The sequence below is a fragment of the Pseudomonas sp. SMN11 genome (assembly GCF_052041945.1).
Lineage (GTDB): Bacteria > Pseudomonadota > Gammaproteobacteria > Pseudomonadales > Pseudomonadaceae > Aquipseudomonas.
In genome coordinates this window covers 1-113484 of record NZ_JBKGGW010000010.1, presented here as the reverse complement: position 1 = coordinate 113484, position 113484 = coordinate 1, and the positions used below count along the sequence as shown (strand labels likewise).

The window sequence follows — 113484 nt, the reverse complement described above, 5'->3', positions numbered from 1 at the left end:
CAAAGGCCTGACCAAGCAGTTCAAGGGCCAGACTGTGCTCAACGGTATCGACCTGACCGTGCAACCCGGTGAAGTGGTGGCCATCATCGGCCCCAGCGGCTCGGGCAAGACCACCTTCCTGCGCTGCCTCAACCTGCTGGAAACCCCGGATGCCGGGCAGATCCAGATCGGTGACATCAGCATTGATGCCAACCGCCCGCTCGGCGGCCAGCAAAGTGCGATCCGCCGCCTGCGCCAGCAGGCTGGCTTCGTGTTCCAGAACTTCAACCTTTTCCCCCACCGCACCGCGCTGGAAAACGTCATCGAAGGCCCGGTGATCGTCAAGAAAACGCCTCGCGAACAGGCCATCGACCTGGGCCGACGGCTGCTGGCCAAGGTCGGCCTTGCGGGCAAGGAAGACGCCTACCCGCGGCGCCTTTCCGGCGGCCAGCAGCAGCGCGTGGCGATTGCCCGTGCGCTGGCCATGGAACCTGAAGTGATCCTGTTCGACGAACCCACCTCGGCCCTCGACCCGGAGCTAGTCGGCGAGGTGTTGGCGACCATCCGCGGCCTGGCCGAGGAGAAACGCACCATGATCATTGTTACCCACGAGATGAGTTTTGCCCGGGACGTGGCCAACCGGGTGATCTTCTTCGACAAGGGTGTGATCGTGGAACAGGGCGAGGCCAAGGCGCTGTTTGCCAATCCGAAGGAAGAGCGTACCCGCCAGTTCCTGCGCAAGTTCCTCGGTACCGCCGCCTCCGAGTAAATCCTCTGTGGCCTCATCGCAGATAAATCCGCTCCTACACGCTGCCCTGTAGGAGCGGATTTATCCGCGATGCCGTCGGCACGGCCACTGAAAGTCCTCTCTTCTATGTATATTCCAAAGAGTTAGTTCATAAACGCTTAATAAGCCTTTATGGTATATAAACCGGACCACCGGACCAGCAAATGTCTGTCGCCATCAGCTGAAGCGACGCATCCACTTTGTGAGGTTCGGTTCTGATGACCACCCAGCCAAATACCCCATTCCACAGCGACCTCGACAGCTCACCCCTGCTGCTGCCGGCCAAGGTCCTGCGCAACGACGCCGAAGCCCTGCAAGCTGCCCGCGAACTGGCCGAGAGCGCCCGTGAGCAGGCCGCCCGCCGTGACCAGCAACGCAAGCTGCCCTGGGCAGAAATCGAACAGTTCACCCGCAGCGGCCTGGGCAGCATCAGCGTACCCAAGGCCCATGGCGGCCCGGACGTCTCGTTTGAAACCGTCGCCGAGGTGTTCCGCCTGATCAGCGCCGCCGACCCGGCCCTGGGGCAGATCCCGCAGAACCAGTTCGGCATGCTGCAATTGCTGCGCCTGGCCGCTACCGAGGCCCAGCAGGCGCTGATCTTCCGCAGCGTGCTGGACGGCTGGCGCATCGGCAATGCCGGCCCCGAGCGCGGCACCAAGGACACCCTGACGCTCAAGACCAGGATCACCCGCAGCGGGGACGGCTATCGCATCAGCGGCGAGAAGTTCTATTCCACCGGCGCGTTGTTCGCCCACTGGGTGGCGGTCAAGGCGCTGGACGACGAAGGCCGCCAGCGCCTGGCCTTCGTCCGCCGCGGCAGCCCGGGGCTGCGCATCGTCGACGACTGGTCCGGCTTCGGCCAGCGCACCACTGCCAGTGGTACCGTGCTGCTCGACCAGGTACCGGTCGATGCAGAACTGGTCATCGACAACTGGCGCCAGTGCGATCTCCCCAATATCCAGGGCGCGGCCTCGCAGCTGGTTCAGGCGGCCATCGATGCCGGCATCGCCGAGGCCGCCCTCGACGACGCCATCACCTTCGTCCGCGAAAAATCCCGGCCATGGATCGAGGCCCAGGTCGAGCGCGCCAGCGATGACCCATACGTGATTGCCGACATCGGCCGCCTGAAGCTTGAGCTGCATGCCGCCGAGGCGCTGCTGCGCAAGGCCGCGCGCGTGCTCGACGAGGTCAATGCCGGGCCGATCGATGCCGCCGCCGCAGCGCGGGCGTCGATTGCCGTGGCCGAGGCCAAGGTGCTGACCACCGAGATCTCGCTGCAGGCCAGCGAGAAGCTGTTCGAGCTGGCGGGTAGCCGCGCCAGCCTGGCTGAGTTCAACCTCGACCGGCACTGGCGCAATGCCCGGGTGCACACCCTGCACGACCCGGTGCGCTGGAAGTACCACGCGATAGGCGCCTATCACCTCAACGGCACCCTGCCCGCCCGGCATTCCTGGATCTGACTTGAAGGCCTTGGGGCTGCTTTGCAGCCCTTTCGCGACACAAGGCCGCTCCTACAGGCGATCGCAGTTCCTTGTGGGAGCGGCCTTGTGTCGCGAAAGGGCCGCACAGCGGCCCCAATGGCCCCGGAGAACATCATGACAACATCCGTTATCACCAGCGACAGCCAAGCCCTGGCTACCGCCGAACATATCGCCCAGCAACTCAAACGCGACAGCGCCCTGCGCGACCGCGAACGCCGCCTGCCCCACGCCGAACTGCAGCTGTTCAGCCGCTCCGGCCTGTGGGCCATCAGCGTCCCCAAAACCTTCGGCGGCGCGGGCGTGTCCAACGTCACCCTGGCCCAGGTCATCGCTTGCATCGCCCAGGCTGACGCCTCCCTTGGCCAGATTCCGCAAAACCATTTCTACGCCCTCGAAGTACTGCGGGTAAACGGCAACCCCGAGCAGCAGCGGCGCCTCTACGCCGAAGTACTGGCCGGCCGCCGTTTCGGTAACGCCCTGGCCGAACTGGGCACGAAAACTGCCCACGACCGCACCACCCGCCTGACCCGCGACGGCGCCGGCTACCGCATCAACGGCCGCAAGTTCTATGCCACTGGCGCGCTGTACGCCCAGTGTATCCCGACCTCGGTGATCGACGACCAAGGCCGCCAACAGTTGGCCTTCGTCCCCGCCGACAGCCAGGGCCTGCAAGTGATCGACGACTGGAGCGGTTTTGGCCAGCGCACCACCGGCAGCGGCTCGGTCACCTTCGACAACGTCTGGGTCGATGCCGACGACCTGGTGCCGTTCCAGAGTGCCTTCGAACGCCCGACGCCGGTTGGCCCTCTGGCACAGATTCTCCACGCGGCCATCGACACCGGTATCGCCCGCGCCGCCCTGGACGATGCCCTGAACTTCGTGCGCACACGCAGCCGGCCATGGGTCGACTCCGGCCTGGACAAAGCCAGCGACGACCCGCTGACCCTGAAAAGCTTCGGCCAGCTGGTGAGCCGCCTGCATGCCGCTGAAGCGTTGCTTGAACGCGCCGGCGAGTTCCTTGACCGCGCCCAGGCCGACAGCAATGCCGACACCATTGCCGCTGCCTCCATCGCCGTTGCGGAAGCACGGGCCATCAGCACGGACGTCTCCCTCGCCGCCGGCACCACGCTGTTCGAGCTGGCCGGCAGCCAGGCCACCCTGGCCGAGCACAACCTCGACCGCCACTGGCGCAACGCCCGCGTGCACACCCTGCACGACCCGGTGCGCTGGAAGTACCACGCCATCGGCAACTACTACCTGAACAACGAAAACCCACCGCGTCGGGGGACCATCTGATGGCCAAGCAGATCCTGCTCAATGCCTTCAACATGAACTGCATCGGGCACATCAACCATGGCCTGTGGACCCACCCACGGGACACCTCGACCCAGTACAAGAGCCTGGAATACTGGACCGACCTGGCGCGCCTGCTGGAGCGGGGACTGTTCGACGGGCTGTTCATCGCCGACATCGTCGGCACCTACGACATCTACGGCAATTCCTTGGATGTGACCCTGAAAGAGTCGATCCAGCTGCCGGTCAACGACCCGCTGCTGCTGGTCTCGGCCATGGCCGCCGTTACCCGCCACCTGGGTTTCGGCCTCACCGCCAACCTCACCTACGAAGCGCCCTACCTGTTTGCCCGGCGCCTCTCCACCCTCGACCACCTGAGCAACGGCCGGGTCGGCTGGAACATCGTCACCGGTTACCTCGACAGCGCTGCCCGCGCCATGGGCCTGGAGCAACAGCCCGAGCACGACCGCCGCTACGACCAGGCCGACGAATACCTGCAGGTGCTCTACAAGCTGCTGGAGGGCAGCTGGGCCGATGACGCTGTGGTCAACGACCGCCAACGCCGGGTGTACGCCGAGCCAGGCAAGGTGCGCAAGATCCGCCACCAGGGCGAGTTCTACAAGGTCGAGGGCTACCACCTGTGCGAACCCTCGCCACAGCGCACGCCGGTACTGTTCCAGGCAGGCAGCTCGCCGCGCGGCCTGGCCTTCGCCGGCAACCATGCCGAGTGCGTGTTCATCAGTGGCCAGGACAAGGCCGCCACCCGCGCCCAGGTCGACAAGGTCCGCGCGGCTGCCCGGGCCGCCGGCCGCGATCCGCAGGCGGTGAAGGTGTTCATGGGTATCACCGTGATCGTCGCCCCCACCGGGCAGCAGGCCCAGGCCAAGCATGCCGAGTACCTGCAGCATGCCAGCGCGGAAGCCGGCGTGGCGCACTTCGCCGCCTCTACCGGCATCGACTTCGCCGCCTATGGGCTGGACGAGCCGATCGGCGCCAGCAAGGGCAACGCTATCCAGTCGGCCACCCGCCAGCTGCAGGAGAACGCCTGGACCCGCCGCCGCCTGCTGGAGCAGCACGCCCTTGGTGGGCGCTATGTAACCTTGGTCGGCGCGCCCGATCAGGTAGCTGAACAGCTGATCGCCTGGATCGACGAAACCGGCCTGGACGGCTTCAACCTGACCCGCACCGTCACCCCGGAAAGCTATGAGGACTTCATCGAGCTTGTGATCCCGCAACTGCAGCAACGTGGCCGCTACAAGACTGCCTACGCCGACGGCACCCTGCGCGAGAAGCTGTTTGCCAGCGACCACCCGCACCTGCCTGCCGACCACCCAGGTTCTACCTACCGCAACACCCCAACCCCTGCCCCGACTGGAGCCCTGCACCATGCTTGAGAAACTGTTCCGGCCCGTCGCGGCCATCGCCATCACCCTCGGCCTGTCCACCAGCGCCTCCGCTGCCGAACCGCTGAAGATCGGCACCACTGCGGCCTTCGCCATCCCCATGGAGGCGGCGGTGGAAGAAGCCCACAAGCAGGGCCTGGAGGTGAAGCTGATCGAGTTCAGCGACTGGATCGCGCCGAATGTCAGCCTCAACAGCGGCGACATCGACGTGAACTACTTCCAGCACATTCCCTTCCTGGAGAACGCCAAGGCTGCGGCCGGTTTCAACCTGGTGCCCTACGCCCCGGGCATCATCAACAACGTCGGCCTGTACTCGAAAAAGTACAAAAGCTTCGCCGACCTGCCCAAAGGCGCCAGCGTGGCCATCGCCAACGACCCGATCAACAGCGGCCGCGGCCTGCAGTTGCTGGCCAAGGCTGGCTTGATCACCCTCAAGCCGGGGGTAGGCTACAAGGCCACCGAAGACGATATCGTCGCCAACCCGAAGCAGCTGAAGATCCTTCAGGTCGAAGCCGTGCAACTGGTGCGTGCCTACGATGACGCCGACCTGGTCCAGGGCTACCCGGCCTACATCCGCCTGGCCAACAGCTTCGATGCCACTTCGGCATTGCTGTTCGATGGCCTGGAAAACAAGGAGTACGTGATCCAGTTCGTCATCCGCCCGCAGAGCAAGGACGACCCGCGCCTGGCCAGGTTCGTCGACATCTACCAGCACTCGCCTGCCGTGCGTTCGGCCTTGAACAAGGCCCATGGCAGCCTGTACCAGGCCGGTTGGGAGGGCTGACATGAGCCAGGCCAGCGCGCTCCGGGCGCCCACTGCACAACCATCTCCGACTACGGCCAGGGAGCAGGCCCTGCGCCCGGAGGTCAACGAAGCCCACGTGCGCTTCATCGGCCTCGGCAAGACTTACCCTGGCCAGCAGCAACCCGCGCTGCACGGCATCGACCTGAATATCCGCCGTGGCGAGATCTTCGGCATCATCGGCCGCAGTGGTGCGGGCAAGTCGTCGCTGCTGCGCACCATCAACCGCCTCGAGCAGCCGAGCCAGGGCCGTGTACTGATCGACCAGGTGGATATCGCCCCCTTTGACGAGGATCGCCTGGTAGCTCTGCGCCGACGCATCGGCATGATCTTCCAGCACTTCAACCTGATGTCGGCCAAGACCGTGTGGCAGAACGTCGAGCTGCCGCTGAAGGTGGCCGGGGTGGCCAAGGCCGAGCGCCAGCGCAAGGTCCGCGAGCTGCTGGAGCTGGTGGGTTTGCAGGAGAAACATCACGTCTATCCGGCGCAGCTGTCCGGCGGGCAGAAGCAGCGGGTCGGCATCGCCCGGGCGCTGGTGCATGACCCGGAAATCCTGCTGTGCGACGAAGCCACCTCGGCGCTGGACCCCGAGACCACCGCGTCGATCCTCGAGCTGCTGCGAGACATCAACCAGCGCCTGGGGCTGACCGTGGTGCTGATCACCCACGAGATGGCAGTGATCCGCGACATCTGTCACCGCGTTGTGGTGCTGGAGCGTGGCGCGATCGTCGAGCAGGGCGAGGTCTGGCGCGTGTTCGGCAACCCACGCCATGAGGTTACCCGCACCCTGCTGGCACCTTTGCAGACCAAGCTGCCCGCGGCTTTGCAGGCAAACCTGCGCGCCAGGCCGGTGGGCCGTGACAGCGCATTGGTGCTCAAACTCACCCTGCTCGGCGAGCCAGCGCTGTCCGACCTGTTTGCCGAACTGGGCGGGCGCGTGCGGCTGCTGCAGGGTGGCGTGGAGACCATCGGCGAACATGCCCTCGGGCAGTTGATCCTGTCGATTCAGGGCTCGTCCCATGACACGCATCAATTGCTCGAACGCGCCCGCCGCTGGGCCGAAGACGTCGAGGTACTGGGCCATGTGGTTTGATCGCTTGCTCGAAGGCCTGCTCGACACCTTGCTGATGGTGGGGGTGTCCTCCCTGGTCGCGCTGCTGGTAGGCGTGCCGATGGCGGTACTGCTGGTCACCAGCGACAAGGGTGGCATCTTCGAGGCACCGTTGCTGAACCGGGTGCTGGGCGCCTTCGTCAACCTGTTCCGCTCGATCCCGTTCCTGATCCTGATGGTCGCGCTGATCCCCTTCACCCGGCTGGTGGTGGGCACCACCTACGGTGTGTGGGCCGCCGTAGTGCCACTGACCATCGCCGCGACGCCGTTCTTCGCACGGATTGCCGAGGTGAGCCTGCGCGAGGTCGACCATGGCCTGGTGGAGGCGGCGCAGGCCATGGGCTGCCGACGTTGGCACATCGTCTGGCATGTGCTCTTGCCAGAAGCACTGCCGGGGATCGTAGGCGGGTTCACCATTACCCTGGTGACGCTGATCAACTCGTCAGCCATGGCCGGGGCGATTGGTGCGGGTGGGCTGGGGGATATTGCCTATCGGTATGGCTATCAGCGCTTCGACAGCCAGATCATGTTGACCGTGATTGCCATGCTGGTGGCCTTGGTGGCGTTGATCCAGCTGGGTGGGGACCGGTTGGCGAAAGGCTTGAACAAGCGTTGAAGGCCTGGGGCCGCTTTGCGGCCCTTTCGCGACACAAGGCCGCTCCTACAGACGACCGCGATCCCTGTAGGAGCGGCCTTGTGTCGCGAAAGGGCTGCAAAGCAGCCCCGGCAATTTCAGCCCCAATGCAGGTCTGCAGCCGGCACCGGCCGCCCGAACCAGTACCCCTGCCCCAGCTGGCACTGCTGCTCCAGCAGGAACCGCGCCTGCTCCGCCTGTTCGATCCCCTCGGCATGCACCTGCATGCCCATGCTCCGTGCCAGCGCGACAATTACCCGTACGATGGCGATGTCATCGTCATCTTGCGGCAAGCCGGCCACGAAGCCTTGGTCGATCTTCAGTTTCTGCACCGGCAAGCGCTTGAGCCGAAGCAACGACGAGTACCCCGTGCCGAAATCATCGATGGCCAGGTTCAGCCCCAGTTCGCGCAAGCGGTGCAGCTGCTCCAGCGCCACCTCCGGGTCTTCCATGACCGCACTCTCGGTCACTTCCAGCTCCAGGAGCGTCGGGTCCAACCCTGTCTGATGCAGCACGTCGGCCACCTGCCGGTACAACTCGCGCTGGCCGAACAAGCGACTGGAAATATTCACGGCAACGAACGCCAGCATGCGCCCCTCCTCCCGCCACTTGACCATCTGCCGGCAGGCTTCACGCAACACCCAGGCATCGATCTCGGCAATCAGACCGGTGCGCTCGGCGATGGGGATGAAGTCGCCCGGCGGCACCAAGCCTCGCTGCGGGTGCTGCCAGCGGACCAATGCCTCTACCCCGACCATTTTCGCCGTGGCCAGGTCATGCACCGGCTGGAAGAACGCCCGCAGCTCATCCTGGGCCAGCGCCCGGCGCAGCTCGCCCGCGGTTTCCACCCGGTGCTGGGCGTGGGCGGTCAGCTCCTCAGTGTACAGCGCATAGCAGGCACGGCCATTGCCCTTGGCCTTGAACAGCGCCGAGTCAGCATTGCGCAAGAGTTGCTCGGCGCTCAGGGCGTCATTGGGGAACAGGCTGATACCCACGCTGGCACTGATGAACAGCCGGTGGCCATCGAACTCGAAGGGCTCACGCATGCGCTCGATGATGCCCTGCGCCAGCTTGCCGGCCTGGCCAACCTGCTGGCAGTTCTCGGCCAGCACACCAAACTCGTCCCCGCCCAGGCGTGCCAGGGTCACGTTGCTGCCCACGGTTGCCCGCAAGCGTTCGCCAACCAGCTTGAGCAACTGGTCGCCGATGGTATGGCCAAGGCCGTCGTTGATGCTCTGAAAATGATCCAGATCGAGCAACAGCAAGGCGCAGCCGCGCTTGTTGGCCTGTGCCGACGCCAGCGCCTGCTCAGCACGATCGTTGAACAGCAGGCGGTTGGGCAAGCCGGTCAGCGGGTCATGGTGCGCCAGGTAGGCAAGTTCCTGCTCGGAGTGCTTGATCGCACTGATGTCACTGAACACCGCCACGTAATGGCTCAATTCGCCGCTGTCGTCGTAGATAGCGCAGATCGTCTGCCATTGTGGGTAGATTTCACCGCTTTTACGGCGGTTCCAGATCTCGCCGCTCCATTCACCCTTTTCGGCCAGGGCCGCAAAGATCTGCTGGTAGAACGGCGCACCGTGGCGGCCCGACTTGAACTTGCTGGGGCGATGGCCCAGCACCTCATCCTGCTGGTAGCCGGTGATGCGCATGAATGCGCGATTGACATGCACGATCAGGCCTTGGCGGTCTGTGACCAACACCCCTTCCAGGGTGCTGTCGAACACCGCCGCAGCCATGCGCAGGCGCTCGCGGTCCTCGCTGCGCAGGCGCGCGCCGATACCGATGAAGTTGAGCAGGCGGGCACGGGACACGAAGATCAGCAAGGCGCTGACCAGTACCCACACCACCACGTTGATCTGCCGGCCCACGGTCAGTGCCAGGGGGTCGTCAGACATACTGTGCAGGACCACCTCGGCCAGCACCAGCCAGAGGAACGAGAGCACCACATACAGCGCGGCCATGCGCAAGGCGTCGCGAACGGAAACAGACATGTCGGGGGGGAAAGCCCATGAAAAAGGATGGGGCATTATAAAGGCTGAAACATGCCGTGACTTCCTATCTGAAAGGGTGACTGGTTTTATTTCCCCGCCAAGGGATAATCACCCCTTTCCCCTGCATTCCCGAGGGCTTCTACACCTATGTGGTACAACGGTCTGCTCGACTTGTCGGCCTGGCAACTGGTTGGCGTCACCCTGCTGATGACCCACGTGACCATCGTCAGCGTCACCATCTACCTGCATCGCTACTCCGCCCATCGCGCCCTGGAGCTCAATGGCGCGCTCAAGCACTTCTTCCGTTTCTGGCTGTGGCTGACCACGGCACAGAACACCCGCGAATGGACGGCCGTGCACCGCAAGCACCACGCCAAGTGCGAAACTCCGGACGACCCGCACAGCCCGGTGTACAAGGGCCTGGGTACGGTGCTGCGCAAAGGCGCCGAGCTCTACCGCGAAGAGGCGCGCAACCCCGAAACCCTGCGCATCTACGGCAAGAACTGCCCGGAAGACTGGATCGAGCGCAACCTCTACTCACGCTACAAGCTCGGCGGCATCGTGCTGATGGCAGTCATCGACCTGCTGCTGTTCGGCACCATTGGCATCACCATCTGGGCGGTGCAGATGATGTGGATTCCGTTCTGGGCCGCCGGCGTGGTCAACGGCCTGGGCCATGCGGTCGGCTACCGCAATTTCGAATGCCGCGACGCTGCCACCAACCTGGTGCCGTGGGGTATCGTCATCGGTGGTGAAGAGCTGCACAACAACCACCACACCTACCCCAATTCGGCCAAGCTGTCGGTCAAGCGCTGGGAGTTCGACATGGGCTGGGCGTGGATCCGCCTGTTATGCCTCCTGCGCCTGGCCAAGGTGCAGCGTGTGGCGCCCATCGCCCACCGCGTCGAGGGCAAGGCCAGCCTGGACATGGACACTGCCATGGCCATCCTCAACAACCGTTTCCAGATCATGGCCCAGTACCGCAAGCTGGTGATCGGCCCGCTGGTCAAGCAGGAACTGGCCAAGGTCGATGAGTCGGTACGCCACCGCTTCCGCCGTGCCAAGCGCCTGCTGTCGCGTGAAACCAGCCTGCTGGAAGAGCGCCACCACGTACGCATAGAGAGCCTGCTTGCCCAAAGCCAGGCACTGAAGACCATCTACGAGAAGCGCCTGGCCCTGCAACAGATCTGGGTTCGCACCAGCGCCAACGGCCACGATATGCTGGCCGCCATGAAGGACTGGGTACACGAGGCCGAGGCCAGCGGCATCCATGCCCTACGCGACTTCGCAGCACAGCTGAAAACCTACTCCCTGCGCCCCACCGCCTGATAGCCGCTGATCGGCACGCCCTGCAGCGGGGCGTGCCTGCTGGAACTTCCCCCCTGAAAATCCACTCAAACCCGTCACATCGCCCGCGTGGCGGGCCGGTTTGTGGCCGCGCGCCTCATCAATGAGAACTGCTCCGTGCTCATGGCCAAGAACCTTCCTCCACCATTGTCAGGTACACCGCCACCCGAAGCTGCGCAAACCTTGCTGGCCCTGCTCCACGCCCAGGGCGAAGTCGCCCGCCTGAGTGAACGCGAACAGCTCTACAGCTCGTTGCTCGACAGCGTCAACGCCGTGCTCTGGGCCTTCGACTGGGAAACCCGCCAGGTGCTCTACGTCAGCCCCGCCTACGAACGCATCTTCGGTCGCCCGGCCAGCCTGGTGATGGCCGACTACAACGAATGGCGCGACAGCATCTACCCCGACGACCTCGAATTCGCCGAACGCAGCCTGGCCCAGGTGCTGCTCAAGGGCGCAGTGGAAGACCGCGAATACCGCATCCTCAACGCCAGCGGCCAGGTGCGTTGGCTCAGCGACAAGTGTTACATCAACCAGCAGAATGACGGCGACCGGGTAATCATCGTCGGCATCGCCGAAGACATCACCGAAAAGAAGCAGCTCGAGGGTGAGCTGCAGCGCCTGGCCACCACCGACGTACTGACCCAGAGCAGCAACCGCCGGCACTTCTTCGAGTGCGCCCAGCAGGCCTTCGACAGCGCCCGTGAAGACGGCACGCCATTGGCCTTCCTGCTGCTGGACATCGACGACTTCAAGCGCATCAACGACAGCTACGGGCACCAGGAAGGCGACCAGGTGCTGCAGCGCATCGCCGACAGCGGCAAGGCCGTGCTACGCCGTGGCGACTTGTTCGGGCGAATCGGCGGGGAGGAATTCGCGGCGGTATTTCCGGGCTGCAACGCGCAGGTGGCCGAGCAGATTGCCGATCGGTTGCAGCGGGAGATTCAGCGGCTGGGCTTCAGCCACGGCGATGAGGCGTACAGCGTTACGGTGAGCCAGGGGCTGACCGGGCTGACGGATGAGGACGAGTCGCTGGACAGCTTGTTCGCACGTGCCGATGCGGCGATGTACCGGGCCAAGCGGCAGGGCAAGAACCAGATAGTCCGAGGCTGACTGGGGCCGCTCCGCGCCCCTTTCGCGACACAAGGCCGCTCCTACAGAAGATCACGCAGTCCTGTAGGAGCGGCCTTGTGTCGCGAAAGGGCCGCAAAGCGGCCCCAGGATCTCAAGTCGATGCAGGCTCTTCGGAAGCTGGCGGTGTCTCCTGTTCCTTGGCCTCTGGATTATCCACCTTGCGCAACCGGCTCAGCTCCGGCAGCCCAACTTTCAGCAAGCGCGCAGTCTTGTTGTTGGCGATCTTCTCCAGCCCCTGATCCGCCGGCAGGCGCGCCAGCTGCCCGGCCAGGTTCAATGCCAGGATCTCCCGCGAATACACCCCGCCCCCCAGCTGGTAGATCGCCGCAATAAGCTCGCGCAGGCTCAGCGGCAAACGCCAACGGGTACGCAACGCCGAGCCGAACGCTGCGCCAAATTCATTGAGCGACAGCTGCACTCGGTCCTCGTCCAGCTCGCCACCGGCCAGACGCCACTCCTGCAGGCAGCGCAGCACCGCCAGGTCGCCCAGGCAATGCAACAAGCCGGCGCAATAGCAGCGCTCCTGATCCAGTTCGAGCATGCGTGCCAGCGTGCGGGCGTATTCAGCCGTGTGCAGCGAAAGATTCCAGTAGCGCGTGGCATGTTGCGTCAGCAGCGGGTCGCTCAGCCGTGCACTGCGCTTGAGGGTGAGGCCGAGAATCAGGTTCATGCTCTGGGTGCTGCCGAGCTTGTTCAGCGCCTGCATCAGCGTTTGCACAGGTGCGTCACGGTGCAGGCTGGCACTGTTGGCAGCGGCGATGAGCACTGCCGTGATCTGTGGATCCTCGCGCACTTCCTCTTCAAGCACCTTGAGGTTCAGGCCCTGCGGGTTGAGTGCGCGCTTGATCGCCACCTGCACATCGGCGAACAGCGGCCCACCGTCGGCGGTTGCGCGGCGTTGCTCGAGGTAGGCCGGCAGGTTGGCGCCAGGCTGCAACGGCGGCACCGGGCAGGCGATCTGCTCGCCCACGGCCAGCAGCAGTTCTTCCAGGCTCTTGCGCAGCTTGTCCAGGTTCAGCGGTTTGCTCAGGTAAGCGGTAGGGTGCAGCGGCAGTGCTTCGCGCACGCTGGCGCTATCGCTGCGGTCGCTCATGAGAATGAACGGCAGCCCCGGGCCTTTGGCGCGCACCTTGCGCAGCAGGTCGAGGCCATCGAGCCCCGCCAGTTCACGGGCAGCGATGATCAGGTCAGGTTTGCTGGCCAGCGCCGTGAGCGCCTGCGAGCCATCGGCGCAGACTTGCAAGCGGGCGTCGCAACGCACGCTGAGCAGCATTTCGCTCAGCATTTCGCGTACCCAAGGATCGCCTTCGGCGATCAATACGCAAGGTGGGGTGGGGTCTGCAGCACTCATGGCCAACTCCTGGTTATCCCTGACACACAGTCCTTCGCAGCTTCCAAGGCGAATCCTTTCACCACCATAGCTTCACCCGGCTTTTCTGGGCACAAAAAAAACCCGCCTAGGCGGGTTTTTTTATGAAGCGCGTCACATCAGGCGAGTTCAGCGAAGCACTCTTCGATGATGGCCAGGCCTTTGTCCAGCAGCGCGTCTTCGGCGGTCAGCGGAACCAGGATACGCAGGACGTTGCCGTAGGTGCCGCAAGACAGCAGGATCAGACCCTTGTCGCGTGCCTTGGCCACAACCTGGGCAACGGCAGCAGCGTTCGGGGTGTGGGTACCTTTTTCGAAGACTTCCACAGCGATCATCGAGCCCAGACCACGGACGTCGCCGATGATCGGGTGCTTTTCCTGGATCTTGCGCAGGCCAGTGGTCAGGTGCTCACCAACAGCCTTGCTGCGGTCCAGCAGCTTCTCTTCCTCGAACACCTGGATAACGGCCAGGGCCGCGGCACAGGCGATCGGCGAACCGGCGTAGGTGCCGCCCAGGCCGCCTGGAGCGATAGCGTCCATGATCTCGGCCTTGCCGCACACACCGGCCAGCGGGAAGCCGCCAGCGATGGACTTGGCGAAGGTGGTCAGGTCAGGCGCAACGCCCATCTGCTCCATGGCGAAGAAGGTGCCGGTACGGCCAGCGCCGGTCTGCACTTCGTCGGCGATCAGCAGGATGCCGTGCTTGTCGCACAGCTCGCGCAGGCGCTTCATCAGCTCTTTCGGCGCTGGCAGGAAGCCGCCTTCGCCTTGTACTGGCTCGAGGATGATTGCAGCGATGTCGCGTGGCTCGGCGTCGTTCTTGAAGATGCGCTCGACCGAAGCGATGGCGTCGTCAACGCTGACACCGTGCAGTTCGCTCGGGAACAGGGCGCGGAAGATGCCGCCTGGCATCAGGCCCATGCCAGCGGAGTACGGCACGACCTTGCCGGTCAGGCCCAAGGTCATCATGGTACGGCCGTGGTAACCGCCGGTGAAGGCGATCACGCCAGCGCGGCCAGTGGCGGCACGGGCGATCTTGACGGCGTTTTCAACGGCTTCGGAGCCGGTGGAAACCAGCAGGGTCTTCTTGTCGAAGTCACCTGGGACCAGCTTGTTGATCTTTTCGCACAGCTCGACATAAGGCTCATAGGCCAGCACCTGGAAGCAGGTGTGGCTGACCTTGGTCAGCTGCTCTTGCACGGCTGCAACCACTTTCGGGTGCAGGTGGCCGGTGTTCAGTACTGCGATGCCGCCGGCGAAGTCGATCAGTTCGCGGCCTTCAACGTCGATCACGGTCGAGTTCTTCGCGGATTCGACGAAGATCGGGTGGATCTGGCCAACGCCACGTGGGACGGCAGCTACACGACGTTGCATCAAGGATTCATTGGTCTTGCTCATAATGCCCTCATTTGCGCCGATCAGCGGCGCTTTTATTCGGGGGTGGCTGGGTGTGCTCGCGAACAGTATTCGTTGATCGACTGCCGTAAACGCCCTGGCCACCAGGTACTGCGATGTCAAAAAGGCCAGCGAGACGTCGCTCTCGCGCCCCGCTGGCAGAGGTAAAACCTTTTACCCGGCGATCAGACGCTGATGCACAGGTATTTGATTTCGAGGTAGTCCTCGATACCGTATTTGGAACCTTCGCGGCCCAGGCCCGAAGCCTTGATGCCACCGAATGGCGCGACTTCGTTGGAGATCAGGCCGGTGTTGATACCCACCATGCCGTATTCCAGGGCCTCGGCGACACGGAACACACGGCTCATGTCACGAGCGTAGAAGTACGAGGCCAGGCCGAACTCGGTGTCGTTGGACATGGCGATGACTTCGGCTTCGTCTTTGAAGCGGAAAAGCGGCGCCAGTGGGCCGAAGGTCTCTTCCTTAGCGACGGCAGCGGTTTTCGGCACGTCGACCAGGATGGTCGGCTCGAAGAAGTTGCCTTCGATCAGCTTGCCACCGGACAGCACCTTGGCGCCTTTGCCGACGGCGTCTTCGATGTGTTCCTGGACCTTGGCGACAGCCTTGCCGTCGATCAGCGGGCCAGTGGTGGTGCCTTCTTCCAGGCCGTTACCGATCTTCAGCTTGGCGACAGCAGCGGCCAGCTTCTGGGCGAACGCGTCGTAGACGCCGTCCTGCACGTAGATACGGTTGGCGCAGACGCATGTCTGGCCGTTGTTGCGGTACTTGGAGATGATCGCGCCCTCGACTGCCTTGTCCAGGTCGGCGTCGTCGAACACGATGAACGGAGCGTTGCCGCCCAGCTCCAGGGAAACCTTCTTGATGTCCTTGGCGCATTCTTGCATCAGCTGGCGACCGATTTCGGTCGAGCCGGTGAAGGACAGCTTGCGTACCAGGGAGTTGCCGGTCAGCTCGCCGCCGACTTCGCCAGCGCTACCGGTAACGACGCTCAGCACGCCAGCCGGGATGCCGGCACGGTTGGCCAGCTCGACCAGGGCCAGGGCGGAGTACGGGGTCTGCGACGCAGGCTTGAGCACCATGGTGCAGCCAGCGGCCAGGGCCGGGCCGGCTTTACGGGTGATCATGGCGGCCGGGAAGTTCCACGGGGTGATGGCCGCGGTAACGCCGATCGGCTGCTTGATGACGATCAGGCGCTTGTCTGGCTGGTGGCCCGGGATGGTGTCGCCGTAGACGCGCTTGGCTTCTTCGGCGAACCACTCGATGAACGAGGCGGCGTAGGCGATTTCGCCCTTGGCTTCGGCCAGCGGCTTGCCTTGTTCGGTGGTCATCAGGCGAGCCAGGTCGTCCTGGTTCTCGATCATCAGTTCGAACCAGCGACGCAGCTTGGCCGAACGCTCCTTGGCGGTCAGTGCACGCCAGGCCGGCAGGGCCTTGTCGGCGGCTTCGATGGCGCGGCGGGTTTCCGCAGTGCCCATCTTCGGCACGGTACCGATGACTTCACCAGTGGCCGGGTTGGTCACTTTGATGGTCTGGCCGCTGTCCGCATCCAGCCACTCACCGTTGATGAAGGCTTGCTGGCGGAACAACTGAGCGTCTTTGAGCTGCATGTCGGCTTCCCGAATTGTTGATTGTTTGAAAAGCGCCCAAGGCAGGGCATCGAGCGTTTGAAATCTCAAACGAATGCTAAGCGGCTGCTGGGGTGTTGGACAATAGCCTGTTCGAAAAAAAGAACGAATGGTTGAACAGCCCGGCGGAAATTTCACAATTTTGTGCTGTGCCCGCGAAAGGGCCAGTACAGGTTAGACGAACGAGCTGAAGGAAATGTGATGGGAGGACCGGCGGCCCTCCCGGAGGGAATGAATCAGAACGCCTTGGCCAGGTCGATCACCAGGGCGCGGTAGCCAACGGAACCCGGCTGGCGGCTGTGTACCTTGAGTTCCACCAGTACTTCCTGGGTCCCTCGACGTACCTCATTAAGCACCGTGGTGGTCAGCTTCGCGGGTGTGAGGAAGTTGACCGAAGCCGAATAGATGAACTGGGTATCGGTCTCTGGCCGGTAGGCCACTACCGAGGTCACCGGGCTGTACCATTCGTCGCCACGCGCCTTGCCGTACTCCCACACCTGTTCGACCGTGCCGTTGGTTTCGTCGATCTTGTACTCCACCGCCCGGCTGTAGTTGCCACTGAGCCTTGTCGGTGCAAAGTCGCGCCCCCAGCCGTTATCGAACACGGTCAGTGTGCCTTTGCCGGTCAGCCAGGCGGTGTGCTGGGTCCAGGACCAGTCAAAGCCTTCGCTTGCGACCGGTGTCAGCACCTTTTCGCGCAGGTGCTGGGGCCAGCCTTGCGGTGAAGCGAGAATCCACTTCACCTGCTTGTCACGGCCGATCTTCGCCACACCCTGATGACGAGCTGAAACGATAATGCTGTCGTCATCGGCGTCGTAGTCAATGGCATTGACGTGTGCCCAGTTGCGCCCGGTGCCCACGCCCGGGGTATCACCGAACGGCAAGTCGCCTTCTGCCAGTTCGTTGGCTAGCCGATCATCCTGCTTCTGTACACCTGCAGGCAGTTGAATCGCCGCCTTGCCCAGGGTTTCCAGCAAGTCGCCACGATAGGGATCGAGAATCTGGTTCAGGTCCCAGAAGTCCAGCACATCCCCTGCCTCGCTGACCTCGATGATGTGGTCACGGATCGAGCGCACCCGCTTGCCATCCGGGCGACGATAATCGCTGGTGCCGACGCGCAGCAGGTAGGTGCCATTGACGGTTTCGCGGATCTCGTGGGAGAAGTCGGCGAACTTGTCCGGCAAATTGCGCTGCCAGATGCGCCGGCCGAGCAGGTCGAACTTGGAGTAGGTCTGGCCCTGCCCCCAGATCAGCTTGCCGTCGCGGGTCTGCTGGAAGCCCATGGTCCCGCCCAGGCCGTCGCGGCGGTTGGAATCGTGGATCTGCTCGATGTCCAGATACCAACGCACGTCGCCGTTGCTGTCAGCGATCCAGTTGTTGCCGACCTGGTCCCACTCGGCGGCACCGCCCAGGCCGTTCCACTTGAAGGCACGGCCACCGGGGATGTCACCTTGCAGGTGGTTGAACAGGTACAGGCGCTGCTCGAAACCTGGCGCCACCTTGACCGGCTCCACTTCCGGCAGCGCGGCGGTCTGTTTCGCCACCACCGGCAGGCGCACGGCCGGCCCGTAGATCTGGTACTGCTCGCGGATGCGCTCGCCGTCGAGCTTGTAGGTCACTTCCACTTGGTTGACGTGATCCGGGTACAGGCCGAATACAGGGATGCCGCCATAGGTCCACAGCGAGCGATCCGACACCTCATAGGCGATGTCGACACCGCGTTCGCCGCGGCCGCGCACCCGCACATGGGCGGCGCTCAGGCTACGCCCACCGTCGCGGATGATCGCGGTCAGCGGCGCCAGGCGGTAGGGGTTGACCACCACGTCGCCGAGCAGCGCGTCGCCGCGCTCGGGCACCTTGGCAGTGAGGCAGGCGCCTTCGGGCAGTACTGGGCTTTCAGTCTTGGCATTCATGGCAAAGCTCCTTTTTACTCAGAAGTCGTAACGGGCAGTGGCGCCGAAGGTGCGCGGAGTACCGAGCACGCCGGCATAACCACCGTTGGCGGAGTTCCACAGGCTGGTGAAATAGGTCTTGTCGCCGGCGTTCTTCACCCACAGCGACAGGTCGACCACGCCGTCGCCCTGGTCCAGGCGCACACCGGCGGAGAGGTTGACAAGCGCATAGCTGGGGATCTGGCCGAAGTCGGAATCGTCGATGGTGCCCACCGCCCGCGAGCGGAACGCGTAGCTGGCGGTGACGTAGGGCTCGACATACTGGCTGGCCTGCCACTTGTATTCGCCGTTGAGGTTGGCGATGTACTTGGAGGCGCCGACCACCTGGTGGCCAGACAGGTCGCAGGTGGCCGTGGCATTGGCCAGGCTCACCTCTGGCGGGCACGGGGCGTCGTCGTACTTCAGGTAGCGGACGTCGTTCCACGAGCCGTTGAAGTTCACCATCAGGCCTTTGACCGGCAGTGCCGTGGCTTCGAATTCCAGGCCGCGCGAGCGTACGCTGCCGGCGTTGGCCAGGTACTGCACGCGGTTGATCTGGTCGTAGACGTTGGCCTGGTAGCCATGCACCTCGGTCCAGAACAGGTTGGTGTTGAGTTGCAGGCGGTTGTCGAACAGCGTGCTCTTGAGGCCCAACTCGGCGTTGTTGGCCCGCTCGGTGCCGACCAGCAGCGAGTCGGTGCCCAGGCGTGGCGCGGCGCCGACGGTGAGGTTCACGCCACCAGACTTCTCGCCGTGGGTCAGGGTCGCGTAACCCAGCAATTGCTCGTTGAAGCGGTAACTCAAACCGAGCAGGCCGGAGGGGCTGAAGCTGTACTGGTTGAGGTCACCCGAGTCGTATGCCCCCACCCTGCCCTGGCGTGCAGCAGCGGCAGCACCGGTCACGGCAGCACCGCCGGTTGGCGCATCGCGGGTCACCCAGGCGCTTTTTTCCTCGTAGGTACCGCGGATGCCGGCGGTGAAGTCCAGGCGATCGGTGACGTGCCAGGTGCCTTGGGCGAACAGCGCGTAGCTGTCGGTATCGATATGGCCGTTGCCGATGGTGTTGACGTTGTTCAGAGCGCCAGCCGGCGTCAGGTTCCAGATATCGGCCTGCGGCCCGTAATAAGTGAAGGACTTGTTGTCCAGGTCCTGCTTGAAGTAATACGCGCCAAGCACATAGTCGAAGAGGCCACCGGTAGGTGAAGCCAGGCGGATTTCCTGCGAATACTGCTTGTCGCGTACCGATACCCCGGCGCTGTAGAACACCGGCACATCGAGGCCGTCGTCATTGCGCGGGGTGAAGTCCCACCAGCGGTAGGCGCTGATCGAGGTCAGGGTGAAGTCGTTGGGCAGGGTCCAGTTGGCCTCGACCGAGGTACCACCCTGGAACACCGTCACCTGTTGGTCGGCGTCGAAGTTGACCTTGCGGTCCTTGCCCGACACCAGCGTCGCGCCGGCCTGGGCCGCCAGGCTTTCGTAGCGGTTGACGCCATTGATGGTCGGCCCGGTGCTGTACAGGCTGAGGATGCCGTTGTTGGAGTCTTCTTCGTTGTACTCGCCGATCCAGCGCAGGTTGAAGGTTTCGCTCGGTTGAAACAACAACTGGGTACGAAAGCCCTGGCGCTTGCCACCATTGAGCTCGTCGCCGTTGTAGATGTTCTTCACATAGCCGCCGTCTTCGGTGTGATAGGCGCTGATGCGCCCGGCCAGCGTCTCGGTGATCGGCCCCGAGTAGCTGCCCTGAGTCTGCAGGTAGCCGTCCTCGCCAATCGATTGCTGGATGCTGCCTTCCGGGTGAAAGGTCGGTTTGCGCGTGGTGATGTTCAGCACCCCCGCCGTGGTGTTCTTGCCGAACAGCGTGCCCTGCGGGCCGCGCAGCACTTCCAGCTGCTCGACATCGAGCAGGTCGAACACCGCCATGCCCGGGCGGCCGAGGTAGACGTTGTCCAGGTAGATACCGACGCTGCCCTCCAGGCCATCGCTGGCCGGGTTGTTGCCCAGGCCACGAATCGAGATGCTCGACTGCCGCGCATGCACATAGGCGACGTTGGTGCTGGGCACCAGCTGTTGCAGATCCTGCACACGATAGATGCGCTGGGTCTCCAGGGTTTCGCTGCTGAGCACGCTGATGGGCGTGGGCACGCTCTGCGCGGTTTCTTCGCGGCGACGGGCATTGACCGTGACGGTGCCAAGCTTGGCTTCCTGTTCCACAGCCGGGGGAACGCTGGCGGGCTCTTCGGCGAAGCTGCCGTTGGATGCCGCCAGCAACACGCCGGCGGCCAAGGGTTGCAAGGTGAAACGCGACGCGCGCGCAGGCCAACGGGAAAGTCCGGACATGCAAATGCTCCTTGAGGCATGGGCCCTGGGCGAGCATTTCCGTTGGCGGAACCGAATCGCGGTCAGTTGGGCTTATATTCTTTTAAGAGATATAAATATTTGTAATTCATATTTTGTGGAATAAGTAAGTCCCTTTATAAGGGGACTCGCCCTTGTCAGCAATTGCATTTGACCGAAGGTTTTAATGTAGAAAATGCATATCGATCTGCGTCAGCTGCGCCACTACATTGCCCTTGTCGAGCACCGCAGTTTTGTCGCCGCAGCTGCGGCGGTAAACCTGTCGCAATCGGCCTTCAGCCGCAGCATCCAGACTCTGGAGCACAACATCGGCTGCCGCCTGGTCGACCGTGCCAGCAAGGAGCTTTCACCCACCCGCCAGGGCCTGCTGGTGCTGGAGCACTCACGCCGCCTGGTGCATGGCGCGCATAACCTGGTCAACGAGATCCACCAGTTCAATGGCGCCACTACTGGCGTGGTGCGCTTCGGCTCCGGCCCGGCACCTGCAGGCGGCCTGGTGCCAAGGGCGGTGGCGCGCTTCGTGGCCGAATACCCGGCGGCGCGCACCTGCTTCCAGGTGGATAACTGGCAGGTGCTGAACCGCAAGCTGATCGCCGAAGAGATCGAGTTCTTCGTGGCCGACACACGCCAGTTCGAGTCCGACCCGGATTACCGCGTGCACAAGCTGGCACCGCAGCGCTGGCATTTCTGCTGCCGGGCCGGGCACCCGCTGACCGAGCAGGCCGAGGTACGCGCACGGGACGTGTTCGACTACCCGCTGGCAACCACTTTCCGCCCACCGAACATCCGCAAGATCCTCAGTGACCTCAGCGGCCGCCAGGACTTTCTGCCGACAGTGGAGTGCGAGCATGGGTATGCGCTGCTGAATGTGGTGATGCATTCAGACACCATTGGCATCGCCTGCAATGCCAACTTGCGGCCTTACCAGATGGAGCGGGGACTGGTGGCGCTGAAACTGGTGGACCTGGCAGCGGAGCAGGAAGAAGCGTTCTATACCCGCTATGGGGTGGTGAGCCGGGTGGGGTATGGCTTGTCGCCGTTGGCGCAGGGGTTGGTCAGGCAGTTGATTGCCTGTGATACCGAGGTGTAGCTGGCGGGCGCTTCGCCCCCGTTTCGCTACACAAGGCCGCTCCTACAGGAGATCGCGCCCCCCTGTAGGAGCGGCCTCGTGTCGCGAAAGGCCGCAATGCGGCCCCGGCGATATCAGCCTTTACGCGTGATCCGGCTCAACTGCCCATCAACCCCCACCGGCACCTCTCCCGCCAAGGTAACCCGCCGCACCACCCGCGGCTGGGTGCCGTAATCATCCACCGCATAATGCTGCGTGGCGCGGTTATCCCAGATCGCCACATCCCCCGCCTCCCAGCGCCAGCGCACGGTGTTCTCCAGCCGCGTCACATGCCCCTGCAGCACCGCGAACAGGTGCTGCGAGTCGGCCAGCGAATAGCCTTTGATGCGCTTCACGAAGTGCCCCAGCTGCAACAGCCGTTCACCACTGATCGGGTGCACCCGAACCACCGGATGCTCGGTCTCGTAGACGGTCGAGGTGAACACCTTGCGATAACGCTCAAGCTTGGCCGGGTCGACATCGGGCTTGATGCTCGCATAGTCATATTCATTGCTGTGCACCGCCCACAGCTTGTCGGCCAGCTCGCGCAACGGCTCAGGCAGCTCCTGATAAGCCGCCGCGGTGTTGGCCCAGACAGTGTCGCCGCCGGAAGCCGGTGCCACCACGCTGCGCAGGATCGAAGCCTTGGGGTAGGCATCGACGAAGGTCACGTCGGTGTGCCAGGAGTTGGCCCGCTGGCCATCCGCACCGTCCAGTTGCAGCAGATAACTGGTGCCGTCCACCACCGGCACGGTGGGGTGCGCGACCGGCTCGCCGAGCAGCTTGGCGAAGCCTTCCTGGCTAAGGTCGTCCAGGTGGGTCTGGCCACGGAAGAAAATCACCTTGTGCTTCACCAGGGCTGCCTGGAGGGCGTCGACGGTGGCGGCATCGAGGTCGGCGGACAGCTTCAACCCACGGATTTCGGCGCCAATGCGGCCGGCAACCGGGTGGATGTCGAGTTCGAGGGCGTGTGGCGCGGAGGCCAGTGCGGCATTGCTCATGGTCGTGGTCCTTGCGGTCATGGTCGGGTTTGGGTTCAGCGGGCGGCCTGCACGGCCTGTTGGTGTTGCAGTGCGGCATCGAGGAAGCGTGGTTCGATCCACTCGGAAACCTGGAAACCACGGCGGATCAGGCGCTCGCGGGCGGCCAGGTCGACGCCCTGCTGCAGCTGGGCAACGAAATCGGCGTCCAGCCGTGGGTCGAAGTAATGGGCAAGGTCTTCCTTGGCCAGGTCATCGCTGAGGATGCTGCGTGGCCAGTTGGCGTTGCTCGCAACCAGGTCGACATAGGCCTCACGGTTATGCTCATCGCGCAGCCAACTGGCGGCCTGCTCCTGGGCATTGACCAGGCGCTCCACCAGCTCGGGGTATTTGCGGATGAAGTCGCCGGTGCCGAGCAAAACCGCCTGGGTGCTGCCGGCGCCGGCCAGGTCGCGGGAATTTACAGGCAGCTCGACCAGCCCGCGTTCACGCAGCGACAGCAGGCTGGAGAGGCCCCAGGTGGCGTCGATCTGCTTGGCGGCCAACGCGGCGTTGGCGGCGTTGAAGTCGAGGTTGATCACTTTCAGGTCACGCTCGGACAGCCCCTGGCTGGCCAGGGCACTGGCGAACGACAGCTGGTTGGCGGTGCCGCGGAACACTGCCACGCGCTTGCCCTTGAGGTCGTGCAGGGTCTTGATGCCGGAGCCCGGCACCACCCCGAGGTAGCTCTTCACCCCACGCACCCCTGCCGTCAGCACGCGGGTGTCGAGGCCATTGGCCTTGCCGACGATCGCCGCCAGGTCGCCCAGGTAGGCGAAGTCGGCCTGGCCATTGGCCAAGGCTTCGTTGACCACAGGACCTGCGCCCTTGAAGAAATGCCAGTCGATGCGGATGCCGTCTTTGGCGAATTCCTTCTCCAGCAGTTGCTGGTCACGCAGTACATCGACCACGCCGCCAGCACTGTGCTTGCTGCCGGCGCTCAGGTCGGGCACGGCGATGCGGATGCTTTCCGGCTTGGCCGGCTCGGCCGCATGGGCGCTCACGGTAAAGGCCAAACCGAGGGCGGTGATCAGGTGGCGCAGAGGGGTTTTCATGGCAAGGCTCCTTGGCAGGCTGCCACCGGCGATGGCCGGCGCTTTGTCCAGAAGCTAGGCAGGTCTGGTTAGAACCTACAAAGATCAAAACTTCATTTTTTAGTAACTGGAAGACATAAACGAAGACTGATGCGGGGCGCGGGGCGGCTTGCGGGAAACGCATTGAAAATATGAGGAAAACGCAATGGCGAGAGGGTTCCGCATGCATGGACAACATGCTCTTATCTCTTGAAAGTCACTTATGTGAATTTTTAATTCCATTAGTGAATAACATTGGAACGCTTCGAGAGATTGCCGATGAATGGAGTTCTGAGCAGAGGGCGGGGTTGGCTTCGGGGGCCGCTGCGCGACTCAATCGCGACGCAAGGCCGCCCCCACAGAGGCCGCGTCTTGCCATGGCTAGTGCCAGTGTTGATTGCACTGTTGTGGGTCGTGGCGAGCCGGCAGCACTGGATGAGCGAGCAGATCCTCCCGGCACCCTCGGTGGTGTGGCAAAGCGCGCTGGAGTTTGGCTCCGGGGAGCTTTGGGGGCACTTGTGGATAAGTCTGCAGCGGCTGTTCTGGGGGCTGCTGGCGGGCGTTGGCAGTGGCTTGCTGCTGGGCACCTGGCTGGGCACCTCACGGCATGCGCAGACCTTGGTGCTGCCGACCTTCGTGGCCCTGGCGCAGATCCCCACCCTGGCCTGGATTCCGCTGTTCATGCTGTTCTTCGGTATCGGCGAACTGCTCAAGCTGGTGGTGCTGGTGAAGGCCGTGATGGTGCCGGTCACCTTGCACACCCTGGTCGGCGTGCGCGATGCCCAGCCCAAGCTGCGCGAAGCCGCCGCCGCGCTGCGCCTGCCGCGCCATCTGGTGTTGCGGCGCCTGCTGCTGCCAGCTGCCCTGCCCGCCTTCCTCACCGGGGTGCGCCTGGCCTTGGCGACAGGCTGGACCTCGTTGCTCGCCGTTGAGTTGCTGGCCTCCAGCGAAGGCATTGGTTACCTGATGGTCTGGGGCAGGCAGCTGTTCATGCTCGACCTGGTGCTGTTGTGCATCCTGGTGATTGGCCTGGTCGGCGCACTGCTGGAACGTGGCTTCTCGACCCTGGAAAAACGCCTGCTGTACTGGCCGCAACCGGCCACCGGCGAACAACAGCGCGGGCCTGTGCCACGGGGCTGGAAAAGCCTGCTGCTACCGGCAGCGCTGCTTGCGCTGTGGCGGGCGAGCAACAGCTTCGGCTGGATCGACCCGAACATCCTCACTTCCCCGCTGGAGGTGTTGCGCACCCTGTTCAGTGGCCTGGCCGATGGCTCGCTGCCAGACGCCATGCTGCTGAGCCTGAAGCGTACCTTGACCGGCCTGCTTCTGGGCGGCGGCGCCGGCTTGCTGAGCGGGCTGCTACTGGGGCTGTCGCATAACGCCGAACGCCTTTTCGGGCCAAGCCTTTCGGCCCTGCGGCAAGTGGCGCTGTTTGCCTGGGTACCCTTGCTCACGGCCTGGTTCGGCCTCGGCGAAGGGGCCAAGAACGTGTTCGTCGGCCTGGCGGCGTTCTTTCCGCTGCTGATCGCCACTCAACGCGGCATCGCCAGCCTCTCACCGCAGCTTGGCGAAGCGGCGCGCACACTGCGCCTGAACCTGTGGCAACGCCTGCGTCTACTGGTGCTGCCCGGCGCCGCACCGGCGATATTCGCCGGCCTGCGCCTGTCATTGATCTACGCCTGGCTTGGCACCATCGGTGCCGAGTACTTCATGCCCTCGGACGGCGGCATCGCCAGCCTGATGATCGGCGCCCAGCAACTGTTCCGCATGGACCAGGTCATGGCCGCGATGGTCCTGATCGGCCTGGTCGGCGCCCTGCTCGGCACCCTCGGCCAACGCCTCGAATCGCGCGCCACGCGCTGGAGAACCGCATGAATGCTTTCAATGCTTCACACCTGCTCGCAGCCAATCAGGCCGACACCACGCCGCCGCTGGTCAGCTTCGAAGGCGTCGGCAAAGTCTTCAGTGTCGATGGCCAGCCCCTCGAAGCCATCCGCAACTTCAACCTGGCCATCAACGAAGGCGAGTTCATCGCCATCGTTGGCGCCTCGGGTTGTGGCAAGTCGACCCTGTTGCGCTTGCTGGTCGGGCTGGACACCGACTACAGCGGCAGCATCCGCGTCGATGGCCAGGCGGTCAGCGGTATCGGCGGCGAGCGCGGCATCGTGTTCCAGGAGCATCGCCTGTTCCCCTGGCTGACGGTTGAGCAGAATATCGCCCTGGGCCTGGTCAACGAACACCTGACCCAAGGGGAACGCGCCCGGCGTGTGCATGAGTTCGTGCAACTGGTGGGCCTGGTCGGTTTCGAGTCGGCCTACCCACATCAGCTGTCCGGCGGCATGGCCCAGCGCGTGGCAATCGCCCGTGGCCTGGTGGCCAGCCCGCGTATCCTGTTGCTGGACGAGCCCTTCGGCGCACTCGATGCACTGACCCGTCAGCAGCTGCAGGACGAACTGCTGGCCATCCGCGAGCGCGCAGGTATCACCACCTTGCTGGTGACCCACGATGCCGAGGAAGCCACCTACCTCGCCGACCGGGTAGTGGTGCTGGAGCCACGCCCGGGGCGGATCAAGTCGGTGGTGGAGATCGACCTGCCCCACCCGCGCCTGCGCACCGGTGTGGCGCTGCATGGGCTACGCGAGAAGGTCCTGCACCAGATCACTGGCGACGGCGGCTACCTGCCGTCGCCAGCACGCCGGGTAGAGGGTCTGAGACCCGAATTGATTGCTTTGTGATACGCGATCCCTGTAGGAGCGGGCCGACAATGCCATTGACGTTGTCCGTTCAGCCGAGATCGCGCAGGTAGGCCCAGGGATAGATACCTCGCTCATGCCCATCGCTGAATACCAACTGCACACCATAGCCCTGCGCCACAATTCGCTCGACGCGTACGTCGGCCCTGACCATCGGGACCCGTCCCTGCAAGCATGCTGCCCGGCATTGCGAACAGGGGCAGGCGCCGCGAAGCCGGGCATGGCTGATGACCGCTTCGGTATCGACCCACTGCAAAGTCAGCAATCCAGGCTCGCGTTGATTGCGTATTGCGCTAGGGCTGTCCATCAAGCGGCTCCGCGAAGCTGAGCCAAGGCAATGCGCACGGCCTTGCGCACTTCCGGGTCGCTGTCCGTTTCAGCCACCTGCAACGCCGGCAAGGCGCGGGCAAGGCCCAGTTCGCCGAGCGCCAGCGCAGCTTCCTTGCGCAGGTTGGCGATGTCATGGCCCAGCAAGCCGGCCAAGGCATCCAGCGCCTCGGCATGCCGCAGGCGGCCCAGGGAACGTGCTGCGCGCAAGCGCACTTGCCAGAAGCCATCGTCCAATGCCTCCACCAGTGCCGGCCCCGCCTGAGCATGGCCAACCTTGCCCAACGTCGTCGCGGCTTCCTCACGTACCTGCCAGGCGCAATCGCGCAAAGCGCCAACCAGCGCCGGCAAAACGGCGGGGTCACGCGCAAGCCCCAAGGCACCAATCGCGGCACGACGTACCTCGGTGTCAGGCTCATGCTCGGCCAGTTTCGCCAAGGCAGGCAACGCGGGCTGGTGCTTGAGCCAACCGAGAATACCCACGGCTTCGCGTCGCACCGTCGCGTCCTGGTCCTCAAGGGCCTGCAGCGCAGGCGTGGCAGCGTCTTCCAGGCGCAGCTCGCGCAGGGCGCGCAAGGCACTGGCACGGACGAAGGCATCGGCATGGCTCGTCCAGGGCAGGATCAGCTGGCCAGCGTCAAGGCTCTTCAACTCACTGAGGCTCTGTGCGGCAGCCAGGCGTACCGCTTCTGCGCCATCCGCCAGTGCGGCGCACAAGGCCTGTACCACTTCTGGTTCCTCCCAGGCTTCCAGCAGGCGCGCGGCCTCAGCGCGCACTTCGTCGGCACCATCGACCAACAGTGCATCGGTGAGCCACGGCAAGGCATCAGAGTCCTCCAGGTCTGCCAGTGCGATCAAGGCAATGCGCCGCACGCCTGCGTCATCGGCTTCTATCCGTGGCAGCAGTTCGAGAATCTCAGGGTTGTCGGTGTTTCGTTCAGTCATGGTGCGATCCTTAGCGGCGGATGATGGGGATGAATCAGCGCAGCAGGTACGGGATGTCGACCTTGACGGCACCGGTGGGGCAGTCCTTCTCGCAAGGCATGCAGTACCAGCACTCGTCGAAGGCCATGTAAGCCTTTTGCGTCGCCGGGTTGATCGCCAGCAGATCCATGGGGCAGACCTCGACACAGACGGTGCAGCCTTTTTCGGCGATGCACTTGTCTTCGTCGATGGTCACCGGGGCGCTGCTGCGAAAGAATATTTCCTGGGGCTGGTAGGCCATTTCACGGGGTCCTTGGGGCCTTCGGCCCTCTGTTTTACTCAGGCAGCGTCGGCTTTCACCCGCAGCCGGTCATAGGCAATCTGCTCTTCGGCATCCAGAGCGATCAGGTATGGCTCGACCGCCTTCTTGAAGCTGGTCATCTCACCGTTTTCGCCTTTTTTCAGATGGCAGTGACAGAACCATTCGCCATCGTTGCGCTCGGGGAAGTCCACCCGATGGTGATAAAGGCCCCAGCGGCTTTCCTCGCGGAACAACGAGGCGCGCGCCGCCATCTCGGCACAGTCGCGGATCACCGAAACTTCCATGGCGCGCATCAACTCATGCGGGTTGCTGGCCTTCATCTGGTCGAGATCACGTTCGATCTCGGCAAAGCGCGCCAGACCGATTTCCATCTTCTTGGTCACCTTGGGCGGCTGCAGGTAGTCGTTGACCATGCGCCGCAACTTGTATTCCACCTGCGCTGGCGGCAGGCCATGCTCACGTTGCAGCGGGGCGAACACCCGTGCGCGCTCGCGCTCGACCTGCTCGACATCGACTTCGGCAAGTTCGCGCCCGGCCACATACCGCGCGGCGTTGATACCGGCAAACCAACCATAGGTGAACGCGCCGAGCATGTAGTTGTGCGGCACTGCAGCCATGTCACCGGCGGCATACAAGCCCTTGACGCTGGTCTCGGCCTTCTCGTTGACCCACACCCCCGAGGCCGAATGCCCCGAGCAGAAGCCGATCTCGGAGATATGCATCTCGACCATGTGCTGGCGGTAGTCGGTGCCGCGCCCGGCATGGAACTGGCCACGGCTGGGGCGCTCGTTGCTGTGCAGGATCTCTTCGATGTTCTGGATGGTTTCCTCGGCCAGGTGGTCGAGCTTGAGGAACACCGGGCCGTTGCCGCCTTCGAGCTCCTGATGGAACTCCCACATCATCTGCCCGCTCCAGTAGTCGCACTCGATGAAGCGCTCGCCCTTGCTGTTGGCGGTGTAGCCGCCCAGCGGGCCGGTGACGTAGGCGCAAGCCGGGCCGTTGTAATCCTTGATCAGCGGGTTGATCTGGAAGCACTCGAGGTTGGCCAGCTCGGCGCCGGCATGGTAGGCCATGGCGTAGCCGTCGCCGGCATTGGTCGGGTTCTCGTAGGTGCCCATCAGGTAACCCGAGGATGGCAGGCCCAGGCGCCCGGCGGCGCCGCAGGCGAGGATCACCGCCTTGGCCCGCACCACGCGGAACTCGCCGCTACGGCAATCGAAGCCCAGAGCACCGGCCGCGGCACCTTCGGCATCGAGCAGCACGCGGGTGCAGACCATCCGGTTGCTGATCTCGACCCGGGCGCGCTTGAGCTGACGGTACAGCACCTTCTTGATGTCGTGGCCTTCGGGCATGGGCAGCACGTACGCGCCCATGTGGTGGACCTTCTTCACCGCGTAGTCGCCGGTTTCATCCTTTTCGAACTTCACTCCCCAGCGGTCAAGCTGCTCGATCGTCTCGAAACTGTGGGTGGCATACGCATGCACGGCGGCTTGGTTGACGATGCCGTCGTTGGCCACGGTGATTTCCTTGGTGTATTGCTCGGGCGTGGCATGGCCGGGGATGATGGCATTGTTCAGGCCGTCCATGCCCATGCTGATGGCACCGCTGCGCTTGACGTTGGCCTTGTCCAGCAACAGCACGCGCAGGTGCTTGTCGTGCTCCTTGGCCTTGATCGCCGCCATCGGCCCGGCGGTGCCACCGCCAATAATGATGATGTCGTAGTCGTCGGTCCCGATGCTCATGCCTTGCTCCCCTTCTGGCGGTCGATGCGCAGGCGGTACTGGAAGGCGTCGCCGCGGTAGTACAGGTGTTCGAAGTCCAGCGGCGTGCCATCGGCGGCGTGGGTCAGGCGTTCGATACGCATGATCGGTGCGCCCTCCTCCACCTCCAGCGCCTGGGTCAGGTCGCTGTCGGCCAGCACCGCGTCGATGGCCAGGTCGGCATGCCCCAAGGCGATGCCGCAGTCGTTTTCCAGCAGCAGGAAGATGTCGCGGGTGACCAGGTCGGCCTTTTCCAGCCTTTCGCCGACGGCCTTGGGCAACCAGGTCAGTTCCAGCGACACCGGCTCGCGGTTGATCAGCCGTACCCGGCGGATCTCGGTGACCAGGCTGCCCTCCTCGACCTGCAGCCGCGCCGCCACTAGGGCGTTTGCCGGTACGTGGCGGAAGCTGCGCAGGCGGTTGATTACCTCATAGCCCATCTGCGTCATCGACTCGCCCAGGCCCTGCAGGGTGCTGACGTTCTGGAACGCCTTGGGTTTGGCGACGAAGGTGCCTTTGCCGTGGATCTTGAAGATCAGCCCTTCTTTCTGCAGGTCACCCAGCGCCTGGCGCACGGTGATGCGGCTGACCTCGAAAGCCTTGCCCAGCTCGCTTTCCGAGGGCATGCGGCTATGCGGTGGATATGTACCGTCGAGGATGCGCTCGCGCAGCAATTCCTTGAGCTGGGTGTAGAGCGGTACCGGGGAGAGGGGGAGCAGTTCGGCCATGGGTCTCTTCGCTGATCGATGACTTGTTATAACAAGTTGTGACGAGAGCATAGAGGGCATAAGGACTTCCAAGGAAATACTGATATCGCATATGGATAGATGGATTTTCGCTCGCCTGAGCCGGCCACAGTGGAAAAACAGCCATAGATCAAGGCGATGGACGCCGCCGAATCAGATGGGTATCATGCGTGCGCGTTGCACTCGTAGCTCAGCTGGATAGAGTACTGCCCTCCGAAGGCAGGGGTCGTGGGTTCGAATCCCGCCGAGTGCGCCATCTCTGAAAGCCCTGGGATCACTCCCGGGGCTTTTTCATTTGTGCGACATGTCGCGTTTCTGGCACTCCCGTGCCATGGGTCATTGGTGTTAGCGTGGGTCCCTTCCCGTTCCCGACGGGTATCCCACAACAATGATTCGCGAAGGAATGCGTGCTCATGCACTTGAAAAAGCTCACCTCCACCGCTCTGCTGCTGGCCAGCATCGGCCTGTTCACCCAACCGGCCCACGCCAACCTCACTCAGCAACAGTCCGCCGCCATCGTCAAAGCCTTCGACGGCAGCAACCCGACCGACTTCAAGCACTTCCTTGGCAAACTGAAAGGCAGCGACCTGGCCAAGGCCGACAACCTTGCTGCCACCCTCGACGCCTATCTGGCCGGCAAGTCGCTCACAGCCGAGCAACAGAACGAGATCAACCGCCTGCTCGGCCTGTACACCCGCATCAAATACGCCAAGGCCGCCACGGAAAACCTGCGTGAACTGGTGGCCATCCCCACCTTCAGCGTCGACGGCGTGCCGCAGCACGAAAACCCTGAATTCCTGAAAATCGCCGACAAGATCAAGGCCCTGGCCGAGAGCTTCGGCCTGGCCTTCCGCAACGTCGACAACCGGGTCTACGAGATTTCGCTGGGCGAAGGCAAGGAAGTGGTCGGCATCCACGCCCACGCCGACGTGGTGCCGGTCAACCCGGACAACTGGAAGCTGGCCGACGGCACCCGCCTCGACCCGTTCAAGGTCACCCTGGTCGGCGACCGCATGTACGGCCGTGGCACCGAGGATGACAAGAACGGCATCATTGTCGCGCTGTATGCGCTGAAAGTAGCCAAGGACGAAAACCTGCCCCTGGCCCGGCAGTTCAAGCTGCTGATCGACACCACCGAAGAAACCAGCGGCGACGCCATCCCCTACTACTTCGAACGCAATCCTACCCCCGACTACAACCTGGCACTCGATGGTGGCTACCCGGTGGTGATTGCCGAAAAAGGCTACGGCACGGTGATGGCCAGCTTCAGCAAACGCCCGGCCACGGGCAAGGGCGCGGAAATCGTCAACCTGACCGGCGGCCTGGCGACCAACCAGATTCCGACCACGTCGGTGGCGACCCTGGTTGCCGACAACCCGGCAGAGCTGGCCAAGCAGCTGGAGAAGGCCGGCGCCGACTACGTGAAGCGCAATGGCAATGATTTCAGCATCGACGCCAAGGTAGACGGCAAGAACGTACTGCTGACCGTGACCGGCGTTTCTGCCCACTCCTCGGAGCCAGAGTCCGGCATCAATCCGGTGGCCCGCATGCTCGACTTCCTCAATGGCCTGGGCCCGCAAGTGCCGCTCAAGCACAACCACTTTACCGATGCCGCCCGCTACGCCGCCGACAACTGGGGCCTGGACTACCTGGGCAAGAAACTGGGCATCGGCTTCGAAGACACGTTCATGGGTCCACTGACCACCTCGCTGACCTTCGTCGGCGTGGATGCCAAGGGCCTGAAGCTCGCCGTCAACCTGCGCATCCCCAAAGGCAAGCCACTGGCCACGCTCAAGGACCAACTCGCCGACAAGCTCGGCAAATGGACCCGCCAGAGCCACACCTCGGTGGCCTTCGACTACAGCCTCGACGAGCCCATGTTCCGCAACCCCGAAGGCGAATGGGTCAAGGCACTGCTCGATGTGGCCAGCGAAAACCTGGGCATGAAACACGAATTCGGCACCTCGGCCGGCGCCACCTCGGTGCACGACCTGCCCAACGGCGTGCAGTTCGGCCTGGCCATGCCGGAGGTGAAGTACACCGGGCACAACGACAACGAGTTCAAGACCGTGGAGCAATTCATGCTCGACCTGCAAGTGGTGAGCGAGATGGTGGCGCGGATCGGGCAGATGCCGAAGCTTTGAGCCTGCTGTACCGGCCTCTTCGCGGCTAAAGCCGCTCCCACAAGTACAGCGCTCGCCTGGACGCTAGTGATAATCCTGTGGGAGCGGCTTTAGCCGCGAAGAGGCCGGTACAGGAAACGACCATGACGTTTTTCAATCGACTCCATGCCGTTTCCTGCATTGCCGTGCAGGCTGGCGTGCCGGATGCTTTATTTACTCCAAGCGCTCGTCTTTTCCACCCGCAGAGGCCCGTATGAAGACCGTCGAACAAATCCTCAAGACCAAGTCCCAGCACCAGACCGTATACACCATCGGCCCGGATGACTCGGTACTCGACGCCCTGAAACTGCTGGCGGAGAAAAACGTCGGTGCCTTGCCGGTCGTCGAAAACGGCCAGGTGGTCGGCATCGTCAGTGAACGGGACTATGCACGCAAGCTGGTGCTCAAGGGCCGCTCCTCGGCCGCCACACCAGTGCGCGAGATCATGAGCGCGCCGGTGATCACGGTTGAGCCGAAGAAGAATCTGGACTACTGCATGCAGCAAATGACCGACCGCCACCTGCGCCACCTGCCAGTGGTCGAAAACGGCAAGCTGCTCGGGCTGCTGTCGATTGGTGACCTGGTGAAGGAAACCATCGCCGAGCAGGCCAGCCTGATCAAGCAACTGGAGCAGTACATCCGCGGCGAATGATGACGCCTCAGTGGTAGGCGCGCTCCAGTTCGTCCAGCTGATGGTCGAAACTGCGCAGGCGCGCCGACCAGGTGTACACCAGTACCTCCAGGTCACGATTGAGCACGGCGGTATTGCCATGGCCGTTGCTCGACGGCTCGCACAGGTCCAGCTGATAACGCTCGCGGGCCATGGCCGTGGCCACGCTGGACAGGTCGCGGGCATTGGCCAGCCAGTGATGGTGATGGTCGTGGATTTCCCGGTCGAGCGCCCGGCACTGGCGTTTCAATGCATCCAGGCTCTGTTCCAGCGGCGTGCCCTTGAGTTCGCCCATCACCTCCTCGAAGGTGCGCCCGGAATGCCAGTAGCTGCCCCAGAAATAACGATCGAATACAGTCTCGACGCGGCGTAGCGCGACCTTGGTGTTCCAGATAGTCAGCAGTGTTCGCCCCTGAATCACTTCGCGCTTGTTCAGGCGCAACTGCTGCCAGGCAATCCAGGTCAGCGTCACCAGCACGACCGCGCCAGTGACGGCGGCGGCGGCGTAGAGAAACTGTATCGCCTGGTTCATCTGCTGGGTGTGGCGGATGCCGTAGTAGTAACCGGCCGTCAGGGTGCCCAGGATGGTCACGGAGCACCAGAAACCTGGTGCGTAGGGATCTTTCATCGCGCTATCCCCTATTGTTTTTCCTGAGCATAGCAACGGCCGATCACTCGTCAGGTGCCGCTCGGCACTTATTTTTTCTTCGGATGCAGTGCCTCGTTCAACTGGTCGATCATGGGTATCCAGTCAGCATCGGCGGTATAGCTTTCCTTGAGAAATGCGCGCTGCCCTTCGGTCCAGAAGGGCGCATCCACCAGCTTCACACCGTCATCCAACGGCGAGTGCGTGGTGATGAAGCGCTCGATTTCAACAGGGTCGTCAGGGAGCCCCAGTTGCTTGAAGATTTCCGAGAAGTGGTGGTTCGGTTTTTCCATGTTGCCTCCTTAGCACCGGACCGCTGAGCAATGCCTGCGGCCCGGCATGGGTTGGTTATCATCAGCACAGTTCTCGTACTTCGGCTTGCGGTACCAGTTTCAGGTACTGCTCCATGCTCATGTGGATCAGGTGATCGTGGTCACCCGCCTCCAGGTAGACATCGCCCTGGCGGGTAAGACTCGAATCGAGCAGCATCTTTATCTGATAGGCGTCACCCATTGCCGGGATCGCGCCCCTTTCGCAATCGCCGAACAGCATAGGCAGGGCGCTTTCGCGGGTCAGCTGCCAGGCGCCGGACATGCGCACCTTGCTCATGTCCATGTGCCGGTTGGCCGGTAGCACGGCCATGATGTAGTTGCCATGACGGTCGTCGAGCATGACCGACTTGGCCACGCGCTCGGCAGGTACGCCTGCCGTGCGTGCCGACTCCAGGCTAGTGGCCGAGTGTGGGTGGGGAATGATGTCGTAATCGCAGTTGGCCTGGTCCAGGCGCTGCTGCAGGGTCTTGGCCATACGCATGATGCACCTCCGGTTTCGCCCCCCAACTTCCAATTTTAGGCCTTGGGCCGGCAGGCATGGCTAAACTTCAAGCAGAGAGGTCAACGAGGTGACGACAGGTGATCACTCGATGTTGCCGCTGCGTGCTGCTGTTGCTGCTGTCTGCCTTTGCCCCGGTCGGCCAGGCAGCGCCCGGCAGTGTCTGGGTGCTGGGCATCGATGACGCCATCGGCCCGGCCAGCGCCGACTACCTGATTCGCAACCTCGAACAGGCCAACGCTCAGGGTGCCCAGCTGGTGGTGCTGCGCCTGGACACCCCCGGCGGGCTGGACAGCGCCATGCGCCAGATGATCAAGGCGATTCTCGCAAGCCCGGTGCCGGTTGCCAGCTACGTTGCCCCCAGCGGCGCCCGTGCCGCCAGTGCCGGCACCTACATCCTCTATGCCAGCCACGTCGCCGCCATGGCCCCAGGGACCAACCTCGGCGCCGCCACGCCTGTGCAGATAGGTGGCTCACCCGGGGGGGCGAAGGATGACAAGGCCAAGCCCGGCGACGATGAACAAACCTTGGCCCGCAAACAGGTCAATGATGCCGCTGCCTATATCCGTGGCCTGGCCCAACTGCGCGGACGTAACGCTGACTGGGCGGAGCAGGCGGTGCGTGAGGCGGTCAGCCTGTCGGCCAGCGAGGCGCTACGCCTGAAGGTGGTCGACCAGCTAGCCAACGACCTGCCCGACCTGATGCGCCAGCTCGACGGCAAGACGCTGGTTGCCGCTGGCCAGCCGCAACTCCTGCAAACCCGGGATGCCGCCTTGATCGAGCATCTGCCGGACTGGCGCACGCGCCTGCTGGCCGTGATCACCAACCCCAGCGTGGCGCTGATCCTGATCATGATCGGGGTGTACGGCCTGCTGTTCGAGTTCATGAACCCAGGCTCCGCACTGGGCGGCGTGGTCGGTGGCATCTGCCTGCTGCTGGCACTGTATGCCCTGCAGCTGCTACCGGTGAGCTTCGCCGGCGTGGCGCTGATCCTGCTCGGCATCGCCTTCATGATCGCCGAGGCGTTCCTGCCCAGTTTCGGCGTGGTCGGTTTTGGCGGCATCGTCGCCTTCGTGGTCGGCGCGGTGATCCTGATCGACACCGACGCACCGGGTTTCGGTATCCCGCTGGTACTGATCGGCACTCTCGCCGTGCTCTCGGCGCTGCTGATCGGCGGTGTGCTGGGCATGGCCATCAAGGCGCGACGACGGGCACTGGTCAGCGGTGACGCCGGCCTGGTCGGCAGCCTTGTGACGGTCACCCAGGTGATCGCGGACAACCCGTTCTGTGGCTCGGTCCAGGCCCAGGGCGAACAATGGCAAGTCCAGTGCGACACGCCGCTGCAGGCCGGGCAGAACGTCCGGGTCATGGCACGCCGGGGCGTGATGCTGGAAGTGAGCGCCGCCGCGCCCGCGGCGCTAGGAGACTGACGATGTTCATGCAAGTGGGTTTCGGTGCCGTGCTGATCGTGGTGGCCATGCTGTTGCTGTCGGCATTCCGCATCCTGCGCGAGTACGAGCGTGGCGTGGTGTTCCAGTTGGGGCGCTTCTGGCAGGTCAAGGGGCCTGGGCTGATCCTGCTGATTCCGGTCATCCAGCAGATGGTCCGGGTCGACCTGCGTACCGTGGTGCTGGATGTGCCGCCGCAGGATGTGATCACCCGCGACAACGTGTCGGTGAAGGTTAACGCGGTGCTGTACTTCCGCGTGCTCGACCCGCAAAAGGCGATCATCCAGGTCGAGGACTTCCTCATCGCCACCAGCCAGCTGGCGCAGACTACCTTGCGTGCAGTGCTGGGCAAGCACGAGCTGGACGAACTGCTGGCCGAGCGTGAGCAGCTTAATCTGGACATCCGCCAGGTACTGGACGCGCAAACCGATGCCTGGGGCATCAAGGTCGCCAACGTCGAGATCAAGCATGTCGACCTCAACGAGTCGATGGTTCGCGCCATCGCCCGTCAGGCGGAGGCCGAGCGGGAACGGCGGGCCAAGGTGATCCATGCCGAGGGCGAGCTGCAGGCGTCGGAGAAGTTGATGCAGGCCGCGCAGATGCTCAGCAAGGAACCTGGGGCGATGCAGCTGCGCTACATGCAGACGTTGGGAACGATCGCAGGGGACAAGAGCTCGACTATCGTCTTTCCGTTGCCGGTCGATTTGCTCAAGGGGCTGGTGGACAAGCAGAAATGACCGGGGCTGCAACGCAGCCCCGGTGTTCGATCAGATCGGCGCCCGGCGCAGCGTGGCGAGGAAGGTCGCCGCGCCGATGAACAACCCGGCAAAGGTACGGTTCAGGCGCTTCTGCTGCTTGGGCGTGCGCAACAGGCGCAACACCCGCGAAGCCAGCCCGGTGTAACCCGCCATCACCAGCATGTCGACGCAGATCATGGTCACGGTGATCGCGATGTACTGTGGCAGCAGCGGCGCGTGCGGGTTGATGAACTGCGGCAGCACCGCCAGCATGAACACCAACGCCTTGGGGTTGCTGACGTTGACCAGGAAGCCACGGAACACCAGGCTCAGCGGCTTGCCGATCGGGCGCACGCCCGATTCATCGGTCATGTCCATGGGCAGCGCACGCCATTGCTTGTAGGCCAGGTAGATCAGATAGCCCACGCCGAACCACTTGATGACCTGGAAGGCGGTGGCAGAAGCCGCGAGGATGGCGCCGACGCCGGCGGCAATGATGGCGATCTGCACGATCAGGCCCAGTTGCAGGCCCAGGGCATTCCAGTATCCACGCCAGAAACCGTACTGTAGCCCGCTGGACATCGAGGCAATCGCCCCGGCACCCGGCGACAGGCTGATCACCCAGCACGCGGCAAAGAAGCCCAACCACACTTCCATCGACATCACACACCTCGCTCAACAATTGTTGCAAAACGTTAAGCTAAGGTGTTGGCGAAAAAATAACCAGTAAATTCTGCTAGGTTTCCATCTCCTGTCCCGGCCTCTTCGCGGGTAAACCCGCTCCCACAGGTTCACCACAGTTCTTGAGACTTGTGATAATCCTGTGGGCGCGGGTTTACCCGCGAAGAGGCCAGCACTTGCAACATCAAAGGATCAGGAAAGCGCTTCCAGTTCAGCCTGCATGCTTTCAAGGGTTTCCAGAGCCTCCATCCAGGCTTCCTCAAGCTCACCCTCACGCTGCTTCAACTTGGTCTGCCGAGCCAGCAGATCGCGCAATTCATCCTTGCGCGCCGCCTCGTACACACCCCCGTCACCCAGCGCAGTCTCGATCTCGGCCAACTGCGCATGCACCTGGTTGAGTTCGGTCTCCAGCTTGTCGGCCGCCTTCTTGTGCGGTGCCAACTGCTGGCGCAAGGCCGCCGCCGCCTGACGCTGGGCCTTCTTGTCGGTCTTGTCCGGATTGACCGGGGCGTTGCTGGCCGGCGCACTGCGCTGGCGGTACTCGACCAGCCAGCGGCTGTAGTCGTCGAGGTCGCCATCGAAGGTCTCGACCTTGCCATCAGCCACCAGCAGGAAGTCGTCAGTGGTGCTCTTGAGCAGGTGACGGTCGTGGGAAACCACCACCACGGCACCGGCAAACTCCTGCAGGGCCATGGTCAGCGCCAGGCGCATTTCCAAGTCGAGGTGGTTGGTCGGTTCGTCGAGCAGCAGCAGGTTCGGCCGCTCCCAGGCAATCAGCGCCAGCGCCAGGCGGGCCTTCTCGCCACCGGAGAAGTTCACCACCGGCTCGTCGACGCGGTCGCCATGGAAGTCGAAGCCGCCCAGGAAGTCGCGCAGGGTCTGCTCGCGCTCGGTCGGCGCGATGCGTTGCAAGTGCAAGAGCGGGCTGGCCTTGTCGTCCAGCGAGTCGAGCTGGTGCTGGGCGAAGTAGCCGACGGCCAGGTTCTCACCACGCACCACGCGGCCCGACAGCGGCTCGAGCTCACCGGCGAGGTTCTTGATCAGGGTCGACTTGCCGGCACCATTGGGGCCGAGCAGGCCGATGCGTGCACCCGGGACCAGCTGCAGCTTGACCTTGTCGAGGATCGCCTTGTCGCCATAACCCAGGCGGCCTTCGGACAGGCTCAGCAGCGGGCTGGAGATTTTCTGCGATTCGCGGAAGACGAAGTCGAACGGCGAATCCACATGCGCCGCCGAAAGCTCTTCCATGCGCTCCAGGGCCTTGATCCGGCTCTGCGCCTGACGGGCCTTGGTGGCCTGGGCCTTGAAGCGGGCGATGTACTTTTCCATGTGCGCGCGTTGCGCCTGCTGCTTCTCGTAAGCCTGTTGCTGCTGCGCCAGGCGTTCGGCACGGGTGCGTTCGAAGGCGGTGTAGCCGCCCTTGTAAAGGTTGAGCTTGCGCTGCTCGACGTGCAGCACATGGTCGACCACGGCATCGAGGAAATCACGGTCGTGGGAGATCAGCAACAGCGTGCCCGGGTAACCCTTGAGCCAGTCTTCCAGCCACAGGATCGCATCGAGGTCGAGGTGGTTGGTCGGCTCGTCGAGCAGCAGCAGGTCGGATGGGCACATCAGCGCCTGGGCCAGGTTCAGGCGCATCCGCCAGCCACCGGAGAAGTCACCGACGCGGCGGTCCATCTGCTCGTTGGTGAATCCCAGGCCAGCCAGCAACTTACGGGCGCGGGCATCGGCGGTGTAGCCGTCGGCGACTTCCAGCTCACTGTGCAGGCGCGCCAGGGCAGTGCCGTCGTGGGCCAGTTCGGCCACGGCCAGTTCGGCCTGAACCTTGCGCAGGCGGGCGTCACCGTCGAGCACATAGTCCACGGCCAGGCGGTCGAGGGTATCGACTTCCTGGCGCATGTGGGCAATGCGCCAGTCGCCAGGCAGCTGGCAATCGCCGCCATCGGGCGAAAGCTCTCCGCGCAGCAGGGCGAACAGGCTGGATTTTCCGGCACCGTTGGCGCCGATCAGGCCGGCCTTGTGACCGGCATGCAGGGTCATCTCGGCGCCTTCTAGCAAGCGCTGCGGACCACGCTGTAAAGTGAGGTTGGATAGTCTGATCATAGTGGTCGCGGAGTCTACCAGCTTCCTCGGCCCGCAGCGTGAGTGGAATCATGTACACCGACCTGTGGAATTACGCCCTGGCGCTGTATGCCCGCCCAGGCGTCGAAACGGCTTGCCTGGACGTTCAGGCGATGGGGGGCGACGTCTGCCTGCTGTTGTGTGCAACCTGGCTGCAGGCGCGTGCCGTTACCTTCAATGAAGAACGTGCCCAGGCACTGCGTGCGATTGCCGGGCCGTGGCAACGCGATGTGGTTGCGCCGCTACGCAGCCTGCGCCAGCAATGGCGCACGCCCGCGCAGCACGATCCGCACCTGGCGGCGTTGCGTGAGCACGTGAAGGGGCTGGAATTACAGGCGGAGAAGCAGTTGCTGCAACGGCTGGAAACCTGTGCACAGCAATGGCCCACAGGCTCGCATGAGCCCACGGACGATTGGCTGGACCGGCTGGCACCGGACCAGGCCCGTGGCCACGACGCGCTGGTTGGCTTGCGCGTCGCGGCCGCAGGGCTTCAGGAGGCCGAAGACGGCGTCTGAGCTGGAGTGCTGGCGGGTGCCGAGGGAGCGGCTGGAGCTGCCGAGTTGGTTGTTGGCGCAGTGGCGGCTGGAGTAGCCGGTTTGGCTGCGACAGGTTTTGCTGGAGCCTTCGCTGCAGGTTTGGCTGCTGGCTTGGCGGCAGCAGGTTTGGCCGGAGCTTTGACAGCAGCAGGTCTGGCTGCTGGTTTAGCGGCTGCTGGTTTGGCTGGAGCCTTGGCGGCTGCTGTTTTGGCGGCGGCAGGTTTGGCAGCTGGCTTGGCGGCAGCGGTTCTGGCCGGGGCCTTGGCTGCTGCAGGCTTGGCGGCCACTGGCTTGGCAGGAGCCTTGGCAGCAGCAGGTTTAGCGGCTGGCTTGGCGGTGGCAGTTGTGGCCGGAGCTTTGGCTGTTGCAGGCTTGGCGGCGGCAGTTCTGGCCGGGGCTTTGGCGGCCGCAGGCTTGGCGGCCGCTGGTTTGGCTGCAGGCTTGGCAGCAGCAGCTTTTGCGGCTGGCTTGGCGGCAGGTTTGGCGGCGGCGGCGCGGGCTGGGGCCTTGGTTGCAGCCGGCTTGGCCGGGGACTTGGCGGCAGGCTTGGCGGCGCTGCGGGCCGGTGCCTTGGCAGCAGCCGGTTTAGCAGTCTTGGCAGCCACTGCACGCTGATCGAGTGCCTTGCCAGCGGCCTCACGGACCTTACCGACACCTTGAGCCAGTTTCAGGCTTTCCTGGGCATCTCGCTTGAGTTGCTGAATATAGGTACGCGTCTGGGTCTGACGTTCCTTGAGCGAGTCGAGCAATGCTTCAAGTTCACCAATAACCTTTTGTGCCTTGTTCTGCGCCTTGGCTTTGCCTGCCTTGGCCGAATCCTGCAACTTCAGGCGACCGTTGTGCAGTTTTTCCTGGGCTTTGCCGCGCTGCTTTTCCAACTTGGCCAGCAATTTCTCCGCATCAGCCAGCGCTTGAGAGCAGGCCTCTTCCAAGTGTTCGAGCAGGCTGCCCGAAAGTTGCTGGAGCAGGTGTAACGGCGTATTTACTGGCTTCTTTTTAGCCGACATGGTTTACCTCCTGGCTGACGAGATTGCGGCTCATACTATGCTTCTGCTGCTACCGCCGCTAGGGCATGTTGACAGTATTGATGGCGCCGCGTTGCATGCCTGGGCAAAGTTGTTGTCTTGCAGCTCCGTGCAAGTGTAGTTGCTTAACAAAACGTTGCTGATATTTACACATGTCGAGACAACAACGCTGGCATACTTCCCCGCTCATCGAGCTGGAGTTAGACATGCCGCGTTATCTTGCTTTCGGCCTGTGCCTGATGGCGCCATTTGCCCTGGCCGCCGACGATACCGCCCCTGCCCACGATCAAGACCTGGCCTACAGCCTCGGCGCCAGCCTGGGTGAGCGCCTGCGTCAGGAAGTGCCCGGCCTGCAACTGGATGCGCTGGTCGAAGGCCTGCGCCAGTCCTATCAGGGCCAGCCATTGAAACTCGACAAGGCGCGGATGGAGGCCATTCTCCAGCAGCACGAGGAGCAGGCCGGCGCCGCCGCCGAACAAGCTGAAGTGGCCAAGCTGCAGGCCGTGGAAACGCGCTTCATGGCCAACGAGCGGGCCCGTGCCGGCGTGCACGAGCTGCCGGATGGCATACTGTACAGTGAGCTGAAAGCGGGTAATGGCGCGCAAGCCAAAGCCGGTGGCAAGGTGCAGGTGCGCTATGTCGGCAGGCTGCCGGATGGATCGGTGTTCGACCAGAACCAGCAACCGCAATGGTTCAGCCTGGACTCGGTAATCGAGGGCTGGCAGGTGGCGCTGCCACACATGAACGCGGGTTCGACCTGGCGCCTGGTGATCCCCTCGGCACAGGCCTACGGTGCCGAGGGCGCAGGTGACCTGATCGCGCCCTACACGCCGCTGGTGTTTGAAATCGAGTTACTGGCGGTCGGCGACTGACGCCAACCTTCAGGCTTCGACCGCGCCCTCTTCCTTGTGCGCGTTATGCAGTACCTCGATCAGGCAGTCTTCGAGTTCGAAGCGTTCGTGCAGAAGGCCGCCCAACTTGCCGAGCTTTTCGGCGAAGCGTGCAGGATCCTTGCACTCACCCTTGTCACAATGGTCGTTGAAGGCCAAGGCAAACTGAGTGCTTTCATCAATGCGCGGATTGATCTGCGTGGCCAATTCCAGGCCTCGTGTATCGCCGAACGCTTTCGCTTCACTGACCAATTGCTCGCTGACTTCGAAATGCCACGCCGAAACGTAGTCAACGAGTAGCGTGCAAAAGTCGCCGTTCGTGTCCTTGTCGGCAAAGGCCGGCTTGGCGTCGCGCAAGGTGCGGAAAGCCTGAACCAGCTCCTCGCGTTCCTCGAGCCAACGGTCGATCAGCTTGTGAACCCCACCCCAGCGTTCCTGGGCGTTCTGACAACTATCGAGCATGGCGATCTCTTCCCTTCTGGGTAGATGCCGCTGCACCTCGCACCACGACCGTGCAGCACAAAGGTGACATCAGCAGGACGGCATCGAGCAGTTGTGTTTTCGGTATGCGTGCTGGGAGATTATTCCCGCGCGTGCTTAGCATCAAGGTACGCAGCGGACAAAGTTCATACAAGTGTTTAATACCCTGATGCACCACCATTGGTCGCGCTATCGACCGCCAGCATGCGCCAGGTCAAGGATTGCCAAGCGAGCGGAAACGATACGCCAGCAGGCAGCTCAAGGGCAGCGCCGCCAGCAGCAGAAACGCCAGCAGGCTCCACTCCGGCAAGGTCAGGTCGAGGAAACTCCAGGTCAGCGAGCTGCAATCGGGGCCGCCCAGCAACAGCTGCCGCGCCGCTTCACGCCAGGACTGCTCGAACATGTGCCCGATGGGTAACGGGCACAGATGGCTTGCATCACTCGCGCCCTGCAACCACACATGCCGTGCCGCCAGCAAAGCACCACTGGCCGCGCACAGCAGCGCCGTTCGCGCATAACGCCGTACCCCGGCACTACCAGGCGCATGCAGCGCCGCACAAAGGCACACCAGTGCATACACGGCTAGCAGTATCCGCTGGCTGAAACACAGCAGGCAAGGCACAAGCCCAACGGCACTTTCGAGATAGAGGGACGCGCCCAGTACTGCCAGCGATGCAAGGCATGCCGGAATGAAAAGCGCGCGCAGACTGGCCATCGGCATGGGAAGAACAGCCCCGGGAAGTTGAAGTGGCTTGGAACGGTAGAGTAAAGGCCAGGCTTGTTTCAAGGCACTACTGGAGTGACAAGTCGCTGTATTGCAGGGAAAGTCCCCATCCAGGCTGTAGGAAACTTCCGAAGAACAGGCTGCAGATATAACTATTAACGCAGCACTAGTTACCAAGCCCATGAGCCCGCGCCTCTGCGCGGGCTCATGGAAAACTCAGGCGCGTACACCTTCTGGCAGCGGCAGGGCCAGAAGACGCTCATCGAGCAGGCCAAGGCCTTCCTCGAACAGCTGATTGCTGCGTTCGGTTTCGCCCAGGCTGCCCAGCAAGCGCGCGAGCTCGGCGCAGGCTTCCGGATTGCGCTCCATGCGCAGGCTGCTTTCGAGGTAGTCGCGCGCCTTGCCCCACAGGCGGTTCTGCAGGCTCAGGCGACCGAGTGTAAGCAACAGGCTCGGGTCTTCTGGGTGGGCCTTCAGCCAACCTTCCGCGGTTTGTAGCTGACGCGCCGGGTCATCACCGCGCACGAGGCCGTACAGGCGAGCCAGGTGGCTTTCGTATTCACGCTTGAGCGCGCTGCGCAGCACCTGCTCGGCTTCGCCCTGAGCGCCCACCTGGCGCAGCTGTTCGGCGTAGGCGAGCACCAATTGCGGCTCCTGGCGCTGGGCCGCAGTCAACTGCTGCCAGGCGCGCTCAAGGGCCTGACGAGCGCTTTGCGAATCCTCACCACGGGTGATCGCCAGGCCAAGGTTCTGACCCCAGGCACGCTTCTCCAACTCGGCCAGCTCATCAGCCGGCAATACCTTGCCCTTGCGCAGGTCCGGCAGCAGGCGAATCAACGCCGACCAGTCGCCGCGCTCCAGGTGCAGGCGCTGCAACAAGCGCAGGACCTGGGTGTTATGGGGGTGCCGCTCCTGCATGGCCAGCAGCGTCTCCAGCGCGGCATCACGCTCGCCACGGTCCATCTGCAATTGCGCATGGGTCAGGGCGATGGCCAGCTCGGCCTGCGGCTGACGCTCCAGCGCACGCTCCAGCAGGTTGTCGCTGTCTTCCTTGCGCCCTTGCTCGTTGGCGGCGCGGGCGGCGCCGAGGTAATACAACAACGGCTGGCGTTCAGCCTCGGCAGCACGATGCAGGTGGCGCTGGGCACTGGCCCAACGGCCCTCGGCCAGGTCCAGCTGACCCTGCTCGATAGCGATCCGCACGCGCCGGCTGCGGTTGCGCCGCGACCATGGGTTGACCACGCCACTGGAGGTCAGCACCAGGCCAACCAGGTAACGCAGCAGCAACAGCAACACGACCACGGCAGCCAGCGCTGCGAGCGCCGCCCACAATCCGGACTGGTAACGGAAACCGCCGTAAGCGATCAGCACGTAACCACTGTGCTTGGCCACAGCGATGCCCAACGCCGCAGCAACCACGATTGCCAGCACGGCCAGCAGGTAGACACGCTTCATGGCTTGCTCCCCTCAGCCTCGGCTGGCAGATGGCGGCGCTGGATGTAGGCCTGCACCGCCGCCAGGCTTTCGCTCAGGTCTGGCGTCACTACCGAGACGGGCTGTTCAGCCAGCGCGTTGAGGCTGTCGAGCATCGCCTTGCTTTGCGGGTTGTCGGCATTGAAGTTGGCCAGCAGCACGCTGCGGGCATCATCCAGGGCCTGGCTGTAGACCTTGGCCTCACCATTGAGCGCAGCCCACTGCGCTTGCTCGATGGTCAGGCTCAGGGCCAGGCGCAGCTGGTTCAGCTGCTGGCCGGCCAGCAACGGCCGCACATTGTCGTCAGCGTTGAAGTCGATCTGGAAGTACTTGGTAATTTCTGCCCACCACTGCGACAGGCGACTGGCCCCATCACCCTCGGCAGTCAGTGCACCGAGCGCATCGGCGTTGCTGGCGAACTCGGGCGACTGGGCGCTGAGTTCCTGAACCAGCTCACGCTGGGCGGCGAGCTTGAGGAACAGCCCAGTGCGGTCTGGCTGCTGGGTGCTGTTGAGCGTGGCCAGGCTGCGCGCCAGCTGCTCGCGGGCGGCAAAGGCGCCCGGGTCGCTCTGTTCGCGGAGGATTTCGTCGGCGCCTTCGACCAGGGCCTTGGCGCTGGTGATGTCCTGCAGCGCCGACAAGCGCAGGGTAGCCAGGCGCAGCAGGTGCTCGGCCTCAGCCAGGCGCCACTCCTTGCGGCTTTCGCCGAGTGCGGTTTCCAGACGCTGGCTGAGACGCTGCTGGTCGCCTTGCAGTTGCGCCACCAGGCGGCGGCGGTCTTCCAGCTCGCTGGCTGCCGGCAGGCTGGCCAGTTGTGCACTGATCTGCTGTTCACGCTGCTGCATTGCAGCGGCGCGTTGGTTGAGGGCTTCGATGTGCTGGCCCTGGTTCACTTCACTGCCTTGCAGCTGCCGCACCTGCCAGACACCCCACCCCCCTACTGCGACCCCGGCTGCACCGAGCAGCAGCGCCAGCACGGCCAGACCACTGCCAGAGCGCTTTACAGGCTTGTCGGTGACGGGTTGCGCCGGCGCTTGCGCCGACGGCTGATCATTGTTGGACAAGACAGTTTCGCTCACGTATCCATCCTTTGCATGGGGGCGCCTCGCGCTAGTGCGAAGCGCCTTGAGAGGCAGGTGCAGCGCTGCGCTGCACGGCTGCCAGCAAGGCCGTGGCACTCGCGCCACGGCAATCCACAACCTGTTGGGCCCCGGCGGCCCGGGCCTGTTCCGCGACCCGCGGACTGGGCACGAACAACGGCAGGCTGGCCACTCGCGGCCAGTCGGCGGCGGCCATCTGCTGCAAATGTTCAAGACCCTGCCCACTGCTGACCACCAGGCCATTGATGCGTTCCGCTTCTATGCGGCGCATCAGCGTGCCCGCCGGGTACTCCGGCAGACAGCGGCGATACAGTTCCAGATATTCGACACTAGCACCTTGCTCTGCAAGACGCTCGGCCAGCAGTTCGCGACCTCCGACGCCACGCACGATCAGCACGCGCGCTCCACGCGCCGCAATAGCCTGGCGCAGGGCCGGCAGCGCGAGCAAGGCCTCGCTGTCGTCACCCAGCCCGGGGAATGTCACCTGAAGGCCCGCGCCCTGCAGCACCGCCGCCGTTGCCTCGCCCACGGTAAACCAGCCTGCCGACGGCGCTTGCAGGCCTGCGCGCTGCAACTGCTCAAGCAGCAGTCGGGCCGCCGGCTTGCTGACCACGATGATCGCCTGGTACTGCGCCAGCCCGGCCAGCTGTTGACGCTGCCCGTCAGCCACAGCGACGGGCTCGATGGCCAGCAATGGCAGGCAACTGCTGGCGACACCGGCAGCGGCCAGGCTCTGCGCCAGTGCCGCGCAGTCATCGATAGGCCGGGTCAGCAACAGGCGCCAGGGGCTCACGGGTGCCCAGCCTCGCCGTAGACTTCCTTGAGAATGGCTTCGGCACCCTGGCCAAGCAGGGCTTCGGCAACCTGCACGCCCAAGGTTTCGGCAGCCTCACGCGGTGCGCGCGCATCCGCCACCAGCAGTGTACCGCCGCTTGGCTGGCCAACCAGGCCGCGCAGCCACAGCTGATCGCCTTCGAGCACCGCATAGCAGGCGATCGGCACCTGGCAGCCACCGTTGAGGCGCTTGTTCAAGGCACGCTCGGCGACCACGCGGTCGGCAGTATCGGCATGGTGCAGCGGCGCGAGCAATGCATGGATTTCAGTGTCGGCGGTGCGGCACTCGATGCCCACCGCGCCCTGGCCACCGGCTGGCAGGCTGTCGTCGACGCTGATGGTATCGGTGATGCGGTCCTCGAAGCCCAGGCGGATCAGGCCCGCGGCGGCGAGGATGATGGCGTCGTATTCACCGGCATCAAGCTTGGCCAGGCGGGTGTTGACGTTGCCGCGCAGGAAGTGGATTTTCAGGTCCGGCCGGCGTGCCAGCAACTGGGCCTGGCGGCGCAGGCTGGAGGTGCCGACGATGCTGCCGGCCGGCAGGGCGTCGAGGCTGGCGAAGGTATTGGAAACGAAGGCATCGCGCGGGTCTTCGCGCTCGCAGATGCAGTACAGGCCCAGGCCTTCGGGGAAGTCCATGGGCACGTCCTTCATCGAATGCACGGCGATGTCGGCTTCGTTGTCCAGCAGCGCGGTTTCCAGCTCTTTGACGAACAACCCCTTGCCGCCGATCTTCGCCAGCGGCGCATCGAGCAGCTTGTCGCCACGGCTGACCATGGGTACCAAGGTCACCAGCAGACCGGGGTGGGCCTGCTCGAGGCGGGCTTTGACGTATTCGGCCTGCCACAGGGCCAAGGCACTTTTACGGGTGGCAATGCGGATTTCGCGAGTGGACATGGAACGCCCCGATCCAGAGAAATGCCGCTGATGATAACAGCATCACCGGAGCCTGTAGGAGCGGCCTTGCGTCGCGAAAAGGCCGCAAAGCGGCCTCGGGGTCTGTGGGTTGGAGCATCCATCCTGGGGCTGCTGCGCAGCCCTTTCGCGACGCAAGGCCGCTCCTACAAGGGCTCCGCGAACCTTCTCAAAGCGTCTGCATCATCTTGCGTACACCAGCCACGTGCCGGCGGCTGACAGTCAGGGCATCGCCGTCAAGGCCCTTGAGGAACAGCTGGAAGTGCCCCAGCGGCGTGCGTTGCAGGCGTTCGATGCGCTCGCGGGCAACCAGCGCATTGCGGTGGATGCGCACGAAGCGCTCGCCGAACTCATCCTCCAACGCCTTGAGCGGCTCGTCGAGCAACACCTCCCCGGCTTCGTGGCGCAAGGTCACGTATTTGTGGTCGGCAATGAAATAGATCACCTGGGGCAAAGGAATGAGCTCGATCCCTTTGCGCGTGCGTGCACTGATATGGCTGCGCGGCCCGCCGCCTTCACTGCCAGGCCGGGTCAACGCCGCGAGCTGGGCACGGTTGGGCTTCTCGGCCTTGCGCAAGGCATCGCGCAGCGCTTGAGGTTGAATCGGCTTGGTCACGTGGCTGAGGGTGCTTTCCTTGAAGGCCTCGGCACCATATTCATCGTCGCCGGTACAGAACACCACCGACGGTGGCGCCTCGCGCTCGCACAGGCGAGCCGCGACCTGCAGACCATCCAGGCCTGGCATGCCGATGTCCAGCAGAACCACATCGGGCTTGAGGCTTTCGATCAATGCCAGGGCCTCTTCGCCATTGGTGGCGCTGGGCTCCAGCACGGAATACCCCTCCAGTTCAGCGAATAGCCGTGTGAGGCGTTCACGGGCTTGGGGTTCGTCATCAACGATCAGGACATTCATAATTGCTCTGGATTCCTGAGTGAGTCTCGCACAGGTATAGCGTAGACAAGAGCAGGTCGAGCGACACTGCGGTCACGCTCTAGACCGATACGAAGGCCAAAGATTCACTGAGCCGGCAGAAACGCTGCCAGTCCTCTGTCCAACTGTAGACGGTCCGTGGAACACTGCCGTTCAATCGTTGAATATCGTCATGCCCTGCCTTTATGGATGTTTCCCCCCGGTTTCTGTCGACCGACGCCCTGCGGCAGTCGGCCCAACCCTGCTATCATCGGCGCCACTTTTTCGTTCACGCCTGCATAGAGTGAATCCATGAGCACCGACAAGACCAATCAGTCCTGGGGCGGCCGCTTCAGTGAGCCCGTCGACGCCTTCGTCGCCCGTTTCACCGCCTCGGTCGACTTCGACAAGCGCCTGTATCGCCACGACATCATGGGTTCGATCGCCCACGCCACCATGCTGGCGCAGGTCGGCGTTCTCAGCGATGCCGAGCGCGACACCATCATCGATGGCCTGAAAACCATCCAGGGCGAAATCGAGGCTGGCAGCTTCGACTGGCGCGTCGACCTGGAAGACGTGCACATGAACATCGAAGCACGCCTGACTGACCGCATCGGCATCACCGGCAAGAAGCTGCACACCGGCCGTAGCCGCAACGACCAGGTCGCTACCGACATCCGCCTGTGGCTGCGTGACGAGATCGACCTGATCCTGGCCGAGATCACTCGCCTGCAACAGGGCCTGCTGGAGCAGGCCGAGCGTGAAGCCGAAACCATCATGCCCGGCTTCACGCACCTGCAGACCGCCCAGCCGGTCACCTTCGGCCACCACCTGCTGGCCTGGTTCGAAATGCTCAGCCGCGACTACGAGCGCCTGGTCGACTGCCGCAAGCGCGCCAACCGCATGCCTCTGGGCAGCGCCGCGCTGGCTGGCACCACCTACCCGATCGACCGTGAACTGACCTGCAAGCTGCTGGGCTTCGAAGCCGTGGCCGGCAACTCGCTGGACGGCGTTTCGGATCGCGACTTCGCCATCGAATTCTGCGCTGCCGCCAGCGTGGCGATGATGCACCTGTCGCGCTTCTCCGAAGAGCTGGTGCTGTGGACCAGCGCCCAGTTCCAGTTCATCGACCTGCCTGATCGCTTCTGCACCGGCAGCTCGATCATGCCGCAGAAGAAGAACCCGGATGTCCCTGAGCTGGTTCGTGGCAAGAGCGGCCGTGTCTTCGGCGCCCTGACCGGCCTGCTGACCTTGATGAAAGGCCAGCCGCTGGCCTACAACAAGGACAACCAGGAAGACAAGGAGCCGCTGTTCGACGCCGCCGACACCCTGCGCGACTCGCTGCGCGCCTTCGCCGACATGATCCCGGCGATCAAGCCCAAGCACGCCATCATGCGCGAAGCGGCCCTGCGCGGTTTCTCCACCGCCACCGACCTGGCCGACTACCTGGTCCGCCGCGGCCTGCCGTTCCGTGATTGCCACGAGATCGTCGGCCACGCCGTGAAGTATGGCGTCGACACCGGCAAGGACCTGGCCGAGATGAGCCTGGACGAGCTGCGCCAGTTCAGCGACCAGATCGAGCAGGACGTGTTTGCCGTGCTGACCCTGGAAGGCTCGGTGAATGCCCGTAACCACATCGGTGGTACCGCGCCGGCGCAGGTGCGTGCCGCCGTGGTTCGTGGCAAGGCCCTGCTGGCTTCGCGTTAAGTAGCGTCTGGGGCTGCCCTGCAGCCCCAGCCTTCAGCGCTTGCCGCTGCGAATCATCTCCATGAAGGCCGGCATCGAGGCCTCCTTGTCCGCCACGATCCGCGCCATGTGCGGGTTCTCGCCCATCAGTTGCAGCAGCGCCTTCGCCTGCGGGAAGTCATCCAGGAAGTCGATGCCCAGCACCTTCTTGCCCACTGCGCACGCCAGGTCCACCGAGAAGCAGAACATCAGGTCGGCCAGGGTCATCTGCTCACCCGCCACATAAGGCGCGAAACGGCCATTGCGCTTGAGTGTGGCAAACCCTGCCAGCAAGTCGGCACGGGCACGCTCCTTGATCAGCGGCTCCACCGCCATGCCGAAGAACGACTCGGCGTAGCAGGTACGCGCCGGCAGCTCGATGTACAGCTCGATTTCCTTGAGCAGTTCGCGCACCTTGGCCTGGCCGAACGGGTCGCTCGGCAGCAGCGCTTTGCCACCTTGGGTCTGCTCGATGTAGTCGAGGATTACACTGGTTTCGCTGAGGAAGCCGTGTTCGGTTTGCAGCACCGGTACCTTGCCCCGCGGGCTGACTTCCAGCGCCTGCGGTGCCTGGCCGCCATAAAAGGTGACCTCTTCGAAAGGCAGGCCTTTCTCCAGCAGGGCCAGCTTGACCATGTTGTAGTAGTTGCTGACCGAGAATCCGTGAAGCTTGAGCATGGGGTTACAGCCTCCAGGCCGTGTGGGGATGGCTCGGCTGTTATAGACCGTACGCCGGTGCCTGACCAGCGTCATGCACCGGGTCGATGATCGGGCATTGCCGACGCGGGCATGGCAAACTGTGCGTCCCACCACAGGAGTAGCGCCATGAGCGAACACGACGAAATCGGCAATGACGACGAAGCCTTCGCCGAAGCGACGCTGACCGAAGCCATCGAAAACCAGATCGAGAGCGGCGAGCCACCAGCAGCCAAGGCCACTTTCAACAAACTGACCCTGGTCGGCTATGAGCGCGAAGACATCCTCAACCTCATGGCCCACGTACTGGCCTTCGAAATCGACAACATGCTCCAGGAGGACCGCCCGTTCAACGGCGAGTGGTACGAGACCGCCCTGCGCGCCCTGCCCGAGCTGCCGCCTGAGATGGATCAAGGCGACGACGAATAACCCGACTACACTCCAGGGTCAGGCACCGCTGGCGGTGCCCCATCCTTGTCTGGAAGTCAGGAGTCGCCATGTCTTTTACCCCCGAACTGATCGCCGAACTGGAAGTGCTCGCCCTGTTCAACCTGGACAACCACCAGGAAGGCATCAAAGTTGGCAGTAACGCGTCGCCCGCCCTGATCGCCGCAGCCAAGCGCCTTCATGAAAAAGAACTCACCGACCAGCCCGATGGTGGCTACCTCACCAGCCTCGGGAATGATGCGGCTGAAAGCGTCCAACTGTTGCTTAGCATCCTCAAATCCACTCAGCCCGCATAATCCTGTACCGGCTTCTTCGCGGGTTTGCCCGCGAAGTGACCGGCACGAGCGCTAGGAAAATGGCGCCAAAAAACCATATTCCGCTTATCCGACTGCCCCACTCAGGCTAAACTCGCCTCAGCTTTCCTGGCCCGCCCTGAGTGCGCAATGAATCACCCCCACGAAATCCGCCCTGACCTGGACGAAGGCATCGACCGCAAGGTGCTGGCGACATTGCGCGCGCGCTTCCTGCATATCAACCAGTGCCGCCTCGAGCGCGCGATGGAGGGCCTGTCGAGCCGCCAGCAGCTGGTCCTGACCCTGCTGCCGCTGCTGTTCCACGTCAACCACCCGCTGCTGCCCGGTTACGTGTCCGGCGCCACACCGGCCGGGGTGGCGGGCTTCGAGCCAGATGCCGATCAGGTCGCCGATGCCCAGCGCCTGGCGCGCTCGTTTGCCTATAAGGCGCGCCATGGCAACCCGCCACGCCCGATCCACGGGCTATTCCTGATGGGCAGCCTCGGCTCACTGGCCCAGGCCGAACAGAGCGACATGGACCTGTGGGTGTGCCATGCCCCGGGCCTGGCCGAAACCGAGCGTGAGGAACTGCGCCGCAAATGCCAGCTGCTGGAGACCTGGGCGGCCAGCCAGGGTGCCGAGGCGCACTTCTTCCTGATCGACCCGCAAAGTTTTGCCCAGGGCCTGCGCGACAGTCAGCTCAGCTCCGACGACTGCGGCACCACCCAGCATTTCCTGCTGCTCGACGAGTTCTACCGCACGGCCATCTGGCTCGCCGGGCGCACGCCGCTGTGGTGGCTGGTGCCGGTCTATGAAGAGCACAACTATCAGGCCTATACCGAGACCTTGCTATCCAAGCGGTTCATCCGCAATCAGGATGCTCTGGACCTTGGCAACCTTTCGCATATTCCGCCCGGCGAGTACGTCGGGGCTGGGCTGTGGCAGCTGTTCAAGGGCATCGATTCGCCCTACAAGTCACTGCTCAAGCTGCTGCTGACCGAGGTCTATGCCAGCGAGCACCCAACCGTGCGCTGTCTGAGCCTGGACTACAAGCAGGCGGTGTTCGCCAACCATCTCGACCTCGACGAGCTCGACCCCTACGTGATGGTGTACCGGCGCATCGAGCGCTACCTGCAGCAACGCGGCGAAACCGCCCGGCTCGAACTGGTGCGGCGCAGCCTGTACCTGAAGGTCAACAAAAAGCTGAGCGGCCTGGACCGCACCCGCAGCAACGGCTGGCAGCGCCAACTGTTGCAGCGCCTGACCGATGAGTGGGGCTGGGACGAACGCCAGCTGGCCATGCTCGACAGCCGCAGCCAGTGGAAGGTGCGCCAGGTCGCCGTCGAACGCCGTGAACTGGTGGCGGAGCTCAACCATAGCTATCGCTTCCTCGGCCAGTTTGCGCAAAGCCAGGGGGCCAGCAGCCGCGCCGACCAGCGTGACCTGAATGTCCTGGGTCGGCGCCTGTACGCTGCCTTCGAACGCCGTGCCGGCAAGATCGAAGTGATCAACCCGGGCATCGCTCCGGACATCGCCGAAGACACCTTGACGCTGGTCCAGTCGCCAAACCGCAAGGAGCCTGGCACCCATCACTGGGGCCTGTACAACGGCAACCTGGGAGTGCACGAATGGGAGCATTTCAGCCCAATCAAGCGCTGCCGCGAATTGCTCGAATTGCTGACCTGGGCCCACCGCAATGGCGTCATCGACAGCACCACGCGCCTGGCCCTGCACCCGGGCGACAGCGACCTCAGCGAATTCGAGCTGTTCAACCTGTTGGGCAGCCTGCAGCAAAGCATCGCGCTACCGCTGGACAGCGTCAGCGAAGAGCGCCTGTTGCAGCCGAGCGTGGCTGACGAAATCCTGCTGCTGGTCAATGTCGGCGTCGACCCACTGCGCCATCACCGCGACCTGAACATCCTGATGACCACCGAGCGCACCGACTCGTTGAGCTATGCCGGCGTGCGCGAGAACCTGGTACTGACCCTCGACCAGGTCACCCGCAACAGCTGGAACGAAGTCCTGGTGCAACGCTACGACGGCGAACACGCGCTGCTGCGCTGCCTGCGTGACTTCCTCAACAGCCTTGGCCAGCGCAGCCACCGCCCGCAGGTTCGGGTGCGCTGCTTCTGCCACAACCGCGCCCAGGCCATCAGCCAGCGGGTCGAGGAAATCTTCGACACGGTGCAATTGCTGCTCGACCAAGGCCTGAACCACCGTTACCTGTTGCAGGTGGCGCACTACACCCATGTGCTGGAGCTAGTGCCCGGCCAGGTCAGCCTGGCGACCATGGCCGAGCATGACGCCGTGCTCGATCACCTGGGTGAAGAGCGCAGCGAGTACAGCCCGTTGCACCTGGATGGCAATGCGCTGCAGGACTACGACCTGCCCCTGCTGCTGGAGCACGGGCGGCGCAATTGCATCCAGGTGTTCTACCGCCTGCTCGATGGCTGGGCCGACCTGTACGTGCTGGATGAGTACAATGCCCTGTGGCAGCAACGTCTGCCATTGTTTGACGAAAGTCACTTGCTGCTGCCGTTGCAGCGCTTTCTGCGCTCGGTGGTGGTGCGCCATGATGCCCGCCTGCCGCTCGACCATCTGCAGCAGGCGTCATTGGCTATCCACTATGCCCAACTGCTGCCCTCCGGCCCGGGCAAGGCACGCAGCATCGAGCCTCGGCCGGCGCCCAGCGCGGGTGTCGATCAACCTTATTACGAAGTGCAGGCCATTCTGCAGGCCGGCACGGGGGATGGGGTGCATGTGACGCTGTATTGCGACCAGCAGGAGTTTTCCGAGCTGGACCATGGCGACCAACTGTACGAAGTGGTCGCCCGGCAAATCCTTGGCCAGCGCCGCAGTGCCGGGCACTACCGCTGCTACATCACCGACCTGGACCTGTCCGAGCTGCTCGAGGACGAGAAGGGGTCGACCAGCCTGTACCTGCGCTACAAGCGCGAGCTGGAGCAGGCGCTGAACGATGGACTGGCGAAGTTGCAGGGTACGTTGGAGCCTTGAGAATGCCGGGGCTGATTCGCAGCCCTTTCGCGACACAAGGCCGCTCCTACAGGGGATCGCGTACCGTTGTAGGAGCGGCCTTGTGTCGCGAAAGGGCCGCAAAGCGGCCCCGGGGATTTCAGAGGTCGAAATCGCCAGCCGCTTCTGGCTGGTATTCGACTTCCAGCAATTTCAGCTTCAGGGTCTTGCCCCCCGGCGCCGGCCAGTCGATCTGCTCACCCACCGACAAGCCCAGCAGCGCACAGCCGATCGGGGCGAGGATCGACACTTTGCCCTCGCCACCCGCATCCTTCGGGTACACCAGGGTCAGGTGGTAGTCCTTGCCACTGGCTTCCTCACGGCAATGCACGCGGGAATTCATGGTCACCACACCGGCGGGCACCTCATCATGGCCGACCACCTGACCGGCACGGTCCAGCTCCTCCTGCAAGGCGAGCACACCCGGCGTACTTTCGTCGAGGCTGTCGATCAGGCGCTCGAGACGCTGTACGTCCAATCGGGTGAGGATGAGGGAAGGCTTGGTGCTCATGATCCAGTCAGACTCCTTTGAACAGGCGGTTTCCTGCAGGCAGATAAAGCAAAACCCCGCCCAAGGGCGGGGTTTGTGAATGCTGTTGCGTCACCGACGCACTACCCGACACTACCACAGCCGGGCAAATACTCAAGCCCGTGCGCGCAGGGCCTCGGCTTCGCGGCAGATCTGCCGGCGCCGTTCGTCGTCGGCCGAGCGCCATTCGCGGATGTGTTCGACGTGCCGGTGGCAACCGGTGCATACCCGCTGCTCATCCAGCCGGCAAACGCTGATGCAGGGTGAAGGCACCGCCGGGCTGACATTGCTGTACAGCGGCTTGGGTGGCCGCGGCTGGGTGCTCATGTCAGATCTCGTCGAAGTCCAGCTTCTCGCCGGCCCGCTCCCAGACGATGCGCTCGAGCATCTCACCCAGCAGCTCTTCGCTCTTCTCGCACACCCACTTGCCGTTCTCTTCGTCGTAGTCGAAGTGGAAGCCGCCGGAACGGTCGGCCAGCCACAGCTGGCGCAGCGGCTCCTGGCGACTGAAGATCAGCTGGGCGCCGCCTTCGAACTTGACGGTCAGCACGCCGGCGGAATTTTCCATGTCCAGGTCCAGGCCGCTCTCGTCGAACAGGTCTTCCAGTGCCTGTTGGGTCGCGTCGACCAGATCATGGAAACGCGCTTCGCTCAAACTCATTGCAGGAACCTCGAAATTGGCTGCTTTACGGGCAAGCCGGGCAAGATACGGGCGCCGAGCCATGAATGCAAAGGTTTAGCCGCTGCCGGCACGGGCCCATTACCGGCGGCGATAACCCCTAAGCATAGCCCGCCCGACGGACCGGCTCTTGCATAGGCAATCCGCCGGTCGCTCGGTATACTCGGGCGCAATACTGCATATTTCAAAGGATTTCACCCATGAAGCGCCTGATTTCCTCGCTCGCGGCGCTGGTCGCGGTTGCCTGCCTCGTTTCGGCCTGCGGTCAGAAGGGCCCCCTGTACCTGCCAGAAGACGGCAAGGACGGCAAAGGCCCGAAAAAGACGCACCAGCACCAGCACGCTCCAGCGGTCCAGCCGCAAGAAGAGCAGCCAATCCAGCCCGAGCAGACGCCAGAGCAGTAAGGAATTCAGATGAACGCTTTCAACTACCGCGACGGGGAACTGTTCGCGGAAGGCGTGGCCCTGTCGGCCATCGCCGAACGTTTCGGCACCCCGACCTACGTGTACTCGCGCGCTCACATCGAAGCCCAGTACCGCAGCTATACCGATGCCCTGCAAGGCACCGAGCACCTGGTCTGCTTCGCCGTCAAGGCCAACTCCAACCTGGGCGTGCTGAACGTCCTGGCGCGCCTGGGCGCAGGCTTCGACATCGTTTCCGGCGGTGAGCTGGAGCGCGTGCTGGCCGCTGGCGGGCGCGCCGATCGCGTGGTGTTCTCCGGCGTCGGCAAGACCCGCGAAGACATGCGCCGCGCCCTGGAAGTCGGTGTGCACTGCTTCAACGTCGAATCCACCGACGAGCTCGAGCGCCTGCAAGTGGTGGCCGCCGAGATGGGCAAGGTTGCGCCGATCTCACTGCGCGTGAACCCGGACGTCGATGCCGGCACCCACCCGTACATTTCCACCGGGCTCAAAGAGAACAAGTTCGGCATCGCCATCGCCGACGCCGAAGCCATCTACGTGCGCGCCGCACAGCTGCCGAACCTGGACGTCGTCGGTGTCGACTGCCACATCGGCTCGCAGCTGACCACCGTCGACCCGTTCCTCGATGCCCTCGACCGCCTGCTGGCCCTGGTCGACCGCCTGGCCGAGTGCGGCATCCACCTGCGCCACCTGGACCTGGGCGGCGGTGTTGGCGTGCGCTATCGCGACGAAGAGCCGCCACTGGTCGCCGACTACATCAAGGCCATCCGCGAGCGCGTCGGCACCCGTGACCTGGCCCTGGTGTTCGAGCCTGGCCGCTACATCGTGGCCAACGCCGGTGCCCTGCTGACCCGCGTGGAATACCTCAAGCACACCGAACACAAAGACTTCGCCATCATCGACGCGGCGATGAACGACCTGATCCGCCCGGCCCTGTACCAGGCCTGGATGGGTGTCAGCGCGGTCACGCCGCGGGCGGGCGAAGGCCGTGCCTACGACCTGGTCGGCCCGATCTGCGAAACCGGCGACTTCCTCGCCAAGGACCGCGTGCTGAACCTGGCCGAGGGTGACCTGCTGGCCGTGCAGTCGGCGGGCGCCTATGGTTTCGTCATGAGCTCGAACTACAACACCCGTGGCCGTTGCGCGGAAATCCTGGTCGACGGCGACCAGGCTTTCGAAGTCCGCCGCCGCGAGACCATCGCCGAACTGTACGCTGGCGAAAGCCTGCTGCCGGAGTGAGCCCATGCTGCTGCGCTTTACCAAGATGCATGGGCTGGGCAACGACTTCATGGTCCTCGACCTGGTCAGCCAGCACGCGCACATCCAGCCCAAGCACGCCAAGCAATGGGGCGACCGCCACACCGGCATCGGCTTCGACCAGCTGCTGATCGTCGAGGCGCCGAGCAATCCGGAAGTAGACTTCCGCTACCGGATCTTCAACGCTGACGGTTCCGAGGTCGAGCAGTGCGGCAATGGTGCGCGCTGCTTCGCCCGCTTCGTGCTGGACAAGCGCCTGACCGCGAAGAAGCGCATCCGCGTGGAAACCAAGGGCGGCATCATCGAGCTGGACGTGCAGAACGACGGCCAGGTGTGTGTCGACATGGGCCCGCCGCGCTTTGTCCCGGCAGACATCCCGTTCATTGCCGACGAACAGGCGTTGAACTACCCGCTGGAGGTCGACGGCCAGGTGCATTCGATTGCCGCCGTGTCCATGGGCAACCCGCATGCCGTGCTGCGCGTCGATGACGTGCACACCGCGCCGGTCCATGAACTGGGCCCGAAAATCGAAAACCACCCGCGCTTTCCGCAGCGGGTGAATGCCGGTTTCCTCCAGGTCATCGACCGCCATCGCGCCAACCTGCGAGTGTGGGAGCGTGGCGCCGGCGAGACTCAGGCCTGTGGCACCGGCGCTTGCGCCGCGGCCGTGGCCGCCATCAGCCAGGGCTGGATGGACTCCCCGGTGACCCTCGACCTGCCGGGTGGCCGCCTGAACATAGAATGGGCCGGCCCCGGCAAGCCCGTGTTGATGACCGGCCCAGCCGTACGCGTCTTCGAAGGACAGGTTCGTCTCTAAGCGAGTAACCGCAATGACCGATCAGCGAGTACCCCAGCAGCCCGATGAGCTCGATGCCGAAACGGTGGTCGCCTACCTGCGCGCCCACCCCACCTTCTTCGCCGAGCACGACGAGTTGCTGATCGAGCAACGCATCCCCCACCAGCGCGGCGACAGCGTGTCGCTGGTGGAACGCCAGCTCAAGCTGCTGCGCGACCGCAACATCGAGATGCGCCATCGCCTGTCGCAACTGATGGACGTGGCCCGTGACAACGACCGGCTGTTCGACAAGACCCGCCGGCTGATCCTCGACCTGCTCGATGCCGGCAGCCTGGAAGAAGTGGTGATGGCCGTCGAAGACAGCCTGCGCCAGGAATTCCAGGTGCCTTTCGTCAGCCTGATCCTGTTCGGCGACAATGCAGCACCCGTCGGCCGCTGGGTGAGCAATGCCGAAGCTCAGCAAGCCATCGGTGGCCTGCTCGGCGGCGGCAAGACGGTCAGCGGCAACCTGCGCGAGCACGAACTGGCCTTCCTGTTCGGCAAGGAGCAGCAGCAGGAAGTCGGCTCCAGTGCGGTTGCCGCCCTCGAATACCAGGGGCTGCATGGCGTGCTGGCAATCGGCAGTCGCGACCCGCAGCACTACAAGAGCAGCGTCGGCACCTTGTTCCTCGGCTATATCGCCGAAGTGCTCGGCCGCGTGGTGCCACGCGTGACCCAGACCCTGCGTTCGGTGCGCTGATGGAACGCCAGCTGGAGGCTTATTGCGCACACCTGCGCAACGAGCGCCAGGTGTCGGAACACACCCTGCTGGCCTACCGCCGCGACCTCGACAAGGTCATCGAATACTGCAACAGCCAAGGCATCGCTGGCTGGGGTGCGCTGCAGATCCAGCAACTGCGCCAGCTGGTCGCCCGTCAGCACCACCAGGGGCAGTCCTCGCGCAGCCTCGCGCGGTTGCTGTCGGCGGTGCGCGGCCTGTACCGCTACCTCAACCGCGAAGGTCTGTGCCAACACGATCCGGCCAGCGGCCTGAGCGCGCCCAAGGGCGAACGCCGGCTGCCCAAGGTGCTGGACACCGACCGCGCCCTGCAGCTGCTCGATGGCGGCGTCGACGATGACTTCATCGCCCGCCGCGACCAGGCCATCCTCGAACTGTTCTATTCCTCCGGCCTGCGCCTGTCCGAGCTGAACAATCTCGACCTCGAGCAGCTCGACCTGGCCGCCGGCCTGGTGCAGGTGCTCGGCAAGGGCAGCAAGACCCGGGTGCTACCGGTTGGCCGCAAGGCCCGAGAGGCCCTGCAGGCCTGGTTCAAGCTGCGCGGCATCGGCGGCCCACGTGACAGCGCGGTGTTCATCACCCGCCAAGGCAATCGCATGAGCCCACGGGCCATCCAGCTGCGAGTCAAGGCCGCTGGTGAACGCGAGCTGGGCCAGCACCTGCACCCGCACATGCTTCGCCATTCCTTCGCCAGCCATGTGCTGGAATCGTCCCAGGACCTGCGCGCGGTGCAGGAAATGCTCGGCCATGCCGACATCAGCACCACGCAGATCTACACCCACCTGGACTTCCAGCACCTGGCCGCGGTGTACGACAGCGCCCACCCTCGGGCCAAACGCAGCAAAGGCACAGACTCATGAGCATCAAGCTGATCACCTTCGACCTCGACGACACCCTGTGGGACACCGCGCCCGTGATTGCCAGCGCCGAGGTCGTGCTGCGCGACTGGCTCGAAGCCAACGCACCGATTCTTGGGGGCGTGCCGGTGGAACACCTGTTCGCCATCCGCGAGCGCCTGGTGCAGGCCGAACCAGGCCTCAAGCACCGCATCAGTGCCCTGCGCCGACGTGTGCTGTTCCACGCCCTGGAGGAAGTCGGCTACAGCGAGAAGCAGGCGCAGGAACTGGCCAACGAGGGCTTTGAAGTGTTCCTGCATGCCCGCCACCAGGTCGAAGTGTTCCCCGAAGTGCAGCCGGTGCTGGAGATCCTGCGCCATCACTACACCCTGGGCGTGGTCACCAACGGCAACGCCGATATTCGCCGCCTGGGGCTGGCAGATTACTTCCGCTTTGCCCTGTGCGCGGAGGATCTGGGCATTGGCAAGCCGGACCCGGCGCCGTTCATGGAAGCACTCAAGCGTGGCGAAGCTGATGCCAGTGCAGCGGTGCATATCGGTGATCACCCGGGCGACGACATTGCCGGGGCCCAGCGCGCCGGATTGCGCGCGGTGTGGTTCAACCCGCTAGGCAAAGCCTGGGCTGGCGATCAGGCGCCGGATGCAGAGATTCAGCGGCTGTCCCAGTTGCCAGACGTCCTGGCGCGCTGGCGCTGACAGACAGGCACAAAAAAGCCCGCAGCGACGGCGGGCTCTTTTGCATTCAGCCACTCAGATAGGGCGGCTGCCGTACTTGTTGTCCGGCTTCTTGGGCGGGTCGGCGACCACGTTGGCCTCGACTTCCTGCACCTTGCCACCGCGCGAAAGGAATTCTTCCATCGCCTTGGCCAGGGCATCACGCTCCTTCTGCTTGGCTTCCATGCTCGGCATCTCGTCTACCGAGACAGCGGCCTTGGATTTGCCCTTGGCAGTCGGTGCCGGGCTGCTGTCGTCATCGCCAGCATCTTCCGCACCATCGTCAGCCGCCGCTTCGAGGCCTTCATCAGCCTCGTCTTCGTCGCCTACTTCGAGGTCATCATTTTCCAGATCGTCGTCGCTCATGTTCTACCTCATGACTTGCGAAAAGCAGGTTAGTTATAGACCAGTGCAGCCGTAGACCGGCAGCCACCAGTGAAAATTCAACTGGCCGTGGGTTAGGCCACTGCCCTTGGGTCGGCGCTCCTGATGGGAAGCGACACCCAGCACGCCCTGCTCCTGGCAGGACCTGACAAATCCTTGAAGCCTGCTGGCCACACGCTATTGGCAAGCCTAGCAAAGGCTGGTAAAGCGTGCGGACTACTCGTCAAACACCCTTTGGCGCGCATTCTAGCGCGCTCGTGGAAAAAGCAAAGCACCATAAACGCCCCAAGACTTGTAAGTTTTTGGCCTACGTCGCGAACGTGAGTGATAAACCGTTTGCACTGCGGGAAATGGCAAAAAACTGGCAAAAAAATGCCCGGCGAACCGGGCAAGTTTTTCCAGCGTCGCGGTTACAGGTTGTAGCCGCGTTCGTTGTGTTGAGCCAGGTCGAGGCCGACCGACTCTTCTTCTTCATTGACCCGCAGGCCCATCACCACATCCAGCACCTTCAGGATCACGTAAGTGACGATGGCGGTGTAGACCACGGTGAAGATCACGCCCTTGGCCTGAATCCAGATCTGGGCACCGATGTCGGTGACCGCGCCGAAGCCGCCCAGCGCCGGTGCCGCGAACACGCCGGTGAGGATGGCACCGATGATGCCACCGACGCCGTGCACGCCGAAGGCGTCGAGGGAGTCGTCATAACCCAGCTTGCGCTTGAGGGTGGTGGCGCAGAAGTAGCAGATCACGCCGGAGGCCAGGCCGATCACCAAGGCGCCCATAGGGCCCACGGTACCGGCAGCCGGGGTGATGGCGACCAGGCCAGCCACCACACCCGAGGCGATGCCCAGGGCACTTGGCTTGCCGTGGAAGATCCACTCGGCGAACATCCAGCCCAGCGCTGCGGCGGCGGTGGCGATCTGGGTCACCAGCATGGCCATGCCCGCAGTGCCGTTGGCGGCAGCGGCGGAGCCGGCGTTGAAGCCGAACCAGCCGATCCACAGCATCGCCGCGCCCATCAGGGTGTAGCCCAGGTTGTGCGGGGCCATCGGGGTGGTCGGGTAGCCTTTGCGCTTGCCCAGCACCAGGCAGCAGACCAGGCCTGCGATACCGGCGTTGATGTGCACCACGGTGCCGCCAGCGAAGTCGAGCACGCCCCAGTCCCACAGCAGCGCGCCGTCACCGCTCCAGACCATGTGCGCGATCGGTGCGTAGACCAGGGTGAACCAGATGCCCATGAACACCAGCATCGCGGAGAACTTCATGCGCTCGGCGAAGGCACCGACGATCAGCGCCGGAGTGATGATGGCGAAGGTCATCTGGAAGGTGACGAACACTGCCTCGGGGAACAGCGCGGTAGCCGAGGTCAGGTTGGCCGGGGTGACGCCGCTCAGGAACGCCTTGGAGAACCCGCCGACGAAGGAATTGAAGTTGAGCACGCCTTTTTCCATACCGGTGGTATCGAAGGCCATGCTGTAGCCGTAGATGACCCAGAGAATGCTGATCAGGCCGGTGATGGCGAAGCACTGCATCATCACCGACAGTACGTTCTTGGAACGCACCATGCCGCCGTAGAACAGGGCCAGGCCCGGAATGGTCATGAACAGCACCAGCGCTGTCGAGGTGAGCATCCAGGCGGTGTCGCCGGAGTTCAGCGCTGGGGCAGCTGCTTCCTCTGCCAGGGCAAGCCCGGGCATTACGAGGGACAATAGGGCTCCTAGCCCTGCGATCTTACGCAGAGTCATGTTGTTTTCTCCTGGGGCGTTGGGTTTGGTGAGGCTTTTTTCGGCGCTTAGATCGCGTCGGTATCGGTTTCGCCGGTACGGATGCGGATCGCCTGCTCCAAATTCACCACGAAGATCTTGCCGTCACCGATCTTGCCGGTGTTGGCTGCCTTGGTGATGGCTTCAATCACTCGATCAAGGTCCTTGTCGTCGATGGCGACGTCGATCTTCACTTTGGGCAGGAAGTCGACCACGTATTCCGCGCCGCGATACAGCTCGGTGTGGCCCTTCTGCCGGCCGAAACCTTTGACTTCGGTGACGGTAATGCCCTGCACGCCGATTTCCGACAGCGACTCGCGCACGTCGTCCAGCTTGAACGGCTTGATGATGGCTGTGACTAGCTTCATGAAACTCTCTCCCGATTTGGTGGACTTGCCCCAGGAAAACAAACCCGTCTCAAGTCTAAGCGCAGCGGTTGGCTTTGTAACGCGTCGTCGGCATCCGGCTCCGCGTGCGCACTGCCTGGTCACAAGGAACTGCATCAGTGCATGGCTCGTTCAGGTCTTTGCAGAAACCTTGCCAGTTCCGTTAAACCACAGAAAAACAGTGAGTTATATGAATCACTCGGGATTGGCCAGTCGCCAGCACGGCAAACATGCACAACTTCGGTGCAGGCAGGCCCGGCGAGTTGCTCAAAAAGCGTGCAATGGCCTGAGGCCAATGGCGCAGGTTTGCCCCGTGCTACACTGCAGGCCATTTCTCAGTATCAGTGGACAGCCACCCATGCTCGCGCCTAAAGCCCTTCTCGACGCCCTGAGCGACCAAGCCTCGCGCCTGTTCAGCAGCGATACCGCCCAGCCCCGCGCGGAACTGGAAAGCCAGTTCAAGGTGCTGATGCAAGGCGCCTTCAGCAAGCTGGACCTGGTCAGCCGTGAAGAATTCGACAGCCAGATGGTCGTGCTGGCGCGCACCCGCGCCCGCCTCGAGGCCCTGGAGAAGCAGGTCGCCGAGCTGGAAGCGCGGATGGCGCCAGCGGCGCAGGAATAACAATCGATAAGGCATACTCACCATGAAAGTCAGTGCCCGTAACGTTTTCGAAGGCAAGGTCAGCAATGTTCACCCAGGCGCGGTCAATGCCGAAGTCGAGCTGACCCTGGCTGGCGGCGAGAAGCTGGTTGCCGTGGTCACCATGGCCAGCCTGCACAACCTCAACATCAATGTCGGCAAACAGGCCGTGGCCCTGGTCAAGGCACCTTGGGTGGTGCTGATGACCGATGCCGACGGCTACAAGCTGTCGGCACGCAATGCCCTGGAAGGTGAAGTGGTACGCGTGGGCGACGGTGCAGTGAATGCCGAAGTGGTTCTCAAGCTGGCTGGCGGCACCGAAGTGTTCTCCATCGTCACTCGCGAAGCGGTACAGGAGCTTGGCCTGGCCCCCGGCGTGAAGGCCACCGCGCTGATCAAAGCGTCGCACATCATCCTCGGCGCCAAGCCATAAAAGCTCTGGGGCCGCTTTGCGGCCCCGACTCTATTCAGGCTGAAGCCCTGTGCTGGCCGGCGGCCTTGGGCGGTAGCTCGCTGGCATGCAAGTCGCCACGGAACAACGCCGCCCCACACACCGTGAACAACGTCTTCACCCGGCTGTGCGAATTGCGGATCTCGGCCTGAATTTCCACGATGAGCGGATCGCTCGACTGCAGCGCAACGGCACGATTGGCCCATTCGATTGCCGCAAAGCGGCTCTGTTTGCGCGTGCCGCTGCCCTGCATCCAGGCCAGCCCGAGTTCCGCACAGGCACGCGCGGCGGTCCAGGCATCGGGGTGCTCGGCCAGCCCCAACAGATAGTCGACCGCCTCGACTCGCTCCCGCGCATCACCGTACTGGCGGAGCAGGATGCCTAACTGCAACTGCGCCTTGGCATGGATGTTCAGATCGCCCAGTGCGTCGAGTAGCAGCCGCTTGACCGCCAGCACTGCCTTGCGGTCCTCCAGCCCTTGTGGGGCGCTCATGCGTTGGCGGGCCAGATCGAACTTGGCCAGTGGATGACCAGACTCCACCGCACGCAACAGCCAGTGCTCGGCAGCCTTGCCGCTCAGGTAGTGCGCGGGGGTGTTGTCCAGCCAGCCACGGTGCAGATCGTACAGCGCAATGGCAGCACCCGGCAGTTTCAACTCCGCGCAGGCTTCGTACAGGAAGTGCGCAGCCTCATGCAGGTTGGCAGCCCAGAGCAGCCGCGGTACGTCGAGCACATCGAAGCCCTGCCCCTCTCGCCCGCACTGGCGCTTGACCGCCATGCGCAACCAGGTGCGTGCCTGCTCGGCAGATGGCCCAAAGCCCCACAAGCCGAACTGGTGCCCCGCAGCGCGTAGAGCGCAGGCCGCCGCCTGTCGACGGTCATCGCACAGCCGCTCGATGACGGTGCGCAATACCTGTGAATCGTCCTCGGCCTCATTGAACAGCACCAGGCAGACAAGGCTATGGAAGGGCTCGCCAATGGCCGGGACAAAGCCGTGGTCTGGGTAGAGCGCGACGCTGTCGGCAAAGTCGCGCATCGCACCGGCGTAATCACGCATCGAATAGCGCCGCAACGCGCCACGCCGGGCCAGCAGCGTAGCGCGCTCCTTGGGCCTGAGTTCGCGCTGTGCCCACTGGGCAAAGGTTCTCTGCCAGGCCGCGACCTGAGGCAGTTGCTTGGCATGCGGCAGCCAGAATGTCTCTTCCAGGGCCAGCCAGCGGATCGCATTGCGCTGTGCTTCAGGCCAACCCTGGCACAGCGGGCCGCTGACCAGTGCATCGACCGCCTCATCGCTGCCGCCCCAACGTGGCGTCAGGCAAGCAGCATAGGCCTCGATCGCCTCGAAGCAGCCGGGAAACCACGCCAACGCATGGCGCAGCCAGTAATCCCGGGCACTCTCGCCCTGCGCATGCAAACGCGCGCTCAACCTTACGGGCAATGTCTGCGGTAGCTCCAGCAACGGTGTCAGGCCGAATTTGACCAACAATGGCGCGGCGGCCTCCTGCACCTCCACATCAGCATGCGCGCTGGGCCGATAGCGCGCCATCTGGCCATCGAACAGTTCGACCAGCCAGCCCGGCTCGCGCAACTGCGAGCTGATCAGCAACATGCCGATGGCTGCAGCAACAGGCTGTGCGCCATGTTCCATGGCCAGCAGAAAATGCGCTGCGCCCTTTTCACAAGCCTGTTCGGCAGCCAGCCAGCGTTCTTCGGACACATCATGGGGGCCGGCCTGGCCACGAATCTTGCAGGCATGGTTGAAGCAGTGAAAACCCATCACCACATGCGGGTGATAAGCCTTGGGGCAGGCGTCGACCCAGGCCTTGAGGGTGTGCGTCAGGGCTTTACCGCCCAGGGTGTCCCAATCAAGCATGTAACCTTGCAGGGCCTCCAGGTAGGCGGGGCACTCACCGGGGGGCGCTTGCTGCCACAGCGCCTGGAGCGCATCGAAGAGGCGGCTGAGTTCGGCGTATTCATTGGCCTGCACCCGTTCTCGGATCTGCTGGCGGGTGCGAATGAGCGTTTGCACGGGCAGTACCTTAAGTCCATTTCAGGGTCGCGTTGCCATCCCATGGCAACAACAGTCGCTCTTGAACACTAAGCCATAGCCGGGTTCTTCGCAAAGATATTGGATCCAGTATTTGTCAAAGGATGTGAAAAAACAGGGGAAAAACCTGATGTGCAAAATAAAGTCGCATTTTTCTTGCGCCTGTCTCGCTGAAACTCACTAGGCTTCGACACGCCGCAGGAAGCGGCTCTGGATCAAAGTAACAAACGGAGCGTCCATGTCCCTCGCCCTCGTTCACAGCCGTGCCCAGGTCGGCGTGCAGGCCCCGGCGGTCAGCGTCGAAACGCACCTGGCCAACGGCCTGCCCCACCTCACCCTGGTCGGCCTGCCGGAAACCACGGTCAAGGAAAGCAAGGACCGTGTGCGCAGCGCCATCGTCAATTCCGGGCTGAACTACCCGCAGCGGCGCATTACCCAGAACCTAGCACCGGCCGACCTGCCCAAGGACGGCGGGCGTTATGACCTGGCCATCGCCCTGGGCATCCTCGCCGCCGATGGCCAGGTGCCGTTGCCCGCCCTGGCTGAAATGGAATGCCTGGGCGAGCTGGCCCTATCGGGCAAATTGCGCCCGGTGCAGGGCGTGTTGCCAGCGGCGCTGGCGGCGCGCGAGGCTGGCCGGGCATTGGTGGTGCCGCGGGAAAATGCCGAAGAAGCCAGCCTGGCGGGCGGGCTGGTGGTGTATGCAGTGGGGCACCTGCTGGAATTGGTGGCGCATCTGAACGGGCAGGTGCCACTGGCTCGGTTTGCTGCCAATGGCCTGGTCCTGAAGCAACAGCCTTATCCGGACCTCAGCGAGGTACAAGGCCAGATCGCGGCCAAGCGGGCATTGCTGCTGGCCGCTGCCGGAGCACATAACCTGCTGTTCACCGGGCCGCCCGGCACGGGCAAGACGCTACTCGCCAGCCGCCTGCCCGGCCTGCTACCGCCACTGGATGAGCATGAGGCGCTGGAAGTGGCGGCGATCCAGTCGGTCAGTGGTCACACGCCGTTGAGCAGCTGGCCACAGCGCCCGTTTCGCCACCCGCACCATTCGGCCTCGGGGCCGGCGCTGGTAGGCGGCGGCAGCCGGCCGCAGCCAGGCGAGATCACCCTTGCGCACCATGGCGTGCTGTTTCTCGACGAGCTGCCAGAGTTTGAACGGCGCGTACTGGAAGTGCTGCGCGAGCCGCTAGAGTCGGGCGAGATCGTGATTGCGCGGGCGCGCGACAAGGTGCGTTTCCCGGCGCGCTTCCAGCTGGTGGCAGCGATGAACCCGTGCCCTTGCGGCTACCTGGGCGACCCCACCGGTCGCTGCCGCTGCAGCACCGAGCAGATCGCACGGTATCGCAACAAGCTGTCAGGCCCATTGCTGGACCGCATCGACTTGCACCTGACCGTGGCACGTGAGACCACCACGCTCAACAACCAGCCCAGTGGGGAGACCAGCGCCGATGTGGCAGTGGAGGTGGCCCAGGCTCGGGAGCTGCAGCAGCGGCGGCAAGGCTGTGCCAATGCGTTTCTGAATCTGGAGGGTTTGCGCAGCCATTGTCAGCTAGCAGCGGCGGACCAGGCTTGGCTGGAGAGTGCCTGCGAGCGGCTTACGCTTTCTTTGCGGGCGGCACATCGGTTGTTGAAGGTGGCGCGGACCTTGGCAGATCTGGAAGGTAGCCAGGCGATCAGCCGGGGGCATCTGGCCGAGGCTTTACAGTACCGACCGGGCAGCAGCTAGAGCTTGGGCTGATTTGCAACCCCTGGATCCATCAGGAAAACCTGCTTCGGCCGATCAACCCGGAGACCGAGTACAGCCCAGGCCCAGTCAACGCCAGCCCGCCATAAAGCGCCACCAGCAACCAGGCAAACTGGCCCTGCTCCAGCGACCAGTCCGGGTGCACCACCACCAGCGCCACCAGCAACACTGCCAGCACCGGCAGGCAGGCCAACCGCGCTGCCACGCCCAGCACCAGCAACACCGGGCAGACCACTTCGGCAAACACAGCCAGGCCCAAGGTCAGGGGCGCTCCCAGGCCAAAAGGATCTTCGATGCGCTGCAACTCCCCGCTCCAGTCCAGCAGCTTGGGCAACCCGTGGATGGAAAACAGCAGTACCGCAGCCATCAGCCGCATGAACAGCAGGCCACTGGCGATAAGGGTTGACGACCGGGGAGCATGAAAGGTCTTGAGGTGCGGCATGGCAAAGGTCTCGTGATTCAATCAACCCAACGAGCATCAGCTGGCGGCACAGCAATTGATTGTTCAGGTGTGCTCATTCACCTGCCAACGCCTCTTCGACCACCTTGAGCAGTACCTCTTCGGTAAACGGCTTACCCAGGCAAGCCTGCGCGCCAGTGGCTAGCGCCGCCTGCACCGCGCCTTCGTCCCAATGCGCCGACATGCCGATCACCTGCAAGCGCCAACCCCGCCGCGCCAGCTCACGCTGCACCTCCAGCCCGCTCATCCCCGGCATCTTCAGATCGAGCAGAACGCACCCGGCCTCAGGTGCCAGGCCCGAGGCCAGAAACACCTCCCCCGTCGCGAACGCCAGGCACTCGAACCCCGCTGAACGCAGCAGGTTGCCCAAGCTTTTGCGCACCGAAGCATCGTCATCGACAATGCACACCGCCCTGCTCATGTGCCAGACCGAGCCTCGATGACGCTGTGCATGGCCACCAACTCCAGCAGCGAGCGGGATTGCATCTTGTTCATGATGTTCTTCTTGTGCACCTTGGTGGTCACTTCACTGGTGCCGATCGCCTTGGCGATCTGCTTGTGCGACAAGCCCCCGACCACCAGCGAAAACACCTGGCGCTCGCGCTGGGTCAGGTGCTGGTACTTTTCTTCGACCTGCCGCGCGTGCTGCCATTTGCGCCCCTCGGTCACGGCGCGCGCGCGTACCGACTCAAGCAGCGCCAGCAACTGGTCTTCGTCGAAGGGCTTGGTCAGAAACTCCACGGCCCCGGCGCGCATGGCCTGGACCGTCATGGGGATGGTGCCGAAACCGGTCATGAACACGACCGGCCAAGGCAGCGCCAGCCTGCGCAGCGCAGCCTGAACCTCAAGGCCGGTAGTTTCGGCCAGGTGCATGTCCAGCAGCAGGCAGGCGCAGGGGCTTTCCAGGCGAGCGTCGAACAGCTCCTCGGCACTGGCAAACAGACGGTGCGGAATGTCCTGCGAACGCAGCAGGCGGCCCAGTGCCGTGCGCACCGAAGGGTCGTCATCCACCACCAGCACAGGGACGTTCACGGCGTCGTCGAACGGTTCGCTGGCATCTGCCATAGCACCAAAGGGCGACTGCCCCAAGGCCAGGCAAGGTACGTCGAAACTGACCTGCGCAGCCAGACGATAGCCCCGGCGCGGCACGGTCTGGATCAGAGCGCGGTCGCCGAAGGCCTTGCGCAACAGCGACACCTGCACCTGCAGGTTGTTGTCCTCGACCACCGTGCCGGCCCACACCTGGCTGAACAGCTCATCCTTGCCGACCACCCGGCCCTTGGCCTTGATCAGCGTGGCCAACACCTCGAATGCACGCCCACCCAACGGGATCGGCTTGCCGTCGAGAAAGGCTTCTCGCCGCTCCAGCGACACCTGGGCATTACCGATTCGGATCATGGTTTCCTCACGCGGGCATGGGCGTTTGCGCAGCCTCGTGCAGCCTAGGTGAGCAACCGCATTCAGACAATTATCCCGAGGGATAGGTTGGCCTCAGCACTATACAAGCGCCCTCCAGCCGCCAGGTATTGATAACGGACAACAACGTGCCCGTTTCTGCCAAGCCGGCTGCAGGCCGCATTCTTGAACGGGCTGCTGCGTATACTCGCGCGTCAGGATGTCGCTAGCAGGGGGTGCTTTATGCTCGATGAACGCCTCGCAAACAGGCCCATCGATTTCGACCAGTCGATCGACGACGAGTGGCTGAATCGCTGCGACATCACGCAACTGGGCCAGGAGGGTGAGCTCAGCTACTTCCGCTTGCGCGACCCCACCACCCGTCAGGCCTGGATCGCTGTGCGCGCCCCGCTCGAGGCCCCCGCAGCCTGCCAGCGCCTTGAGCGCGACTACCGCCTGCAGCTGGACCCGCAATGGGCGGTAATCCCCTCAGCGTTCGTCCGCTCCGCCGAAGGCCCTTTACTGGTATACCCGGCCGGCCGCTCCATCGCCGAACTGATCAGCGAGGGCCCGATCGCCCTGGCGACCTTTCTAGACATCGCGGTAAACGCCGCCAACGCCTTGTCCCAAGCCCACGAGCACAACGTACTGCACGGTGCGTTGCAGCCCGAACACGTGTGCCTGCAGCCGAACCAGCGGGTGCGACTGGGCTGCTTTCGTGCTGATACACCCGAACTGATCAGCGTACAGGGCAATGCGCTCGGCAACTGGGCCTACCTGGCACCGGAGCAGGTCTGCCCCCATGGCAGCAGCAGCGACCGGCGCAGCGACATCTATGCCTTAGGCGCGATCCTCTACCAACTGCTGTTGGGCGAACTGCCACTGGCCGGGCGCGATACCCAGCACTGGCGCCAGTTGCATGCCGGCGTCCAGCCACGCACGGCCTGCGAGGTCGACAGCCAGGTACCACAGCCGCTGAGCCGGATCCTGGCCAAGGCCTTGGCAAAGGAACCTGACGCTCGCTACCAGAGCGCCCGGGCCATGGCCGTGGACCTGGCCCACTGCCAACGGCAATGGGCCGCCAGCAAGACCATCGCCCCCTTCGAGCCCGGCTGCGCCGACCCGGTTTCGCCCAGTCGCGAGCGCCTGTACGGCCGCAATTCAGAACAGAAGCTCATCGCCCTGATGCTCAATGCCGTGCGTCGCAACAGCAAGCCCCAGGTGCTGTTCATCAATGGCGCGGCGGGCATGGGCAAGTCCAGCCTGGTCGAGGCCGCACTCAAGGCCCATGCCGAAGGCTATTGGGCTGTCGGCAAGTGCAACAGCCCGGTACAGGCTGTGCCCTATGCCCCTTGGGTGGAGATCCTCGGTTCGCTGACCACCCAGCTGCTGGCCAAGAACAGCCAGGACCTGGACAAGCTGCGCAGCGAGATCCTGGATCGCATCAAAGACCACGGCCGATTGCTTGGTAAACTGGCCCCAGAACTGCAACTGATCCTCGGCCCCCTGCCCGACTTGCCGGAAAAGCCCACGCGCCTGGCATTACAGAAGGCACAACGGGCCATCGTCGAATTCCTGCAGGTGTTCAGCCACCCCGGCCACCCGCTGACGCTGTGTTTCGATGACCTGCAGTGGGCCGACGATGCCACCCGACAACTGCTGGCACAATTGCTCGCCCAGGCCCCCGACAACCTGCTGCTGATCTTCGTCTGCCGCAACGATGCGCAAACCGTGGGTACGCCACTTGCCACGCCCGCAACGCTGCACAGCATCACCCTGAACCTGCGACCACTGACCGTCGGTGCAGTCACCGAGCTGGTCGGCGAGCGCTACCACGTCAGCCCCGACCAAGCGTTGCAGGTTGCCGAGCTGATTCACGCCAAGACCGCAGGAAACCCGTTCTTCATCAACCAGATCCTCAGGGTCATGGTCGAGGACCGGCTGTTCACCTTCGATACCCAGGCCATGCGCTGGTCGTGGTCCCTGCAAGCCGTGGCCCGGCAACGATACTCCGACAACGTCGCCGATCTGATGATCCACCGTCTGGCACGTCTGCCGGCACCTCAACGCGATGTGTTGCGGATCGCCAGCGCGGCAGGTAGCCGCTGTGATGAACGCCTGCTGCTTGCACTGCTGCCGGGTAAACCGTTGAAGGCCTTGATTGACGCGGGCTTCCTGCTACCGGGCCAGAAAGGTCTGAGCTTTGCCCATGGCCGCGTGATGGAGGCTGCCTACCAGCTCACGCCTGCGCGTGATCGTGGCCAGCTGCATGCGAGCATTGCCCAGGCCATGCTCCAGGTCTGGCGCAACGACTTGCAGGAGGTTGTGTTCGAGGTCGCCAATCAGCTGCAACGCGCCAACCCACGCGGGTTTTCAGCGGATAACTGCGATCATTTTCTGCAGCTTTTGCGTGATGCGGCGCTGCGCGCGCGCGACACAGGCGCCTGCGAACAATCTGCGGCCTACCTGCGAACGTGCGAGCAGTTGCTGCATCAGAGCGCCACGCCGCAAAGCCACGCCACGCATGCTTTTGCCATCGCCTGCATGGCTGCAGAGTGCGACCTGCAGTTGTCGCGCATGGCTGCAGCCGAAGACCGGGTGATGGAATGCCGCCAACGCGCACGCTCGACGCTGGAGCAGGCACAGGTATGCCGGCTGCAGGCTCGCCTGCACACCGTGCGCGGCGATTACCAGGCCGCCATCAATACCGCCGTCGCCGGCCTCGAACTGCTGGGAGTCAGCCTGACTTGCGGTGTCGACCCGCAGCAGGTGGAAGCCAGCCATGCGCATGTCCGGGCCCTGATCGATCAGCAAGGCCGCCATTGCCTGGCGTCGCTACCGCGTACCGACTCGGAGGAAGTCGCGGTTGCCATTGGCTTGCTGGCCACCTTGTCGTCATCGTTTTTCGTAAAGGACGATATCTGCTTCCTGCACCTGGCCAAACTGATGGAGCTGTCGTTGTTGCACGGTGTCGCCCCAGGCAGCACCTACGGCCTGGCCTGGTACGGGGTGATGATCGCCGAACGCTTCGGCAGCTATCACGACGGCCATGCCTGCTGCCTGGCCGCGCTCAAGCTGATCGAGCGACACGGCTTCGAGGCCGATCTCACCAGCGCGCTGCTGGCCCTGGACCAGGTCAGTGCCTGGACCTCGCCCATGGAGTTCGCCCGCCGCATGGCGCTGGAAGCGCTCGATTCGACACGCGTGAGCGGTGATGTGGCCATGACCTGCTATGCCTGCAACCATCTGGTTTCCGACTCCCTGTTCATGGGCCGCTATCTGCCGGAAGTGGCCGAGGAGGTGGTACAGGGCCTGGCTACCGTGCGCGGTTACGGCTACAGCGATATCGAACAGATCCTGCAAGCCCAGCAGGCATTCGTCGCCAGCCTGAGCGGAGCACCCTGCACGACCCTGCCCACGCCGGTGAACTCACCCACCACGTTGTTCTTCCAGCAGCTGTTCAATGGCATGTCAGCCTTCTACCTGGGCAATGTCGCGCAAGCCATGCACAGCCTGAACGCTGCGGGCGAAAACGCCTGGGCAGCACCAGCACATATCAACCTGGCGGACTTCCACCTGTTCCGCGGCCTGGCCGTGGGCAGCCCGGAAGCCCCCGGCAGCCTTGTCGACAAGCTGGCCGAGCTGCAGGCCCTGCGCGAGCGCTTCGGCCGCTGGGCCGGCTTCAATCCGGTGACCTTCCGCGGCAAGCTACTGCTGATCGAAGGGGTAATTGCCAAGCTCGAAGGCGACGGCCTGGCGGCCATCCGCTGCTTCGACCAGGCGCAGATCGCCGCGACCGCCGCCGGCTTCATCCACGAACAGGCCCTGGCCCACGAGCAGCTGGCCGAGGTTTGCATCCCCAGCGGGCTGATCTCCGGCGCCAACCTGCACCTGCGTATTGCCCGCGACTGTTTCCATATCTGGGGAGCGACCGGCAAGGTGCGGCAGCTGGAGGCCTTGCATCCGTTCCTGCGCACGCAACCCGTCCAGGAGACCTACCGCGCCACCCAGCAGGCCAAGCTGGACCTTGAGGCTGGCATCGAGGCGGCGCGGGCGTTGTCCGAGGAAGTGCTGCTCGAAGGCCTGATCGAAACGCTGATGGGCCACCTCACCCAACACTCCGGCGCCGATCACGGTGCACTGCTGATCGTCAGCGGCGCCGAATTCCAGATGGCCGCCCTCGCCTTCATCGACAATGCCGGGCTGCACGTGAACATGGACAACTGCCAGAAGTTCATGACCCAGGCGCCGCTGTCGATCATCAACGCCACCCTGCGCACCAAGAAGCCGCTGGTGCTCAATGATGCCCAAAACGAATGCCCCGAGGCCTTCCGCCAGGAACTGCACGCACGCAACGCCCGTTCGGTGCTGTGCCTGCCGCTGGTGATCCAAGGCGTACTGATCGGCCTGGTATACCTGGAAAACCGCCTGGTGCCCAACCTGTTCGGCAGCCAGCGCCTGGCGATGCTGGAGATCCTCGCCTCGCAGGCGGCCGTGTCGCTGCAGACGGCCAAGTTCTATACCCGTCTGGCCGAGGACAACCAGGCGCGGGCGCAAATGGAAGAAGAACTGCGCCGATCACGCGCCGAACTTGCGCGCAGTGCCCACTTGCAGGTGATGAACGAGCTGTCGGCGTCCATTGCCCACGAGATCAGCCAGCCGCTGCTGGCTATTGCCTCCAACGCCGCGGCCAGCCTGCGCTGGCTCAATCGCGCCGAGCCCAACCTGGAAGAGGCGATTGCTGGCCTGGAAGACATCCGCAACGACAGCGAACGCGCCGCCAATATCGTCCGCGCGCTGCGCTCGCTGGCCAAGCAGTCGCCGATGCAGCTCAAGGCAGTCAAGGTCGACGAGCTGATTCGCGAGGTATTGCGCCTGACCTCGGCCGATGCCGCCAAGCACCTGGTCGAGGTACAGACCCGATTGCAGGCAGGGGTGAGCGTGATGGCCGACCCGGTGCAGTTGCAGCAACTGGTATTCAACCTGATCACCAATGCGCTGGAGGCCCTGGCCGGGTATCGCAGTGATGGCGTGCTGCGGATTTCATCTGCAGTGGGAGCAGACGTGGTGGAGATCTGCGTGGACGATAACGGGCCCGGCATTTCGATGGATGAGCGGGAGCAGGTGTTTGACGCGTTTCATACCACCAAGGAGGAAGGGTTGGGGATGGGGCTGGCGATCTGCAGTTCGGTGGTGCAGGCCCATGGCGGGCAGTTGCAGGCGCTGGAGTCGGCGTTTGGCGGGTGCCGGATTCGCTTCACTCTGCCTGTGAACCGTTCGTAGCCTGTTCCAGCCTCTTCGCGGCGGTTCGACGCCTCGACAAGCCCGCTCCCACAGAGGCCGGAACAGGTTTGCATCAGCGAGCGCTCAACGCCGCATAGCTATTCATCAGGTTGCGGTAGTTGGGGATCCGCTGCGAAAGCAGGTTACCCAGCCCTTCGATGTCGTTGCGCCAGTCGCGGTGCAGTTCACAGGCCACCGAGAACCAGTTCATCATCTGCGCACCCGCCTGGGTCATGCGCACCCATGCCGCCTGCTGCACGGTCTCGTTGAAGGTACCCGAGGCATCGGTCACCACGAACACTTCAAAGCCCTCAGCCAATGCCGACAGGGTCGGGAAGGCCACGCACACATCGGTCACCACGCCGGCGATGATCAGCTGCTTGCGGCCAGTGGCCTTGATCGCCTTGACGAAGTCCTCGTTATCCCAGGCGTTGATCTGGCCTGGGCGAGCAATGTACGGCGCGTCCGGGAACATCGCTTTCAACTCCGGCACCAGCGGGCCGTTGGGGCCTTGCTCGAAGCTGGTGGTGAGGATGGTCGGCAGGCCGAAGAACTTGGCCAGGTCGCCCAGAGCCAGGACGTTGTTCTTGAATTCGTTAGGCGAGAAGTCCTGTACCAGCGAGATCAGGCCAGTCTGGTGGTCGACCAGCAGCACCACGGCGTCGTCTTTGTTCAGGCGCTTGTAATCAGGTTGGCTCATGGGGGTGACTCCTTGGGTTGGGAAAACGGACCGGGACTTACTCAAGGGCTTATCCCAGCGGATAGATCCGGCTTAAGAAAATGCCTGCGCCTGGCGCCAGGCCTTGGGCGGCTGGCCGACCAGGCGGCTGAAGGCGCGGGTGAAATGGGCCTGGTCGCAGAAGCCGCATTCCAGGCTCACGTGGGTGATCGGTGCCTCGGTGACGAGCAGGCGCTTGGCTTTTTCCATGCGCGCCAGCAGGCGCCAGGCTTGGGGCGACAGGCCGGTGTTGACCTTGAAGGCACGGGAGAAATGGCTGCGGGTGAGGTTGCACACAGCCGCGATCTCGATGATCGACAGCGAACTGCGCAGCATCAGTTCCTTGGCCTGGCGCAACCGCGCGGGCGTCAGCGCGCCGGGGGTTGGCAGTGGCTGTTGGGGCGTCCCAGGGTGCATGGCGACTCTCCTGTTCAATGGAGAAAGTCTCGCCCCCGGCCTGTGACAAAGTCCTGAGCCAAAGCTGAATTGTTCTTAATTGTGCAGCACTGCCCTAAGATGCAGTGCTCAGGACACGAAGGGCTATGGGGTATGCAGGAAATTCGCGCTCATCGAACCGTGGCCATGGTGCTGTTCAACGACGTGCTATTGCTGGACGTAACCGGGCCGATGGATGCCTTTGCCATCGCCAACCGGTTCTTGCCTGCAGACAAACATTATCGGTTGGTGACCGTGGCTGAAGGCCAAGGGACCATTCGCGGCTCATGCGGCCTGAAGGTCGTGGCCGACCTGCGCCTGGAGCAATTGCCGGCCAGCGTCGACCTGTTGCTGGTACCCGGTGGGCCGGGGGCCTACCACGTCGCCCTGCCGGCAATCGAGCGCTGGCTGCCCCAGGCGGTGCAACAGGCCCGGCGCTTCGGCGCGATCTGCACGGGGGTGTTTTTGCTCGGGCGTGCGGGGTTGCTCGCCGGCTATCGCTGCACCACCCACTGGAACTACGTGGAGCGCCTGGCCCAGGCGTTTCCCGAGGCCAAGGTCGAGACCGAGCAGATCTACGTGATCGACCGCTGCCTGATCACTTCGGGAGGGATCACCGCCGGGATCGACCTGGCGCTGGCGGTGGTCGCTGAGGACCACGGCAAGGCGCTGGCCCTGGAGGTCGCCAAGGTGCTGCTGGTCGCCCGCCATCGCCAGGGTGGGCAGACCCCTTACGGGCCGCTGCTGGCCGCCATACCGCGCGATGATTCGCCGATTGCCCGGGTACAGGCCTTTATCGTCGACCACATCGACCAGGCGTTCACCGTGCAGAAGATGGCCGACCTGGTGGCCATGAGCGGGCGCAACTTTGCCCGGACCTTTCAGCGTGAGGTCGGGATCACGCCGCTGCAGTACCTGCAGAATGCGCGTATCGACCAGGCGCGCAAGCTGCTCGAATGCAGCGAGCTCCCTTTGAAGGTGGTGGCAGCGCGCTGCGGGTTTGGCAGTGACCGGCATATGAGAAAGGTGTTCTGTGAGCGGATCGGCATGACACCGGCGCAGTATCGGGCGCAGTTTGGAGGAGCCTGAGTCTGTCAATCAAGTCGGGACAATGTGTCTTCCTGACAGTAGATTGTCTGACTCACAACCAACCTCCAGAATTGTCCGCCAAACTGTTCAAATGCTGCCCCGGCAGCTCATGGAGTACGAGCCAATGCCACACGAAGGCAGCCTTCTGCAAACCGCGGTGATCTTCCTGCTCGCCGCTGTCGTCGCCGTCCCACTGGCCAAGCGCCTGCAACTGGGGGCCGTGATCGGTTACCTGCTCGCGGGCGTTGCCATCGGCCCGCAGGCCCTGGGCCTGATCCGCGACACCGAAAGCGTCGCGCATATCTCCGAGCTGGGCGTGGTCCTGCTGCTGTTCATCATCGGCCTTGAGCTGTCGCCCAAGCGCCTGTGGCTGATGCGCAAGTCGGTGTTCGGCGTCGGTACCGCCCAGGTGCTGCTGACCGGCGCGGTGATCGGCGCCATCGCCCTCTTCGGCTTCGGCCAGTCGCTACCGGCTGCCATCGTGCTCGGCTTGGGCCTGGCGCTGTCGTCCACCGCCCTCGGCCTGCAAAGCCTGGCCGAAACCAAGCAGCTCAACGCCCCCCATGGCCGCCTGGCATTCGCCATCCTGCTGTTCCAGGACATCGCCGCCATCCCGCTGATCGCCCTGGTCCCGTTGCTGGCCGCCAGCGGCCCGGACACCAGCCACGGCGACAGTCTGCAACACGGCCTGAAGGTATTCGCCAGCATCGCCGTGGTCATCATCGGCGGCCGCTACCTGCTGCGCCCGGTGTTCCGCACCGTGGCCCGCACCGGCCTACCGGAAGTGTCCACCGCCACCGCGCTGCTGGTGGTGATCGGTACTGCCTGGCTGATGGAAGAAGCCGGCATTTCCATGGCCCTGGGTGCCTTCCTCGCCGGCCTGTTGCTGGCCGACTCGGAGTACCGTCACGAGCTTGAATCGCAAATCGAACCGTTCAAGGGCCTGCTGCTGGGGCTGTTCTTCATCAGCGTCGGCATGGGCGCCAACCTGAGCCTGCTACTGGAAATGCCACTGGTACTGCTGGGCCTGACCCTGCTGCTGGTAGCGGTGAAGCTCACCCTGCTGATCGGCGTCGGCCGCTTGGCCGGTGGCCTCAACAGCACCAGCGCGCTGCGCCTGGGCATGGTGCTGGCGGCCGGTGGCGAATTCGCCTTCGTGGTGTTCAAGCTGGGCAAGGACCAAGGCCTGTTCGACACCCAGACCTACGACCTGCTGCTGATGACCATCACCCTGTCGATGGCCATCACCCCGCTGCTGATGCTCGGCTGCGCCCGCGCCCTGAAACGCCCACAACCGGCGCGTGAAGTGCCCGAGCAGTACAAGACCATCGACGCCGGCACGCCGCGGGTGGTGATTGTCGGCATGGGCCGCATGGGCCAGATCGTCGCGCGCATCCTGCGGGCGCAGAAGATCCCGTTCATTGCCCTGGAAACCTCGGTGGACACCATCGAGATGACGCGCATGTTCGAACAGGTGCCGGTGTTCTACGGCGACCCACTGCGCCCCGAGGTGCTGCATGCGGCCAAGGTCGGTGAAGCAGAGTACTTCATCATCACCATCGATGACCCCGAAGCCGCAATCCATACCGCTGAACGGGTGAAACGCCAGTATCCGCACCTGAAAGTGCTGGCCCGGGCGCGTAACCGCCAGCATGTACACAAGCTGGCGGATGTCGGGGCCGAACCGATTCGCGAGACGTTTTACTCCAGCCTGGAGATGACCCGCCGGGCACTGGTCGGGCTGGGCTTGAGCGACGAGCAGGCGGCGGACCGGATCGAGCGGTTTGCCCAGCACGACGAGGAAGTGCTGGAGGCTCAGGGCCTCGTGCGCGATGACCGGGCCAAGGTGATGCAGACGGCCAAGGAGGCGCGGGTGGAATTGGCGCGGTTGTTTGATTCGGATGCGGACTGAGTAGTCAGGCAATCACCAGCCGCGCAATCTGTGGATGCTCACGATGCGCGGCTTGCCATAAATCGTAAGCTGCCTGTTCAGCAAGATACTGCCGAGCAGGGCCAAGGCCCGCCAGCTCAAGTCGATATGCAAGATCGGCTGAAATGGCGGCGCGCCCATTGAGCACTGTGGATAGCTGCCCCCTTGAATAGCCGAGGTGGCGAGCCAGCTCAGAGACGTTCATGCCAATTGCGGGCAACACGTCTTCTCGCAAGGACTCCCCAGGATGGGGAGGATCGAACATAGGCATGAATGAGCCTCCTAGTGGTAATCGAGATAATCGACAAGCTCCACATCAGTACCAACGAAGCGGAACACCAGGCCCACAGTTACCCGAGACATTAACTGCCCAAAAGCTGTCCAGCTTTCCATGCAGAGGATGAAGGCGGTGACCAGGACGGTTCATGTCAGCAGGCGTTTGTGCGACCTCAAGGGAAGCAAGTAAGCGCCGCAAGCGATTGACATGATCTGCACGCACCCCAGACGAGTCTCGCTGCTGATAAAGCAAACGCAGCCCTTTGTGCCTGAAGCTCCTGATCATTGGTAATTGAGTGTAAGGTCATGCCTTACACTTTTTAAGCTGGCATAGGCGCGGCGCACGGAGACACTCCTGAAGGATTTCCGGGTTATCCAGTCTGCTCTTGGCCTTCTCAATTAGCGCCGTTATGGCATCCGTTCTCTAAGTAGGAGATTTCCCAAAAGGGATAAAGCCGAAGCCAAATCATCCCCACGGCCGCTTTGAGGCCGCTTCCGCAAGGGGCCCTGCTGATGCGGGTTGCAGTACCAAAATACAAAAGGGCCACTGTCGCCAGTGGCCCTCATCGCGTGCTTGATATTCATATACACACCCACAAGCCGAGGTGTGGAGGTCTCACCCTACGCTGATGATCCAGCCATCGACGGGGTCCCTGATCCAGTTACTGCCGCTGAATGACAACCGGCTTCGCGCTCGGGTGAAACGCTAACAACACCAACAATGAGGGTCAACGGCTGGAACAAGATGCAACAAAAAAGGCCGGCCCCATGTTGGGGCCGGCCTTTTCTGTTTGATCTACTTGCTGTTACTTACCAGCAGTCAGCGCGTTATAGCTGGTCATGAGATTGCGGTAGTCCGGAATATGGTTGGAGCACAGCGCCGCCAGGCCTTCGATGTCGTTGCGCCAGTCGCGGTGTAGCTCGCAGGCCACGCCGAACCAGGTCATCAGCTGGGCACCGGCCCGGCTCATGCGGTCATGAGCTGCGTCGCGGGTCATTTCGTTGAAGGTGCCGGAAGCATCGGTCACCACGAACACTTCGAACTCTTCTTCCAGGGCTGCCAGCGCCGGGAAGGCTACACAGACTTCAGTCACCACGCCGGCAATGATCAGCTGCTTCTTGCCGGTGGCCTTCACCGCCTTGACGAAGTCTTCGTTGTCCCAGGCGTTGATCTGACCTGGGCGGGCGATGTACGGGGCGTCCGGGAACAACTCCTTCAGCTCAGGTACCAGCGGGCCGTTGGGGCCTTGCTCGAAGCTGGTGGTGAGGATGGTCGGCAGGTTGAAGAACTTGGCCAGGTCCGCCAGGGCCAGCACGTTGTTCTTGAACTTGTCCGGCTCGATGTCGCGGACCAGGGACAGCAGGCCCGCCTGGTGATCGACCAGCAGGACAGCGGCGTCGTCTTTGTTCAGGCGGTTGTAGGTGAATTTGCTCATGGTCTGTGCTCCTAAGGTTTATGAATTTTTCAGCAATCTGGGGTGTTTCGCGTTGATGGGCACAGATTAAAATCATCACCTTTACGGCGGTAGACTGCGAAAATTGCCTTTAGCGTTCCATTTGGAGAACGACCGTTGGAAGACCTCAATTCCCTCTACTACTTCACCCAGGTTGTAGAGCACGGCGGCTTCGCCCCGGCCGGGCGAGCACTGGACATGCCCAAGTCGAAGCTCAGCCGGCGCATCGCCGACCTTGAGGACCGCCTGGGCGTGCGCCTGCTGCACCGCACCAGCCGCCACTGCTCACTCACCGAGATCGGCCAGGCCTACTACAACCGCTGCCTGGCCATGCGCGTCGAAGCCGAGGGCGCGGCAGAGATCATCGAGCGCAACCGCAGCGAACCCCGCGGGCTGGTGCGCATCAGCTGCCCGACCACCCTGCTCAACTCCTGGGTCGGGCCGATGCTCACCCGCTACATGCTCAAGTACCCGCAGGTGGAGCTGTTCATCGAAAGCACCAACCGCCGCGTCGACCTGCTGCATGAGGGCTTCGACATTGCGCTTAGGGTGCGCTTCCCGCCGCTGGAGAACACCGACATGGTGATGAAGGTGCTGAGCAACAGCACCCAATGCCTGGTCGGGCAGCCGCAGTACTTGGAGCAATTGCCAAAAAACTTTGACCCGCAGTTGCTGAGCAGCCTGCCGAGCCTGCACTGGGGCAGCGCCCAGCGGGAGTACCAGTGGGAGCTGTTTCAGGGCGAGGACACCAGCCGCAGCATCGTGATCCGGCATACCCCGCGCATGGTCACCGACGACCTGTTTGCCTTGCGCCACTTCGTGGTGGCCGGCGTGGGGATCGCGCACTTGCCGCGGGTGGCAGTGCGTGAGGATCTGGCGGCGGGTCGCCTGGTGGAGCTGATCCCGGACTGGCATCCACGCTGTGGCATCGTGCATGCGATCTTCCCGTCACGGCGCGGGCTGCTGCCCTCGGTACGGGCCTTGATCGATCACCTCGCCGAGGAGTTTGCGATCAGCGACATGGCCTGACGTTCCTTGAGCAGCAGGTCGACCAACAGCGCCAGCACCACTGCGCCTGCTGCCACGCCGAACAGCGGAGCGTAATGGCCATCCGTGGCAGCGAACAGCGCCGAGTAGCCGTAACCGGCAATGGCCTGGAAGCTGGCAAAGGAGACTGTCGCCCGGCTCCAGGTCGCGTTCTGCTGGGCATGGCCTTCGACCAGTTGATGCACCCGAGCCAGCGCCAGCGGTACGATGCCCGGCGGAAACGAGCCGATCAGCAACGCAGCAGCACCCAACACACGCAGGTCGTGACTCGCCAGCAAGGTTCCGAGCGCGGCCAGTTGCGCCAGCAGCACCAGACGAATGCCGGCGCGTGCACCCAGGTGGTCGGCCAGAAACCCATACAACACCGGGCCGGCAATCGCACCCAGTCCATACAAGCTCCAGATCACCGCACCGGCACGAGTGCCTGCGCCCAGGCCACGACTGACGTAGTCGACCAGGAACATCATCGGTGCCACCAGTGCGGTAGCCATCAGTGCGTATTGGCCGAACAGTACGATGATCGCAGGTGAAACGGCCGCCTGCTGGTTGACCGTTATCGCCTGCGGCTCATGCTCCACAGGCCAGCCAGCCCAACTGCTGACCGTCAGCAGCAGCGACAGCGCAGCCAGCCCCAGCCAGGTTTGCTGCAGACCTATGCCCAGCAGCCACGGCACCAGGCTTGCGGCGCCGGCGATACCCAAGCCGATGCCGAGGAAGATCGCGCCGCTGGCCAGCCCACGGCGCAAGGCCGCCACATGAGGCAGGATCGTGCTGGCCGCCAGCACCATGATCACCCCGCCAGCCACCCCTGAGAGCAGTCGCCAGCCGAAGAACCAGCTCACCGACAGCGGCCAGGCACACGCCAGGAACGCCAGGCTGACCAACACCATCATGCCACGCAGCACCACCGCGCCAGACCAGCGCGACGCCAACGGCCTGCCGATCAACGCCCCGATCAGGTAACCCGCGAGGTTGGCCGCACCGAGATAGACCACCGCCGAACTGGCAAACCAGTGCGCATCGATGAGCGCCGGAATCAGGGGTGTATAGGCAAACCGCGCCAGGCCGATACCGACCAGACTGGCACACAGCCCGGCCCAGATCGGCAGCCAGGGCGCACGTTGAGTTGAGGCATTCATGATCTTCCCTTGCGCCGGATCAGGCGCTTGTTGATGACGTTGGGAAAAGCATAAAGTCGCCGAGCGATGAAATAACGCAGCGAGTTTTCATCATTAGCCTGCATTTATGCATCAACGAGGAAAGCCCTGAATGAACTGGGATGACACCCGCGTATTCCTCGCCCTGTGTCGCGAGCAGACCCTGCGCGGTGCTGCCCGCAGCCTGGGTGTGGACCAGGCGACCGTCGGCCGCCGCCTCGCTTCGCTGGAAGGTGCACTGGATGCGACACTGTTCCTGCGCACCTCCAGCGGTTACTCGCTGACCAGCGCTGGCGAGGTGGCCATGCGTGCGGCCCTTGAAATGGAGGCCGCCGCCGCCGGCCTGCAGCGGCAGATCCTCGGCCTGGATGAGCGCCTGAGCGGCGTGGTGCGCGTCACCACCACCGACTCCTTCGCCCTGGACTTCATCATCCCGGCGGTCGCCCGGCTGCGCCTGGACCACCCAGGGATCGAAGTGCAGCTGCAGGCATCGACGCAGATGCTCAACCTCAGCCAGCGAGAGGCTGATATCGCCGTGCGCACGCACAAACCAGACAACCCCGAGCTAGTGGTGCGCCGCCTGGCACGCTGGCACAGTGGGCTGTTCGCTTCCCGCGAATATCTGCAACGGTGCGGTGAGCCGCTGCCCGGGAGTGCGTTTGCCGGACATGAGCTGGTGGTCTATCAGCCGTATCTGGACACCGGCAAGGAAGTGACCCTGGCGGGCGAGCCGATCGCCCAAGGGCGGATCGCCATGACCTGCACCTCGGGGCTGCTGGTGCGGCGGGCGCTGGCCAGTGGCATCGGGCTGGGCGAGCTGCCGGTCCCGTTGGGAGAAAGGGATGGGTTGCAGCTGGTCTGGGCGCAGCGCGCGCCTTACGACATCTGGCTGGTGACCCATCAGGACGTGCGCCACACGGCGCGGGTGCGGGTGGTGATCGAAGCCATTGCGCAGGCCTTCAGCCTCTAGCGGGCCGATTCCAGCACACCCTTACAAGACCCCTGACCTATCCTTGCTTCACAGTCCCGGATCATCCCCCCCGGAGCCCCCATGATCCGCGCCACTCACGGACCCGGCCGCGCCCTGTTCGCCACCCTCGCTCTCTGCCCGGCACTCGGCCAGGCCGACGAACCCGGCTGGTCGCTGCTCAGCCGCAACTACTTCCTGCACAGCGACTTCCGCTCGCCCTCCGCCAGCCGCCAGAACTACCGCCAGGAATGGGCCCAGGGATTCATCGGCGAGGTTCGCTCCGGCTTCACTGAGGGCACGCTCGGCATCGGCCTCGACGCCCACGGTTTCCTCGGCCTCAAGCTCGACGGCGGCCGCGGCCATGCCGGCACCGGCCTGCTGCCCCGTGACAGCGATGGCCGCGCCGAGTCCGACTACTCCAGTGCCGGCGCTGCGCTCAAGCTGCGCCTGCGCAATACCCAGCTGCGCTACGGCGAGATGATGGTGGAAACCCCTGTGTTCGACACAGGCGACAAACGTCTGCACCCGGAATACGCCACCGGCTGGTTCCTGGAGAACACAGATCTGCCCGATTGGCGTTTACAGGCAGGCCGTTTCACTGCCTTCAACAATCAGGACAATAGTTCGACGCATGATGACTTCAGCGGCTACGGCGCGACGACGGATAATCGAGCCATTAGCCTGGCCGGTGCCACCTTCGCGCCGCACGGCCCGTTCGGCGGCGCGCTGTACGCCGGGGAGCTGGAGGACACCTGGCGCCAGGCCTACCTCAACCTGAACCTGGCCGAGGGCAACTGGCGCCTGGACGGCAATCTCTACAAGACCCGCGACACCGGCAAAGCCAGCGCCGGAGCGATCGACACCCTTGCCTACAGCCTGCTGGGCAAGTACAGCTTCGGCGCCCAGGCATTGACCCTGGCCTACCAGAAGGTTGAGGGCGACACACCGTTCGACTTCGTCGGCGGCGACTCCATCTACCTAGCCAACTCGATCAAGTACGCCGACTTCAACGGCCCCGGCGAACGCTCGTGGCAACTGCGCTACGACCTCAACTTCGCCACCCTCGGCGTCCCCGGCCTGAGCCTGATGGGCCGTTACGTCAGCGGCCGCGGCATCGATGGCAGCCATGCGCCTGCGAGCGGCGCCTACGTCAATCAGTACGGCCAGGGCGGCAAGCACTGGGAGCGCGATGTCGACCTGAAATACGTGATCCAGTCCGGTGCCGCCAAAGACCTGAGCCTGTCGTTCTCCCACGTCAGCCACCGCGCCAACCAGGCCCAGGCTGGCGATGACATCGACCGCATCTACCTGATCATCGAATACCCACTCAAAGGCAGCTTCTGACATGAGCACATCCCCTTCAGGGGCCTGGAGCCCGTTGCGCAACACCACTTTCCGCATGCTGTGGATTGCCACCATCGCCTCCAATATCGGCACCTGGATGCATGAAGTGGGCGCCGGCTGGCTGATGACAACGCTGTCGACCAATCCGCTGCATGTGGCGCTTATACAGGTGGCCGGCTCGCTGCCGATGTTCTTCCTTGCCCTGCCGGCCGGCGCCGCGGCGGATATCGTCGACAAGCGCCGCTACTTGCTGCTGGTGCAGTTGTGGATGTCATCGGTGGCCGTGGTGCTGGCGGCGCTGACGCTGCTGGGGCTGATGAATGTCACCCTGCTGCTGGTGCTGACATTGGCGCTGGGCATCGGCACGGCGTTGATGATGCCGGCCTGGAGCGCGCTGACGCCGGAGCTGGTGGGCAAGGAAGACCTGGCCAACGCGGTGGCCATTTCCAGCGTCGGCATCAATGTGTCCCGCGCCATCGGCCCGGCGCTGGCCGGCGTGGTGGTGAGCATGGTCGGCCCTTGGCTGACGTTCGCCTTGAATGCCGCGTCATTCGCCGGGGTGATTCTGGTGCTGTTGCTGTGGAAGCGCGAGGTGAAGGAACCGTTGTTGCCCGCCGAGCGCTTCGTCGGTGCCATGCGCACCGGCCTGCGCTTTGCGCGCAGTGCCAAACCGTTGCAGGCCGTACTGTTGCGAGCTTTGGCTTTCTTCTTCTGCGCCAGTGCCGGGACCTCACTGTTGCCGTTGATCGTACGCGGTGAGATGCACGGCACTGCGGCCGACTTCGGCCTGCTGCTGGCGGCCATCGGCATCGGCGCGGTCGCCGGCGCCACGTTGCTGCCCCGCCTGCGCGAGCGCGTCAGCCGCGACCGCCTGGTGATGTGTGCCAGCTTGCTGTATGCCCTGTTCCTGCTGGCCCTGGCGCTGGTACGCAGCTTCTACGTATTGCTGCCGGCGATGCTGCTCAGCGGCGCGGCGTGGATCGCGGTGCTGTCCAACCTGCAGGTGGCGGCGCAGACCTCGGTACCGGCCTGGGTACGGGCGCGGGCGCTGTCGGTGTACATTCTGGTCTTCTTCGGTGCCATGGCCAGCGGCGGTTTGCTGTGGGGTACGCTGGCCAGTCATGCATCGATCACCCTGAGCCTGTTGCTGGCGGCCGGTGGCCTGGCGCTGGGTACGTTGCTGACCTGCAAGGTCACCCTGCCGGAAACCGAAGCCGAGGAGCTGACGCCGTCGCTGCACTGGCCGGTACCGCTGCTGAGCGATGACATGGACAAGGAAAGCGGGCCGGTGATGGTGACTGTGGAGTACCACATCGAGCCGGCCAAGGCCGAGGCGTTCCAGCAGGCGGCTCGGGAGCTGGAGGCGATGCGCAAGCGCAATGGCGCGTTGTCGTGGGGGTTGATGCGTGACAGTGCCGACCCTGCGCTTTGGCTGGAGTTTTTTTTCGAGGAGTCGTGGCTGGAGCATTTGCGCCATCACCATCGGGTGACCCGGGGGGAGCTGAAGATCGAGGCGCGGGTGCGGATGCTGCAGAGCGATGGGGTCGAGGTGAAGATCCGGCATCTGTTGGCAGGGGGAGAGCACAAGGCTCACCATTGACTCCGCCGGCTGGCGCTATCTCCTGTAGGAGCGGCCTTGTGTCGCGAAAGGGCTGCGCAGCAGCCCCTGGATATCGGCGACAGTGCTGAAATTGCTGGGGCTGCTTCGCAGCCCTTTCGCGACACAAGGCCGCTCCTACAAGGGACCGCGTAAGCCGACAGACAAAAAAAGGGGGCCAGTAACTGGTCCCCCTCTGCACATCAGCTCAGCTTAGAAAGCGAAGCACGAGCAACCCAACGCCCCCCAGAAGCCCTGGAAGTCATTGACCGGCACACTCGATTTACGCGCCTTGTCATGGCTGTGCGCATGCACCCCGCACGGTCCCGAGCACTGGTGCACGGCTGCCGCCAGCGACGGCGTGCCCACGCGCCAGTGCCCCGGTACCTTGGCCACCGGCGACCACTCCGGCAGTACCGGCACCTGTGGCGGGCCGAGCTTGTCGAATTCGCCGGCACCATACACGACCTTGCCATCGACAATGGTCAGCACCGACTCGATGCCCTTGATCGCTTCCTCATCGACACTGAAGAAGTCCAGCGACAGCGCCGCCAGGTCGGCCAGCTGGCCTACCTTGATCTGGCCCTTCTTGCCCTGCTCGCTGGAGAACCAGGCACTGCCCTGGGTGAACAGCTGCAGCGCGGTCTCGCGGTCCAGGCCTTCCTTGTACAGCTCCATGCCGCCGACGGTCTTGCCGCTGACCAGCCAGTACAGCGAAGTCCACGGGTTGTAGCTGGACACGCGGGTGGCATCGGTACCGGCACCGACCGGCACGCCCATCTCGAGCATGCGCTTGATCGGCGGGGTTTGCTCAGCAGCTTTGGCACCATAACGGTCGACGAAGTATTCACCCTGGAAGGCCATGCGGTCCTGGATGGCGATACCGCCACCCAGCGCACGTACACGCTCGATGTTCTGCGGGGTGATGGTCTCGGCGTGGTCGAAGAACCACGGCAGGCCGTTGAACGGGATGTCGCGGTTGACCTTCTCGAACACGTCGAGCATGCGCGTGATCGATTCGTTGTAGGTGGCGTGCAGGCGGAACGGCCAGCGTTGCTCGACCAGGTGGCGGACCACCGGCTCCAGCTCTTCTTCCATGGTCTGCGGCAGGTCCGGGCGCGGCTCGAGGAAGTCCTCGAAGTCGGCAGCGGAGAATACCAGCATCTCGCCAGCACCGTTGTGGCGCAGGAAGTCGGTACCGCTGTGCAGCTTGACGCTGGAGGTCCATTTGCGGAAGTCGTCCAGCTCTTCCTTGGGCTTCTGGGTGAACAGGTTGTAGGCGATGCGCACGGTCAGCTGGTTGTTGTCGGCCAGCTCCTGGATCACCGAATAGTCATCGGGGAAGTTCTGGTAACCGCCGCCGGCGTCGATGGCGCTGGTAAGGCCCAGGCGGTTGAGCTCGCGCATGAACTGGCGGGTGGAGTTGACCTGGTATTCCAGTGGCAGCTTCGGCCCCTTGGCCAGGGTGGCGTAGAGGATCATCGCGTTCGGACGAGCGATGAGCATGCCGGTCGGGTTGCCGAACTTGTCCCGCTGGATCTCGCCACCCGGCGGGTTTGGGGTGCTCTTATCGTAGCCGACGGCCTTGAGCGCGGCGCGGTTGAGCAGCGCGCGGTCGTAGAGGTGCAGCAGGAACACCGGGGTGTCGGGCGCGGCCTGGTTGATTTCTTCCAGGGTCGGCATGCGTTTTTCGGCGAACTGGAATTCGTTCCAGCCACCGACCACACGCACCCACTGCGGCGTCGGTGTGCGCGCTGCCTGGTCCTTGAGCATGCGCAAGGCATCGGCCACCGACGGCACACCTTCCCAGCGCAGTTCCAGGTTGTAGTTCAGGCCACCGCGGATCAGGTGCAGGTGCGAGTCGTTCAGGCCCGGGATCACCGTGCGCTGCTTGAGGTCGACGATCTGCGTGGCGCTGCCCTTGTGGGCCATGGCCTCGGCGTCGTTGCCCACGGCGATGAAGCGGCCATCCTTGATGGCGACGGCGGTGGCGGTGGGCTTTTCGCGGTCAACGGTGTGCAGTTTGCCGTTGAACAGAATCAGGTCGGCGGTCATGGAACCTCCTTGGGTGGATGCGTGGGCGGAACCGGCTTGGCCGGTGAAGGGCAATGCGGACCAGAGGGCGCCGGCGGCACCTAGTACGGTGCTGGTGGCGAGGAACTGGCGACGGGTCTTGTCGTTGCGGTCCTGGGACATGGGCTTCTCCGTCTGGGGGCGGCGGCAGGCGCAACTGCGGAGCATGCCGGTTGATGCAAAGCCAGGGATTGCACGGATGTGCGGTGGGTCGTAGAAGGTTAGCCCTGTTGAAAATTTGTGTTGCCTGGGCTGGCCTCTTCGCGGGACAAGCCCGCTCCTGCAGGAGCGAGCTTGCCCCGCGAATGCCTCCCACTACGACTGCTGGAGAAACGCCAGCAAGTCTTCATTCAGCTCCTGCGCATGAGTCACGGCAAACCCGTGCGGCGCGCCGGCATACACCTTCAGCTCAGCCCCGCGAATCAGCTCCGCCGCCTGCTTGCCGGTGGTTTCGAACGGCACGATCTGATCATCGTCACCATGGATCACCAGCGTCGGCACATCGATCCTGGCCATGTCCGGGCGGAAGTCGGTCTCCGAGAACGCAGTCACGCAATCGAGGGTGCCCTTGATCGACGCCATCAGTGCAATGTTCAGAGTTTGGGTCTGCACGCCTTGGGACACCTGCTGCCCATGGTTCAGGCCATAGAACGGTGTGGCGAAATCAGCGATGAACTGCGCCCGGTCGGCACGCAAGCCGGCGCGGATACCTTCAAATACCGACAGGTCGACACCTTCAGGGTTGTCGTCACGCTTGCCGAACACTGGCGTAACGGCACCCAGCAGCACCAGCCCGGCCACCCGCTCGCTGCCGTGGCGAGCGATGTAGCGGCTGACATCACCACCGCCCATCGAGAAGCCCACCAGGGTCACGTCACGCAGGTCGAGGTGTTCGATCAGCTGGGCGATATCGTCGGCGAAGGTGTCGTAGTCGTAGCCGCTCCACGGCTGGCTCGAACGGCCGAAACCCCGGCGGTCGAAGGCAACTGCGCGGTAGCCGCGGCTGGCCAGGAACTCCATCTGCGCGTCCCACATGTCGGCGTCCAGTGGCCAGCCGTGGCTGAACAGCACCGGTTTGCCGCTGCCCCAGTCCTTGTAATAGATCGAAGTGCCGTCGCGGGTTACGAGCGTAGTCATGTCGGTATCTCCTTGAAAGTCTGAAGGTGCAGGCGTGGCTCAGCCGCGCAGCCAGTTGGCGCAGCGGCGGGTTACCCAAGGCATGATGTAGAACACCACGGGCAGGATGACGAACAGGTTGACGATGAGGTTGCCGCTGATCGGGCCGCCCAGCTGCGGGAAGCGCCCAAACAGCGGCGCCAGCAGTTGTGGGATGACCATGGTCATCGGGCAGATCACCAGGTAGGTCAGCAGCGCCTGCTTCCAGCGTGGCGGTTGCGCCGCGTTGACGCTCGGCGGTGTGAACCAGAACTCCGGGTCGTCGTGCACCTGGGTATGGTCACCGCCTTCGAGCAGTGGCAGCACTTCGTTGACCAGCGCCTGGCGTTCGGCCGAGTTGACCCAGGCTTGCAGCAGGCTGGCGTCAGCGAAGCGCACTACGGTGGTGAAGTGCAGCCCGCCCTGGTCGGGACGAATGACGTTGACGTCCAGGTGCCCCGGCTGGCGGCGTGCGGCGCTGACCGTCCGCTTGAGCCAGTCTTCGTAGGCCGCCAGCGACTCGGCGCGGGCCTTGTGCTGGATGACCAGGGTCACCACGTTGCGGTTGTCTTGGAGTGCGGTGTTCATCGGCGTTCCTTGGGATGAGCTTGCCCGCATCCACTGTGCAACGGCGGACGGGCGGAGGATTGAATGGGTGTGCTGCCCATGGCGGGCACCGGCTGGCGGTGCCCGGGGGAGCGGCTTACTTGTTGGCGTTGAAGGCGTTGTAGCTGGTCATCAGGTTGCGGTAGTCCGGGATGTGGTTGGAGCACAGCGCGGCCAGGCCTTCGATGTCGTTGCGCCAGTCGCGGTGCAGCTCACAGGCCACGCCGAACCAGGTCATCAGCTGCGCGCCTGCCTGGCTCATGCGGTCGTGGGCAGCGTCGCGGGTCATGGCGTTGAAGGTACCGGAGGCATCGGTCACCACGAATACGTCGAACTCTTCTTCCAGGGCCGCCAGCGCCGGGAATGCCACACAGACTTCAGTCACCACGCCGGCAATGATCAGCTGTTTCTTGCCAGTAGCCTTCACCGCCTTGACGAAGTCTTCGTTGTCCCAGGCGTTGATCTGGCCTGGGCGGGCGATGTACGGGGCGTCCGGGAACAGCTCCTTCAGCTCAGGTACCAGCGGGCCGTTGGGGCCTTGCTCGAAGCTGGTGGTGAGGATGGTGGGCAGGTTGAAGAACTTGGCCAGGTCAGCCAAGGCCAGGACGTTGTTCTTGAACGCGTCCGGTTCGATGTCGCGAACCAGGGACAGCAGGCCAGCCTGGTGGTCGACCAGCAGGACAGCGGCGTCGTCTTTGTTCAGGCGGTTGTATTTGAAGTTGGTCATTTGGGTAGCTCCTAAGGTTTTTTGATTTTCAGTAAGTTGGGTGTTTCGCGTTGATGGGAGAAGATTAAAACCATCACCTTTGGAGCGGTAGATAGTGGTTTTTGGCTTTAGCGTTCCATTTAAGGAACGATCAGTTGACAGTGGATTTGCTGGCCTCATTGCTTGCCCGATCAAGCTGCTCTATTACTACGCACAGCCCTCCCCTCACCCCCGAGACCACCATGCTGGCGTTCATCCAGTCGTCCCCGTTGTTGCTCGGCACCGCCCTTATCCTGCTCGACCTCGTGCTCTGGCAGCTGATTCCTGTTGAGCGCCGGGCCTGGCGTATCGGCACGCGGCTGGTGGTCTTCCTGCTGTTCAGCGCGGTACTGGTGGCTGCCGGGATGAGCCCGCTGCAACCGCCGCCGTGGCCAGACGATGTAGCGCGCAACCTCATCGCCACGGTATTGGCCATAGGCTGGTGGCTGTTCGGCGCGCGCACGGTGACGGTGGTGTTCGGCCTGCTGCTGGTGGCCCGTGGCAGCCACGGTGGGCGCCTGCTGCAGGATGTGCTGGGAGCGCTGATCTTCCTCGCGGCCGTGGTCGCCGCTGCGGGCTATGTGCTGCAACTGCCGGTGAAGGGTTTGCTGGCCACCTCCGGAGTGATGGCCATCGTCATCGGCCTGGCGCTGCAGAGCACCCTCGCCGACGTGTTCAGCGGGATCGTGCTGAACACCACGCGGCCCTATCAGATTGGCGATTCGATCTCCATCGACGGCACCGAGGGCAAGGTGCTGGATATCGACTGGCGCGCCACGCGCCTGCTCACCGGCAGTGGCAGCCTGGCGGTGATCCCCAACTCGGTGGCGGCCAAGGCGCGGCTGCTCAACCACAGCCGCCCGGCCGATGTGAACGGGGTGTCGATCAGTGTGGTAGTGCCGGCCAAGGTTCGCCCCAAGCGGGTTTTCGATGCCTTGGAGAAAGCCCTGCAGGGCACCAGCGCAATCCTCCCCTCACCCAAGCCCAAGGTCTCGGTGAAAGCCTCGACGCTGGAATCGGTGGAGTACGAAGCCAGCGGTTTCATCGCCGACATGGGCGGCAAGACCGATGCCCGCAACCAGCTGTTCGACCTGGCGCACCGTCATCTGGAGGCCAATGGCGTGATGTGGAACGTCGACCTGGCCATGCCGCCACGTAGCCGCCAGCGCGAAGTGCTGGACGAGGTGCGGGTGTTCCGCTCACTGAGTGATGAAGAACGGGATGCCTTGAGCCAGCGCATGACCGCGGTGGAGTACCTGGCCGACCAGGTGATCCTGGAGGTCGGTGAGCAGTCCGAGCATTTGCTGGTGATTGGTAGCGGCGTGGTGTCGGCGTCGGTGCGCGATGGCGACAAGCTGCTGGAGGCCGGGCGCATGGGGCCGGGCGAGGTGCTGGGGATAGAGGGCATCATCGATGAAGATAACTCGTTTGCCGAGTTCCGTACCCTGACTAGTTGCGTGCTGTACCGCATTGACAAGGAGCAGGTGAAGAGCTGCCTGGTGCAGCGTGGCGAGGTGCAGAGCGCACTGAGCAAGCTGCAGCGGTTTCGGCGGCAGAGCCGGGAGTCGTTACTGCTGCAGAAGCCGGTTTCGATCAAGAAAGGCGGTTTCCTCAGCTGGTTGCACAAATGACCTGCCGCGCGCGCCCTGTAGGAGCGGCCTTGTGTCGCGAAAGGGGTGCGCAGCGCCCCCAGGACCTCAGCTTCGCTGCATAAATTGCCGGGGCCGCTTTGCGGCCCTTTCCGACCGGTCCGGCGCCCCGGCAAGGCCGCTCCTACAAAAGCAGTTCAGGCCTTACAGGACCACTCTCAGGCACTGCCCCGCGTGGTACAGCGAGAACCCGGATTCATAGAACGCGGTCCGCAACGACGGCGCACTCACCCCGGTCATCGGCGAGAACGGGATCGGCAGGCTGCCCGCCTCGCCCTTTAACAGGAACTCGGCAAAGGCCCGGCCAATCACGGTCCCAGTGGTGTTGCCACGGCCGTTATAGCCCGTCACCGCCACCAGACCCGGCGCCGGCTCGAACAGCCGCATCAAGTGGTCCGGCGTGAAGTCGATGCAGCCGGTCCAGTGCATTTCCCATTCGACCTTGCCCAGCTCCGGGTAGTAATGGCTCTGAATCCGGTCGGCCCAACTGCGCACGAACCAGGCCGGCTTGTTGTCGACCCGGCCGAGGCTGCCCAGCAGCAGGCGGCCCTGGTCGTCGCGGCGAATGCTGCTGAGCACGGTGCGCGTGTCCCACGAACCCTGCCCGTGCGGCAGCACCTTGTCGGCTGCAACGCCGTGCAGCGGCTTGGACGCCACCTGATAGTAGTAGCCCCGGAAGAACTGCTTCTGCAGGTTGCTCCAGTCGCCTTCGGTGTAGGCGCCAGTGGAAATCACCACTTTCTCGGCGCGTACCGAACCACGCGCGGTCTTCACCCGCCAGGCATAGCCCTCGCGCTCGAGGCCTTCGACCGAGGATTGCTGGAACAGCTTGCCGCCCAGGCGCGCCACGGCGGCAGCCAGGCCCTGGGTGTAGCCCATCGGGTTGATGGTGCCGGCGCGGCGGTCGAGCAGCGCGGCGGAAATCTTGTCGGTACCGCAGTATTCCTGACACTGGGCGCCGGTGAGCAGCTCGACGTCAGCACCGCGGCGGTGCCATTGCTCGTGGCGGGCCTCAAGGTCGGCAATGCCGGTGGCGTTGTGCGCCATGTGCAGCGTGCCTTTGTGCTGGGCCTGGCAGTCGATGCCGAGGCGCTCGATCATGGCGAACACTTCAGCCGGGGCTTCACCCAGCACCTTGTTCAGGCGGCTGCCCTGCTTCTGGCCGAGGGTTGCCTCGACGTCATCGGGGCGGATCCAGGTGCCAGCGTTGACCAGGCCGACGTTGCGCCCGGAGCCGCCGTGGCCGATCTTCCAGGCCTCCAGCAGGATCACCGACTTGCCCTGCTCGAGCAGGTGGATGGCCGCCGACAGGCCAGTGATGCCGCCGCCGATCACGCAGACATCGGCCTTGTGTTCCCCGGCCAGGGCCTGGCTGGCGACGCTCGGTTGGCTGACGTGTTCCCACAAGCATTGTTGACGCAGTTCGGACATGGCCCGGCTCCAGCAATTTGTTCTTGTTAGGGGCTGCCTTGCAGCCCATTCGCGGGACAAGCCCGCTCCCACAGGGGCCTCACAGATTTTGAAAGCTGTGAGGTCCCTGTGGGAGCGGGCTTGCCCGCGAACCGGGGGCTACGCCCCCGGCCATGCAGCATCAATCCATCAGTCGAACACGATACCCTGCGCCAGCGGCAGCTCGCGCGAGTAGTTCACGGTGTTGGTCTGGCGACGCATGTAGCCTTTCCAGGCATCGGAACCGGACTCACGACCACCGCCAGTCTCCTTCTCGCCACCGAACGCCCCGCCGATCTCGGCGCCACTGGTGCCGATGTTGACGTTGGCGATACCGCAGTCGCTGCCCGAAGCACTCTGGAAGCGCTCGGCTTCGCGAACGTCGGTGGTGAAGATGCACGACGACAGGCCTTGTGGCACTTCGTTGTTCAGGCGCAGGGCCTCTTCGAAGTCGTCATAGGCCAGCACGTAGAGAATCGGTGCGAAGGTTTCGTGGCGCACCACGTCGCTCTGGGCCGGCATTTCAGCGATGGCAGGCGAGACGTAGTAGGCGTTCGGGTATTGGTCAGCCAGCTGACGCTCGCCGCCGAACACCTGACCTCCCTCGTCACGGGCCTTGGCCAGTGCACCCTGCATGGCATCGAACGACTGCTTGTCGATCAGCGGGCCGACCAGGTTGTCCTTGCGTGGGTCGCCGATGCGCACTTTGCCGTAGGCGACTTTGACGCGGGCAACCACCTCGTCCTTGATCGAGCGGTGCACGATCAGGCGACGCAGGGTGGTGCAGCGCTGGCCGGCGGTGCCGACCGCAGAGAACAGAATGCCGCGCACGGCCAGGTCGAGGTCGGCGCTCGGGGCCAGGATCATGGCGTTGTTGCCACCCAGTTCGAGGATGCTGCGACCGAAGCGGGCGGCAACACGTGGGCCCACTTCACGGCCCATGCGGGTACTGCCGGTGGCGCTGACCAGCGGTACGCGTGGGTCGTCGACCATGGCCTCGCCAGCCTCACGGCCGCCGATCACCAGTTGCGCCAGGCCAGCCGGGGCATCGCCGAAGGCCTTCAGGGCTTTTTCAAACAGCGCCTGGCAAGCCAGGGCGGTCAGCGGGGTCTTCTCGGACGGCTTCCACACCACCGAGTTACCGGCCACCAGAGCCAGCGCAGTGTTCCAGGCCCATACCGCAACCGGGAAGTTGAAGGCGCTGATCACGCCGACCACGCCCAGCGGGTGCCAGGTCTCACGCATGTGGTGGCCTGGGCGCTCGGAGGCGATGGTCAGGCCGTACAGCTGGCGCGACAGGCCCACGGCAAAGTCGCAGATGTCGATCATTTCCTGCACTTCGCCCAGGCCTTCCTGAGTAATCTTGCCGGCTTCGATCGAAACCAGCTCGCCGAGGTCGGCCTTGTGCTCACGCAACACTTCGCCAAACAGACGCACCAGCTCGCCACGGCGCGGGGCCGGCACGCTGCGCCAGGCTTCGAAGGCGCTCTGGGCCTGATCGATGCGGGCGATGGTCTCGGCCTTGCCGAGCAATTTCACCTTGGCGATCTGGCTGCCGTCGATCGGCGTGTGAACAGGGTAGTCGCCCTGGGTGTAAGCCTCGGCGGCAACGCCAAGGCGCTCGAGCAATCCAGCAACCATTTGTGCTTCTCCTACATCGGGTGATGGGGTGGAAAAATGATGTGGATCAGTATTAATCCGATCACACCGGTGCAACAAACGACCTTTATTCCGCATATCATTCCGTCAGGTAATGATTTGAGCCACAGAGACCGCTATGTCCAAACGCCTGGTGCCCTCCATGACCGCCCTGCAGTGCTTCGAAGCTGCAGCCCGTCACCTGAGCTTTACCCGTGCCGCCGAAGAGCTGCACCTGACCCAGAGCGCGGTTAGCAAGCAGGTGGCGCAGCTTGAAGAGATGCTGCGCCACCACCTCTTCCTGCGTATCCGCCGGCGCCTGCAACTCACGCCCGCTGGCAGCCTGTACTTGGCTGAGGTCAACAAGATCCTCACCCAGGTCGACATGTCCAGCCGCTACGTGCTCACCTACGGCGAGCAGACCGAGATATTGAAAGTAGCCACTCAACCGAGTTTTGGCGTGCGCTGGTTGATCCCGCACCTCAAGGGCTTTGGCAAACGGCACGCGAACATCCACCTCGACATCCGCAACGAGATGGAGCCGTTCGCTTTGCTGCAGGGTTCGGCGGACGTGGTGTTCTTCTACGGCCAGGGCACCTGGCCGGGGGCTACCTGCGTGGAGCTGTTCGGCGAAGAGGTGGTGCCGGTATGTGCGCCGGAGTTGCTGGCCGGGCGTGAGCTGGGGGATGCGGGTGAGTTGGCGGAGATGGTGCTGCTGCAGAGCACTTCGCGGCCAGAGGCCTGGCATGAGTGGTTCCTGGAGCTGGGATTGCACAGTGTCAGTGCTTACCATGGGCCGCGCTTCGATACGTTCTACATGGCGTTGAGCGCGGCGCGGGCCGGGTGTGGGGTGGCGTTGGTGCCGCGGTATCTGGTGGCCAAGGAGCTGGCTGAAGGGAGCTTGGTCATTCCGTGGAATCATGCGATGCGCAGTGCCGGCAAGCATTACCTGGCCTATGCCGAACATGCGGCGGAGGTGCCGAAGGTGCGGGCATTGGTGGAATGGATTCGCGAGCAGCTCCAGGCTTGAGGGCCTCTTCGCGGCTAAAGCCGCTCCCACGGGGTACTGCGCAAAGTCCGAATCCTGTGCAGTACCTGTGGGAGCGGCTTTAGCCGCGAAAGGGCCATGGAGGTCGATCAAAAAAGGAATGACACACTCACTTTTTTTCGCTTGTGAGCCAAGTGCATTCCCAGCTTTCATGTAAGCGTCCGAACCTAACCAGGAAGCTAGCGATGCCCGCCAACGATTTCGTCAGCCCCGACAGCATCCGCGCGCAGTTCTCTGCCGCCATGTCGCTCATGTACAAACAGGAAGTGCCGCTGTACGGCACGCTGCTGGAGCTGGTGAGCGAAATCAACCAGCAGGTCATGGCCGAGCAGCCCAAGGTGGCCGAAGCCCTGCGCTGGACCGGTGAAATCGAGCGCCTGGACCAGGAGCGCCACGGCGCCATCCGCGTCGGCACGGCCGAAGAGCTGGCCACCATCGCCCGCCTGTTCGCGGTGATGGGCATGGCGCCGGTCGGCTACTACGACCTCAGCTCCGCAGGCGTGCCGGTGCACTCTACCGCGTTCCGCGCCGTGCACGAGCAGTCGCTGCACGTCAGCCCGTTCCGCGTGTTCACCTCGCTGCTGCGCCTGGAGCTGATCGACAACCTGCCACTGCGCGAGCTGGCCCAGGGCATCCTCGCCAAGCGCAAGATCTTCACCGCTCGTGCACTTGAACTGATTGCCCAGTCCGAGCACGATGGCGGCCTGAACGCAGCCGATGCCGACGAGTTCGTCCGCGAAGCCCTGCATACCTTCCGCTGGCACCAGGACGCCACGGTCACTGCCGAGCAATACCAGCAGCTGCACGACCAGCACCGCCTGATCGCCGACGTGGTTGCCTTCAAAGGCCCGCACATCAACCATCTGACCCCGCGCACCCTGGACATCGACGCGATCCAGGTCGGCATGCCGGTCAAGGGCATCCCGCCGAAAGCCGTGGTCGAAGGCCCCCCGACCCGCCGCCACCCGATTCTGCTGCGCCAGACCAGCTTCAAGGCGCTGCAGGAGAAGGTTGCGTTCAGCGATCACCAGGGCAGCCACACCGCCCGTTTCGGCGAGATCGAACAGCGCGGCGCAGCACTGACGCCGAAAGGCCGCCAGCTCTACGACAAGCTGCTCGACGCCACCCGCGCCGCCTTGGGTGGTGCACCCGCCGAGGCCAATGCCGAGCGCTACAGGGCGCTGCTGCAGGAGAGCTTTGCTGCATTCCCTGATGACCTGGCGCAGATGCGTGAGCAGGGGCTGGCGTACTTCCGCTATTTCGCCACGGAGAAAGGTATGGCGCAGCGCGAACAGCAAGACCGCCCGACTACGCTGGAAGGCCTGATCGCAGCCGGCCATGTGCATTTCGAGGCACTGGTTTACGAGGACTTCCTGCCGGTGAGTGCGGCGGGGATTTTCCAATCGAACCTGGGGGATGAGGGCCAGGCCGAGTATGGCAGCAATGCTAACCGCGAGGCTTTCGAGTCGGCGCTTGGGCTGCAGGTGCAGGATGAGCTGGCGCTTTATGCGCAGAGCGAGCGGCGCTCGTTGCAGGCTTGTGCCCAGGCGCTGAACCTGGGTTCGATGTAAGGCTCAGGATTGCCGGGGGCGCTTTGCGCCCCTTTCGCGACACAAGGCCGCTCCTACAAAGGCAGCGCGCACTCCTGTAGGAGCGGCATTGTGTCGCGAAAGGGCCGCGAAGCGGCCCCCTGCGATCTCAGCGGAAGCGGTCCACTTCCTGGCGCAGCTGCGCCGCCAATCCTTCCAGCTCCCGCGCGGTAAAAGCCAGTTCATTGGCCACATCGCGCTGCTCGCTGTTGGCCTGGGCAATGCTCTGCAGGTTGCGGCTGAGCACGGTAGCTGTGCTGCTCTGCTCTTGGGTCGCTGTACTGATCACGGCAAACTGCTCACCCGCCGTGCGGCTCTGCTCATCGATCCGCGCCAATGCTTCGGCCACCTTGTCGTTGCGCGCCAGCCCTTCCTGCATCAGCTGATTGCCCTGCTCCAGGGTATTGATGGCGTGCCCGGTCTGTTGCTGGATGCTGGTGATCATCCCGGAAATCTCATCGGTGGCCTGGCGCGTGCGCGCGGCCAGCCCGCGCACTTCATCGGCGACCACGGCAAAGCCACGGCCCTGCTCACCGGCTCGGGCAGCCTCGATGGCGGCGTTCAGCGCCAGCAGGTTGGTCTGTTCGGCAATCGCTGTGATCACGCTGATGATGCCGCCGATCTCCTGCGAGCGTGCACCCAGGCTGTCCATCACCGTGGCGGTACCGCCCAGCGCTTCGGCAATCTGCCGTAGCGAGCTCGACGCCTCGTCCATGGCGCTGCGGCCAATGCGGGTCTGCTGGGCGTTGTCGCGGGCCATGCGCTCGGTACCGGCCATATTGTCGGCGATGTTCATCGACGTCGCGCTGAACTCTTCCACCGCACCGGCCATGCTGGTGATCTCGCCGGACTGCTGGTCCATGCCTTCACAGGCACCGGTAGACAGCCCGGACAGCGAACGCGCTCGGCTGCTGACCTGCTCGGAGGCACTGCGAATGTGCTCGACCATGGTCGCCAACGCCTCGCCCATCTGGTTGAAGCTGCGCGCCAGCTGGCCGATCTCGTCATGGCTGGTCACGCTCAGGCGCGCATTCAGGTCGCCGGCACCGAGTGCCTCGGCCTGCCGCACCAGGTCATCCAGCGGCCGCAGCTTGCGGCGCAGCAGCCACAGGGTGGCGGCCACGGCCAGCAGCATCGCCAGCAGGCTGCCGATGGCCAGGCGCAGACCGACGCTCCAGGTCACCTCGCGAATTTCCGCCTTCGGCATGCTGGCGACCACGGTCCAAGGGCCCTCGGCGAACGGCGCGCTGGCGCTGAACAGGTCCTGGCCGGCATTGGCCGGTGGCACCAGCCATTGGTCTTTTTCATCGCGAATAGCCAGGGAGCCGGTTTCACCGATACGGAAGCGCTTGAGGTTGGCGAACTGGGCGTTCTGCGCGTCGGTGTAGTCGAAGCCGACGAACAACACCGCAATCACCCGGCCGCTGCTGTCGCTGACCGGCACGTAGCGGGTCATGTAGTTGCGCTCGAACAGTACGGCGCGGCCAACGTACATCTGCCCCGCCAGCAGCTTGTTATAGGCTGGGTGCTGACGGTCGAGCTGGGTACCGATGGCGCGGGTGCCGTCCTGTTTCTTCAGGTTGGTGCTGATGCGCACGAAGTCATCGCCGCTGCGCACGAATAGGGTCGCGATGCCGGCGGTCATCTGCTGGAATTCGTCGACCACCTGGAAATCGTTGTTCATCAGCCGATCGCCCAGGTACAGGGCGGGCGTGGCAAGGCCGGCGACCTGCACGGTCTCGCCAGCGTGCAGCGACAGGCCCGAGGCGAAGCGGCGCTCGAACAGGCCGCTCAGGCGCTGGGTGTTGTCCTTGAGCGAACCGTGGAAGGTATCGAGCTGGTCGGCCAGCAGCCGTGCTTCGCTGGCCAGGTGGGCCTGGCGGGTGGCGAGGTTGGCGTCGTCCAGCGCACGCAGGGCGAACAGGGTACTGCCGGAAATCACCAGCGCCAGCACGACGGCGAGGGCGACACCGAGTTGCGAGGCGATTCGGGCACGCGGTTGAGACATGAAGAAGCTCCTGGCAAGAGGCCGGGATCGTCCTGATCACGCTGACCGCCCGCTTGTTATAGACGGGAAATCGCGCCCTCTTCCGGGACGCTGGTGCCACTAGATCGGCGTCGCTATCAAATACTTGAGTGTCGGACCGGGGTATTCGCAAACGTTTTCCTTTTGCCTGTTCCCGCGAAAGGGCCTGCACAGGCGGTCAAAGGGCAGACAGGATTTCCACCGCAGGCAAGTCAACTGCCGCTGCCTCCTCCTGCAAAAACATACTCAACCGCCGCAACCGCTCCCCGCCTGGCCGGGTCCGCGGCCACACCAGGTAATAATCCATGCCACTAGGCACCGCCGTCGGCCACGGCAAACTCAAGCGGCCTTGAGCCACATCCTCGGCGACCATCAACAAATCGCCCATCGAAATACCGTAACCCCGCGCCGCCGCGATCATGCCCAGCTCCAGGGTATCGAACACCTGGCCACCCTTGAGTGAGACCTTGTCGCTGAGCCCCATGCGCTCCAGCCATTCGCGCCAGTCACGCTTGTCAGGTGTCGGATGCAGCAGCTCGATACCGGCCAACCGCCGCTCGTCCCACGGCCCCTCTTTCAACAGGTCCGGCGCCCCTACCGGGATCAACAGCTCGGAAAACAATCGACGCACTTCCCAGTCCGCCGGGAACACCCCGTCGCTGAGCAGCACCGCGCAATCGAACGGCTCCTGGTTGAAGTCCACATGGTCGACATCCATCCAGGCACTGGTCAGCTGCACCTCGTTGCCCGGTTGCAGGTGCCGGAAGTGGCTCAGCCGCGCCAGCAGCCAGCGCATGGTCAGGGTCGACGGCGCCTTCATGCGCAGGATGTCATCCTCCCCGCGCAAGGTATCGCAAGCGCGCTCCAGCGCCGCAAAGCCTTCACGCACACCGGGCAGCAGCACCCGCGCCGCCTCAGTCAGCTGCAGGCTGCGGCCACTGCGCACGAACAGCCTGCAGGCGAAGTGCTCTTCCAAGGTGCGGATATGCCGGCTGACCGCACTCTGGGTAATCGACAGCTCTTTACCGGCGCGGGTGAACGAGCTCAGCCGCGCGGCCGCTTCGAATGCGCGCATTGCATACAGGGGAGGCAGCTGGCGGGACATGGGGCACCTGTCATCCGGGGGTGGGATTGGAATGCACAGAATCATATATGCATGAGTTCAACTCATGCCAACCATCGCATTTATCCTTTTGTGCAAAGTTGACCGAAGCCTCAGAATCGTCGCCTTGCTTACAGGATCAGGAAGAAGGACACCCCCATGCATGTCGCGCCCACCACAGAACTCAAGGCTTTGCTGCGCCTGGCCGGGCCGCTGATCGCCTCGCAGTTGGCGCACATGCTGATGGTGCTCACCGATACCCTGATGATGGCACGCATCAGCCCGCAGGCCCTGGCCGGTGGCGGCCTGGGTGCGGCGAGCTATTCGTTCGTGTCGATCTTCTGCCTGGGCGTGATCGCCGCAGTGGGCACCCTGGTGGCGATCCGCAAGGGCGCCAACGACATCGAGGGCGCCACCCGCCTGGCGCAGAACGGCCTGTGGCTGGCCTGGGGCCTGGCGCTGGTGGCGGCACTGGTGCTGTGGAACCTGAAACCGGTGCTGTTGCTGTTCGGCCAGCAGCCGGAGAACGTCGACTCGGCCGCCGAGTTCCTCACCCTGCTGCCGCTGGCCCTGCCCGGCTACCTGACCTTCATGGCCCTGCGCGGCTTCACCAGTGCGCTGGGGCGCTCGACCCCGGTGATGGTCATCAGCCTGGTCGGCACGGTGCTCAACTACCTGTTCAACGTCGCCCTGATCGAAGGCATGTTCGGCCTGCCGAAGCTGGGCCTGATGGGTATCGGCCTGGTCACCGCAGTGGTGTCGATGGGCATGGCCATCGCCCTGGCGCTCTACATCCGCTGGCACCCGGCTTACGCCGACTACCCGCTGCGCAAAGGGCTGTCGCGCCCTTCGCTGCCAGCCCTGCGCGAGCTGTGGCGGCTGGGCCTGCCGATTGGCGGCACCTACATGGTGGAAGTCGGGCTGTTCGCCTTCGCCGCGCTGTGCATGGGCGTGCTGGGCAGCACGCAACTGGCGGCGCACCAGATTGCCCTGCAGATCGTCTCTACCGCGTTCATGGTGCCGACCGGGCTGTCGTATGCGGTGACCATGCGCGTGGGCTTGTATTACGGCGCCGGCAACCTGCTGGCGGCACGCAGCGCCGGGCGGGTGGGGATCGGGTTCGGGGCGACGATCATGTTTGCCTTTGCGGCGTTGTTCCTGCTGCTTCCAGAGGCGCTGGTGGGGCTGTTCATCGACCGTAACGACCCCGGTTTTACTGCGATTTATCAGCTGGCGGTGCAGCTGCTGATGGTGGCGGCATGGTTCGAACTGTTCGATGGCATGCAGACCATCGCCATGGGCTCGATCCGCGGCTTGAAGGACGCCAAGACCACCTTCCTGATCGGGCTGTGCTGCTACTGGCTGGTCGGGGCGCCGAGTGCGTGGCTATTCACCTTTACCCTGGGTGGCGGGGCCGTGGGGGTATGGTGGGGGCTGGCATTGGGGCTGGCCTGCGCGGCGGTCGCGCTGACCATCGGCTTCGAGTGGCGGATGAAGCGGTTGCTGGGCAAGGCAGCTCGCGCTGAAGAAACTGCAATACCTGTCTGATTGCAGGGGCTGCTTTGCAGCCCTTTCGCGACACAAGGCCGCTCCTACAGAAGAACGCGATTCCCTGTAGGAGCGGCCTTGTGTCGCGAAAGGAGGGCAAAGCCCTCCCTGGCGGTCTTACAGGCACATCAACTGCGGCCGAGCACTTTCCTGCAGATAATCGATCAGTTCCCCCACCGGCAGCGGCTTGCTGACAAGGAACCCTTGCACCTGGTCACAGCCGAACCCGCGCAACAAAGCCATCTGTTCCGGGCTTTCCACACCCTCGGCCACCACTTCCAGGTTGAGGTTGTGCGCCAGGTTGATCATGGCGTGCACCAGCTTGCGGTTCTCTTCACGCATCTCCATTTCGGCAACGAAGCTGCGGTCGACCTTGAGCAAGGTGATCGGCAGGCTGTTCAGGTGCACGAAGGACGAGAAGCCGGTACCGAAATCGTCCAGCGAGAAGCGCACCCCCAGCCGCCCGAGGGCATCCATGGTCTGGCGCACCAGCTCGTTGCGGCGCATCACCGCCGTTTCGGTCAGTTCGAACTCCAGCCAACGGGCATCCACGCCGTGCTCGATGATCAGCCGGCTCAGGGTGGCCAGCAACTGGCTGTCCTGGAACTGGCGGAAACTCAGGTTCACCGCCATGTGCAGCGGCGCAAGCCCCTGTTCGCGCAGCGCCTGCATGTCTCGCAGGGCGCGGGAAATCACCCAGTATCCCAGCGGCACGATCAGCCCGCTTTGCTCGGCCAGCGGCACGAACTCGCTGGGCGGCAGCAGCCCGCGCTCGGCATGGCGCCAGCGCACCAGGGCCTCGAGGCCGACGATGCGCCCATCGGCAAGGTTCAACCGCGGCTGGTAATGCAGCTCCAGTTCGTTGCGGCGCAACGCCCGGCGCAGCTCGCTTTCCAGGTCGGCCAGGCTGCGCGCGTTACGGTTGATGCGTTCGTTGAACACGTGGAAGGTGCAGCCCTGGCTGCCTTTGGCCTGGCGCATGGCGATGTGCGCATGCCACATCAGCGGGTCGGGCCCGCCCTGGGCGCGGGCGTGGGCCAGGCCCAGGCTGCAGCCGAGCAGCAGGCTTTCGCCGTCGATCCAGTAAGGTTCGGCCAGCGCCTCGACGATGCGTTCGGCGATCCATTCGGCGCGGTTGGCATCGCGGCGCGTGTCGATCAGCAAGGCGAATTCGTCGCTGCCCAAGCGCGCCAGCTGGTCACCGGCCTCCAGCTGCTGCTTGAGGCGCGCCACCACCTGCAGGATCAGGCGGTCGCCGCACTGATGGCCAAGGGCGTCGTTGACATGGCGGAAGTTGTCCAGGTCCAGGTGGCCGAGGGCCACGCCGCGGCCTTCGTTCTCAGCCAGGCGCGTGGTCAGCAGGGCTTGGAAGCCCTGGCGGTTGGCAATGCCGGTCAGTGGGTCCTGCTCGGCCAGGCGCTGCAAGGTGGCCACCAGCACACCGCGCTCGCGCACATGGCGCAACGAGCGGCGCAGGGCATCGACATTGAGATGATCGCGCACCAGCCAGTCACTGACGCCCGTTGGGGAAGTGTCTGGCTCATGGTCCAGCAACAGGATGGTCGGCAGCTCGCAGCGCCCGGGGGCAGGCTGCAACGCCGGCGTGGCCAGCACCACCGCCTGGCGGTCAGCGCTGAAAAGGGTATCGACTGCCGCCCAGTTCGGCGCCGTCAGCAGTACTGCGCTACCGTCCAGCGGCAGCAGGCATTCGCGTAACAAGGCGGCCCATTCCGGCTCATCAGCCAACAGCAGCAAACGCAAAGGTTCGACAGGCGTGGACAAGCGGGCTCCTTAAGACTCGAAAGGTGTAGCGTTGGATATCGGACATGCTACTGCATAAATGAAAATGATTTTCACTTTTAGACATATCCTTTGCCTACAGTGCCTCCCGTCGCATTTTGACGTGCATCCTGCGCGAAAGTCGGCAAACCGGCAATTACGATTTTTCCGGTGAATAGCATTAGTTTCACTAATGCCTACCCCCGAACAAAAGTCTGACTCAAACGTCAGACGGTCGCGCCACAAGTGGCCCATGCCTGTTAGAATGCGCGGCTATTTTCTGGCGACCCCCGGTTTCTAGCATGTCCCGACTCAATCCCCGGCAACAGGAAGCCCGTGACTACGTCGGCGGCCCTCTATTGGTGCTCGCCGGTGCTGGCTCGGGCAAGACCAGCGTGATCACGCGCAAGATTGCCCACCTCATCCAGAACTGCGGCATCCGTGCCCAGTACATCGTGGCGATGACCTTCACCAACAAGGCCGCCCGAGAGATGAAGGAGCGGGTCGCCACCCTGCTGCGTCCGGGGGAAGGCCGAGGCCTGACGGTGTGTACCTTCCACAACCTGGGCCTGAACATTATCCGCAAGGAACACGAGCGCCTGGGCTACAAGCCGGGTTTCTCGATCTTCGATGAATCCGACATCAAGGCGCTGCTGTCGGACATCATGCAGAAGGAATACTCCGGCGACGACGGCATCGACGAGATCAAGAACATGATCGGTGCCTGGAAAAACGACCTGATCCTGCCCGCCGAAGCTTTGGAAAAGGCGCGCAACCCGCGCGAGCAGACCGCCGCCATCGTCTACACCCACTACCAGCGCACGCTCAAGGCGTTCAACGCGGTGGACTTCGACGACCTGATCCTGCTGCCGGTCAAGCTGTTCCAGGAGCACCCGGACGTGCTCGAACGTTGGCAGAACCGCGTGCGCTACCTGCTGGTGGACGAATACCAGGACACCAACGCCAGCCAATATCTGCTGGTGAAGATGCTGATCGGCATGCGCAACCAGTTCACCGTAGTGGGAGATGACGACCAGTCGATCTACGCCTGGCGTGGCGCGCGCCCAGAGAACCTGATGCTGCTCAAGGAGGACTATCCCTCCCTGAAGATCGTCATGCTCGAACAGAACTACCGCTCCACCAGTCGCATCCTGCGCTGCGCCAACGTGCTGATCGCCAACAATCCGCACGCTTTCGAAAAGCAGCTGTGGAGCGAGATGGGCGTGGGCGACGAGATCCGCGTGATCCGCTGCAAGAACGAGGAAGCCGAGGCCGAACGCGTGGCCATGGAAATCCTCACCTTGCACCTGCGCACCAACCGCCCGTACAGCGACTTTGCCATCCTCTACCGCGGCAACTACCAGGCCAAGCTGATCGAACTGAAGCTGCAGCACCATCAGGTACCGTATCGCCTGTCGGGCGGCAACAGCTTCTTCGGCCGCCAGGAGGTCAAGGACCTGATGGCCTACTTGCGCCTGCTGGTGAACCCGGACGACGACAACGCCTACCTGCGGGTGATCAACGTGCCGCGCCGGGAAATCGGCTCGACCACCTTGGAAAAGCTCGGCAACTATTCCACCGAGCGCGGCATCTCGATGTACGCCGCCAGCGAGGAGCTGGGCCTGGGTGAGCACCTGGACGCCCGCTACACCGAGCGCCTGCAGCGCTTCAAGCACTGGCTCGACGGCGTGCGCCACAAGGTCGCCCTGGAAGACCCGATCGCCGCGCTGCACGAGATGATCCGCGACATCGACTACGAGAACTGGATTCGCCAGCAGACCGCCAGCGACAAGGCGGCGGAGTTCCGCATCAGCAACGTCTGGTTCCTGGTCGAAGCGCTGAAGAACACCCTCGAGAAGGACGAAGAGGGTGACATGACCATCGAGGACGCCATCGGCAAGCTGGTACTGCGCGACATGCTCGAGCGCCAGCAGGAAGAGGAAGAAAACGCCGAGGGTGTGCAGATGATGACCCTGCACGCCTCCAAGGGCCTGGAATTCCCTTACGTGTTCATCATGGGCATGGAGGAGGAAATCCTCCCCCACCGCTCCAGCATCGAGGCCGACACTATCGAAGAGGAACGCCGCCTGGCCTACGTGGGCATCACCCGCGCGCGCCAGACCCTGGCCTTCACCTTCGCCGCCAAGCGCAAGCAGTACGGTGAGATCATCGACTGCACGCCGAGCCGGTTCCTCGATGAGTTGCCACCGGACGACCTGGCCTGGGAAGGCCTGGACGACGCGCCGGTCGAGGTGAAGGCCGCTCGCGGCAACAACGCCCTGGCCGATATCCGGGCGATGCTCAAACGCTGATCAACCCTTATTCTTTAAATCTGCCGCTTTCAGCGGCCACCTTTGTTACATCGAGGAATACCACAGTGGAAGCACTGCATCAGAAGATTCGCGAAGAAGGCATCGTGCTTTCCGACCAGGTTCTCAAAGTCGACGCGTTTCTCAACCACCAGATCGACCCGGCGCTGATGCAGCTGATCGGTGACGAGTTCGCCCGCCTGTTCGCCGATGCTGGCGTGACCAAGATCGTCACCATCGAAGCCTCGGGCATTGCCCCGGCAGTGATGACCGGCCTGAAGCTGGGCGTACCGGTGATCTTCGCGCGCAAGCACCAGTCGCTGACCCTGACCGAGAACCTGCTGACCGCCTCGGTGTATTCCTTCACCAAGCAGACCGAGAACACCGTAGCCATCTCGCCGCGCCACCTCAACAGCAGCGACCGCGTGCTGGTGATCGACGACTTCCTGGCCAACGGCAAGGCGTCGCAGGCGCTGATCTCGATCATCAAGCAGGCCGGTGCCACCGTTGCCGGCCTGGGCATCGTCATCGAGAAGTCGTTCCAGGGCGGCCGTGCCGAGCTGGACAGCCAGGGCTACCGCGTTGAATCGCTGGCCCGGGTGAAGTCGCTGGAAGGTGGTGTGGTCAGCTTTATCGAGTAACCGTGTCGCCTGCTTCGCGGGCACGCCCGCTCCCACAGGTACTCCACAGGTTTTGCTGTGGTGTACCTGTGGGAGCGGGCGTGCCCGCGAATGGCTGCATACCTTTCTATCTGGTCGCCGCCAACCCCGCCAGCAACAACCGCTGATACAGCTCTTCCTTCAACCCCTGCGGCTTATCCAGCTGCATGCGCGCCAGGTGCGCCTCATACCCCTCCGGCCCCGGCGCCTCCAGTGCCGCCCTGCCCAGCTCCAGCACTTCGCTCAGCTTGAACTTGCTCTTCAGCCAGTTCAGCGCCCGCAACAGGTCCCGCTCCTCAGCCGTGAAATCCGTACCGAGCGGATACTCCGGGAACAACCGCGCATGCCGCGCCTTGATGGCCTCCAGCCGCTCTGGCGTGTTGTCGGCAAAGCGTGCATCCAGCTCGAAATCGCTGGCCAGCTTGCCGGCGCGCTTGGCCTGCGCCATCAGCTCACCCTGAAACCGCGAATCGCTCACCGCCAGCAGCCGCGCAATCACCTCGCTGTCGGTCTGCCCACGCAAATCGGCAATGCCGTACTCGGTCACCACGATATCGCGCAGATGCCGGGGAATGGTGCAATGGCCGTATTGCCAGAACAGGTTGGACGTCACCTCACCACCCGACTCGCGCCAGCTGCGCAGCAGCAGGATCGAGCGCCCTCCTTCCAGTGCATGGCCTTGGGCAACGAAGTTGTATTGCCCGCCGACCCCGCTGAGTACGCGCCCGTCCTCCAGCTGATCGGCCACCCCGGCGCCGAGCAGGGTCATGCCAAACACCGTGTTGACGAAGCGCGCATCGCGGCGCTGGCGGCGTTTGAGGTCTTCCTGCCCGTACAGTTCGTTGATGAAGCTGATGCGGGTCATGGCGAACCGGGCGCGCTGCTCCAGCGGCATCTCGTGCAGACGCTGGTAGAACGCCTGCGGGCCGAGGAAGAACCCACCATGCACCAGCACGCCCTGCTCGTCCGCCGGGCGCCGCACCACGCCGGCCTCGGCTAGCGCCAACAGGCCATTGACGAACATTTCGCTGCAGCCGTACAGGCCTTGGGCGAAGGCATCCAGCCCCCCTTCCCGCTCGATCAGCGCTTGCCACGGGCCGACATCCAGTTCGCCGAGCAAGGCGCGATACCCTTCGTTGTCACCCTGACGGGTCAGCAACGCGGCCGCCAGCGCATCACCCATGGCGCCGATGCCAATCTGCAGGGTGCCGCCGTCGCGCACCAGCGAACTTGCGTGCAAACCGATGCAGTGGTCCTGGGTGGTAACCGGCATGTTCGGGGTAGAGAACAGCCGGCGCTGCTCCGCTTCGTCGATCAACAAGTCGAACGCATCGATCGGCAGCTCCGCATCGCCCGGCATGTAGGGCAGTTCGGTATGCACCTGGCCGAGCATCAGGATGGTTTCACCTGCCGCACGCCGCTTGGCGATCATCGGCTGCAGGTCGAGGGTGATGTCGGGGTTGCAGGCCAGGCTCAGGTGGACGGGCTTCTCCGGCGTGGCGGCGACCAGCTGGGCGATCAGGTTCAGGCCCTTGGCGTTGATGTCGCGAGCGGCGTGGCTGTAGTTGCTGCTGATGTAGTCCTGCTGGGCGGTTTCGCTGTGCAGCAGGCTGCCGGGCTGCATGAAGAACTGCTCGACGCGGATGTTCGGTGGCAGGTTGTCGTTGCGCAGGTCGGCGAGGTAGGTGAGCTCTTCGTAATCGGCGAAAACGCGCTCGACGAAGGGCTCGAGGAAGCGCCGTTGCAGGCCGTCGCCCAGGGGTGGCCGGCCGAGGGACAGGGCAGTGTAGATTGTCAGCCGCCGCTCCGGCAGCTCGCGGACCCGGGCGTACAACGCGTTGACGAAGGCGTTGGGCTTGCCCAGGCCCAGCGGCAGGCCCATGTGGATATGGGCTGGCAGTCGGGAGAGAACCTGCTCGACGGCCTGGTCGATGGAGCAGAGGTGCATCGGGGCCTCCTGAGTCATCCGTGGGGTCAGGGGTTGGACAGGGGTTAATGCGGGTTGGTTGCCTGCCCAAAAACAAAGCCCGCCAAAGAAGGCGGGCCTTGTGCAATTCATCTGTGGCTCAGAGCCCGGACATCTTCTTGATGGCCCCTTTCAGGTCGTCATCCGAGCAGTCGGCGCAGGTGCCCTTGGGCGGCATGGCATTCACGCCGGTAATCGCCTTGGCCAGAATGCCGTCTACGCCACCTTGTTCATCGGCGCGCTTCTTCCAGGCAGCGGTATCGCCAATCTTCGGCGCCCCCAGCAAGCCAGTACCGTGGCAGGCGTTGCAGTGCTTGGCTATCACATCATCCGGCGTCTTGGCCCCGCCGCCCCCAGCGGCGGCAGCCACTTCCATGCCCTTGCATTCCTGGCCCTGCACACACACCTGGCCCACCGGCTCAAGGCGTTTGGCGAGCTCGTCGTTGGTCGCTGCGGTTGCGCTCATTGCCCAAAGGGCGAATACGGCTGCTGGTACGGCCAGCATCTTCTTGATTTGGTTCACGCGAACACCCTCATGGTGGCTAATCACGCCCGCGGCCACGGTAATGCGAGCGTTGAAAAGTATAGCGGGAACCCGGAAACCGTGAAACGACCCTACTCAGGAAAGGGGTATTGCCGAAGCAATGCACTGCGCTGGATCAAAAGTTCGACGGTGTCGCCGCGCTGATCAGCCGCGCAGGCGCGTCGAACGGGTTGCGGAAACGGTGCGGGCGGGTGCTTTCGAAGTAGTAGCTGTCGCCCGCCTCAAGGATGAAGATCTCGTTGCCCACCACCAGCTCGAGCTTGCCTTCAAGCAGGATCCCGGTTTCTTCACCATCGTGGGTGAGCATTTCGGCGCCGGTGTCGGCACCTGGAGGGTAGACCTCGGTCAGAAAGGCGATGGCGCGGTTGGGGTGCGACTTGCCCACTAGCTTCATGGTCACCGCGCCGTCTGAGATGTCGATCAGCTCGTGGGCCTTGTAGACAATCTGCGCGGGGCTTTCGGCCTCCAGCTCGACCGAAAAGAACTCGACCATCGACATGGGAATGCCGCTGAGGACCTTGCGCAGCGAGCTGATCGAAGGGCTCACGCTGTTCTTCTCGATCATCGAGATGGTGCTGTTGGTCACCCCCGCGCGCTTGGCGAGTTCCCGCTGGGACAGGCCCTTGAGCTTGCGGATGGCTTGCAGTCGTTCGCCGACGTCCAAAGCTGGAGCCTCCTGAAACGGTGAGATGGCGGGGTGTATGTGAACGATATCATGGCAATGCCGTTCAGTATTTACAACACACCGCCCCTCACGCTGTCCGCTTCGGCGCCTTATTCGCCGTAATAGTCCAGCGGCACGCGTTTCAGGTTGCAGAAGATCTGGTAGGGAATGCTCCCGGCCTGCATCGCCACATCGCTGGCCAGCACCTGTTTGCCCCACAGCTCGACCGGGCTGCCGACGGTGGCTTCGGGCACGTCGGTCAGGTCGATGCACAGCATGTCCATCGACACGCGGCCAATCAGCTGGCTGCGCTTGCCGGCGACCATCACCGGGGTGCCGGTGGGTGCATGGCGCGGGTAACCGTCGGCATAACCCATGGCTACCACACCAACGCGGGTCGGGCGCGGGCTGACGAACTTGGCACCGTAGCCCACCGGCTCACCGGTAGGCAGCTCGCGCACGCTGATGACTCGCGATTGCAGGGTCATCACCGGCTGCAGGCGCGCAGCCTGGGGCTGGTCGGTTTCGAAGGGGCTGGCGCCGTATAGCATGATGCCCGGGCGCACCCAGTCGCTCGGGGCCTGCGGCCAGGCCAATACCCCCGGCGAGTTGCGCAGGCTGCATTCGGCAGCCAGGCCTTCGCGGGCGGCGTTGAACACGGCGATCTGCTGCTCGGTGGCGTCGGCCTCCGGCTCATCGGCACGGGCAAAGTGGCTCATCAGCACGATGCGCGAAACCTTGCCACTGGCCAGCAGGCGCTGGTAGGCGTTGTGGTAGTCCTTGGGGTGCAGGCCGACGCGGTGCATGCCGCTGTCGAGCTTGAGCCAGATGGTCAACGGCTTGTGCACCTGGGTCTGCTCGATGGCTTCGAGCTGCCACAGCGAATGCACCACGCACCACAGGTCGTGCTCGGCAATCAGCGCCAGCTCGCTGGCTTCGAAGAAACCTTCGAGCAGCAGGACCGGGGCCTTGATGCCGGCGGCGCGCAACTCCAGCGCTTCTTCGATGCAGGCCACGGCAAAGCCATCGGCTTCGGGCTCCAGGGCCAGGGCGCAACGCACGGCACCGTGGCCGTAGGCGTCGGCCTTGACCACGGCAAGGGCCTTGGCGCTGGTCAGTTCACGGGCCAGGCGGTAGTTGTGGCGGAGGGCTTGCAGGTCGATCAGGGCGCGGGCGGGACGCATGGCGGCTGCCTTATGGTGATTCACAGGTTGAAAACGGTGTTGGGTTCTTTGCGGCTTCAGCCGCGAAGAAACCAGAACAGG

The 113484-nt window shown here is 63.8% G+C and carries 99 protein-coding genes, 1 tRNA gene and 2 pseudogenes (1 of these 102 only partly in view); 45 read left to right on the top strand and 57 right to left on the bottom strand.

The annotated features are described in order from the left end of the window. The 7 genes from tcyN to ACLEJU_RS11980 form a co-directional block, all read left to right on the top strand. Positions 1-748, top strand: partial view of an L-cystine ABC transporter ATP-binding protein TcyN gene (tcyN, locus tag ACLEJU_RS12010; RefSeq protein ID WP_435424214.1) — the 3' portion only. 11 nt of this gene lie to the left of the window's left edge; the window shows 748 of its 759 coding nt (coding positions 12-759); its start codon lies beyond the left edge, outside the window; the stop codon is at positions 746-748. Positions 749-984: 236 nt separating this feature from the next. Next, on the top strand, positions 985-2226 hold the full coding sequence (locus ACLEJU_RS12005; RefSeq protein WP_435424215.1) for an SfnB family sulfur acquisition oxidoreductase: 1242 nt from the start codon (positions 985-987) through the stop codon (positions 2224-2226). Between the two features lie 135 nt (positions 2227-2361). Continuing rightward, the gene (locus ACLEJU_RS12000) at positions 2362-3543 is read left to right on the top strand and encodes an SfnB family sulfur acquisition oxidoreductase (protein WP_435425635.1); all 1182 of its coding nucleotides are present in this window, start codon (positions 2362-2364) and stop codon (positions 3541-3543) included. Further along, on the top strand, positions 3543-4934 hold the full coding sequence (locus ACLEJU_RS11995; protein WP_435425636.1) for an LLM class flavin-dependent oxidoreductase: 1392 nt from the start codon (positions 3543-3545) through the stop codon (positions 4932-4934). Before ACLEJU_RS12000 ends, ACLEJU_RS11995 begins: the two co-directional genes overlap by 1 nt. Continuing rightward, complete coding sequence (locus ACLEJU_RS11990; protein WP_435425637.1) at positions 4927-5727, top strand: MetQ/NlpA family ABC transporter substrate-binding protein; 801 nt, start codon at positions 4927-4929, stop codon at positions 5725-5727. The genes ACLEJU_RS11995 and ACLEJU_RS11990 overlap by 8 nt, the downstream gene beginning before the upstream one ends. A 1-nt stretch (position 5728) precedes the next feature. Further along, positions 5729-6838: a methionine ABC transporter ATP-binding protein gene (locus ACLEJU_RS11985; RefSeq protein ID WP_435425638.1), complete on the top strand. Its 1110-nt coding sequence runs from the start codon at positions 5729-5731 to the stop codon at positions 6836-6838. Next, positions 6828-7472: a methionine ABC transporter permease gene (locus ACLEJU_RS11980; RefSeq protein WP_079230410.1), complete on the top strand. Its 645-nt coding sequence runs from the start codon at positions 6828-6830 to the stop codon at positions 7470-7472. The genes ACLEJU_RS11985 and ACLEJU_RS11980 overlap by 11 nt, the downstream gene beginning before the upstream one ends. Positions 7473-7588: 116 nt before the next feature. Here ACLEJU_RS11980 and dibA read toward each other — a convergent pair whose 3' ends face one another. Beyond that, entirely contained in the window at positions 7589-9484 is a 1896-nt protein-coding gene (gene dibA, locus ACLEJU_RS11975) for a phosphodiesterase DibA (RefSeq protein ID WP_435425646.1), read from the bottom strand. 147 nt (positions 9485-9631) lie between these two features. On the opposite strand from dibA, the gene desA reads away from it, so the two are divergent. Both desA and ACLEJU_RS11965 read left to right on the top strand, forming a co-directional pair. After that, positions 9632-10813, top strand: coding sequence for a delta-9 fatty acid desaturase DesA (gene desA, locus ACLEJU_RS11970; protein WP_435425647.1), 1182 nt, complete (start codon positions 9632-9634; stop codon positions 10811-10813). Between the two features lie 141 nt (positions 10814-10954). Further along, entirely contained in the window at positions 10955-11941 is a 987-nt protein-coding gene (locus tag ACLEJU_RS11965) for a GGDEF domain-containing protein (protein ID WP_435425648.1), read from the top strand. 112 nt (positions 11942-12053) lie between these two features. Here ACLEJU_RS11965 and ACLEJU_RS11960 read toward each other — a convergent pair whose 3' ends face one another. The 5 genes from ACLEJU_RS11960 to ACLEJU_RS11940 form a co-directional block, all read right to left on the bottom strand. Continuing rightward, positions 12054-13313 (bottom strand): HDOD domain-containing protein, encoded by a 1260-nt coding sequence (locus ACLEJU_RS11960; RefSeq protein WP_435424114.1) that lies wholly within the window; start codon positions 13311-13313, stop codon positions 12054-12056. 137 nt (positions 13314-13450) lie between these two features. After that, a complete protein-coding gene (gene gabT / locus ACLEJU_RS11955; protein WP_054887246.1) occupies positions 13451-14728 on the bottom strand; it encodes a 4-aminobutyrate--2-oxoglutarate transaminase in 1278 nt (425 codons plus the stop codon). A 182-nt stretch (positions 14729-14910) separates the two neighbouring features. Then, positions 14911-16353, bottom strand: a complete 1443-nt coding sequence (gene gabD, locus ACLEJU_RS11950; protein ID WP_435424115.1) for an NADP-dependent succinate-semialdehyde dehydrogenase — start codon at positions 16351-16353, stop codon at positions 14911-14913. Between the two features lie 254 nt (positions 16354-16607). Next, positions 16608-18284, bottom strand: coding sequence for an aryl-sulfate sulfotransferase (locus ACLEJU_RS11945; protein ID WP_435424116.1), 1677 nt, complete (start codon positions 18282-18284; stop codon positions 16608-16610). 18 nt (positions 18285-18302) lie between these two features. Continuing rightward, a complete protein-coding gene (locus ACLEJU_RS11940; RefSeq protein WP_435424117.1) occupies positions 18303-20639 on the bottom strand; it encodes a TonB-dependent receptor in 2337 nt (778 codons plus the stop codon). 193 nt (positions 20640-20832) lie between these two features. On the opposite strand from ACLEJU_RS11940, the gene ACLEJU_RS11935 reads away from it, so the two are divergent. After that, a complete protein-coding gene (locus ACLEJU_RS11935; RefSeq protein WP_435424118.1) occupies positions 20833-21747 on the top strand; it encodes a LysR family transcriptional regulator in 915 nt (304 codons plus the stop codon). Between the two features lie 113 nt (positions 21748-21860). Here the strand turns inward: ACLEJU_RS11935 and ACLEJU_RS11930 are convergent, their stop codons facing one another. Both ACLEJU_RS11930 and ACLEJU_RS11925 read right to left on the bottom strand, forming a co-directional pair. Continuing rightward, positions 21861-22766 (bottom strand): TauD/TfdA dioxygenase family protein, encoded by a 906-nt coding sequence (locus ACLEJU_RS11930; protein WP_435424119.1) that lies wholly within the window; start codon positions 22764-22766, stop codon positions 21861-21863. Between the two features lie 35 nt (positions 22767-22801). Further along, positions 22802-23839 carry an ABC transporter substrate-binding protein gene (locus ACLEJU_RS11925; protein ID WP_435424120.1) on the bottom strand — a complete coding sequence of 346 codons (1038 nt, stop codon included), beginning with the start codon at positions 23837-23839 and terminating at the stop codon, positions 22802-22804. Positions 23840-24136: 297 nt separating this feature from the next. Here ACLEJU_RS11925 and ACLEJU_RS11920 point away from each other — a divergent pair, with 297 nt between their 5' ends. After that, positions 24137-25732, top strand: coding sequence for an ABC transporter permease (locus ACLEJU_RS11920; protein WP_435424121.1), 1596 nt, complete (start codon positions 24137-24139; stop codon positions 25730-25732). Next, positions 25729-26592, top strand: coding sequence for an ABC transporter ATP-binding protein (locus ACLEJU_RS11915; RefSeq protein WP_435424122.1), 864 nt, complete (start codon positions 25729-25731; stop codon positions 26590-26592). Before ACLEJU_RS11920 ends, ACLEJU_RS11915 begins: the two co-directional genes overlap by 4 nt. 49 nt (positions 26593-26641) lie before the next feature. Here the strand turns inward: ACLEJU_RS11915 and ACLEJU_RS11910 are convergent, their stop codons facing one another. Genes ACLEJU_RS11910 through ACLEJU_RS11890 form a run of 5 tightly spaced genes read right to left on the bottom strand, consistent with a single transcriptional unit; the run spans position 26642 to position 30671 of the window. Then, on the bottom strand, positions 26642-26917 hold the full coding sequence (locus tag ACLEJU_RS11910; protein WP_435424123.1) for a DUF971 domain-containing protein: 276 nt from the start codon (positions 26915-26917) through the stop codon (positions 26642-26644). Further along, the gene (locus tag ACLEJU_RS11905; RefSeq protein WP_435424124.1) at positions 26917-27882 is read right to left on the bottom strand and encodes a HEAT repeat domain-containing protein; all 966 of its coding nucleotides are present in this window, start codon (positions 27880-27882) and stop codon (positions 26917-26919) included. Before ACLEJU_RS11905 ends, ACLEJU_RS11910 begins: the two co-directional genes overlap by 1 nt. A 34-nt stretch (positions 27883-27916) precedes the next feature. After that, positions 27917-28162: a 4Fe-4S dicluster domain-containing protein gene (locus tag ACLEJU_RS11900; protein WP_008096634.1), complete on the bottom strand. Its 246-nt coding sequence runs from the start codon at positions 28160-28162 to the stop codon at positions 27917-27919. A gap of 38 nt (positions 28163-28200) precedes the next feature. Beyond that, positions 28201-29925 carry a fumarate reductase/succinate dehydrogenase flavoprotein subunit gene (locus tag ACLEJU_RS11895; RefSeq protein WP_435424125.1) on the bottom strand — a complete coding sequence of 575 codons (1725 nt, stop codon included), beginning with the start codon at positions 29923-29925 and terminating at the stop codon, positions 28201-28203. Continuing rightward, entirely contained in the window at positions 29922-30671 is a 750-nt protein-coding gene (locus ACLEJU_RS11890) for a GntR family transcriptional regulator (RefSeq protein ID WP_435424126.1), read from the bottom strand. The genes ACLEJU_RS11895 and ACLEJU_RS11890 overlap by 4 nt, the downstream gene beginning before the upstream one ends. A gap of 197 nt (positions 30672-30868) precedes the next feature. On the opposite strand from ACLEJU_RS11890, the gene ACLEJU_RS11885 reads away from it, so the two are divergent. The 3 genes from ACLEJU_RS11885 to ACLEJU_RS11875 all read left to right on the top strand — a co-directional run bounded on the left by ACLEJU_RS11885 (position 30869) and on the right by ACLEJU_RS11875 (position 33503). Beyond that, positions 30869-30945: transfer RNA gene (locus ACLEJU_RS11885), tRNA-Arg, on the top strand. Positions 30946-31102: 157 nt separating this feature from the next. Beyond that, positions 31103-32833, top strand: coding sequence for a dipeptidase (locus ACLEJU_RS11880; RefSeq protein WP_435424127.1), 1731 nt, complete (start codon positions 31103-31105; stop codon positions 32831-32833). Positions 32834-33065: 232 nt separating this feature from the next. Continuing rightward, on the top strand, positions 33066-33503 hold the full coding sequence (locus ACLEJU_RS11875) for a CBS domain-containing protein (protein ID WP_435424128.1): 438 nt from the start codon (positions 33066-33068) through the stop codon (positions 33501-33503). Between the two features lie 7 nt (positions 33504-33510). On the opposite strand, the gene ACLEJU_RS11870 is transcribed toward ACLEJU_RS11875, so the two are convergent. The 3 genes from ACLEJU_RS11870 to ACLEJU_RS11860 form a co-directional block, all read right to left on the bottom strand. Beyond that, complete coding sequence (locus ACLEJU_RS11870; protein ID WP_435424129.1) at positions 33511-34149, bottom strand: NADH:ubiquinone oxidoreductase subunit N; 639 nt, start codon at positions 34147-34149, stop codon at positions 33511-33513. A 68-nt stretch (positions 34150-34217) separates the two neighbouring features. After that, positions 34218-34460, bottom strand: coding sequence for a DUF2789 domain-containing protein (locus ACLEJU_RS11865; RefSeq protein ID WP_054886437.1), 243 nt, complete (start codon positions 34458-34460; stop codon positions 34218-34220). 61 nt (positions 34461-34521) lie between these two features. Then, positions 34522-34980: an aminoacyl-tRNA deacylase gene (locus ACLEJU_RS11860; RefSeq protein ID WP_027916942.1), complete on the bottom strand. Its 459-nt coding sequence runs from the start codon at positions 34978-34980 to the stop codon at positions 34522-34524. Between the two features lie 98 nt (positions 34981-35078). On the opposite strand from ACLEJU_RS11860, the gene ACLEJU_RS11855 reads away from it, so the two are divergent. Beyond that, positions 35079-36428 carry an NfeD family protein gene (locus tag ACLEJU_RS11855; protein ID WP_435424130.1) on the top strand — a complete coding sequence of 450 codons (1350 nt, stop codon included), beginning with the start codon at positions 35079-35081 and terminating at the stop codon, positions 36426-36428. A gap of 2 nt (positions 36429-36430) precedes the next feature. Continuing rightward, positions 36431-37183: a slipin family protein gene (locus ACLEJU_RS11850; protein WP_435424131.1), complete on the top strand. Its 753-nt coding sequence runs from the start codon at positions 36431-36433 to the stop codon at positions 37181-37183. 30 nt (positions 37184-37213) lie between these two features. Here the strand turns inward: ACLEJU_RS11850 and ACLEJU_RS11845 are convergent, their stop codons facing one another. Together ACLEJU_RS11845 and ACLEJU_RS11840 are read right to left on the bottom strand one after the other, a co-directional pair. Beyond that, on the bottom strand, positions 37214-37846 hold the full coding sequence (locus ACLEJU_RS11845) for a LysE family transporter (RefSeq protein WP_435424132.1): 633 nt from the start codon (positions 37844-37846) through the stop codon (positions 37214-37216). A gap of 210 nt (positions 37847-38056) precedes the next feature. After that, positions 38057-39967 carry an ATP-binding cassette domain-containing protein gene (locus ACLEJU_RS11840; RefSeq protein ID WP_435424133.1) on the bottom strand — a complete coding sequence of 637 codons (1911 nt, stop codon included), beginning with the start codon at positions 39965-39967 and terminating at the stop codon, positions 38057-38059. Between the two features lie 50 nt (positions 39968-40017). Here ACLEJU_RS11840 and ACLEJU_RS11835 point away from each other — a divergent pair, with 50 nt between their 5' ends. Then, positions 40018-40500 carry a TIGR02444 family protein gene (locus tag ACLEJU_RS11835; RefSeq protein ID WP_435424134.1) on the top strand — a complete coding sequence of 161 codons (483 nt, stop codon included), beginning with the start codon at positions 40018-40020 and terminating at the stop codon, positions 40498-40500. Here ACLEJU_RS11835 and ACLEJU_RS11830 read toward each other — a convergent pair. Next, a complete protein-coding gene (locus tag ACLEJU_RS11830; RefSeq protein WP_435424135.1) occupies positions 40476-41528 on the bottom strand; it encodes an AlgP family protein in 1053 nt (350 codons plus the stop codon). The genes ACLEJU_RS11835 and ACLEJU_RS11830 overlap by 25 nt on opposite strands. A 224-nt stretch (positions 41529-41752) precedes the next feature. Here ACLEJU_RS11830 and ACLEJU_RS11825 point away from each other — a divergent pair, with 224 nt between their 5' ends. Next, the gene (locus tag ACLEJU_RS11825) at positions 41753-42418 is read left to right on the top strand and encodes an FKBP-type peptidyl-prolyl cis-trans isomerase (RefSeq protein ID WP_435424136.1); all 666 of its coding nucleotides are present in this window, start codon (positions 41753-41755) and stop codon (positions 42416-42418) included. Positions 42419-42427: 9 nt separating this feature from the next. Here the strand turns inward: ACLEJU_RS11825 and rsd are convergent, their stop codons facing one another. From rsd to ACLEJU_RS11790, 7 genes are all read right to left on the bottom strand, one after another. Beyond that, positions 42428-42898 (bottom strand): sigma D regulator, encoded by a 471-nt coding sequence (rsd, locus tag ACLEJU_RS11820; RefSeq protein WP_103448542.1) that lies wholly within the window; start codon positions 42896-42898, stop codon positions 42428-42430. A gap of 232 nt (positions 42899-43130) precedes the next feature. Continuing rightward, positions 43131-43637: a disulfide bond formation protein B gene (locus tag ACLEJU_RS11815; RefSeq protein WP_435424137.1), complete on the bottom strand. Its 507-nt coding sequence runs from the start codon at positions 43635-43637 to the stop codon at positions 43131-43133. A gap of 219 nt (positions 43638-43856) precedes the next feature. After that, positions 43857-45095, bottom strand: coding sequence for a heme biosynthesis HemY N-terminal domain-containing protein (locus tag ACLEJU_RS11810; protein ID WP_435424138.1), 1239 nt, complete (start codon positions 45093-45095; stop codon positions 43857-43859). Beyond that, entirely contained in the window at positions 45092-46192 is a 1101-nt protein-coding gene (locus ACLEJU_RS11805; RefSeq protein ID WP_435424139.1) for a uroporphyrinogen-III C-methyltransferase, read from the bottom strand. The genes ACLEJU_RS11810 and ACLEJU_RS11805 overlap by 4 nt, the downstream gene beginning before the upstream one ends. 31 nt (positions 46193-46223) lie before the next feature. Continuing rightward, positions 46224-47006 carry a uroporphyrinogen-III synthase gene (locus ACLEJU_RS11800; RefSeq protein ID WP_435424140.1) on the bottom strand — a complete coding sequence of 261 codons (783 nt, stop codon included), beginning with the start codon at positions 47004-47006 and terminating at the stop codon, positions 46224-46226. Beyond that, on the bottom strand, positions 47003-47944 hold the full coding sequence (gene hemC, locus ACLEJU_RS11795; protein ID WP_435424141.1) for a hydroxymethylbilane synthase: 942 nt from the start codon (positions 47942-47944) through the stop codon (positions 47003-47005). Before hemC ends, ACLEJU_RS11800 begins: the two co-directional genes overlap by 4 nt. Positions 47945-48131: 187 nt before the next feature. Beyond that, positions 48132-48875, bottom strand: coding sequence for a LytR/AlgR family response regulator transcription factor (locus tag ACLEJU_RS11790; RefSeq protein ID WP_103448536.1), 744 nt, complete (start codon positions 48873-48875; stop codon positions 48132-48134). Between the two features lie 309 nt (positions 48876-49184). Here ACLEJU_RS11790 and argH point away from each other — a divergent pair, with 309 nt between their 5' ends. After that, positions 49185-50579, top strand: a complete 1395-nt coding sequence (gene argH, locus ACLEJU_RS11785) for an argininosuccinate lyase (RefSeq protein WP_027916957.1) — start codon at positions 49185-49187, stop codon at positions 50577-50579. Positions 50580-50612: 33 nt separating this feature from the next. On the opposite strand, the gene ACLEJU_RS11780 is transcribed toward argH, so the two are convergent. Further along, positions 50613-51275, bottom strand: a complete 663-nt coding sequence (locus ACLEJU_RS11780) for a glutathione S-transferase (protein ID WP_435424142.1) — start codon at positions 51273-51275, stop codon at positions 50613-50615. 147 nt (positions 51276-51422) lie between these two features. On the opposite strand from ACLEJU_RS11780, the gene ACLEJU_RS11775 reads away from it, so the two are divergent. The 3 genes from ACLEJU_RS11775 (at position 51423) to ACLEJU_RS11765 (ending at position 55048) form a co-directional block, all read left to right on the top strand. Then, positions 51423-51722 (top strand): hypothetical protein, encoded by a 300-nt coding sequence (locus tag ACLEJU_RS11775; RefSeq protein ID WP_103448534.1) that lies wholly within the window; start codon positions 51423-51425, stop codon positions 51720-51722. A 68-nt stretch (positions 51723-51790) separates the two neighbouring features. After that, positions 51791-52036 carry a TIGR02647 family protein gene (locus ACLEJU_RS11770; protein WP_103448533.1) on the top strand — a complete coding sequence of 82 codons (246 nt, stop codon included), beginning with the start codon at positions 51791-51793 and terminating at the stop codon, positions 52034-52036. Positions 52037-52183: 147 nt separating this feature from the next. Next, a complete protein-coding gene (locus ACLEJU_RS11765) occupies positions 52184-55048 on the top strand; it encodes a class I adenylate cyclase (RefSeq protein ID WP_435424143.1) in 2865 nt (954 codons plus the stop codon). Between the two features lie 118 nt (positions 55049-55166). Here the strand turns inward: ACLEJU_RS11765 and rnk are convergent, their stop codons facing one another. The 3 genes from rnk to cyaY all read right to left on the bottom strand — a co-directional run bounded on the left by rnk (position 55167) and on the right by cyaY (position 56256). Next, entirely contained in the window at positions 55167-55577 is a 411-nt protein-coding gene (gene rnk, locus ACLEJU_RS11760) for a nucleoside diphosphate kinase regulator (protein ID WP_110637922.1), read from the bottom strand. A gap of 132 nt (positions 55578-55709) precedes the next feature. Then, positions 55710-55922: a DUF1289 domain-containing protein gene (locus ACLEJU_RS11755; RefSeq protein WP_435423522.1), complete on the bottom strand. Its 213-nt coding sequence runs from the start codon at positions 55920-55922 to the stop codon at positions 55710-55712. A 1-nt stretch (position 55923) separates the two neighbouring features. Then, positions 55924-56256 carry an iron donor protein CyaY gene (gene cyaY, locus ACLEJU_RS11750; RefSeq protein WP_435423523.1) on the bottom strand — a complete coding sequence of 111 codons (333 nt, stop codon included), beginning with the start codon at positions 56254-56256 and terminating at the stop codon, positions 55924-55926. A gap of 218 nt (positions 56257-56474) precedes the next feature. On the opposite strand from cyaY, the gene lptM reads away from it, so the two are divergent. From lptM to ACLEJU_RS11720, 6 genes are read left to right on the top strand one after another with little or no spacing between them, the layout of a single operon-like run. Further along, on the top strand, positions 56475-56678 hold the full coding sequence (gene lptM / locus ACLEJU_RS11745) for an LPS translocon maturation chaperone LptM (protein ID WP_060507625.1): 204 nt from the start codon (positions 56475-56477) through the stop codon (positions 56676-56678). Positions 56679-56687: 9 nt separating this feature from the next. Further along, positions 56688-57935: a diaminopimelate decarboxylase gene (lysA, locus tag ACLEJU_RS11740; RefSeq protein WP_110637924.1), complete on the top strand. Its 1248-nt coding sequence runs from the start codon at positions 56688-56690 to the stop codon at positions 57933-57935. Between the two features lie 4 nt (positions 57936-57939). Beyond that, positions 57940-58770: a diaminopimelate epimerase gene (gene dapF / locus ACLEJU_RS11735; RefSeq protein WP_110637925.1), complete on the top strand. Its 831-nt coding sequence runs from the start codon at positions 57940-57942 to the stop codon at positions 58768-58770. Positions 58771-58783: 13 nt separating this feature from the next. Beyond that, positions 58784-59488 (top strand): DUF484 family protein, encoded by a 705-nt coding sequence (locus ACLEJU_RS11730; RefSeq protein WP_435423524.1) that lies wholly within the window; start codon positions 58784-58786, stop codon positions 59486-59488. Then, positions 59488-60387 (top strand): tyrosine recombinase XerC, encoded by a 900-nt coding sequence (gene xerC, locus ACLEJU_RS11725; protein ID WP_435423525.1) that lies wholly within the window; start codon positions 59488-59490, stop codon positions 60385-60387. Before ACLEJU_RS11730 ends, xerC begins: the two co-directional genes overlap by 1 nt. Continuing rightward, positions 60384-61079 carry an HAD family hydrolase gene (locus ACLEJU_RS11720; RefSeq protein ID WP_435423526.1) on the top strand — a complete coding sequence of 232 codons (696 nt, stop codon included), beginning with the start codon at positions 60384-60386 and terminating at the stop codon, positions 61077-61079. Before xerC ends, ACLEJU_RS11720 begins: the two co-directional genes overlap by 4 nt. A gap of 54 nt (positions 61080-61133) precedes the next feature. On the opposite strand, the gene sutA is transcribed toward ACLEJU_RS11720, so the two are convergent. The 3 genes from sutA to glnK all read right to left on the bottom strand — a co-directional run bounded on the left by sutA (position 61134) and on the right by glnK (position 63612). Then, positions 61134-61463 carry a transcriptional regulator SutA gene (gene sutA / locus ACLEJU_RS11715; protein ID WP_056794110.1) on the bottom strand — a complete coding sequence of 110 codons (330 nt, stop codon included), beginning with the start codon at positions 61461-61463 and terminating at the stop codon, positions 61134-61136. 428 nt (positions 61464-61891) lie between these two features. Further along, positions 61892-63226, bottom strand: a complete 1335-nt coding sequence (locus tag ACLEJU_RS11710; RefSeq protein ID WP_435423527.1) for an ammonium transporter — start codon at positions 63224-63226, stop codon at positions 61892-61894. A gap of 47 nt (positions 63227-63273) precedes the next feature. Beyond that, positions 63274-63612, bottom strand: a complete 339-nt coding sequence (gene glnK / locus ACLEJU_RS11705; RefSeq protein WP_002555808.1) for a P-II family nitrogen regulator — start codon at positions 63610-63612, stop codon at positions 63274-63276. Between the two features lie 376 nt (positions 63613-63988). Here glnK and ACLEJU_RS11700 point away from each other — a divergent pair, with 376 nt between their 5' ends. Next, entirely contained in the window at positions 63989-64252 is a 264-nt protein-coding gene (locus ACLEJU_RS11700; protein WP_008091866.1) for an accessory factor UbiK family protein, read from the top strand. Between the two features lie 22 nt (positions 64253-64274). Next, positions 64275-64703, top strand: coding sequence for a TOBE domain-containing protein (locus tag ACLEJU_RS11695; RefSeq protein WP_435423528.1), 429 nt, complete (start codon positions 64275-64277; stop codon positions 64701-64703). 34 nt (positions 64704-64737) lie between these two features. On the opposite strand, the gene ACLEJU_RS11690 is transcribed toward ACLEJU_RS11695, so the two are convergent. Then, on the bottom strand, positions 64738-66750 hold the full coding sequence (locus ACLEJU_RS11690) for a DUF4034 domain-containing protein (RefSeq protein ID WP_435423529.1): 2013 nt from the start codon (positions 66748-66750) through the stop codon (positions 64738-64740). A 256-nt stretch (positions 66751-67006) separates the two neighbouring features. Here ACLEJU_RS11690 and ACLEJU_RS11685 point away from each other — a divergent pair, with 256 nt between their 5' ends. After that, positions 67007-68497: a YifB family Mg chelatase-like AAA ATPase gene (locus tag ACLEJU_RS11685; RefSeq protein WP_435423530.1), complete on the top strand. Its 1491-nt coding sequence runs from the start codon at positions 67007-67009 to the stop codon at positions 68495-68497. 31 nt (positions 68498-68528) lie between these two features. Here ACLEJU_RS11685 and ACLEJU_RS11680 read toward each other — a convergent pair whose 3' ends face one another. The 3 genes from ACLEJU_RS11680 to ACLEJU_RS11670 all read right to left on the bottom strand — a co-directional run bounded on the left by ACLEJU_RS11680 (position 68529) and on the right by ACLEJU_RS11670 (position 70373). Beyond that, positions 68529-68957: a DoxX family protein gene (locus ACLEJU_RS11680; protein WP_435423531.1), complete on the bottom strand. Its 429-nt coding sequence runs from the start codon at positions 68955-68957 to the stop codon at positions 68529-68531. Positions 68958-69030: 73 nt separating this feature from the next. Beyond that, entirely contained in the window at positions 69031-69396 is a 366-nt protein-coding gene (locus ACLEJU_RS11675; protein ID WP_435423532.1) for a response regulator transcription factor, read from the bottom strand. After that, positions 69393-70373, bottom strand: a complete 981-nt coding sequence (locus ACLEJU_RS11670) for a response regulator (RefSeq protein ID WP_435423533.1) — start codon at positions 70371-70373, stop codon at positions 69393-69395. The genes ACLEJU_RS11675 and ACLEJU_RS11670 overlap by 4 nt, the downstream gene beginning before the upstream one ends. A gap of 240 nt (positions 70374-70613) precedes the next feature. On the opposite strand from ACLEJU_RS11670, the gene ACLEJU_RS11665 reads away from it, so the two are divergent. After that, the gene (locus tag ACLEJU_RS11665) at positions 70614-75653 is read left to right on the top strand and encodes a trifunctional serine/threonine-protein kinase/ATP-binding protein/sensor histidine kinase (protein ID WP_435423534.1); all 5040 of its coding nucleotides are present in this window, start codon (positions 70614-70616) and stop codon (positions 75651-75653) included. A gap of 73 nt (positions 75654-75726) precedes the next feature. Here the strand turns inward: ACLEJU_RS11665 and ycaC (ACLEJU_RS11660) are convergent, their stop codons facing one another. Both ycaC (ACLEJU_RS11660) and ACLEJU_RS11655 read right to left on the bottom strand, forming a co-directional pair. Continuing rightward, a complete protein-coding gene (gene ycaC, locus ACLEJU_RS11660; protein ID WP_435423535.1) occupies positions 75727-76353 on the bottom strand; it encodes an isochorismate family cysteine hydrolase YcaC in 627 nt (208 codons plus the stop codon). A 72-nt stretch (positions 76354-76425) separates the two neighbouring features. After that, the gene (locus ACLEJU_RS11655) at positions 76426-76788 is read right to left on the bottom strand and encodes a helix-turn-helix domain-containing protein (protein WP_294339763.1); all 363 of its coding nucleotides are present in this window, start codon (positions 76786-76788) and stop codon (positions 76426-76428) included. Between the two features lie 132 nt (positions 76789-76920). Here ACLEJU_RS11655 and ACLEJU_RS11650 point away from each other — a divergent pair, with 132 nt between their 5' ends. Then, positions 76921-77895 carry a GlxA family transcriptional regulator gene (locus ACLEJU_RS11650; protein WP_435423536.1) on the top strand — a complete coding sequence of 325 codons (975 nt, stop codon included), beginning with the start codon at positions 76921-76923 and terminating at the stop codon, positions 77893-77895. Between the two features lie 124 nt (positions 77896-78019). Further along, positions 78020-79807: a monovalent cation:proton antiporter-2 (CPA2) family protein gene (locus tag ACLEJU_RS11645; RefSeq protein WP_435423537.1), complete on the top strand. Its 1788-nt coding sequence runs from the start codon at positions 78020-78022 to the stop codon at positions 79805-79807. Positions 79808-79811: 4 nt separating this feature from the next. Here ACLEJU_RS11645 and ACLEJU_RS11640 read toward each other — a convergent pair whose 3' ends face one another. The 3 genes and pseudogenes from ACLEJU_RS11640 to ycaC (ACLEJU_RS11630) form a co-directional block, all read right to left on the bottom strand. After that, positions 79812-80096 (bottom strand): HigA family addiction module antitoxin, encoded by a 285-nt coding sequence (locus ACLEJU_RS11640; RefSeq protein ID WP_079230360.1) that lies wholly within the window; start codon positions 80094-80096, stop codon positions 79812-79814. 11 nt (positions 80097-80107) lie between these two features. Next, a pseudogene (locus ACLEJU_RS11635) lies at positions 80108-80387 on the bottom strand (type II toxin-antitoxin system RelE/ParE family toxin). Between the two features lie 520 nt (positions 80388-80907). After that, on the bottom strand, positions 80908-81537 hold the full coding sequence (gene ycaC, locus ACLEJU_RS11630; protein WP_079230358.1) for an isochorismate family cysteine hydrolase YcaC: 630 nt from the start codon (positions 81535-81537) through the stop codon (positions 80908-80910). A gap of 135 nt (positions 81538-81672) precedes the next feature. Between ycaC (ACLEJU_RS11630) and ACLEJU_RS11625 the strand changes: the two genes are divergently transcribed. Then, positions 81673-82584 carry a LysR substrate-binding domain-containing protein gene (locus ACLEJU_RS11625; RefSeq protein ID WP_435423538.1) on the top strand — a complete coding sequence of 304 codons (912 nt, stop codon included), beginning with the start codon at positions 81673-81675 and terminating at the stop codon, positions 82582-82584. Here the strand turns inward: ACLEJU_RS11625 and ACLEJU_RS11620 are convergent. Next, positions 82545-83741, bottom strand: a complete 1197-nt coding sequence (locus ACLEJU_RS11620; RefSeq protein ID WP_435423539.1) for a YbfB/YjiJ family MFS transporter — start codon at positions 83739-83741, stop codon at positions 82545-82547. The two genes, ACLEJU_RS11625 and ACLEJU_RS11620, sit on opposite strands and share 40 nt — an antisense overlap. Positions 83742-83871: 130 nt before the next feature. Here ACLEJU_RS11620 and ACLEJU_RS11615 point away from each other — a divergent pair, with 130 nt between their 5' ends. The 3 genes from ACLEJU_RS11615 to ACLEJU_RS11605 all read left to right on the top strand — a co-directional run bounded on the left by ACLEJU_RS11615 (position 83872) and on the right by ACLEJU_RS11605 (position 87673). Continuing rightward, the gene (locus tag ACLEJU_RS11615) at positions 83872-84729 is read left to right on the top strand and encodes a LysR family transcriptional regulator (RefSeq protein ID WP_435423540.1); all 858 of its coding nucleotides are present in this window, start codon (positions 83872-83874) and stop codon (positions 84727-84729) included. 81 nt (positions 84730-84810) lie between these two features. Further along, the gene (locus ACLEJU_RS11610) at positions 84811-86073 is read left to right on the top strand and encodes an OprD family porin (protein WP_435423541.1); all 1263 of its coding nucleotides are present in this window, start codon (positions 84811-84813) and stop codon (positions 86071-86073) included. Position 86074: 1 nt separating this feature from the next. Next, complete coding sequence (locus tag ACLEJU_RS11605) at positions 86075-87673, top strand: MFS transporter (protein ID WP_435423542.1); 1599 nt, start codon at positions 86075-86077, stop codon at positions 87671-87673. A 210-nt stretch (positions 87674-87883) separates the two neighbouring features. Here ACLEJU_RS11605 and ACLEJU_RS11600 read toward each other — a convergent pair whose 3' ends face one another. The 4 genes from ACLEJU_RS11600 to ycaC (ACLEJU_RS11585) all read right to left on the bottom strand — a co-directional run bounded on the left by ACLEJU_RS11600 (position 87884) and on the right by ycaC (ACLEJU_RS11585) (position 92231). Next, positions 87884-89725, bottom strand: coding sequence for an amidohydrolase (locus ACLEJU_RS11600; RefSeq protein ID WP_435423555.1), 1842 nt, complete (start codon positions 89723-89725; stop codon positions 87884-87886). A gap of 333 nt (positions 89726-90058) precedes the next feature. Then, entirely contained in the window at positions 90059-90880 is an 822-nt protein-coding gene (locus ACLEJU_RS11595; RefSeq protein WP_435423543.1) for an alpha/beta fold hydrolase, read from the bottom strand. A 39-nt stretch (positions 90881-90919) separates the two neighbouring features. Next, complete coding sequence (locus ACLEJU_RS11590; RefSeq protein ID WP_435423544.1) at positions 90920-91486, bottom strand: antibiotic biosynthesis monooxygenase; 567 nt, start codon at positions 91484-91486, stop codon at positions 90920-90922. 115 nt (positions 91487-91601) lie between these two features. Then, on the bottom strand, positions 91602-92231 hold the full coding sequence (gene ycaC / locus ACLEJU_RS11585; protein ID WP_400654143.1) for an isochorismate family cysteine hydrolase YcaC: 630 nt from the start codon (positions 92229-92231) through the stop codon (positions 91602-91604). A gap of 221 nt (positions 92232-92452) precedes the next feature. Between ycaC (ACLEJU_RS11585) and ACLEJU_RS11580 the strand changes: the two genes are divergently transcribed. Next, positions 92453-93880, top strand: a complete 1428-nt coding sequence (locus tag ACLEJU_RS11580; protein ID WP_435423545.1) for a mechanosensitive ion channel domain-containing protein — start codon at positions 92453-92455, stop codon at positions 93878-93880. A 162-nt stretch (positions 93881-94042) separates the two neighbouring features. Here the strand turns inward: ACLEJU_RS11580 and amaA are convergent, their stop codons facing one another. Together amaA and amaB are read right to left on the bottom strand one after the other, a co-directional pair. After that, entirely contained in the window at positions 94043-95329 is a 1287-nt protein-coding gene (amaA, locus tag ACLEJU_RS11575) for an L-pipecolate oxidase (RefSeq protein ID WP_435423546.1), read from the bottom strand. Between the two features lie 168 nt (positions 95330-95497). Then, positions 95498-96988 (bottom strand): L-piperidine-6-carboxylate dehydrogenase, encoded by a 1491-nt coding sequence (gene amaB / locus ACLEJU_RS11570; protein WP_435423547.1) that lies wholly within the window; start codon positions 96986-96988, stop codon positions 95498-95500. 136 nt (positions 96989-97124) lie between these two features. Between amaB and ACLEJU_RS11565 the strand changes: the two genes are divergently transcribed. Next, the gene (locus ACLEJU_RS11565) at positions 97125-98015 is read left to right on the top strand and encodes a LysR family transcriptional regulator (RefSeq protein ID WP_435423548.1); all 891 of its coding nucleotides are present in this window, start codon (positions 97125-97127) and stop codon (positions 98013-98015) included. A gap of 203 nt (positions 98016-98218) precedes the next feature. Beyond that, positions 98219-99604 (top strand): 2-oxoadipate dioxygenase/decarboxylase HglS, encoded by a 1386-nt coding sequence (hglS, locus tag ACLEJU_RS11560; protein WP_435423549.1) that lies wholly within the window; start codon positions 98219-98221, stop codon positions 99602-99604. Positions 99605-99731: 127 nt separating this feature from the next. Here the strand turns inward: hglS and ACLEJU_RS11555 are convergent, their stop codons facing one another. The 3 genes and pseudogenes from ACLEJU_RS11555 to ACLEJU_RS11545 form a co-directional block, all read right to left on the bottom strand. Continuing rightward, complete coding sequence (locus tag ACLEJU_RS11555; RefSeq protein WP_371915561.1) at positions 99732-100454, bottom strand: methyl-accepting chemotaxis protein; 723 nt, start codon at positions 100452-100454, stop codon at positions 99732-99734. A gap of 135 nt (positions 100455-100589) precedes the next feature. Beyond that, positions 100590-101630 (bottom strand): annotated as a pseudogene (locus ACLEJU_RS11550) (Cache 3/Cache 2 fusion domain-containing protein); the annotation flags it as partial. 196 nt (positions 101631-101826) lie between these two features. Further along, a complete protein-coding gene (locus ACLEJU_RS11545; RefSeq protein ID WP_435423550.1) occupies positions 101827-102753 on the bottom strand; it encodes a LysR substrate-binding domain-containing protein in 927 nt (308 codons plus the stop codon). A gap of 156 nt (positions 102754-102909) precedes the next feature. Between ACLEJU_RS11545 and ACLEJU_RS11540 the strand changes: the two genes are divergently transcribed. Continuing rightward, a complete protein-coding gene (locus tag ACLEJU_RS11540; protein ID WP_435423551.1) occupies positions 102910-104298 on the top strand; it encodes a NorM family multidrug efflux MATE transporter in 1389 nt (462 codons plus the stop codon). A gap of 117 nt (positions 104299-104415) precedes the next feature. Here the strand turns inward: ACLEJU_RS11540 and ACLEJU_RS11535 are convergent, their stop codons facing one another. Beyond that, complete coding sequence (locus ACLEJU_RS11535; protein WP_435423552.1) at positions 104416-106080, bottom strand: putative bifunctional diguanylate cyclase/phosphodiesterase; 1665 nt, start codon at positions 106078-106080, stop codon at positions 104416-104418. A 299-nt stretch (positions 106081-106379) separates the two neighbouring features. On the opposite strand from ACLEJU_RS11535, the gene rep reads away from it, so the two are divergent. Next, on the top strand, positions 106380-108389 hold the full coding sequence (gene rep / locus ACLEJU_RS11530; RefSeq protein WP_027917001.1) for a DNA helicase Rep: 2010 nt from the start codon (positions 106380-106382) through the stop codon (positions 108387-108389). 65 nt (positions 108390-108454) lie between these two features. Then, positions 108455-109027: a xanthine phosphoribosyltransferase gene (locus tag ACLEJU_RS11525; RefSeq protein WP_003253535.1), complete on the top strand. Its 573-nt coding sequence runs from the start codon at positions 108455-108457 to the stop codon at positions 109025-109027. Positions 109028-109133: 106 nt separating this feature from the next. Here ACLEJU_RS11525 and ACLEJU_RS11520 read toward each other — a convergent pair whose 3' ends face one another. The 4 genes from ACLEJU_RS11520 to alr all read right to left on the bottom strand — a co-directional run bounded on the left by ACLEJU_RS11520 (position 109134) and on the right by alr (position 113403). Continuing rightward, complete coding sequence (locus ACLEJU_RS11520) at positions 109134-110993, bottom strand: acetyl-CoA hydrolase/transferase C-terminal domain-containing protein (RefSeq protein WP_435423553.1); 1860 nt, start codon at positions 110991-110993, stop codon at positions 109134-109136. Between the two features lie 118 nt (positions 110994-111111). Beyond that, the gene (locus ACLEJU_RS11515; protein ID WP_205524604.1) at positions 111112-111534 is read right to left on the bottom strand and encodes a c-type cytochrome; all 423 of its coding nucleotides are present in this window, start codon (positions 111532-111534) and stop codon (positions 111112-111114) included. Positions 111535-111670: 136 nt separating this feature from the next. Further along, positions 111671-112219 carry a cupin domain-containing protein gene (locus ACLEJU_RS11510; RefSeq protein ID WP_027917004.1) on the bottom strand — a complete coding sequence of 183 codons (549 nt, stop codon included), beginning with the start codon at positions 112217-112219 and terminating at the stop codon, positions 111671-111673. 110 nt (positions 112220-112329) lie between these two features. Beyond that, complete coding sequence (alr, locus tag ACLEJU_RS11505; protein ID WP_435423554.1) at positions 112330-113403, bottom strand: alanine racemase; 1074 nt, start codon at positions 113401-113403, stop codon at positions 112330-112332. Positions 113404-113484 lie beyond the last annotated feature (81 nt).

Excerpts from the sequence above, each read along its gene's own strand:
- ACLEJU_RS12005 (WP_435424215.1), top strand. The coding sequence starts at position 985 with ATGACCACCCAGCCAAATACCCCATTCCACAGCGACCTCGACAGCTCA.
- ACLEJU_RS12000 (WP_435425635.1), top strand. The coding sequence starts at position 2,362 with ATGACAACATCCGTTATCACCAGCGACAGCCAAGCCCTGGCTACCGCC.
- ACLEJU_RS11995 (WP_435425636.1), top strand. The coding sequence starts at position 3,543 with ATGGCCAAGCAGATCCTGCTCAATGCCTTCAACATGAACTGCATCGGG.
- ACLEJU_RS11990 (WP_435425637.1), top strand. The coding sequence starts at position 4,927 with ATGCTTGAGAAACTGTTCCGGCCCGTCGCGGCCATCGCCATCACCCTC.
- ACLEJU_RS11985 (WP_435425638.1), top strand. The coding sequence starts at position 5,729 with ATGAGCCAGGCCAGCGCGCTCCGGGCGCCCACTGCACAACCATCTCCG.
- ACLEJU_RS11980 (WP_079230410.1), top strand. The coding sequence starts at position 6,828 with ATGTGGTTTGATCGCTTGCTCGAAGGCCTGCTCGACACCTTGCTGATG.
- dibA (WP_435425646.1), bottom strand. The coding sequence starts at position 9,484 with ATGTCTGTTTCCGTTCGCGACGCCTTGCGCATGGCCGCGCTGTATGTG.
- desA (WP_435425647.1), top strand. The coding sequence starts at position 9,632 with ATGTGGTACAACGGTCTGCTCGACTTGTCGGCCTGGCAACTGGTTGGC.
- ACLEJU_RS11965 (WP_435425648.1), top strand. The coding sequence starts at position 10,955 with ATGGCCAAGAACCTTCCTCCACCATTGTCAGGTACACCGCCACCCGAA.
- ACLEJU_RS11960 (WP_435424114.1), bottom strand. The coding sequence starts at position 13,313 with ATGAGTGCTGCAGACCCCACCCCACCTTGCGTATTGATCGCCGAAGGC.
- gabT (WP_054887246.1), bottom strand. The coding sequence starts at position 14,728 with ATGAGCAAGACCAATGAATCCTTGATGCAACGTCGTGTAGCTGCCGTC.
- gabD (WP_435424115.1), bottom strand. The coding sequence starts at position 16,353 with ATGCAGCTCAAAGACGCTCAGTTGTTCCGCCAGCAAGCCTTCATCAAC.
- ACLEJU_RS11945 (WP_435424116.1), bottom strand. The coding sequence starts at position 18,284 with ATGAATGCCAAGACTGAAAGCCCAGTACTGCCCGAAGGCGCCTGCCTC.
- ACLEJU_RS11940 (WP_435424117.1), bottom strand. The coding sequence starts at position 20,639 with ATGTCCGGACTTTCCCGTTGGCCTGCGCGCGCGTCGCGTTTCACCTTG.
- ACLEJU_RS11935 (WP_435424118.1), top strand. The coding sequence starts at position 20,833 with ATGCATATCGATCTGCGTCAGCTGCGCCACTACATTGCCCTTGTCGAG.
- ACLEJU_RS11930 (WP_435424119.1), bottom strand. The coding sequence starts at position 22,766 with ATGAGCAATGCCGCACTGGCCTCCGCGCCACACGCCCTCGAACTCGAC.
- ACLEJU_RS11925 (WP_435424120.1), bottom strand. The coding sequence starts at position 23,839 with ATGAAAACCCCTCTGCGCCACCTGATCACCGCCCTCGGTTTGGCCTTT.
- ACLEJU_RS11920 (WP_435424121.1), top strand. The coding sequence starts at position 24,137 with ATGAATGGAGTTCTGAGCAGAGGGCGGGGTTGGCTTCGGGGGCCGCTG.
- ACLEJU_RS11915 (WP_435424122.1), top strand. The coding sequence starts at position 25,729 with ATGAATGCTTTCAATGCTTCACACCTGCTCGCAGCCAATCAGGCCGAC.
- ACLEJU_RS11910 (WP_435424123.1), bottom strand. The coding sequence starts at position 26,917 with ATGGACAGCCCTAGCGCAATACGCAATCAACGCGAGCCTGGATTGCTG.
- ACLEJU_RS11905 (WP_435424124.1), bottom strand. The coding sequence starts at position 27,882 with ATGACTGAACGAAACACCGACAACCCTGAGATTCTCGAACTGCTGCCA.
- ACLEJU_RS11900 (WP_008096634.1), bottom strand. The coding sequence starts at position 28,162 with ATGGCCTACCAGCCCCAGGAAATATTCTTTCGCAGCAGCGCCCCGGTG.
- ACLEJU_RS11895 (WP_435424125.1), bottom strand. The coding sequence starts at position 29,925 with ATGAGCATCGGGACCGACGACTACGACATCATCATTATTGGCGGTGGC.
- ACLEJU_RS11890 (WP_435424126.1), bottom strand. The coding sequence starts at position 30,671 with ATGGCCGAACTGCTCCCCCTCTCCCCGGTACCGCTCTACACCCAGCTC.
- ACLEJU_RS11880 (WP_435424127.1), top strand. The coding sequence starts at position 31,103 with ATGCACTTGAAAAAGCTCACCTCCACCGCTCTGCTGCTGGCCAGCATC.
- ACLEJU_RS11875 (WP_435424128.1), top strand. The coding sequence starts at position 33,066 with ATGAAGACCGTCGAACAAATCCTCAAGACCAAGTCCCAGCACCAGACC.
- ACLEJU_RS11870 (WP_435424129.1), bottom strand. The coding sequence starts at position 34,149 with ATGAAAGATCCCTACGCACCAGGTTTCTGGTGCTCCGTGACCATCCTG.
- ACLEJU_RS11865 (WP_054886437.1), bottom strand. The coding sequence starts at position 34,460 with ATGGAAAAACCGAACCACCACTTCTCGGAAATCTTCAAGCAACTGGGG.
- ACLEJU_RS11860 (WP_027916942.1), bottom strand. The coding sequence starts at position 34,980 with ATGCGTATGGCCAAGACCCTGCAGCAGCGCCTGGACCAGGCCAACTGC.
- ACLEJU_RS11850 (WP_435424131.1), top strand. The coding sequence starts at position 36,431 with ATGTTCATGCAAGTGGGTTTCGGTGCCGTGCTGATCGTGGTGGCCATG.
- ACLEJU_RS11845 (WP_435424132.1), bottom strand. The coding sequence starts at position 37,846 with ATGTCGATGGAAGTGTGGTTGGGCTTCTTTGCCGCGTGCTGGGTGATC.
- ACLEJU_RS11840 (WP_435424133.1), bottom strand. The coding sequence starts at position 39,967 with ATGATCAGACTATCCAACCTCACTTTACAGCGTGGTCCGCAGCGCTTG.
- ACLEJU_RS11835 (WP_435424134.1), top strand. The coding sequence starts at position 40,018 with ATGTACACCGACCTGTGGAATTACGCCCTGGCGCTGTATGCCCGCCCA.
- ACLEJU_RS11830 (WP_435424135.1), bottom strand. The coding sequence starts at position 41,528 with ATGTCGGCTAAAAAGAAGCCAGTAAATACGCCGTTACACCTGCTCCAG.
- ACLEJU_RS11825 (WP_435424136.1), top strand. The coding sequence starts at position 41,753 with ATGCCGCGTTATCTTGCTTTCGGCCTGTGCCTGATGGCGCCATTTGCC.
- rsd (WP_103448542.1), bottom strand. The coding sequence starts at position 42,898 with ATGCTCGATAGTTGTCAGAACGCCCAGGAACGCTGGGGTGGGGTTCAC.
- ACLEJU_RS11815 (WP_435424137.1), bottom strand. The coding sequence starts at position 43,637 with ATGCCGATGGCCAGTCTGCGCGCGCTTTTCATTCCGGCATGCCTTGCA.
- ACLEJU_RS11810 (WP_435424138.1), bottom strand. The coding sequence starts at position 45,095 with ATGAAGCGTGTCTACCTGCTGGCCGTGCTGGCAATCGTGGTTGCTGCG.
- hemC (WP_435424141.1), bottom strand. The coding sequence starts at position 47,944 with ATGTCCACTCGCGAAATCCGCATTGCCACCCGTAAAAGTGCCTTGGCC.
- ACLEJU_RS11790 (WP_103448536.1), bottom strand. The coding sequence starts at position 48,875 with ATGAATGTCCTGATCGTTGATGACGAACCCCAAGCCCGTGAACGCCTC.
- argH (WP_027916957.1), top strand. The coding sequence starts at position 49,185 with ATGAGCACCGACAAGACCAATCAGTCCTGGGGCGGCCGCTTCAGTGAG.
- ACLEJU_RS11780 (WP_435424142.1), bottom strand. The coding sequence starts at position 51,275 with ATGCTCAAGCTTCACGGATTCTCGGTCAGCAACTACTACAACATGGTC.
- ACLEJU_RS11775 (WP_103448534.1), top strand. The coding sequence starts at position 51,423 with ATGAGCGAACACGACGAAATCGGCAATGACGACGAAGCCTTCGCCGAA.
- ACLEJU_RS11770 (WP_103448533.1), top strand. The coding sequence starts at position 51,791 with ATGTCTTTTACCCCCGAACTGATCGCCGAACTGGAAGTGCTCGCCCTG.
- ACLEJU_RS11765 (WP_435424143.1), top strand. The coding sequence starts at position 52,184 with ATGAATCACCCCCACGAAATCCGCCCTGACCTGGACGAAGGCATCGAC.
- rnk (WP_110637922.1), bottom strand. The coding sequence starts at position 55,577 with ATGAGCACCAAGCCTTCCCTCATCCTCACCCGATTGGACGTACAGCGT.
- ACLEJU_RS11755 (WP_435423522.1), bottom strand. The coding sequence starts at position 55,922 with ATGAGCACCCAGCCGCGGCCACCCAAGCCGCTGTACAGCAATGTCAGC.
- cyaY (WP_435423523.1), bottom strand. The coding sequence starts at position 56,256 with ATGAGTTTGAGCGAAGCGCGTTTCCATGATCTGGTCGACGCGACCCAA.
- lptM (WP_060507625.1), top strand. The coding sequence starts at position 56,475 with ATGAAGCGCCTGATTTCCTCGCTCGCGGCGCTGGTCGCGGTTGCCTGC.
- lysA (WP_110637924.1), top strand. The coding sequence starts at position 56,688 with ATGAACGCTTTCAACTACCGCGACGGGGAACTGTTCGCGGAAGGCGTG.
- dapF (WP_110637925.1), top strand. The coding sequence starts at position 57,940 with ATGCTGCTGCGCTTTACCAAGATGCATGGGCTGGGCAACGACTTCATG.
- ACLEJU_RS11730 (WP_435423524.1), top strand. The coding sequence starts at position 58,784 with ATGACCGATCAGCGAGTACCCCAGCAGCCCGATGAGCTCGATGCCGAA.
- xerC (WP_435423525.1), top strand. The coding sequence starts at position 59,488 with ATGGAACGCCAGCTGGAGGCTTATTGCGCACACCTGCGCAACGAGCGC.
- ACLEJU_RS11720 (WP_435423526.1), top strand. The coding sequence starts at position 60,384 with ATGAGCATCAAGCTGATCACCTTCGACCTCGACGACACCCTGTGGGAC.
- sutA (WP_056794110.1), bottom strand. The coding sequence starts at position 61,463 with ATGAGCGACGACGATCTGGAAAATGATGACCTCGAAGTAGGCGACGAA.
- ACLEJU_RS11710 (WP_435423527.1), bottom strand. The coding sequence starts at position 63,226 with ATGACTCTGCGTAAGATCGCAGGGCTAGGAGCCCTATTGTCCCTCGTA.
- glnK (WP_002555808.1), bottom strand. The coding sequence starts at position 63,612 with ATGAAGCTAGTCACAGCCATCATCAAGCCGTTCAAGCTGGACGACGTG.
- ACLEJU_RS11700 (WP_008091866.1), top strand. The coding sequence starts at position 63,989 with ATGCTCGCGCCTAAAGCCCTTCTCGACGCCCTGAGCGACCAAGCCTCG.
- ACLEJU_RS11695 (WP_435423528.1), top strand. The coding sequence starts at position 64,275 with ATGAAAGTCAGTGCCCGTAACGTTTTCGAAGGCAAGGTCAGCAATGTT.
- ACLEJU_RS11685 (WP_435423530.1), top strand. The coding sequence starts at position 67,007 with ATGTCCCTCGCCCTCGTTCACAGCCGTGCCCAGGTCGGCGTGCAGGCC.
- ACLEJU_RS11680 (WP_435423531.1), bottom strand. The coding sequence starts at position 68,957 with ATGCCGCACCTCAAGACCTTTCATGCTCCCCGGTCGTCAACCCTTATC.
- ACLEJU_RS11675 (WP_435423532.1), bottom strand. The coding sequence starts at position 69,396 with ATGAGCAGGGCGGTGTGCATTGTCGATGACGATGCTTCGGTGCGCAAA.
- ACLEJU_RS11670 (WP_435423533.1), bottom strand. The coding sequence starts at position 70,373 with ATGATCCGAATCGGTAATGCCCAGGTGTCGCTGGAGCGGCGAGAAGCC.
- ACLEJU_RS11665 (WP_435423534.1), top strand. The coding sequence starts at position 70,614 with ATGCTCGATGAACGCCTCGCAAACAGGCCCATCGATTTCGACCAGTCG.
- ycaC (WP_435423535.1), bottom strand. The coding sequence starts at position 76,353 with ATGAGCCAACCTGATTACAAGCGCCTGAACAAAGACGACGCCGTGGTG.
- ACLEJU_RS11655 (WP_294339763.1), bottom strand. The coding sequence starts at position 76,788 with ATGCACCCTGGGACGCCCCAACAGCCACTGCCAACCCCCGGCGCGCTG.
- ACLEJU_RS11650 (WP_435423536.1), top strand. The coding sequence starts at position 76,921 with ATGCAGGAAATTCGCGCTCATCGAACCGTGGCCATGGTGCTGTTCAAC.
- ACLEJU_RS11645 (WP_435423537.1), top strand. The coding sequence starts at position 78,020 with ATGCCACACGAAGGCAGCCTTCTGCAAACCGCGGTGATCTTCCTGCTC.
- ACLEJU_RS11640 (WP_079230360.1), bottom strand. The coding sequence starts at position 80,096 with ATGCCTATGTTCGATCCTCCCCATCCTGGGGAGTCCTTGCGAGAAGAC.
- ycaC (WP_079230358.1), bottom strand. The coding sequence starts at position 81,537 with ATGAGCAAATTCACCTACAACCGCCTGAACAAAGACGACGCCGCTGTC.
- ACLEJU_RS11620 (WP_435423539.1), bottom strand. The coding sequence starts at position 83,741 with ATGAATGCCTCAACTCAACGTGCGCCCTGGCTGCCGATCTGGGCCGGG.
- ACLEJU_RS11615 (WP_435423540.1), top strand. The coding sequence starts at position 83,872 with ATGAACTGGGATGACACCCGCGTATTCCTCGCCCTGTGTCGCGAGCAG.
- ACLEJU_RS11610 (WP_435423541.1), top strand. The coding sequence starts at position 84,811 with ATGATCCGCGCCACTCACGGACCCGGCCGCGCCCTGTTCGCCACCCTC.
- ACLEJU_RS11605 (WP_435423542.1), top strand. The coding sequence starts at position 86,075 with ATGAGCACATCCCCTTCAGGGGCCTGGAGCCCGTTGCGCAACACCACT.
- ACLEJU_RS11600 (WP_435423555.1), bottom strand. The coding sequence starts at position 89,725 with ATGACCGCCGACCTGATTCTGTTCAACGGCAAACTGCACACCGTTGAC.
- ACLEJU_RS11595 (WP_435423543.1), bottom strand. The coding sequence starts at position 90,880 with ATGACTACGCTCGTAACCCGCGACGGCACTTCGATCTATTACAAGGAC.
- ACLEJU_RS11590 (WP_435423544.1), bottom strand. The coding sequence starts at position 91,486 with ATGAACACCGCACTCCAAGACAACCGCAACGTGGTGACCCTGGTCATC.
- ycaC (WP_400654143.1), bottom strand. The coding sequence starts at position 92,231 with ATGACCAACTTCAAATACAACCGCCTGAACAAAGACGACGCCGCTGTC.
- ACLEJU_RS11580 (WP_435423545.1), top strand. The coding sequence starts at position 92,453 with ATGCTGGCGTTCATCCAGTCGTCCCCGTTGTTGCTCGGCACCGCCCTT.
- amaA (WP_435423546.1), bottom strand. The coding sequence starts at position 95,329 with ATGTCCGAACTGCGTCAACAATGCTTGTGGGAACACGTCAGCCAACCG.
- amaB (WP_435423547.1), bottom strand. The coding sequence starts at position 96,988 with ATGGTTGCTGGATTGCTCGAGCGCCTTGGCGTTGCCGCCGAGGCTTAC.
- ACLEJU_RS11565 (WP_435423548.1), top strand. The coding sequence starts at position 97,125 with ATGTCCAAACGCCTGGTGCCCTCCATGACCGCCCTGCAGTGCTTCGAA.
- hglS (WP_435423549.1), top strand. The coding sequence starts at position 98,219 with ATGCCCGCCAACGATTTCGTCAGCCCCGACAGCATCCGCGCGCAGTTC.
- ACLEJU_RS11555 (WP_371915561.1), bottom strand. The coding sequence starts at position 100,454 with ATGGCCGGTGCGGTGGAAGAGTTCAGCGCGACGTCGATGAACATCGCC.
- ACLEJU_RS11545 (WP_435423550.1), bottom strand. The coding sequence starts at position 102,753 with ATGTCCCGCCAGCTGCCTCCCCTGTATGCAATGCGCGCATTCGAAGCG.
- ACLEJU_RS11540 (WP_435423551.1), top strand. The coding sequence starts at position 102,910 with ATGCATGTCGCGCCCACCACAGAACTCAAGGCTTTGCTGCGCCTGGCC.
- rep (WP_027917001.1), top strand. The coding sequence starts at position 106,380 with ATGTCCCGACTCAATCCCCGGCAACAGGAAGCCCGTGACTACGTCGGC.
- ACLEJU_RS11520 (WP_435423553.1), bottom strand. The coding sequence starts at position 110,993 with ATGCACCTCTGCTCCATCGACCAGGCCGTCGAGCAGGTTCTCTCCCGA.
- alr (WP_435423554.1), bottom strand. The coding sequence starts at position 113,403 with ATGCGTCCCGCCCGCGCCCTGATCGACCTGCAAGCCCTCCGCCACAAC.